Origin of the sequence: Ensifer sp. Root1252, from assembly GCF_001425885.1 — a bacterium.
Lineage (GTDB): Bacteria > Pseudomonadota > Alphaproteobacteria > Rhizobiales > Rhizobiaceae > Ensifer > Ensifer canadensis.
The window spans coordinates 1-113684 of record NZ_LMDT01000015.1 but is presented as its reverse complement, the minus strand read 5'-3'; the positions used below and the strand labels follow the sequence as shown (position 1 = coordinate 113684).

105 protein-coding genes and 5 pseudogenes (1 of these 110 running past the window's edge) are annotated in these 113684 nt (G+C 61.7%); 62 read left to right on the top strand and 48 right to left on the bottom strand.

Going from position 1 to position 113684, the window contains the following annotated elements; translation table 11 throughout:
* From ASD02_RS18145 to ASD02_RS18120, 6 genes are all read right to left on the bottom strand, one after another.
* Positions 1–319, bottom strand: partial view of a DUF6638 family protein gene (locus ASD02_RS18145; protein ID WP_025427981.1) — the 5' end (the start) only. 971 nt of this gene lie to the left of the window's left edge; 319 of the gene's 1290 nt are visible here — the first part of the coding sequence; it begins with the start codon at positions 317–319; its stop codon lies off the left edge, out of view.
* A 19-nt stretch (positions 320–338) separates the two neighbouring features.
* A complete protein-coding gene (locus ASD02_RS18140) occupies positions 339–2255 on the bottom strand; it encodes an AAA family ATPase (RefSeq protein WP_057221003.1) in 1917 nt (638 codons plus the stop codon).
* Between the two features lie 2 nt (positions 2256–2257).
* Positions 2258–3406 carry a hypothetical protein gene (locus ASD02_RS18135; RefSeq protein ID WP_025427983.1) on the bottom strand — a complete coding sequence of 383 codons (1149 nt, stop codon included), beginning with the start codon at positions 3404–3406 and terminating at the stop codon, positions 2258–2260.
* A gap of 72 nt (positions 3407–3478) precedes the next feature.
* Positions 3479–4567, bottom strand: coding sequence for a hypothetical protein (locus ASD02_RS18130; RefSeq protein WP_057205736.1), 1089 nt, complete (start codon positions 4565–4567; stop codon positions 3479–3481).
* 165 nt (positions 4568–4732) lie between these two features.
* Positions 4733–5119, bottom strand: coding sequence for a cytochrome c family protein (locus tag ASD02_RS18125; protein ID WP_025427985.1), 387 nt, complete (start codon positions 5117–5119; stop codon positions 4733–4735).
* Between the two features lie 170 nt (positions 5120–5289).
* Positions 5290–5883: a thymidine kinase gene (locus ASD02_RS18120; RefSeq protein WP_025427986.1), complete on the bottom strand. Its 594-nt coding sequence runs from the start codon at positions 5881–5883 to the stop codon at positions 5290–5292.
* A gap of 270 nt (positions 5884–6153) precedes the next feature.
* Between ASD02_RS18120 and ASD02_RS18115 the strand changes: the two genes are divergently transcribed.
* The 6 genes from ASD02_RS18115 (at position 6154) to ASD02_RS18090 (ending at position 11725) form a co-directional block, all read left to right on the top strand.
* Positions 6154–7110, top strand: coding sequence for a choline ABC transporter substrate-binding protein (locus ASD02_RS18115; RefSeq protein ID WP_025427987.1), 957 nt, complete (start codon positions 6154–6156; stop codon positions 7108–7110).
* An 81-nt stretch (positions 7111–7191) separates the two neighbouring features.
* Entirely contained in the window at positions 7192–8037 is an 846-nt protein-coding gene (gene choW / locus ASD02_RS18110) for a choline ABC transporter permease subunit (RefSeq protein ID WP_025427988.1), read from the top strand.
* Positions 8034–9083 carry a choline ABC transporter ATP-binding protein gene (choV, locus tag ASD02_RS18105; protein ID WP_025427989.1) on the top strand — a complete coding sequence of 350 codons (1050 nt, stop codon included), beginning with the start codon at positions 8034–8036 and terminating at the stop codon, positions 9081–9083. Before choW ends, choV begins: the two co-directional genes overlap by 4 nt.
* A gap of 90 nt (positions 9084–9173) precedes the next feature.
* Positions 9174–9917, top strand: a complete 744-nt coding sequence (locus ASD02_RS18100) for a HugZ family protein (RefSeq protein WP_025427990.1) — start codon at positions 9174–9176, stop codon at positions 9915–9917.
* A 119-nt stretch (positions 9918–10036) separates the two neighbouring features.
* Positions 10037–10381, top strand: a complete 345-nt coding sequence (locus tag ASD02_RS18095; RefSeq protein WP_025427991.1) for a metalloregulator ArsR/SmtB family transcription factor — start codon at positions 10037–10039, stop codon at positions 10379–10381.
* Positions 10382–10678: 297 nt separating this feature from the next.
* Positions 10679–11725 (top strand): Gfo/Idh/MocA family oxidoreductase, encoded by a 1047-nt coding sequence (locus ASD02_RS18090; protein ID WP_025427992.1) that lies wholly within the window; start codon positions 10679–10681, stop codon positions 11723–11725.
* Here ASD02_RS18090 and ASD02_RS18085 read toward each other — a convergent pair.
* Positions 11720–12856, bottom strand: coding sequence for a Gfo/Idh/MocA family oxidoreductase (locus tag ASD02_RS18085; protein ID WP_025427993.1), 1137 nt, complete (start codon positions 12854–12856; stop codon positions 11720–11722). The genes ASD02_RS18090 and ASD02_RS18085 overlap by 6 nt on opposite strands.
* A 12-nt stretch (positions 12857–12868) precedes the next feature.
* On the bottom strand, positions 12869–15127 hold the full coding sequence (locus ASD02_RS18080; protein ID WP_239637558.1) for a glycoside hydrolase family 9 protein: 2259 nt from the start codon (positions 15125–15127) through the stop codon (positions 12869–12871).
* 349 nt (positions 15128–15476) lie between these two features.
* On the opposite strand from ASD02_RS18080, the gene ASD02_RS18075 reads away from it, so the two are divergent.
* Positions 15477–16805, top strand: coding sequence for an aspartate aminotransferase family protein (locus ASD02_RS18075; RefSeq protein ID WP_025427995.1), 1329 nt, complete (start codon positions 15477–15479; stop codon positions 16803–16805).
* Between the two features lie 89 nt (positions 16806–16894).
* Positions 16895–18592: an adenine deaminase gene (gene ade, locus ASD02_RS18070; RefSeq protein WP_025427996.1), complete on the top strand. Its 1698-nt coding sequence runs from the start codon at positions 16895–16897 to the stop codon at positions 18590–18592.
* Positions 18593–18604: 12 nt separating this feature from the next.
* Here the strand turns inward: ade and aac(6') are convergent, their stop codons facing one another.
* The gene (aac(6'), locus tag ASD02_RS18065; RefSeq protein ID WP_025427997.1) at positions 18605–19066 is read right to left on the bottom strand and encodes an aminoglycoside 6'-N-acetyltransferase; all 462 of its coding nucleotides are present in this window, start codon (positions 19064–19066) and stop codon (positions 18605–18607) included.
* The gene (locus ASD02_RS18060; RefSeq protein ID WP_025427998.1) at positions 19066–20703 is read right to left on the bottom strand and encodes an alpha-glucosidase family protein; all 1638 of its coding nucleotides are present in this window, start codon (positions 20701–20703) and stop codon (positions 19066–19068) included. Before ASD02_RS18060 ends, aac(6') begins: the two co-directional genes overlap by 1 nt.
* Positions 20704–20882: 179 nt before the next feature.
* On the opposite strand from ASD02_RS18060, the gene ASD02_RS18055 reads away from it, so the two are divergent.
* Complete coding sequence (locus tag ASD02_RS18055; RefSeq protein WP_057212591.1) at positions 20883–21797, top strand: sugar kinase; 915 nt, start codon at positions 20883–20885, stop codon at positions 21795–21797.
* 109 nt (positions 21798–21906) lie between these two features.
* Here the strand turns inward: ASD02_RS18055 and der are convergent, their stop codons facing one another.
* The 3 genes from der to ASD02_RS18040 form a co-directional block, all read right to left on the bottom strand.
* Positions 21907–23337 carry a ribosome biogenesis GTPase Der gene (gene der, locus ASD02_RS18050; protein ID WP_057221002.1) on the bottom strand — a complete coding sequence of 477 codons (1431 nt, stop codon included), beginning with the start codon at positions 23335–23337 and terminating at the stop codon, positions 21907–21909.
* A gap of 117 nt (positions 23338–23454) precedes the next feature.
* A complete protein-coding gene (locus ASD02_RS18045) occupies positions 23455–24123 on the bottom strand; it encodes a tetratricopeptide repeat protein (protein ID WP_025428001.1) in 669 nt (222 codons plus the stop codon).
* A gap of 93 nt (positions 24124–24216) precedes the next feature.
* Positions 24217–24804 carry an NnrU family protein gene (locus ASD02_RS18040; RefSeq protein WP_057205760.1) on the bottom strand — a complete coding sequence of 196 codons (588 nt, stop codon included), beginning with the start codon at positions 24802–24804 and terminating at the stop codon, positions 24217–24219.
* Positions 24805–24936: 132 nt separating this feature from the next.
* Here ASD02_RS18040 and ASD02_RS18035 point away from each other — a divergent pair, with 132 nt between their 5' ends.
* On the top strand, positions 24937–25956 hold the full coding sequence (locus ASD02_RS18035) for a polysaccharide deacetylase (protein WP_025428003.1): 1020 nt from the start codon (positions 24937–24939) through the stop codon (positions 25954–25956).
* A 21-nt stretch (positions 25957–25977) separates the two neighbouring features.
* Here the strand turns inward: ASD02_RS18035 and sbmA are convergent, their stop codons facing one another.
* The 5 genes from sbmA to glpK form a co-directional block, all read right to left on the bottom strand.
* Positions 25978–27237 (bottom strand): peptide antibiotic transporter SbmA, encoded by a 1260-nt coding sequence (sbmA, locus tag ASD02_RS18030; protein ID WP_025428004.1) that lies wholly within the window; start codon positions 27235–27237, stop codon positions 25978–25980.
* Between the two features lie 152 nt (positions 27238–27389).
* The gene (locus ASD02_RS18025) at positions 27390–28589 is read right to left on the bottom strand and encodes an MFS transporter (protein ID WP_164474910.1); all 1200 of its coding nucleotides are present in this window, start codon (positions 28587–28589) and stop codon (positions 27390–27392) included.
* An 82-nt stretch (positions 28590–28671) separates the two neighbouring features.
* Positions 28672–29424 (bottom strand): type I methionyl aminopeptidase, encoded by a 753-nt coding sequence (gene map / locus ASD02_RS18020; RefSeq protein ID WP_025428006.1) that lies wholly within the window; start codon positions 29422–29424, stop codon positions 28672–28674.
* Between the two features lie 87 nt (positions 29425–29511).
* Positions 29512–30570 carry an LLM class flavin-dependent oxidoreductase gene (locus ASD02_RS18015; RefSeq protein WP_025428007.1) on the bottom strand — a complete coding sequence of 353 codons (1059 nt, stop codon included), beginning with the start codon at positions 30568–30570 and terminating at the stop codon, positions 29512–29514.
* Between the two features lie 231 nt (positions 30571–30801).
* Complete coding sequence (gene glpK / locus ASD02_RS18010) at positions 30802–32289, bottom strand: glycerol kinase GlpK (RefSeq protein ID WP_025428008.1); 1488 nt, start codon at positions 32287–32289, stop codon at positions 30802–30804.
* A gap of 264 nt (positions 32290–32553) precedes the next feature.
* Here glpK and ASD02_RS18005 point away from each other — a divergent pair, with 264 nt between their 5' ends.
* The 3 genes from ASD02_RS18005 to xdhB all read left to right on the top strand — a co-directional run bounded on the left by ASD02_RS18005 (position 32554) and on the right by xdhB (position 37281).
* On the top strand, positions 32554–33330 hold the full coding sequence (locus tag ASD02_RS18005) for a 3-hydroxybutyrate dehydrogenase (protein ID WP_025428009.1): 777 nt from the start codon (positions 32554–32556) through the stop codon (positions 33328–33330).
* A gap of 118 nt (positions 33331–33448) precedes the next feature.
* Positions 33449–34939, top strand: a complete 1491-nt coding sequence (gene xdhA, locus ASD02_RS18000; protein ID WP_057221007.1) for a xanthine dehydrogenase small subunit — start codon at positions 33449–33451, stop codon at positions 34937–34939.
* A 2-nt stretch (positions 34940–34941) separates the two neighbouring features.
* Positions 34942–37281 carry a xanthine dehydrogenase molybdopterin binding subunit gene (gene xdhB, locus ASD02_RS17995; protein WP_057221001.1) on the top strand — a complete coding sequence of 780 codons (2340 nt, stop codon included), beginning with the start codon at positions 34942–34944 and terminating at the stop codon, positions 37279–37281.
* 52 nt (positions 37282–37333) lie between these two features.
* Here the strand turns inward: xdhB and ASD02_RS17990 are convergent, their stop codons facing one another.
* Positions 37334–37582: a hypothetical protein gene (locus ASD02_RS17990; RefSeq protein ID WP_025428012.1), complete on the bottom strand. Its 249-nt coding sequence runs from the start codon at positions 37580–37582 to the stop codon at positions 37334–37336.
* A gap of 102 nt (positions 37583–37684) precedes the next feature.
* On the opposite strand from ASD02_RS17990, the gene ASD02_RS17985 reads away from it, so the two are divergent.
* The 4 genes from ASD02_RS17985 to ASD02_RS17970 all read left to right on the top strand — a co-directional run bounded on the left by ASD02_RS17985 (position 37685) and on the right by ASD02_RS17970 (position 42653).
* Positions 37685–38626 carry a LysR substrate-binding domain-containing protein gene (locus ASD02_RS17985; RefSeq protein ID WP_057212610.1) on the top strand — a complete coding sequence of 314 codons (942 nt, stop codon included), beginning with the start codon at positions 37685–37687 and terminating at the stop codon, positions 38624–38626.
* 158 nt (positions 38627–38784) lie between these two features.
* A complete protein-coding gene (gene puuD / locus ASD02_RS17980; protein WP_025428014.1) occupies positions 38785–40023 on the top strand; it encodes a urate hydroxylase PuuD in 1239 nt (412 codons plus the stop codon).
* The gene (gene guaD / locus ASD02_RS17975) at positions 40020–41336 is read left to right on the top strand and encodes a guanine deaminase (RefSeq protein WP_025428015.1); all 1317 of its coding nucleotides are present in this window, start codon (positions 40020–40022) and stop codon (positions 41334–41336) included. Before puuD ends, guaD begins: the two co-directional genes overlap by 4 nt.
* Positions 41337–41516: 180 nt before the next feature.
* Positions 41517–42653, top strand: coding sequence for an alpha-hydroxy acid oxidase (locus ASD02_RS17970; protein WP_025428016.1), 1137 nt, complete (start codon positions 41517–41519; stop codon positions 42651–42653).
* A gap of 289 nt (positions 42654–42942) precedes the next feature.
* Here ASD02_RS17970 and ASD02_RS17965 read toward each other — a convergent pair whose 3' ends face one another.
* The 6 genes from ASD02_RS17965 to ASD02_RS17940 all read right to left on the bottom strand — a co-directional run bounded on the left by ASD02_RS17965 (position 42943) and on the right by ASD02_RS17940 (position 46710).
* The gene (locus tag ASD02_RS17965) at positions 42943–43329 is read right to left on the bottom strand and encodes a VOC family protein (protein WP_025428017.1); all 387 of its coding nucleotides are present in this window, start codon (positions 43327–43329) and stop codon (positions 42943–42945) included.
* A 99-nt stretch (positions 43330–43428) separates the two neighbouring features.
* Positions 43429–43791: a hydroxyisourate hydrolase gene (gene uraH, locus ASD02_RS17960; RefSeq protein WP_025428018.1), complete on the bottom strand. Its 363-nt coding sequence runs from the start codon at positions 43789–43791 to the stop codon at positions 43429–43431.
* A gap of 13 nt (positions 43792–43804) precedes the next feature.
* Positions 43805–44302: an ureidoglycolate lyase gene (locus tag ASD02_RS17955; protein ID WP_025428019.1), complete on the bottom strand. Its 498-nt coding sequence runs from the start codon at positions 44300–44302 to the stop codon at positions 43805–43807.
* Between the two features lie 96 nt (positions 44303–44398).
* Positions 44399–44902 carry a 2-oxo-4-hydroxy-4-carboxy-5-ureidoimidazoline decarboxylase gene (uraD, locus tag ASD02_RS17950; RefSeq protein ID WP_025428020.1) on the bottom strand — a complete coding sequence of 168 codons (504 nt, stop codon included), beginning with the start codon at positions 44900–44902 and terminating at the stop codon, positions 44399–44401.
* Entirely contained in the window at positions 44902–45831 is a 930-nt protein-coding gene (gene puuE, locus ASD02_RS17945; RefSeq protein ID WP_057221000.1) for an allantoinase PuuE, read from the bottom strand. The genes uraD and puuE overlap by 1 nt, the downstream gene beginning before the upstream one ends.
* A gap of 78 nt (positions 45832–45909) precedes the next feature.
* On the bottom strand, positions 45910–46710 hold the full coding sequence (locus tag ASD02_RS17940) for a DUF1045 domain-containing protein (RefSeq protein WP_025428022.1): 801 nt from the start codon (positions 46708–46710) through the stop codon (positions 45910–45912).
* A 278-nt stretch (positions 46711–46988) separates the two neighbouring features.
* On the opposite strand from ASD02_RS17940, the gene ASD02_RS17935 reads away from it, so the two are divergent.
* The gene (locus tag ASD02_RS17935) at positions 46989–47378 is read left to right on the top strand and encodes a PRC-barrel domain-containing protein (RefSeq protein ID WP_025428023.1); all 390 of its coding nucleotides are present in this window, start codon (positions 46989–46991) and stop codon (positions 47376–47378) included.
* A 65-nt stretch (positions 47379–47443) separates the two neighbouring features.
* On the opposite strand, the gene ASD02_RS17930 is transcribed toward ASD02_RS17935, so the two are convergent.
* Positions 47444–48586, bottom strand: coding sequence for an FAD-binding oxidoreductase (locus tag ASD02_RS17930; RefSeq protein WP_025428024.1), 1143 nt, complete (start codon positions 48584–48586; stop codon positions 47444–47446).
* A 38-nt stretch (positions 48587–48624) separates the two neighbouring features.
* On the opposite strand from ASD02_RS17930, the gene mnmD reads away from it, so the two are divergent.
* The gene (gene mnmD / locus ASD02_RS17925) at positions 48625–49344 is read left to right on the top strand and encodes a tRNA (5-methylaminomethyl-2-thiouridine)(34)-methyltransferase MnmD (RefSeq protein WP_025428025.1); all 720 of its coding nucleotides are present in this window, start codon (positions 48625–48627) and stop codon (positions 49342–49344) included.
* Between the two features lie 135 nt (positions 49345–49479).
* Positions 49480–51066: a trimethylamine methyltransferase family protein gene (locus ASD02_RS17920; RefSeq protein WP_025428026.1), complete on the top strand. Its 1587-nt coding sequence runs from the start codon at positions 49480–49482 to the stop codon at positions 51064–51066.
* Between the two features lie 108 nt (positions 51067–51174).
* Here ASD02_RS17920 and ASD02_RS17915 read toward each other — a convergent pair whose 3' ends face one another.
* Together ASD02_RS17915 and ASD02_RS17910 are read right to left on the bottom strand one after the other, a co-directional pair.
* A complete protein-coding gene (locus ASD02_RS17915) occupies positions 51175–51624 on the bottom strand; it encodes a host attachment protein (protein ID WP_025428027.1) in 450 nt (149 codons plus the stop codon).
* A 121-nt stretch (positions 51625–51745) separates the two neighbouring features.
* Positions 51746–52420 (bottom strand): YafY family protein, encoded by a 675-nt coding sequence (locus ASD02_RS17910; RefSeq protein WP_025428028.1) that lies wholly within the window; start codon positions 52418–52420, stop codon positions 51746–51748.
* Between the two features lie 96 nt (positions 52421–52516).
* Here ASD02_RS17910 and ASD02_RS17905 point away from each other — a divergent pair, with 96 nt between their 5' ends.
* The 3 genes from ASD02_RS17905 (at position 52517) to ASD02_RS17895 (ending at position 55788) form a co-directional block, all read left to right on the top strand.
* The gene (locus ASD02_RS17905) at positions 52517–52816 is read left to right on the top strand and encodes a hypothetical protein (protein ID WP_057212598.1); all 300 of its coding nucleotides are present in this window, start codon (positions 52517–52519) and stop codon (positions 52814–52816) included.
* Between the two features lie 19 nt (positions 52817–52835).
* Complete coding sequence (locus ASD02_RS17900) at positions 52836–53939, top strand: DNA alkylation repair protein (protein WP_057220999.1); 1104 nt, start codon at positions 52836–52838, stop codon at positions 53937–53939.
* A 298-nt stretch (positions 53940–54237) separates the two neighbouring features.
* Complete coding sequence (locus tag ASD02_RS17895; protein ID WP_025428030.1) at positions 54238–55788, top strand: DEAD/DEAH box helicase; 1551 nt, start codon at positions 54238–54240, stop codon at positions 55786–55788.
* A gap of 113 nt (positions 55789–55901) precedes the next feature.
* Here the strand turns inward: ASD02_RS17895 and ASD02_RS17890 are convergent, their stop codons facing one another.
* The 3 genes from ASD02_RS17890 to ASD02_RS17880 form a co-directional block, all read right to left on the bottom strand.
* Entirely contained in the window at positions 55902–56783 is an 882-nt protein-coding gene (locus ASD02_RS17890; RefSeq protein WP_038576343.1) for a DMT family transporter, read from the bottom strand.
* Positions 56784–56936: 153 nt separating this feature from the next.
* Positions 56937–57425 (bottom strand): GyrI-like domain-containing protein, encoded by a 489-nt coding sequence (locus ASD02_RS17885; protein ID WP_025428031.1) that lies wholly within the window; start codon positions 57423–57425, stop codon positions 56937–56939.
* Between the two features lie 96 nt (positions 57426–57521).
* Positions 57522–58391, bottom strand: a complete 870-nt coding sequence (locus ASD02_RS17880; protein ID WP_025428032.1) for a LysR family transcriptional regulator — start codon at positions 58389–58391, stop codon at positions 57522–57524.
* Between the two features lie 80 nt (positions 58392–58471).
* Between ASD02_RS17880 and ASD02_RS17875 the strand changes: the two genes are divergently transcribed.
* From ASD02_RS17875 to ASD02_RS17860, 4 genes are all read left to right on the top strand, one after another.
* Complete coding sequence (locus tag ASD02_RS17875; protein WP_081788880.1) at positions 58472–59560, top strand: putative sulfate exporter family transporter; 1089 nt, start codon at positions 58472–58474, stop codon at positions 59558–59560.
* Positions 59561–59795: 235 nt separating this feature from the next.
* Positions 59796–61190, top strand: coding sequence for a circularly permuted type 2 ATP-grasp protein (locus ASD02_RS17870; protein ID WP_081788908.1), 1395 nt, complete (start codon positions 59796–59798; stop codon positions 61188–61190).
* A gap of 4 nt (positions 61191–61194) precedes the next feature.
* A complete protein-coding gene (locus tag ASD02_RS17865) occupies positions 61195–62133 on the top strand; it encodes an alpha-E domain-containing protein (RefSeq protein WP_025428035.1) in 939 nt (312 codons plus the stop codon).
* 16 nt (positions 62134–62149) lie between these two features.
* Entirely contained in the window at positions 62150–62977 is an 828-nt protein-coding gene (locus tag ASD02_RS17860) for a transglutaminase family protein (RefSeq protein ID WP_025428036.1), read from the top strand.
* 152 nt (positions 62978–63129) lie between these two features.
* Here ASD02_RS17860 and ASD02_RS17855 read toward each other — a convergent pair whose 3' ends face one another.
* A complete protein-coding gene (locus ASD02_RS17855; protein WP_025428037.1) occupies positions 63130–63504 on the bottom strand; it encodes a hypothetical protein in 375 nt (124 codons plus the stop codon).
* 370 nt (positions 63505–63874) lie between these two features.
* On the opposite strand from ASD02_RS17855, the gene ASD02_RS17850 reads away from it, so the two are divergent.
* Positions 63875–64216: a helix-turn-helix domain-containing protein gene (locus ASD02_RS17850; protein ID WP_025428038.1), complete on the top strand. Its 342-nt coding sequence runs from the start codon at positions 63875–63877 to the stop codon at positions 64214–64216.
* 172 nt (positions 64217–64388) lie between these two features.
* Here ASD02_RS17850 and ASD02_RS39000 read toward each other — a convergent pair whose 3' ends face one another.
* Entirely contained in the window at positions 64389–65201 is an 813-nt protein-coding gene (locus tag ASD02_RS39000) for a GMC family oxidoreductase (RefSeq protein ID WP_158071697.1), read from the bottom strand.
* Between the two features lie 24 nt (positions 65202–65225).
* Between ASD02_RS39000 and ASD02_RS38995 the strand changes: the two genes are divergently transcribed.
* Together ASD02_RS38995 and ASD02_RS38990 are read left to right on the top strand one after the other, a co-directional pair.
* The gene (locus ASD02_RS38995) at positions 65226–65594 is read left to right on the top strand and encodes a hypothetical protein (RefSeq protein ID WP_158071696.1); all 369 of its coding nucleotides are present in this window, start codon (positions 65226–65228) and stop codon (positions 65592–65594) included.
* A gap of 33 nt (positions 65595–65627) precedes the next feature.
* The gene (locus ASD02_RS38990; RefSeq protein WP_158071695.1) at positions 65628–65969 is read left to right on the top strand and encodes a hypothetical protein; all 342 of its coding nucleotides are present in this window, start codon (positions 65628–65630) and stop codon (positions 65967–65969) included.
* 316 nt (positions 65970–66285) lie between these two features.
* Here ASD02_RS38990 and araD read toward each other — a convergent pair whose 3' ends face one another.
* The 3 genes and pseudogenes from araD to ASD02_RS17835 form a co-directional block, all read right to left on the bottom strand.
* Positions 66286–68025 (bottom strand): L-arabinonate dehydratase, encoded by a 1740-nt coding sequence (araD, locus tag ASD02_RS17840; protein WP_025428040.1) that lies wholly within the window; start codon positions 68023–68025, stop codon positions 66286–66288.
* A gap of 53 nt (positions 68026–68078) precedes the next feature.
* A pseudogene (locus ASD02_RS39805) lies at positions 68079–68450 on the bottom strand (aldehyde dehydrogenase family protein); the annotation flags it as partial.
* Between the two features lies 1 nt (position 68451).
* The coding region (locus ASD02_RS17835; protein WP_277996360.1) for an aldehyde dehydrogenase family protein at positions 68452–69612 on the bottom strand (1161 nt) is incomplete at its 3' end.
* Between the two features lie 12 nt (positions 69613–69624).
* Between ASD02_RS17835 and ASD02_RS38305 the strand changes: the two genes are divergently transcribed.
* The 9 genes from ASD02_RS38305 (at position 69625) to ASD02_RS17795 (ending at position 78255) form a co-directional block, all read left to right on the top strand.
* Positions 69625–69768: a hypothetical protein gene (locus ASD02_RS38305; RefSeq protein WP_156408080.1), complete on the top strand. Its 144-nt coding sequence runs from the start codon at positions 69625–69627 to the stop codon at positions 69766–69768.
* A gap of 49 nt (positions 69769–69817) precedes the next feature.
* The gene (locus ASD02_RS17830; protein WP_057217596.1) at positions 69818–70852 is read left to right on the top strand and encodes an ABC transporter substrate-binding protein; all 1035 of its coding nucleotides are present in this window, start codon (positions 69818–69820) and stop codon (positions 70850–70852) included.
* 4 nt (positions 70853–70856) lie between these two features.
* A complete protein-coding gene (locus ASD02_RS17825) occupies positions 70857–71669 on the top strand; it encodes an ABC transporter ATP-binding protein (RefSeq protein ID WP_057217582.1) in 813 nt (270 codons plus the stop codon).
* A gap of 62 nt (positions 71670–71731) precedes the next feature.
* A complete protein-coding gene (locus tag ASD02_RS17820) occupies positions 71732–72505 on the top strand; it encodes an ABC transporter permease (protein WP_244494241.1) in 774 nt (257 codons plus the stop codon).
* 108 nt (positions 72506–72613) lie between these two features.
* Positions 72614–73969 (top strand): FAD-dependent oxidoreductase, encoded by a 1356-nt coding sequence (locus ASD02_RS17815; protein WP_057217577.1) that lies wholly within the window; start codon positions 72614–72616, stop codon positions 73967–73969.
* Positions 73966–75123 carry a CoA transferase gene (locus ASD02_RS17810; protein WP_057217575.1) on the top strand — a complete coding sequence of 386 codons (1158 nt, stop codon included), beginning with the start codon at positions 73966–73968 and terminating at the stop codon, positions 75121–75123. Before ASD02_RS17815 ends, ASD02_RS17810 begins: the two co-directional genes overlap by 4 nt.
* Positions 75120–75893 carry an enoyl-CoA hydratase-related protein gene (locus ASD02_RS17805; RefSeq protein WP_057217573.1) on the top strand — a complete coding sequence of 258 codons (774 nt, stop codon included), beginning with the start codon at positions 75120–75122 and terminating at the stop codon, positions 75891–75893. The genes ASD02_RS17810 and ASD02_RS17805 overlap by 4 nt, the downstream gene beginning before the upstream one ends.
* Before the next feature lie 44 nt (positions 75894–75937).
* Complete coding sequence (locus ASD02_RS17800) at positions 75938–76861, top strand: LysR family transcriptional regulator (protein ID WP_057217570.1); 924 nt, start codon at positions 75938–75940, stop codon at positions 76859–76861.
* A 71-nt stretch (positions 76862–76932) separates the two neighbouring features.
* On the top strand, positions 76933–78255 hold the full coding sequence (locus ASD02_RS17795; RefSeq protein ID WP_347376829.1) for an amidohydrolase family protein: 1323 nt from the start codon (positions 76933–76935) through the stop codon (positions 78253–78255).
* On the opposite strand, the gene ASD02_RS17790 is transcribed toward ASD02_RS17795, so the two are convergent.
* From ASD02_RS17790 to ASD02_RS17775, 5 genes and pseudogenes are all read right to left on the bottom strand, one after another.
* Positions 78240–79127 (bottom strand): dihydrodipicolinate synthase family protein, encoded by an 888-nt coding sequence (locus ASD02_RS17790; protein ID WP_057217568.1) that lies wholly within the window; start codon positions 79125–79127, stop codon positions 78240–78242. The genes ASD02_RS17795 and ASD02_RS17790 overlap by 16 nt on opposite strands.
* A gap of 26 nt (positions 79128–79153) precedes the next feature.
* The gene (gene fdxA / locus ASD02_RS17785) at positions 79154–79492 is read right to left on the bottom strand and encodes a ferredoxin (RefSeq protein ID WP_057217566.1); all 339 of its coding nucleotides are present in this window, start codon (positions 79490–79492) and stop codon (positions 79154–79156) included.
* Between the two features lie 390 nt (positions 79493–79882).
* Positions 79883–80108: pseudogene (locus ASD02_RS37140) on the bottom strand (DUF3088 family protein); the annotation flags it as partial.
* 232 nt (positions 80109–80340) lie between these two features.
* Positions 80341–83340: an AsmA family protein gene (locus ASD02_RS17780; RefSeq protein WP_113568948.1), complete on the bottom strand. Its 3000-nt coding sequence runs from the start codon at positions 83338–83340 to the stop codon at positions 80341–80343.
* A 99-nt stretch (positions 83341–83439) separates the two neighbouring features.
* Positions 83440–83868: pseudogene (locus ASD02_RS17775) on the bottom strand (transposase); the annotation flags it as partial.
* On the opposite strand from ASD02_RS17775, the gene ASD02_RS17770 reads away from it, so the two are divergent.
* The gene (locus ASD02_RS17770; RefSeq protein WP_082555563.1) at positions 83815–84633 is read left to right on the top strand and encodes an ornithine cyclodeaminase family protein; all 819 of its coding nucleotides are present in this window, start codon (positions 83815–83817) and stop codon (positions 84631–84633) included. The pseudogene ASD02_RS17775 and the gene ASD02_RS17770 sit on opposite strands and share 54 nt — an antisense overlap.
* 396 nt (positions 84634–85029) lie before the next feature.
* A complete protein-coding gene (locus tag ASD02_RS17765) occupies positions 85030–85236 on the top strand; it encodes a hypothetical protein (protein WP_057217563.1) in 207 nt (68 codons plus the stop codon).
* A 353-nt stretch (positions 85237–85589) separates the two neighbouring features.
* On the opposite strand, the gene ASD02_RS17760 is transcribed toward ASD02_RS17765, so the two are convergent.
* The gene (locus tag ASD02_RS17760) at positions 85590–86369 is read right to left on the bottom strand and encodes an SDR family oxidoreductase (RefSeq protein WP_057207837.1); all 780 of its coding nucleotides are present in this window, start codon (positions 86367–86369) and stop codon (positions 85590–85592) included.
* Positions 86369–86689: a nuclear transport factor 2 family protein gene (locus tag ASD02_RS17755; RefSeq protein WP_057220997.1), complete on the bottom strand. Its 321-nt coding sequence runs from the start codon at positions 86687–86689 to the stop codon at positions 86369–86371. Before ASD02_RS17755 ends, ASD02_RS17760 begins: the two co-directional genes overlap by 1 nt.
* 95 nt (positions 86690–86784) lie before the next feature.
* On the opposite strand from ASD02_RS17755, the gene ASD02_RS17750 reads away from it, so the two are divergent.
* On the top strand, positions 86785–87684 hold the full coding sequence (locus ASD02_RS17750; RefSeq protein WP_057217558.1) for a LysR family transcriptional regulator: 900 nt from the start codon (positions 86785–86787) through the stop codon (positions 87682–87684).
* Positions 87685–87899: 215 nt separating this feature from the next.
* Positions 87900–88177 (top strand): annotated as a pseudogene (locus tag ASD02_RS37130) (IS1595 family transposase); the annotation flags it as partial.
* A gap of 49 nt (positions 88178–88226) precedes the next feature.
* Here the strand turns inward: ASD02_RS37130 and ASD02_RS17745 are convergent.
* Both ASD02_RS17745 and ASD02_RS17740 read right to left on the bottom strand, forming a co-directional pair.
* A complete protein-coding gene (locus ASD02_RS17745) occupies positions 88227–88526 on the bottom strand; it encodes a HigA family addiction module antitoxin (protein ID WP_057217589.1) in 300 nt (99 codons plus the stop codon).
* 240 nt (positions 88527–88766) lie between these two features.
* A complete protein-coding gene (locus ASD02_RS17740; RefSeq protein WP_057217556.1) occupies positions 88767–90296 on the bottom strand; it encodes a phospholipase D family protein in 1530 nt (509 codons plus the stop codon).
* An 836-nt stretch (positions 90297–91132) separates the two neighbouring features.
* Here ASD02_RS17740 and ASD02_RS17730 point away from each other — a divergent pair.
* The 3 genes from ASD02_RS17730 (at position 91133) to ASD02_RS17720 (ending at position 93233) form a co-directional block, all read left to right on the top strand.
* The gene (locus ASD02_RS17730; protein ID WP_057217552.1) at positions 91133–91651 is read left to right on the top strand and encodes a VOC family protein; all 519 of its coding nucleotides are present in this window, start codon (positions 91133–91135) and stop codon (positions 91649–91651) included.
* A 119-nt stretch (positions 91652–91770) separates the two neighbouring features.
* A complete protein-coding gene (locus tag ASD02_RS17725; RefSeq protein WP_057217550.1) occupies positions 91771–92778 on the top strand; it encodes a zinc-binding dehydrogenase in 1008 nt (335 codons plus the stop codon).
* Positions 92778–93233 carry a heme-binding protein gene (locus ASD02_RS17720; RefSeq protein WP_057217548.1) on the top strand — a complete coding sequence of 152 codons (456 nt, stop codon included), beginning with the start codon at positions 92778–92780 and terminating at the stop codon, positions 93231–93233. The genes ASD02_RS17725 and ASD02_RS17720 overlap by 1 nt, the downstream gene beginning before the upstream one ends.
* Positions 93234–93238: 5 nt before the next feature.
* Here ASD02_RS17720 and ASD02_RS17715 read toward each other — a convergent pair whose 3' ends face one another.
* On the bottom strand, positions 93239–93892 hold the full coding sequence (locus tag ASD02_RS17715) for a TetR family transcriptional regulator (protein WP_057217586.1): 654 nt from the start codon (positions 93890–93892) through the stop codon (positions 93239–93241).
* Between the two features lie 276 nt (positions 93893–94168).
* Between ASD02_RS17715 and ASD02_RS17710 the strand changes: the two genes are divergently transcribed.
* From ASD02_RS17710 to ASD02_RS17680, 7 genes are all read left to right on the top strand, one after another.
* Complete coding sequence (locus ASD02_RS17710; RefSeq protein ID WP_057217546.1) at positions 94169–95278, top strand: sugar ABC transporter substrate-binding protein; 1110 nt, start codon at positions 94169–94171, stop codon at positions 95276–95278.
* A 76-nt stretch (positions 95279–95354) separates the two neighbouring features.
* Positions 95355–96320, top strand: coding sequence for an ABC transporter permease (locus tag ASD02_RS17705; protein ID WP_057217544.1), 966 nt, complete (start codon positions 95355–95357; stop codon positions 96318–96320).
* 9 nt (positions 96321–96329) lie between these two features.
* The gene (locus tag ASD02_RS17700) at positions 96330–97835 is read left to right on the top strand and encodes a sugar ABC transporter ATP-binding protein (protein ID WP_057217542.1); all 1506 of its coding nucleotides are present in this window, start codon (positions 96330–96332) and stop codon (positions 97833–97835) included.
* A 7-nt stretch (positions 97836–97842) separates the two neighbouring features.
* The gene (locus tag ASD02_RS17695) at positions 97843–98784 is read left to right on the top strand and encodes an ABC transporter permease (RefSeq protein ID WP_057217540.1); all 942 of its coding nucleotides are present in this window, start codon (positions 97843–97845) and stop codon (positions 98782–98784) included.
* 9 nt (positions 98785–98793) lie between these two features.
* Positions 98794–99825 carry an alcohol dehydrogenase catalytic domain-containing protein gene (locus tag ASD02_RS17690; RefSeq protein ID WP_057217537.1) on the top strand — a complete coding sequence of 344 codons (1032 nt, stop codon included), beginning with the start codon at positions 98794–98796 and terminating at the stop codon, positions 99823–99825.
* 87 nt (positions 99826–99912) lie between these two features.
* A complete protein-coding gene (locus tag ASD02_RS17685) occupies positions 99913–101409 on the top strand; it encodes an aldehyde dehydrogenase family protein (RefSeq protein WP_057217535.1) in 1497 nt (498 codons plus the stop codon).
* Positions 101409–103004 carry a GMC family oxidoreductase N-terminal domain-containing protein gene (locus tag ASD02_RS17680; RefSeq protein ID WP_057217584.1) on the top strand — a complete coding sequence of 532 codons (1596 nt, stop codon included), beginning with the start codon at positions 101409–101411 and terminating at the stop codon, positions 103002–103004. Before ASD02_RS17685 ends, ASD02_RS17680 begins: the two co-directional genes overlap by 1 nt.
* A gap of 48 nt (positions 103005–103052) precedes the next feature.
* Here the strand turns inward: ASD02_RS17680 and ASD02_RS17675 are convergent, their stop codons facing one another.
* Positions 103053–103871, bottom strand: coding sequence for an aldo/keto reductase (locus tag ASD02_RS17675; protein ID WP_057217533.1), 819 nt, complete (start codon positions 103869–103871; stop codon positions 103053–103055).
* Between the two features lie 133 nt (positions 103872–104004).
* Between ASD02_RS17675 and ASD02_RS17670 the strand changes: the two genes are divergently transcribed.
* The 3 genes from ASD02_RS17670 to ASD02_RS17660 all read left to right on the top strand — a co-directional run bounded on the left by ASD02_RS17670 (position 104005) and on the right by ASD02_RS17660 (position 107720).
* Positions 104005–105576: an acyl CoA:acetate/3-ketoacid CoA transferase gene (locus tag ASD02_RS17670; protein WP_057217530.1), complete on the top strand. Its 1572-nt coding sequence runs from the start codon at positions 104005–104007 to the stop codon at positions 105574–105576.
* Entirely contained in the window at positions 105573–106358 is a 786-nt protein-coding gene (locus ASD02_RS17665; RefSeq protein WP_057217528.1) for an enoyl-CoA hydratase/isomerase family protein, read from the top strand. Before ASD02_RS17670 ends, ASD02_RS17665 begins: the two co-directional genes overlap by 4 nt.
* Positions 106359–106460: 102 nt before the next feature.
* Positions 106461–107720: a glycerate kinase gene (locus ASD02_RS17660; protein WP_057217526.1), complete on the top strand. Its 1260-nt coding sequence runs from the start codon at positions 106461–106463 to the stop codon at positions 107718–107720.
* A 77-nt stretch (positions 107721–107797) separates the two neighbouring features.
* On the opposite strand, the gene ASD02_RS17655 is transcribed toward ASD02_RS17660, so the two are convergent.
* Positions 107798–108820 carry an aldo/keto reductase gene (locus ASD02_RS17655; protein WP_057220995.1) on the bottom strand — a complete coding sequence of 341 codons (1023 nt, stop codon included), beginning with the start codon at positions 108818–108820 and terminating at the stop codon, positions 107798–107800.
* 155 nt (positions 108821–108975) lie between these two features.
* On the opposite strand from ASD02_RS17655, the gene ASD02_RS17650 reads away from it, so the two are divergent.
* The 6 genes and pseudogenes from ASD02_RS17650 to ASD02_RS17625 all read left to right on the top strand — a co-directional run.
* Entirely contained in the window at positions 108976–110118 is a 1143-nt protein-coding gene (locus tag ASD02_RS17650) for an acyl-CoA dehydrogenase family protein (RefSeq protein ID WP_057217522.1), read from the top strand.
* Positions 110115–110894 carry a 3-ketoacyl-ACP reductase gene (locus ASD02_RS17645; RefSeq protein WP_199197104.1) on the top strand — a complete coding sequence of 260 codons (780 nt, stop codon included), beginning with the start codon at positions 110115–110117 and terminating at the stop codon, positions 110892–110894. Before ASD02_RS17650 ends, ASD02_RS17645 begins: the two co-directional genes overlap by 4 nt.
* An 8-nt stretch (positions 110895–110902) precedes the next feature.
* Positions 110903–112051, top strand: a complete 1149-nt coding sequence (locus tag ASD02_RS17640) for a dihydrodipicolinate synthase family protein (protein WP_057217517.1) — start codon at positions 110903–110905, stop codon at positions 112049–112051.
* A gap of 1 nt (position 112052) precedes the next feature.
* Positions 112053–112910 (top strand): sugar phosphate isomerase/epimerase family protein, encoded by an 858-nt coding sequence (locus tag ASD02_RS17635; protein WP_057217514.1) that lies wholly within the window; start codon positions 112053–112055, stop codon positions 112908–112910.
* 120 nt (positions 112911–113030) lie between these two features.
* Positions 113031–113368: pseudogene (locus tag ASD02_RS17630) on the top strand (electron transfer flavoprotein subunit beta/FixA family protein); the annotation flags it as partial.
* Between the two features lies 1 nt (position 113369).
* On the top strand, positions 113370–113684 hold a 315-nt coding region (locus tag ASD02_RS17625; protein ID WP_162255913.1), incomplete at both ends, for an electron transfer flavoprotein subunit beta/FixA family protein.

Below are 113684 nucleotides of genomic sequence, written 5' to 3'. Positions count from 1 at the left end.
CCCGACTGTTGGCGTTGAAGAACTCGTGCATCAACGCCGCCGTGTTGGAAAAGCTTGTGTGCACCACCGGCAGTTCCGCCTGATCCGGCGTCATGATGATGAAACGGCGGTTCACCCGGTTGGGGTCGAGATAGTCGCGATCGCCAAGCTCGTCGGCAATCTCCGGCGAGAACCCCGTCATGTCGATGCTGAAGCGTTCCAGCGCCGTCGGACGCAGGCCAAAGCCCTCCAGCGCCTTGTTGTAGCGCGCGATCAGATGCGGCTCGGCGATATCGAGCAGGCGTCCATAGATAAGCTCGGCTTCGAGCAGACGTTTCATAGCTCAGCGCTCCCCGCCATCAGCCCTGCCACCGGCCGTCGCGTTTCATCGCCTCGATCTCGCGGATCGCCTTTTCGCGCTGGCGCTCGCGGCGGATGATGTCGGTGACGGCGGCATCGTCCGACTTGTCGGTGTAGCGGAATTCGCTGTCGGCGTAGCGGTTGATTTCCTGCAGCACCATCTCGATGGTGATCGGGCCGCGAAGCGCCTCGATCATCGCTTTCTTCTCGTCATAGCCCTTGTGCATGAACGAGCCGGCATCCTTGAACCAGTCGTCGGGCAATTCGACGTCCATCGCCCTGAGCTTGACCGCGTCGGTGATGTTCTTGATCGCCCGGCCGGTAAAGCGCGGCTCTGCCTCCTTGATCATGTGCAGATAGGCGCCGACATCGGCAAGCGTGGCAAGCGCGCCCTTCTCCTTCTGGTACCGCTCCCAGACGGAAACCAGCCCCTCCTCCTGCGGTCGCGAATGCGCCCCGTAGGATTGCGACACGGCGCGCTTGATCTCCTGTCCCTCGAACAGCGCGTGCTCGCCGAGTGGGATCTTGTGGTTCTTGCCGACGAGCAGCGCGAAGATGTCGATATAGTCGTCTTCCGTCTGCGGCCCGTCGACCAGCCAGCGGGCGCCGGCGCGCTGGCGCAGCGCATCGTCGACATTCTCGGGATAGTTGGAGAACATGCCGAAGGTGCAGTTGCCGCGCACCACCGTCGATGCGCCGGCAAAGCTTTCCATCAGCACCGCCGTCACCTCGTGCTGGCCGGCCGATGCCCGGTCGTCGGAGCGCTTGGCCGCAACCTGGTCGACATCGTCGATGGTGCCGAAGCCGATGGCGCGCGGGTTGATGACGTTGTTGACGAACTCCTTGCAGTTCTGGCCCGATTTGCCCTGATAGGAGGAGATCTGGTCGACGCCGAAGTTTTCGTAGTGGAAGGCGTAGCCGGCGATCTCGCAATATTCGTTGAGCATGCCGGCGAGCATCTGGATCAGGATCGTCTTGCCGGTGCCCGGCATGCCGTCGCCGATAAAGGTGAACAGGAAGCCGCCAAGTTCGACGAACGGGTTCATCTGTCGGTCGAAGTCATAGGCCATCAGCATCTTGGCAAGCTTCAGCGCCTGATACTTGGCGATATGGTTGCCGATGATCTCTTCCGGTTTCTTGAAGGTCATCACCAGCGGCTTGCGCTTCTGGCCGGGCGCGACGTCGAAGCCGTTCAGGGTGAAGTCGTCCTGGTCGAGCCGGATATGCACGTTCTCGAAGCTCTGCAGGCCGGTAAAGCGGCCCTTGCGCGCAATAAGCCCTTCGATGGCAACGCGCGAAAACGCACGGGCACGCGCCGTCAGCGCCAAATCGTCGGCCGCACCGGAAATGCTGCGGTCGAGCGCCGCGATCAGCCCCTTCAGGGCATCCTGCGGCGTATCGAACAGGAAGTCCGGCTCGACGGCATCGTCCACCGGCTCGCCCTCGCCCGACAGCGTCGAGCCGAGATAGGCGGCCAGCGTGAAGGCGGAGATATAGGCGGAAGCGTTGAGCAGCGCCTTGAACTGGTTGGCGTCCTCGCCGGCAAGCGGCGCGGTCGTGTTGCGCGCCTGCAGCTGTTCGAGGTTCGTCTGGCGCGCGAAGACGTCGGCGACAGCCAGCGCCACCTGGATGCCGCGACGGGTCCTGTAGAGAACCGCATGCTGCGCCGGCGACAGCATCTGGTCGCCCTGCCGCACCGCCTGAACCGTGCGCGCAAGCTCGACCTCGCGGGTGCGGCGCTGGCCGCCGGTCGAAACCGTCGAAACAAACCGTCGCCCGGTGCCGGCGAGCGGTGTGCCGGCTGATCCCTCGTCCCGCTCGAGGATCACCAGCTTGGTCACCAGCCCCTGCGCGACCGCCTGGTGCTTGGCGATCTCGTCCTCGTGCAGCGTCGTCAGACCGGTATTGAGCGTCATGCTTAAACCTCGCTCACGACCTGGTTTCCGGAGATGACATGCACCTTGTAGTCACCGAACACCTGGGCCGCCTCGCCCGATGCATAGAGCGCCTGATAGGCGTCGTGCGGCACCAGCGCATGTTTCTCGTAGGACGAAACGCCCATGCGCGTGGCCTCCAGATTGTCGGTGTCGATGTGGAATTCCTCCTGCGCCGGCGTCGTCGACCAGAAGCCGCGCTGTGCGGCGCGTTCGGCCTTCGAAAACACCTCCTGCACGGTCCAGGTCAAGAGCCAGGCATTTTCGGGCTTGCGCACCTTGGACAGGATCTCGTTGATCTTCGCATTGTTCTCGGTGATCCCGGCCGAATAGAACGGGCCAAGCACGATGCGCCGCAACTGCTTGGGGTGCAGCTCGGGGAAATCCTTGTCCATATTGGTCGCGATCGTCACCGGCGTCAGCGAGTAGGTGCTGTTCTTAGAGGCGAAATCATCGAAGCGGCTGGCAAGCTCCGGATTGAGCAGGCCGCCGACCGGCAGCGGAATCTCGACCTGTGGGTTGAGCTTGCCATCCGCGGTGACGAGCATCTCGACGATCTTCTCGGAGGAATCCTCGATCGTCGCCATATAGACCATCGGCAGGGTCTGGGTGCCGTCGAAGGCGCCCCAGCTCACGATGTAATAGGGCCGCATCGTCTTCGGGTTGACGGCAACGCGGATCGTTTCCGGCAGGATGAACGGCGAAAAAATCTCGCCCTTGCCGATCTGCTCGAGATAGAGCCGCTCGGCCATGCGCGACTGCAGCGCCTCAGGAAAAGCCTTCTGCCTAAGGATGAAGTCGGCCATCTCCTCGCGCAGGGCATCGGCCGAGGGAATATCCGCAAGCCGCTTCGGCGCCGCCTGGCGGTCGTTTTCCAGTTCGAGCACGTTCTGGAAAACCGGGAAGCCGCTCTCGGCCCGGGAGATCCTGAACTGATCGACGAAGCCGATGCGGTTCTCCCAGCAGGCGATCGAAGCTTTCAGCCGGGCGAGATAGGGAACGATCACCTCACCGACCACCGTATTGCGATAGAGCGGCGAATTGCGGTCACCGAGAAACAGCTCGAGCCCGGCAAGAGCCGAATGGATCGAGGCGAAATACTGCGTCACGGCGGGGGATGCAGCCACTTTCATGCCGTTCCCCCTGGCGCGTGCCGCAAGGCAAACTCGGACCCTATCATGTGCATGCCCGTGCCCTGCCGCCGATCACTGCTTCACGTAGTTGGCGGTGTTGTGCTTGTCCATGACCGTCTGGAAGCGTCGGGCAAACGCATCGTCGGCCAGCTTCTTGCGGCGCTGGATATCCTGCGTCGACAGCATGTTCTTCTCGTGCATTTCGAGCAAGTCGCCGATATGGCGCTGGGCAGCGGCGCCGATGCCCGCCATCGTCTCTTCCGCTGCCGTATCGACCTGGCTTCCGAGCGTATTGATCTTGTGGGCGACATCCTGCTGGGCGGCGGTCTTCAACGAATCCTCGAGCGCCTTGTAGAGCACGATGCGCTGCTCGGTATCGATCGTCAGCTTGTTGATCAGAGTGTTTTGTGCGGCGATCTGGTTGTTGAGCGAATCGACGAAGGTCTGGAACATCGAGGTGTAGCGCTCGAGCGTCTGGCTCTCGGCCAGCAGCTCCTGCTCCTTCGCCTGCTTCTCGTTGTATTCCGTCGCCAGCGCCGAGCGCTCGCCTTCAAGCTCGGTGCGCACCTTCTGCTCGGTCGACGCAGCAATGCGGTTCTCGATGTCGAGCAGCAGCGGGTTGAGCTCCTCGATACGCTTCTGCACCGCTTCGAGATTGGACATCGTGCCCTTGCGGCGCTCGATCACCTGGATCAGGCTCTGCTCGGAGGTCTTGTAGCGCTGGTCGAGGATCGACTTCTGGTCCTTGAGGATGCCGACGATGGTATCGGATTTCGACAGCAGCTCCTGCAGGTTGCCGGCGAGCGACATGTTGCGCACCCGGTCGGTGCGCATGCGCTGCATCTTCTGCTTGGAGAACATGCCGATGAATTTCTCGTAGCCGGTATAGTTCTTCATGCTCTCGAATTCGGAGCCGAAGACGTTGGTCGCATCTTCGAGCCCGATGATCAGGTCGGCGATGTTGGCCTCCATCACCTTCTGCTGGCTGATGACGTCCTGGATGCGGGCGTTCTCGATATCGAAATTGACGTCGCCGAGCTTGGTCTCGGCCTTGGCGAATTGCTCCAGCACGACGCCGGATTGCTCAAGCTTGCCGCGCATCTGCTCGACAACGCTTTTCGTCTTCTCGATTTCCGCGTCAAAATTCTGAAGAGTCGCCATATCATCCCCCTGGATCGGTTGAGGCAACAGATGCCATCCGGGCCAAATTGTTCAGCCTTCGATTGCAGGTATATAAAGGGTGTTTATCGAAAGAGAACAAGCCTCGCCGGCCGGCTTTTTTGGTCAGCCGTCCCGTCGAAGTGATTGAGATATCGAAGGCATTGCCTATTTGGCCGCGGATGGGTCCTTGAGATAGGCGATGACGTCGGCAATGTCCTGCGGCTTCTTCAGCCCGGCAAAGCTCATCTTGGTGCCGCCGACCATCGCCTTGGGGCTGAGGAGATATTCGCTCATCGTCGCTTCGTCCCAGACATGCCCCTCGGATCCGAAGGCCTTCATCGCTTCCGAATAGCTGTAGCTGGAGACCGAGGCGGCCGGACGGCCGATCACGCCCATCAGGCTCGGCCCCACCCTATTGTTGGGCTCGGTCGCCGTGTGGCAGGCGCCGCATTTACGGAAGACTGATGCCCCCGCCTTGGCGTCACCGCCAGCATGGCCGGGCGTCGCTCCGAGACAGAGACAGAGCAGAAGATAGGGAAGCAGACGCGGCATCGCGAACCTCATCGGGGAAAACCGGGATCAGCATGGCATCCAGAATGCGTGGCTTTCAAGACGCCATGCAGTCGCACCGCGATGCCGCGCGTCCGATAGAACGAGCGAAGGATGCTGTAGCACTGCAAACTCGCGGCATAACGCCCTGAATCGAATCCGGTTTATCGGCTTCAGGCGGGGTCGCAGCGCATCTTGTCTTCCCAATGGCGCCGGCAATAGGAGACATATTTCTCGTTGCCGCCGACCTCGACCTGGGCGCCTTCGCGAACGACGTTGCCCTGCCCGTCGAGACGGACGACCATGGTCGCCTTGCGGCCGCAGTCGCAGATCGTGCGCACTTCGCGCAGCTCGTCGGCAATGGCCAGCAGCGCCATCGAGCCCGGAAAAAGCTTGCCTTGGAAATCGGTGCGCAACCCGTAGGCCATGACGGGAACGCCGATGCGGTCGGCGACCCGCGCCAGCTGCCAGACCTGCTCCTCGTCGAGAAACTGCGCTTCGTCGACGAAGACGCAGGCAATCTGGCCCGCACCATCGGTGTTGAGCTTTTCGATCAACGCGTAGAGATCGTCGCCACCGTGGAACGGAATGGCATCCGCATCGAGGCCGATGCGTGACGAAATGCGCCCGGTGCCGGCACGGTCGTCGAACGCTGCGATCAGCATGACGACGCGCATGCCGCGTTCCTGGTAGTTGTAGGATGCCTGCAGCAGCAATGTGCTCTTGCCCGCATTCATCGTCGCATAGCTGAAATAGAGTTTGGCCATATCCTGCCGTTCCCGGAAATCGTCTTGCCGGTTCATGACGAGGCTTGGGCCCGAAGGCCAGAGCCCGTTTGCGCGACCCACAGTTTTTCGCCCAACTTGACCATTTCGTGGGCATTGCGACATTCTGCGTCGCAGCGTGCATCCCGTCCGCGTATTGACGCAATACACTTCCTTCGACATCAAAGCGCTTGAATTCGCTATCCAATGGTGTTTGGCTAAAGCTCCAATGTGTTTGGCTAAAACAATAATAGAGGCAGGGGAACGACAACGATGAACAAAGCACTCTCTCTCAAATTCATGCTCGCGGGCGCCGTTTCGGTGGCTGCCCTTGTTGCCGGAAACGCCGCGGCAGCCGAGCCTGAAAACTGTGGCACCGTCCGGTTCTCCGACGTCGGATGGACCGATATCACCGCCACCACCGCTACGGTTTCCGCTGTCCTCAAGGGCCTGGGCTACGAGACGGATATCAAGGTTCTCTCCGTTCCGGTCACCTACACCTCGCTCAAAAACAAGGACATCGACATCTTCCTCGGCAACTGGATGCCGACCCAGGAAAACGACGTGCGCCCCTATCTCGACGACAAGTCGGTCGAATCCTTCGGACCGAACCTCGAAGGCGCGAAATACACGCTGGCGACCAACGCCAAGGGTGCCGAACTCGGCATCAAGGACTTCAAGGACATCGCCACCAAGAAGGACGCGCTCGAGGGCAAGATCTACGGCATCGAGCCGGGCAATGACGGCAACCGCCTGATCATCGACATGGTCGACAAGGACACCTTCGGGCTCAAGGGTTTCGAAGTTGTCGAATCCTCCGAACAGGGCATGCTGGCTCAGGTCGCCCGCTCCGAGAAGGATGGCGCGCCGATCGTGTTCCTCGGCTGGGAACCGCATCCGATGAACGCCAATTTCAAGCTCACCTATCTCTCCGGCGGCGACGACATCTTCGGCGCCAATTTCGGCGGCGCCAGCGTCTTTACCAATGTGCGCGCCGGCTACACCACCGAATGCCCTAATGTCGGCAAGCTGCTCACGAACCTCAAGTTCTCGCTGCAGATGGAAAACGAGATCATGGGCAAGATCCTGAATGACGGCAAGGAGCCGGACGCTGCCGCAACGGAATGGCTGAAGGCCAACCCGACGGCGATCGACCCATGGCTTGCCGGCGTCACGACCAAGGATGGCGGCGAAGGTCTCGCCGCTGTCAAGACCGCGCTCGGGCTCTGACCGGCAGCAAGGCGGGGGAAGTCCCCGCCTTTTTTCACCGCATCGCGCGATAGTGTTGATCTGACGAGACGGATTCACCCTGTGGAATTTCTGACAGAATACCGCATTCCCATTGGCGGCTGGGCCAAGGCGTTCGTCGACTGGCTGACGACGAACTTCGAGTTGTTCTTCGACCAGCTCGCTCGCTTCCTGTCCGGCGTCGTCGGCGTTCTGCTTTATATCTTGCAGACGCCGCACCCGCTGATCGTCGTTGCGGTTATCACCGCACTCGCCTGGTGGTTCCGCCGTTCGCTCGGCGTGACACTGTTCACCGGCCTCGGATTGCTGCTGATCATCAATCAGGGCTACTGGAAGGAAACGACGGAAACGCTGGCGCTGGTGCTGGCGGCCAGCGTCGTCAGCATGGCCGTCGGCGTTCCGCTCGGCATTGCCGCCGCGCGCCGGGCCTGGGTCTACTCCGTCATGCGGCCGATCCTCGACCTGATGCAGACGATCCCGACCTTCGTCTATCTGATCCCCGCGCTCATTCTCTTCGGTCTCGGCATGGTGCCGGGCCTGATCGCAACGGTGATCTTCGCCATTCCCGCACCGATCCGCCTCACCCGTCTCGGCATCATCTCGACGCCGCCCTCGCTGGTGGAGGCGGCACAGGCCTTCGGCGCGACACCCGGCCAGGTGCTGCGCAAGGTCGAGCTTCCCTTCGCCATGCCGCAGATCATGGCGGGCCTTACCCAGACGATCATGCTCTCCCTGTCGATGGTGGTCATCGCCGCACTCGTCGGCGCCAACGGCCTTGGCGTTCCCGTGCTTCGCGCACTGAACTCGGTGAACGTCGCCAAGGGTTTCGAGGCTGGTCTCTGCATCGTCATCCTCGCCATCATCCTCGACCGCCTGTTCCGCTCGTCCGACGAAGGAGAGGGTGCATGACCGACGCCGTCGTTTTCAAGAATGTCGACATCATCTTCGGCAACAATCCGCAGACCGCGCTCCAGATGGTTGACCAGGGCAAGACCCGTGACGAAATCGGCGCCGCAACCGGCCTGGTGCTGGGTGTCGCCGGTGCGTCGCTCGCGATCAACGAGGGTGAAATCCTCGTGTTGATGGGGCTGTCAGGCTCTGGCAAGTCGACGCTGCTCCGCGCCGTCAACGGCCTTGCGCCCGTCGTTCGCGGCGAGGTCGAGGTCAAGACCGCAAACGGGCCGCTCAACCCCTATCGCACCACACCAAAGTCGCTGCGCGACTTCCGCATGCACACTGTGTCGATGGTGTTCCAGCAGTTCGCGCTCTTGCCCTGGCGCACCGTCGCCGACAATGTCGGCTTCGGCCTAGAGCTTGCCGGCATGCCCGACGCGGAACGCAAGGCCCGCGTCGGCGAGCAGCTAGAGCTCGTCAACCTGACGAAGTGGGCCGACCGCAAGGTCAACGAGCTTTCAGGCGGCATGCAACAGCGTGTCGGTCTTGCCCGCGCCTTTGCAACCGGCGCGCCGATCCTCCTGATGGATGAACCGTTCTCGGCCCTCGACCCGCTGATCCGCACCCGGCTTCAGGACGAACTGCTCGAATTCCAGCGCCGCCTGAAGAAGACAATCGTCTTCGTCAGCCATGACCTCGACGAGGCGTTCCGCATCGGCAACCGCATCGCCATCATGGAAGGTGGCCGCATCATCCAGTGCGGAACCCCGCAGGACATCGTCAGAAACCCGGCGAACCAGTATGTCGCCGATTTCGTCCAGCACATGAACCCGATCAGCATGCTGACGGCAAAGGACGTGATGCAGACCGGCATCCAACGCGGAGCGGCCGTGGCCGGCGTGACGGCGACCGCCAAGCCGACGACGCCGCTCGTCGATATCCTCGACGCCATGTCCCGACAGCCGGGCAGCGTCGGCGTCGTCGACAACGGCTCCGTCGTCGGCACGATCAACGCGCAAAACATCGTTGAAGGCCTGACGCGACACCGCAACAAAAGTTGACGAAAACGCACAAGAAGCCAATAAAAGCCCGGCACCAGTTCCGGGCTTTTTCGTCTGGAACCGCGCTTGAATTTCTGGAAGGACCGACGAATGACCGACAAACCGAACGTATTGCGCGAAACCGATGACGAGGCGCGCAAGCTTGCGCACACGCTTCTGCGCGGCGCACGCAGCGGCTCGCTTGCGGCGATCGAACCGGAGAGCGGTGGGTTTCCTTTCGTCAGTCGCGTTCTCGTCGGCATGGATGTCGACGGCGTGCCATTGATCCTGATTTCCAAGCTGTCGACCCATACCAAGGCACTGCTTGCCGACACGCGCGCCTCGCTGCTGACGGGCGACCCCGGCAAGGGCGATCCCCTCGCCCATCCACGGCTGACGGTTCAGTGCGAGGCCGAAGCGATCTCGCGTGATTCGGATGCCCATGCCCGCATCCGCGAACGATTCGTTCGCCGCCATCCGAAATCGAAGCTCTATGTCGATTTTCCGGATTTCGGTTTCTTCCGCCTGAACCCGTTACGCGCCAGCCTTAACGGTGGTTTCGGCCGCGCCTATGTGCTGACCGCGCAGGATCTGGTGATCGAATCACCCGCCACCGCATCGCTCGCCGCCATGGAAGCAGGCGCTATCGAGCATATGAACGCCGATCATGCCGAAGCGGTCAGATTTTACGCTGAAAAACTTTGCAACGGCCCGGAGGGTGACTGGAAAGTGGTCGGTATCGACGCTGCCGGCCTGGATCTGGCCCTTGGCGACCAACTGAAGCGGCTCGAGTTCCCCGCGCCAATGCGGGACAGCTCGGAGTTACGGCCACTTTTGCGCGAACTTTACGGTTAATCGCTCGCCAGATACCCCCATTTCTTGCAGTAGGTGGTTGCCCTTTTATGCATCACGACTAATTATCGTCCTTCGTCAACCATAACTACGTGTGATGTAATTTTCGCATGGAGCACGCAATGCAGCCACTTTCGCCTGAAAAACACGATGAAGCTGAGATAGCAGCTGGCTTCCTCTCGGCCATGGCAAATCCTAAGCGCCTTCTCATCCTCGATTCCCTTGTCAAGGAAGAGATGGCTGTCGGCGCATTGGCCAATAAGGTGGGCTTGAGCCAGTCCGCCCTGTCCCAGCACCTGTCCAAACTGAGAGCCCAGAATCTGGTCAGCACTCGCCGTGACGCTCAGACGATCTACTATTCCAGCTCGTCCGACGCGGTCATGAGAATTCTGGGTACGCTCTCCGATATCTACGGCGTCGAAGCAAATGCCGTGACAGAAAAGACTTTGGTCCGCCGCTCGGCCTGACCTACTCAGTCCGTAACAGGGATCATGCCCTGAAGTAGCCCCACACGAGAAATCGCGCGGGGCTTACTCTTTTCTGGAAGATCGGCAGACGGGGCAAGCCATTGCCCGGCCGAAGTGCCTCGTTGCCCAGGTAACATCGACCGTCAATGTTGCCAGGGGCTTGCCTGCGATGTTTACGCGGCCTTGAGGTTTCGGGGTCAGGATGCGCCCGGACATTACAGCGCCGCGCCTCAAATATGACGCGCAAAGGACGCTGTAGCATTTTGAACCTACTGCCGGGACATCGGGTTTCACGCAATGCAAGACAAGGTCCGTTGGGGCATCGCTGGTACCGGCGCGATCGCGAACAGCTTCGCGTCCGATATCCAGTTTACCGGCAATGCTGAGCTGGCCGCTGTCTATTCCCGGAGCAAGGAGAAGGCCAACGCCTTCGCCGCCCGTTTCGGCGGCATCGCCAGCCATTCCAGCATCGATGCCTTTGCCGCCGATCCAGGTATCGATGCCGTCTATGTCGCCTCGCCAAACGCCGTGCACCTGGAGCACGCGATCGTCTTCCTGTCGGCGAACAAAACTGTGCTGGTCGAAAAGCCGCTGGCAACGTCGTTCGACGATGCGCGCTCACTCGCAGCCTTGGCTGCAGCCAAAAACCTTTTCGCCATGGAAGGCATGTGGACCTGCTTCCTGCCAGCGATCGCCAAAGTCCGGACCCTGCTCGGCGCAGAGGCTCTCGGCCGCATCCGGCATGTCATAGCCGAGCTTGCCTATGAAAAACCATTCGATCCCACCAGCCGCTTCTTCGACGCAAGGCTCGGCGGCGGATCGCTGCTCGACCTCGGCATTTATCCACTGTCCCTGTGCCTCAACCTGTTCGGACAACCACGGGCGGTCGACGGACGCTGGCAAAGCGCGCCCACCGGCGTCGATCTTTCGGCCGAAATGCGGCTTTCCTACACCGGCTTCCAGGCCCATCTTTCCTGCGGCTTCGACCGCGACGGCGACAATCGGTTCATCATCGACGGCGATCGCGGCACCCTCGTCATCGACGCGCCGTTTCTGAAGGCGAGCCGACTGTTTCTTGGCGACAACGGTCTTGTCCGCAAAGTCATCGCACCTCGGGGCCAGGGCCCGTGGGCAAAGATGCTGACGCGCATTGCCAGGCGCGTCTCCTTGCCCGGCCTTCAACGCTTCGATCTGCCGTTCCCGGGCAACGGACTGCAATTCGAGATCGAGGCGGCAAGTGCGGCGATCCTGGAGGGCTGGCACGAGCACATCCTGATGCCGACATCGCGCAGCATCCAGGCGATCGAAATCATCGAGACGATCCGTGCTTTACCGCCGTCATAGATCGAGCGGGCGATAGCCCTGACGACCGCTGTTGAGCGCAAGCACGATCTCGGTCAGATGGCGCGCGGTCGCGCCGGAGAAGTACGGCGTTTCCCCACGAGCGATCGCCTCGGCCTGGGCGGCAATCCCGCCAACGAAATCGATCTTCGAGGGATAGGCGGGCAATTGCGACGCCACGACCCGGGCAGGATAGCGTACCTTCCGGCCGGCATAGAGCCGGAGCGGCAGCTTGCGGCCGACCTTCCACTCGACCCAGTCGAGGATACGGTGTTGCAGCGGGCGCTTCGCCCCGAAGGCTTCCAGATGTATGGGCGAGCGGTTGTCCCAGAGATCGCGCACGACGATGGTGCCCTTGTCGCCGATGATGGTCAGCGAGCGGTCGCGCGGAGCCGCAAGCCCGCAGGTCACACGAGCCGTCACGCCGGAGCGGAAGGAAAGGCAACCGACCGAAAAATCCGGGCCAAGGCTTAAGTTTTCCGTGCCCGGCCCCTTGTCCGGGAAGGTCAGGGCGGAAATGGCGCTGACTTCGGCAACCGGTCCGAACAGCGAAACGAGCCAGCTTGCGGCATAACCTGCATGTTCGAGTGTGCAGCCGACTTCGAACTCATGCACGCCGGGCCAGCGGGCGCCGGAACGGCTGCGCCACTCGCGCCAGTTGGCTTGGAACACCGGACCATCTTCCATTTCCGCATAGACGAGGCGTGGCGTGCCGATGGCGCCGCTCGCAAGAAGCGAGGTGCAGAGCGCGTGCGCTTCGCTGAGCGCATTGGCCGGCGCACCGGCAAGCACCATCCCCCGCACTCGCGCCAGATCCACCAGCTCGCTGGCCTGCTCGACATCCATGGCCAGCGGCTTTTCGCAATAGACATGCTTGCCGGCCAGAAGTGCTGCGCGATTTACCATGTAGTGGCTTTCCGGCGTCGTCAGATTGACGACGATCGTGACCGCGGGATCCGCCAGCGCCGCGTCCAGTGAAGCGTAGCGGTTGACCTTCCAGTAGCCGGCAAACGCCGCCAGGCGGGCTTCATCGCGATCCCAGACGCCGGCGAGGCGCAGTTGCGGATGGTTGGCAAGCGTCGTCATGTAGTAGTCGGCAACGAAGCCGGTTCCGACAAAGGCTATCCCGGTCATTGCTGCAGCCCCCTAGCGTGCGTCGGCAAGGAACGACGCGACATAGACGAGCGGCGCATTCCAGTTGATGGTGATCTCATTGGAGCCATAAGCCTCGATATCGTCGGCATAGCAGGTCTGCGGCGCACAGCCCTGCAGCCGCTGCTTGGCGATCGCATCCACCGGCGTCGAATTCGGCCCGCCGGCAAGCGAGCCAACCGGCGGATTGGGCAGGGTCGGGTCCACCTGGTGCGCGTACCAGCGGCTGTGCTGGTTCTCGGGCGAGCGCGCGCCATAACCTGTAATGTAGGACATCGCCATGGCATTGCGGCCGAGAATGTAATCCATGCTTTCGCGCGCGGCATTGAGGAAGGCCTTGTCGCCCGAAAGGTCGAAGGCCGTCGACAGGACGATGATGTTTTGCAGGATCAATTGGTTCGATCCCCAGTCGTACTGGTGGTTCGCCGGGCGGTAGATCTGCCCGAACGGTTCCGCTGCCTGCAGCGACAGGAATGTCCGCGCGGCCGTCAGAACCGAACTTCGCACCATGTCGAGTTCGGCCTTGGGCAGGGCTACGCCGTAGAGCGCCAGCTGCAGCCGGGCGAAACCGGCAACATTGCGCCAGTGGAACGCGCCGGTCGACGGCAGCACATCGCCGGACCAGTGCGGAGAAGCGCGCAGCGCATCGAGGTACGTCGCCTCTCCGGTTGTCAGGAACAGTTCTGCCGCGGCCCAATAGAGTTCGTCCGACGCGTCGTCGTCATCGTAATCGCCGCCGCCCGAATTGCCGTCGGATTTCGGCGCGAGCAGGACCGGATTGGCATTGGCCGCCACCCATGCCTTGCGCGCTGCCGAAAGCAGCGTTGCGGCAAAGGTCGGGTTGTCCTTCGCGAACAGCCGCGAGGCCTGCGCGGCAACGGCCGCCACATCGAAGGTCGCCGCCGTCGAGGGCCGGTGCAGCGCCCGCGGTTTCGGATCCTCGCTTGGCAGCATCGGCGGCGACGACCACTCTGTGTCATGGATCTTGTGGTGCACCATCCCGGCAAGCGGCTCACCGTCCGGCACCATCATTGCAAGCAGGAACTGCAGCTCCCATCGCGCCTCGTCGAGCAGATCGGGAATGCCGTTGCCGCTTTCGGGAATGTGCGAAAGCCGATCGCCGAGGACGGGCGAGGCAGCACCGCCAAAGACACGGCCGCGCTCGAATGTCGCCAGCAGCTGCGCGACCGAGACCGCACCGTTGACCGCGTATTTGCCGTGATCGCCGGCATCGTACCAGCCGCCGGAAACGTCGAGACGATAGGAGCAGGACCAGTCGCCATAGAGCGCCTTGGCCTCGTCGCCAGTCAAGCAGCCGACTGATTGGTCGCCCTCGTTCGGCGCGACGCCGATATGCCCAGCCGGCCTGGCATAGGCCTTGCCGGCGATATCGCCGCGGATCTGGATACCGCTGCGCTGCGGGTAGAACCAGGAGAGCGCGTCTACGCGCAGGCGGCCATAGAGATCGTCAGAGATCGAAAAGCGATCGCTAGTCCAGTCACCGGAGACCAGTCGGTACCCGTTGCCGGGAACGGCATAGGCGGAAAAGTCCGCCACGTGCGTCCTGACGCCGGCGGACGGATCAAACCCGCTCGGTCGCGTTGTCCCCTCGCCGACGACGGCATCGCCTGCATCGATCAGTTGGAAGGAAATGGCGCGGCGCGCATCGGAGATCACCGTTGCCCGCTTTGGACCATCGGTGAAATAGCCGAGCTGGTTCACCCGAATGGCCGGCCCCTGGTTCGCTCGGCTGGCCGCACCAGCAGAGGCCTCGATCTCCACCAAGGACAAGTCATCGATGCAGAAGCGCCAGGATTTTTCAGCGCCGCCGAGCGGGAAAATCAGTTGGGCCTCATCCTCTTCGGAGGCCATGAAATCTGCCGAAAACGGCGCACGCTCCGGCGCGCCTGCGATGCTGAACTCGCTCTGCACCGTCCAGGGCTCGGCGCCACGCTGGATGCGGGCGGACACGGCACGGGCAGGATCAGCCGCGGTCGACAGCGAGAGCCTGTAGTGAAGGCCGGGCTCGAGTTTCAACCCGTTGACACCAATGAGCCTGTCCCAGGTGTCACCGCCCGCCGAAACGTCGGCACAAAGCTGCCTTCCGCTCCGGGTCAGAGCCACGCCTTCCCCGGCCCAAAAAGTGTCCCGGCCTTGCTCGAAGCGTCCGTCGACGATCAGGTCGGCGGCCGCGGCCATGCCTGGCAGAAAGAGGACGGCAATGGCCGCCGGCGCTATCCCCAACCTCGACACTGTCTCGCCACTCCGCATCTTTCGCCACCGGACCGCACCGTCGGGGGACGGCGGGAAACACTGCCATGGATCCGGCGATACACGGCGCGGTAGCGTTGACGCAAACAGGTTAAACTTGAGAAAACGTCTGAGCCGATAACGGAAATTCCCACTCTTGGGACGCCTCGGATAGGCGGGCATTTGCCACCAGCGGAATATACCGCACTCGAATTCCGGGGCGCGCCCTGAGCGATAACGCGCCGGCGCTCCAGACTTGACCCGAACCGGCGCCCTGATAGTTTGACCAAAGGGTAAAAGAATCCAAGCGGGCGCGATCGCCCGACACGGGACCATGCCGAGGAGAACTGGAATGTCGAACCGCCTCAACACCACGCCGAACGACCTGCGCGCCTTCTGGATGCCGTTCACTGCCAACCGGCAGTTCAAGAAGGAACCGCGCCTCTTCGTCGGCGCGAAGGACATGCACTATACGACGCATGACGGTCGCACGGTCCTCGACGGCACGGCGGGTCTCTGGTGCGTCAATGCCGGCCATTGTCGCCCGAAGATCACCGAGGCGATCCGCGAACAGGCAGGCGAACTCGACTATGCGCCGGCCTTCCAGCTCGGACATCCAAAAGCCTTCGAACTGGCGAACCGCCTGGTCGATATCGCGCCTGAGGGCATGAACCACGTTCTCTACACCAATTCCGGCTCTGAATCGGTCGAGACCGCGCTGAAAGTGGCGCTCGCCTATCACCGTGCCAAGGGCGACGGCTCGCGCTTCCGCCTGATCGGCCGCGAGCGCGGCTATCACGGCGTCAATTTCGGCGGCATCTCGGTCGGCGGCATCGTCTCCAACCGCAAGATGTTCGGCACGCTCCTGACCGGCGTCGACCACATGCCGCACACGCACCTGCCGGCCCAGAACGCCTTTACCCGTGGCGAGCCCGAGCATGGCGGAGATCTGGCGACCGAGCTTGAGCGCATCGTCACCCTGCACGATGCCTCGACGATCGCTGCCGTCATCGTCGAGCCGGTTGCAGGTTCGACCGGCGTGCTGATCCCGCCGAAGGGCTATCTCAAGAAGCTGCGCGATATCTGCACCAAGCACGGCATCCTGCTGATCTTTGATGAGGTCATCACCGGCTTCGGCCGCCTCGGCACGCCGTTCGCCGCGCAGTATTTCGACGTGACGCCGGATATCATCACCACCGCGAAGGGGCTGACCAACGGCGTGATCCCGATGGGCGCGGTGTTCGTGACCTCGGAAATCCATGACGCCTTCATGAACGGCCCGGAACACCTGATCGAGTTTTTCCACGGCTACACTTATTCCGGCAACCCGATCGCCTCGGCTGCAGCGCTTGGCACCCTCGACACCTACAAGGAAGAGGGCCTGTTGACACGCGCCGCCGAGCTTGCCTCCTATTGGGAAGACGGCCTACATTCCCTCAAGGATTGCCCTAATGTCATCGACATCCGCAATGTCGGCCTGATCGGCGCGATCGAACTGCAGCCGATCGCCGGCGAACCGACCAAGCGCGCCTTCAATGCCTTCCTGAAGGCCTACGAAAAGGGCCTTTTGATCCGCACCACCGGCGACATCATCGCGCTGTCGCCGCCGCTGATCATCTCCAAGGCAGAGATCGACGAGCTGTTCGACAAGCTTCGCGACGTTCTCGTCAACAATATCTGATTGCGTCGTCCATCTGCGAATAGGGCCCTTTCCCCGGCAACGGGGAGAGGGTTAATCTTATCTACGGGTCTGAAGTGAGGGGTGCAGAGATGTCTAGGGCTTTGGAACGAATGATCGACCAGGGCGTCGGCCGCGAGCCGGCCGACATCGTGCTCAAGGGCGGGCGCTTCTTCGATCTGGTGACGGGTGAACTGATCGCCTCCGATATCGCCATATCGGCCGGCCGCATCGTTGGCACCTATGGCGATTATGAGGGACGCGAGGAGATCGATATCTCCGGCCGCATCGTCGTTCCCGGCTTCATCGATACGCATCTGCACATCGAATCCTCGCTCGTCACCCCGCATGAGTTCGATCGCTGCGTGCTGCCGCTCGGCATCACCACAGTTATCTGCGACCCACACGAGATCGCCAACGTGCTCGGCACCGAGGGCATCCAGTTCTTTCTCGATTCCGCTCTCGAAACCATCATGGATATCCGCGTGCAACTGTCGTCCTGCGTGCCGGCGACGCATCTGGAGACCGCGGGCGCCGACCTGCCGATCGAAAGATTGCTGCCCTTCCGGGATCATCCGAAGGTGATCGGCCTTGCCGAGTTCATGAATTTCCCCGGCGTCATCCACAAGGATCCGGTATGCCTCGCCAAGCTCGAGGCGTTCCAGGGTGGGCACATCGACGGGCACGCGCCGCTGCTGCGCGGCAAGGACCTCAACGGCTATCTCTCGGCCGGCATCCGCACGGAACATGAGTGCACCACCGCGGACGAGGCGATGGAGAAGATCCGCAAGGGCATGCATATCCTGGTGCGCGAAGGTTCCGTCTCCAAGGACCTGCACGCGCTGATGCCAATCATTACCGAGCGGCTTTCGCCCTATCTGGCGCTCTGCACCGACGATCGCAATCCGCTCGATATCGCCGAGCAGGGCCACCTCGACCACATGATCCGCACCGCGATCGCCGCCGGCGTCGAGCCGCTGGCGATCTATCGCGCCGCCTCGATCTCGGCCGCGCGCGCCTTCGGCCTTCGCGACCGCGGCCTTGTGGCCCCCGGCTGGCGCGCCGACCTCGTCGTCGTCGACAGTCTCGAAAGCTGCCGGGCGCAGATGGTCTTTTCCGGCGGCCGCCGCGTCACCGACGCACTGTTTGCCACCCGCAAGCCGGTCGCCCCCGTCGGCCTCGACAGCGTCAAGGCCGGCCATGTCAATGCCAGCGACTTCGGCGTGCCCTACTCCGACAGCGAGACATCCGTCATCGGCGTCCTGCCGGGCAAGATCATCACCGAGCACCGCCGCTACCGGCTGCCCGCGGATGGCAACGAGACCGGCGTCGACCTCGGTCGCGACATCATCAAGGTGGCGGTGATCGAGCGCCACGGCGTCAACGGCAACCACGCCAACGGCTTCGTACAGGGGTTTGGCCTGAAGAAGGGCGCGATCGCCTCGACGGTCGGCCATGACAGCCACAACATCTGCGTCGTCGGCGTCAACGTCGAGGACATGGCGACCGCCGCCAATCGCCTTGGCGAGATCAAGGGCGGCTTCGTCGTCGTCGAGGATGGCAAGCTCACCGGCGAGATCGCGCTTCCGGTCGCGGGCCTGATGAGCCTGGAACCGCACGAATCCGTGCGCGACACCCTGCACCATCTGCGCCAGGCGGCATTTGCGCTGGGCGCCACGCTGGAAGAGCCATTCCTGCAACTTGCCTTCCTGCCGCTACCGGTAATCCCGCACCTGAAGATATCAGACCGCGGCCTCGTCGACGTCGACAAGTTCATGCTGATCGGCTGAAGCGCGGCTCGCTCAGTTATCCGCGGCGACCGACAGCTCTTTGCGGAAATAGACGACGCGTTCGGTTTCCTCGAAGCCGAGCGCCATATGCAGGCCATGGCTTTCCAGATTGTCGATATCGGTGTCGGATGCAAGCTCGCGGCAGCCGCGACTGATCGCCCAGCGTTCCGCCGCGGTAATCAGCGCCCGCGCAACGACATGGCGGCGATAGCCCGGAAGCACATAGATGCCTTCGAGGAAGGCAACAGGCGATGTCTCGCAGCCGTTGACGTAGTCGGTGCGTAGCGACACTTCGGCGAAGCCTACCGCGACACCGGCATCGTCCTCGCAAAGAAACGCGGCCTGTCGCTCGGCTGCAGCCAGACTGCTATCGATCTCGTCGCGGTGCACGGCGGCCGGCGTGTCGGACCAGAGCGCAAGCCGCATCTCCAGCCAGCGGCCGACCATCTCCCCGTCCATTAGCAACACACGCATCAGAGCTTCCCGCAATAGGCACTCAGAGCATCGAGTTTCAGCACGCCGCCGGCGACCCGCACCGATTGACCCGGCAACGGCACGCCTTCCATCGCCGCGTCGGAAACGAGAAATTCCTGCGGCACGCGCGTCAGGTTGAAGACGAAGAGCAGCCGCTCGCCATCCTTCTCGCGGATGAATGCCAGCAGGTCGCGGTTGCTCTCGATGAACGACATGTCACCATCGTGCAGGGCCGCATGCGACCGGCGAAAAGCCAGCATGGCGCGATAATGGTTGAGCACCGTGCCAGCGCCAGCCTCCTGCGTATCGACCGCCAGGCGGGCCTGCTCTGTCGGCACCGGCAGCCACGGTTTTCCGACGGAGAACCCGGCATGCCTGGCGGCCGCCTCCCACACCATCGGCGTGCGGCAGCCATCCCTCCCCTTGAACGACGGCCAGAAGCGGATGCCATAGGGATCGCGTAAATCCTCGAAGGCAAGATCCGCTTCCGTCAAACCCAACTCTTCGCCCTGGTAGAGGCAGATCGAGCCACGCAAGGTCGCCAGAAGCGTGATTGCCAGCTTTGCGACCACTTCCCGTTCCGCATCGCTTCGCGCAAAGCGGCTGACATGGCGCATGACGTCGTGGTTGGAAAAAGCCCAGCACACCCAGCCGTCGGTGACAGCCTTCTGGAAATTGTCGACGCAGCGGCGGATATGACCTGCAGTGAAATCCGGGCCGAGCAGATCGAAGGTATAACACATGTGCAGCTTGTCGCCGCCGCTGGTATAGGCGGCCACGGTCTTCAACGATCGCGCGCCGTCCCCCACTTCGCCGACCGTCGTTCGGCCGCCATAACCATCGAGCAAGGCCCGGAACCGCTGGAGAAAGGCGACGTTTTCCGGTTGGCTCTTGTCGTAGAGGTGATCCTGCATGCCGTAGGGATTGACGTCGGGCGCATCATTGCTCGTCGCATCCGGATCCGGCACCAGCGGCGGATTGTCCCTGAGATGGCGGTCGTGGAAATAGAAGTTCACGGTATCGAGCCGGAAACCGTCGACGCCACGGTCGAGCCAGAAGCGCGCTGCATCCAGCACTGCATCCTGAACATCAGAATTGTGGAAATTGAGGTCCGGCTGCGAGGCAAGGAAGTTGTGCATGTAATATTGCTTGCGCACCCCGTCCCACTCCCAGGCCGGTCCGCCGAAGATCGAAAGCCAGTTGTTGGGCGCGGTGCCATCAGGCTTCGGATCGGCCCAGACATACCAGTCTGCCTTCGGATTCTCGCGGCTGGTCCGGCTTTCGACGAACCAGGGATGGCGGTCGGATGAATGCGAAATCACCTGATCGATGATCACCCTGAGGCCGAGGCGGTGCGCCTCCGCCAGCATCGCGTCGAAATCGGCAAGCGTGCCGAACATCGGGTCGACGTCGCAATAATCCGAGACGTCGTAGCCCATGTCGGCTTGCGGCGAGGTGAAGAAGGGCGACAGCCAGATGGCGTCGACGCCGAGCGAGGCGATGTGGCCGAGCCGCCGCGTGACGCCCTTCAAGTCGCCGATGCCATCATCATCGGTATCCTGAAACGAGCGCGGATAGACCTGATAGATCACAGCGCCGCGCCACCAATCGTCACCCGAAACCTGCTGAGACGCCATGCCCTGCCCCCGTGAAACCGATCTGTGCGCCAAGATGTAACCGCGCCCGGCGCGGGAGTAAACGCCGGAGGGCAGCCAAGTCATCGCTCAAATCTCAAGCGCCCTAAAAACAACTCTTGCCGAGACCGGTCTTGAACCTTATCCCGTCAGCACGGCAAAAACCAAAGGGAGAGAAGACGTTGGCGGGAACGATGCTTTCGATCGGGGAGTGCATGGTCGAACTGATGCAGGCCGAGGGCGGCCTGTTGCGCAAAAGCTATGCCGGCGACACCTTCAACGCCGCCTATTATGCACACCTGTTCCTGCCGATCGACTGGTCCGTCGCCTATTGCTCTGCCGTCGGCACCGACACGGTTTCCGACGAAATGCTCGCCTTCATGGCCGAGAAGGGCATCGACACGGCGGCCGTCCGCAAAATCGAGGGTCGCACGCCGGGCCTCTACATGATCCATCTGAAGGACGGCGAGCGTAGCTTCTCCTATTGGCGCTCGGCTTCAGCAGCGAGACTTCTCGCCGATGACCCAGAGCATCTGCGCCGCGCCATCGAGGGCGCCGATCTCATCCTGTTTTCCGGCATTACCCTTGCGATCCTGGCGCCCGAGGCGGTGGAAACGCTGCTTGCCGAACTGCGCCGCGCCAAGGCCGCGGGTAAACGCGTCGTCTTCGACCCCAATATCCGTCCTCGCCTTTGGGACGACGCCGAGCGCATGCGCCAGACACTGACGGATGGCGCCCGTGCCGCCAGCCTGGTGATGCCGAGCTTCGACGACGAGGTCACGCATTTCGGTGACGGCTCGATCAAGGCGACGATCGAGCGCTACAAGGCGCTGGGTGTCGCCGACGTGGTCGTCAAGGACGGGGAAAAGGGTGTGACGCTGGCGTTCGAGGGATCAGAAGCAAGCCACGTCCCGGCAACGCCGGTCGAGCGCGTGGTCGACACCACCAGCGCCGGCGACAGCTTCAACGGTGCCTTCCTCTCGCGTCTCGTCACGGGCGACACGCCGAGTGAATCTGCAGCCTTTGCCGCCCGCATCGCTGCCGGCGTCATCGGCCATCACGGCGCGCTGGTCGACAAGAACAAGCTCGTCGACTGAGGCATCGCCGCAGCCGACCGCCGCTTGCGGATTTTGGGCATGATAGCATCCCTTGCGCGTCAAAATCGACGCGAGGGGCTGCAAAGACACAGACGCTGCCGCCGATGGCTCAGCGCTTCTTGCGCTTATTCTCGAAGGGATTTTCCGACGCGCGATAGTGGATGCGGATCGGCACGCCCGGCAGGTCGAAATCGTTGCGCAAGCCATTGATCAAGTAGCGGGTATAGGATTCCGGCAGCGCGTCGGGCCGCGTGCACGAGATCATGAAGCCCGGCGGGCGGGCCTTCACCTGCGTCATGTATTTCAGCTTCAGGCGGCGGCCGGAGACAGCCGGTGGCGGATGCTGCACCTGCTGGGAATCGAGCCAGCGGTTGAGACGCGCCGTCGAGATACGGCGGTTCCAGGTCTTGTCGGTGTCGATGATCGCCTGCATCAGGCGGTCGAGGCCGTAGCCGGTATGGCCGGAGATCGGTATGGCGCGAATGCCGCGCGCCTGCGGCAACAGCCGCTCGGTCTTTTCGCGAAGATCGGCAAGCACGGCCTGCCAGTCCTCGACCAGATCCCATTTGTTGAAGGCAAGCACGGCGGCCCGGCCTTCGCGAATGATGAGATCGACGATCTGCAGGTCCTGCTTTTCGAACGGAATGGTCGCGTCGAAGACGATGACCACCGTTTCGGCAAAGCGGATGGCGCGCAGCGCATCGGCGACCGAGAGCTTCTCCAGCTTCTCCTGCACCTTGGCCTTGCGACGCATGCCCGCGGTGTCGAACATCTTGATGGTGCGGCCGCGCCAGTCCCATTCGACCGAAATCGAATCACGGGTGATGCCGGCTTCCGGCCCGGTCAAAAGCCGGTCTTCACCGAGGAAGCGGTTGATCAGTGTCGACTTGCCGGCATTCGGCCGGCCGACGATCGCCACGCGCAGCGGCTTGGTCTCGTCATAGGCAGGCTCGGCCTCGTCGTCCTCTTCCGCCGCTTCGCCGGTGGTCGGGCGCAGGTCGATATCGGTCTCGGCAACGTCGTCTTCCTGAGGATAGGCACGGTCTTCGCCGATCGCAGCGACGATCGCGTCGCGCAGATCGAGCATGCCCTGGCCATGTTCGGCCGAGATCGGGCAAGGATCGCCAAGACCGAGCGTGAAGGCGTCATAGAAGCCGCCGTCGGAACCGCGGGCCTCGGACTTGTTGGCGACGAGCACGACCGGCTTGCCGCGCCGACGCAGCATCTCGGCAAGTGTGTTGTCGGCCGGCGTCAGGCCCCCTTTGGCGTCGACCACGAACAGCGACAGGTCGGCCTCGTCGATCGCGGCTTCGGTCTGCGCCCACATGCGGCCCTGAAGGCTGTCGGGTGCGGACTGTTCCAGGCCGGCGGTATCGATGATGCGGAAGCGCAAGTCGATGAGCTTGGCATCGCCCGGACGGCGGTCACGGGTGACACCCGGCGTATCGTCGACGAGCGCCAGCTTCTTGCCAACCAGACGATTGAACAAGGTGGACTTGCCGACATTGGGGCGCCCGATGATGGCGACGGTGAAACTCATGAACGTATCCGTTTCCGTCCTGAAGCGCTGCACGTCGTCAAGACATACAGCGCTCCAACACTTTGAAAATCAACATATCCTTTCCAAAGGCCGGTGCCGGCCTTCAGGGATATGCGCTTAGGCTTTGCCGCTCGCGGCAATCACGTCGAGCAGCATCTGCGCCCGGCCTGCAACATTGCGCGGGCTCTGGGGATCATCGACGATCTGTTGGAACCAGCTCTTCGCCTTGGCGGTATCGCCGGCCTTGTAGGCAGCAAGGCCAAGCGCCTCACGGGCCGAGTGGCGCATATTGTTCTGCGGCACGGCCAGTTGTTCAACTTCGGCCGAAACCTGGTCATAGGTGCCGGTATCGACCAGCAGATAGGCGGCGCGCAGGCGGGCGGCGTCGCGAAGCGCCTCAGGCAGGCCGGTGTCTTTGCCGATCTCCGAGAACGCCTTGATGGCGGCATCGGTCTCGCCCTTCTCGGCCTGCAGCGTCGCCGCACGAAGGCGAGCCAGCACCGGATAGGCGCCATAGCCGTCCTTCTGCAAGTTGTTGAGGGCGGCCAGCGCCTCGTCGGCCTTGTTTTCCTTGGCGAGGTTCAGCGCCTGGAGGAACTCGTCGCCGGACTTCGACGACGCGTTGTCACGCCAGTAGTCGTAGCCGACCTTGCCGATGGTTCCGAGAACGATGAGCACGGCAATCGCCACGATGACGCTGCCGAAACGGGCCCAGATGTTCTTCATCTGGTCCGAACGCAGTTCTTCATTCACCTCGCGGATAAAGCTGTCGTCTTGGTTCGCCATCGATTGCCCCGGCCTCTCGGCCTTCCCTGCACGCTATTAGGATTTTGCGCCTTCTACCCGATTTTGCGGCTGTTGTAAGGGGGCGCGCGTTATTTAGCCGACAACCATAGGCGAAACACCGATCACCAGTTCGTGCAACTTCCACACAATCACGCCATAAAGGGCCGCACCAAGCACGATGGCGATGAGGTCGTAGCGATAGGAAACGAACGCCGGATAGGTGATTTCGCCGGCGCGCCAGCGCTTTTTCATCGAAATGCGCAGGATCACCGCCCAGACGAGGAAGGTGCCGAAGAGCAGCACCGACGACGTCTCGCCATTGGCAAGCAGGTGGGCAAGTGCCCAGATCTTGATTGCGAGGATCGCCGGATGTTTTGTGGCCGCGCGGATCTTGCCCGGGGGCAGATAGGCGGCCACAAGACAGATGCTGGCGATCAGCATCAGGGTCAGCGCGATGTGTGCAAGAAAGACCGGGGGCGTATAGAGCATGCCGGTGGTGGCGCGCGCCTGATCGAAGCCATAGGCAATCAGACCGAGGCCAACAAGCGCACAGATACCGTGGATCGCATGCCAGGCGCCGGTGCCGCTGCTCGATATCACCGATGCGCGCAGGCCGGGTGCAAAGCTGCGAACGAGATGGATGCCCAAGAAGATCACGATACCCAATATCAGTAGCGCCATGTCGTCACCCGTCCTTCATTATTGTTCTGTCGGCTATCGACATAGCCGGAGTGCACAGAAATTTCCAGACAGATCAAAGGATTGCCGCATTCCTGGATAAAGGGACGGCATACGCAAATCGTCGCAGATATCATGATCCGAACATTTATTGCCCTTTCCCTCGCCCTTTGCCCTGCCCTCGTCGCGGCTGCCGAACCCACGCCCGATATGGCCGCACCGACCGTTCCTGCCAAGGACAAGCAGCTCGTCATCGTGTCTTTCGATGGGGCGCATGACAACGCGCTGTGGGAGAAAAGCCTGGCGATGGCCAAGCGCACCAATGCGCATTTCACCTATTTCCTCTCCTGCACGTTCCTGATGACGCGCGCCGACGGCAAGCAGAGCTACAGACCGCCGGGGCTGAAACCGGGTCGTTCCAATGTCGGCTTTGCCCAGAGCCGAGAGGAAATCGCGGCCCGCGCCGGTCACATCTGGCAGGCCCATCTCGACGGTCACGACATTGCCAGCCACGCCTGCGGCCATTTCGACGGCAAGGGCTGGACGAAGGCCGATTGGCAAAGCGAATTCTCGACATTCGACATCGCCCTGCGCGATGCCTGGAAGAAGGCCGACAGGCCGGATGCCGAGCCGCAAGGCTGGGCGGAATTTGCCCGCACCGGCATCAAGGGTTTCCGTGCGCCCTACCTGTCGCTGAGCGACGGCCTGCTGCCAGCCCTGAAGGCATCGGTCTTTACCTATGACGCGAGCCTGGTGACCAAGGGGCCGGGCTGGCCGATGGAGAAGGACGGTCTGCCGCGCTTCGGCCTGCCGCTGATCCCGGAAGGGCCGTCCAAGCGGCCGGTGATCGGCATGGACTACAATCTGTTCGTGCGCCATTCCATGGGTATCGAAAACAAGAAGGACAGCGCCACCTTCGAAGCGCGCACCTACGAGGCCTACAGACAAGCCTTCGACAAGGAATATGCCGGCAACCGCATCCCGCTGCAGCTCGGCTTCCATTTCGTCGAGATGAATGGCGGCGCCTACTGGCGCGCGCTCGACCGGCTGCTGACCGAGGTCTGCAGCAAGCCTGATGTCGCCTGCGTCAGCTACGCCCAGGCGCTGCCGATGATCGAGCAGGCAAAAAAGAAGGCGGATCGCTCCGCCTTCTGATTGGTCCTCTCCTGGCCCAGCTTAGGCCAGTTCTTCCTCGCCACCAACCGCGATGAACTTCTGCTCGATTTCCGGCAGGGGCTCATCGTCGATTGCCGCTTCGAAGGCGCGCAGACGCTTGTAGATCGAAAGCAGTTCGACAATCGTCGGCCAGGATGAAACCAGGTACTGAAACGACGACGTCACCTGCCCGAAGGCACCCGAGATCTGGTTCAACGCGCCGAGTGTGATCTTGCCGGCGATGATCGACGGCGCCAGGATCAGCAACGAGAAGATGCCGTTGATCTGCAAATAGAAAATGCGGGCGATGTTGAAGTAGAGATAGTGGAAATAGAGCCGGAAATAGTTCCGGCGAACGTTTTCGAAGAGATCGGCGACCGTCGGCGGCTGAGCGCGATCGGCGTGGTCCTCACCATAGACCAGTTCCTTGCGGTAGGCCGCTTCCACACGCTGGTTGCGGAACTCGAGGCCCGGCAGCTTAATGCCGACGAGCGCCAGGAACACCGTGCCGAACAGCGACCAAAGCACAGCGGCCGTAACCAGCGGATAGGGAATGTCACCGACGATCGGCAGTTCGGTGACATTGGCCGAAAGCCGGATCAATACCGGCGTAAACGCAATCAGCGTCATCACGCTGTCGATCAGGCTGACGCCGAGGCCCTCCACCGTCGTGGAGAAGCGCATTGTGTCTTCCTGGACACGCTGCGAAGCACCTTCGATACGACGCAGCTTGCCCCAGTGGGCCATGTAGTACTCGTTCATCGCCGTGCGCCAGCGGAAGATATAGTGGCTGACGAAGAAGCGGGTCATGACCGCGACAGCGACAGCGACCAAGGCGATACCGAGGAAGACGGCGATTTCTCCGTAGAACTCTGCCGCGGTCACCACCTTCGTCTTCGAGACGATCGCCTGAATCAGATCCCAGAACGGCCCGTACCAATTGTTGATCGCGACGCTCACCTGCACCTGGAAATAGGTGACGAAAAGAATGAGGGCTGAGCCGAGGATCGACCAGTTCTGCCAGGGATGTGGCGAATAGACATACCAGAATGCTGCGAACAGCCCGACGACCAGCCCGAAGTAGAGATAGAACCAGAGGAAGGCGGGCGACCAGAAGGCAGAAATCCCGGTGATCGGCGGCGCATCCGAGGGCAAGGGCGGCATTCCGAAGACTGCACCCAACTGCTCGCCTTCACCATACCAAAAGGCGATGGCGACAAGCGACCAGACGACAAAGGAAATGAAAAAGAGCTTCGGCTTCGGGAAGAAAGATAGGAACAAAGTACGGCACTCTCGTTTCGGGGGAGGAGAACAACTCGCCTCTCGAAGCGCCGAAACTAGGGCAAAGCACCTTTTTCAACAATCAGGTAATATGAACGTTACCGTTATTTCATCATGTGTTACGGCAAGCGGCGCAACCTTCCCGCCGCCGCTCAGCGCGGCAGCGCCGCTGCGATCCGCCTGAGTTCGGCAACGATCACCCCGCCGCAGACGAACAGCACCGCGGCCGCGATCAAGGTCGGCGCTGCAAAGCTGCCGGTGCGCTGGGCCAACCAGCCGGCAACCACCGGACCGATGATCTGGCCGATACCGAAGGCCGCCGTCATCAGCGCCAGTGCCTTGCGCGGACTTTCCGGCGCCAGATGCCGGCCGATCTGCAGGCCGTAGGCGGTGATCATCATGAAGGTGGCGCCCAGCATCAGGCCACCGGCAAGCGGCGCATAGGGCAGCGGCAGGCTGACGGTGAGCACAAGGCCGACAGCCTCGGCCAGAAGACCGATCGCGTAAACACCGGCAAGCCCGAAGCGCGGCACGGCGAAGCGCCAGAGATAGACCGACAGCGCTGCACTTAGGCCCGTCAACAGCCAGGCAAGGAACTCGATGCTGTGGCCGCCGCTCGCGTCGCGGGCCATGGCCACCAGGAACGTGGCCGTGATCACGTAACCGAAGCCGAACAACCCATAGGTCAGCGTCACCACCGTCAGGGGGCGGGTCCAGGTCAGCGGCTTTTCACGTGCGGCGCCGTTGCCGGAGACGGGACCGGCCGGCAGCATCAGAGCGACGACGACCGTGCCGACAAGCGCGACAAGAGCGCCGGTGAACCAGTCGGCTTGCGACGCTGAAAGCCCGGCGGCGCCAGCGAGAGGTGCCAACCAGACGCAGAGCGAGGAGAAGGCGATGCCGAGCCCGACGCCGCCGAAATGCATGGCCGGCACATGTTCAGACCGCGCCAACAGCCCGTGACCAAGGACGATGCCGGAGATGAAGATCATCGAAAACGCGCTGGCAAGGCCGGCGAGAAAGCGGATGAGACTGAGCACCAAGACCGAGGACGTCAGGCCCATCGCCGCCAGCAGCAGTGTGGTTGCCGCGAGCGAAGCAAGCCCGATCCTTCGCTCCTGCCCATGCGCCCAGCCGTAAGCGCCAAGCACGGCGCCGGCGAGATAGCCGACGAAATTGGCCGAGGCGATGAGGCCGGCATCCGCCGGCGATAGGCCGAGGTCCGTCATCATCGCCGGCAGGATCGGCGTGTAGGAGAAGCGGCCGAAGCCCATGGCGACCGCCATGGCAATGGCGCCGGCGGTAGCGGTGGAGGCGAGGCTTGCGTGATGTGGTCTGTCGATCGTGGTCATAAGCAGTTTTATTGCACTGCAAAACGAACACCACAAATCACTATAATTGAATGTCCTATTGAAGGAATCGAACGATGGCCCGTCAGCCGGGCAGCGTCACCACCAACGGACCGCCGCGCGTGACGACGACCGTGTGCTCATATTGCACGGTCGGTGCCCGCGGTTCGCTGTAGAGCGTCCAGTCGTCCTTGTCGCCGCTCTCGGCCCAGTCCGCGCCCATCGAGAGGAACGGCTCGACGGTAAAGACCATACCGTCGGTCATGCGCCGCCGCTCGCTCGGATCCGGCCAGGTCGCGATCTCCTTCGGCTCCTCGTGCAGCGAGCGGCCGATGCCGTGGCTGGCAAGGTTGGTGACCAGCGAATAGCGGTTCTTGCGGGCGAAATCGCCGATCGCATTGCCGATCGCTGCAAGCGACTGGTCCGGACGCACTTGCTTGAGGCCGACCCACATCGCCCGCTTGCCGTCACGGCAGAGGCGGTCGATGGCTGCCGAGACCGGCGGCACCGGAAAGGAAGCGCCGGTGTCGGCGAAGATGCCGTCTTTCTCAGCCGAAACGTCGATATTGACGAGATCGCCGGCGCGGATGATGCGGCTGCCGGGGATGCCGTGGGCGATTTCCTCGTTGACGCTGATGCAGGTGGCGCCCGGAAACTGGTAGCAGAGTTCCGGCGCAGAGCGCGCACCTGCCTCTTCCAGCACCTTGCGGCCGATGGCATCCAGTTCCGCCGTGGTGATGCCCGGCTCGAGCGCTTCGCCCATAGCCTGCAGCGCATTGGCGCAGATGCGGCCGATTTCCTTCAGCCGCAGCAGATCTTCTTCGTTGTTGAGGGTCATCCGTGTCTCGCTTTCGTGCCCACATGTAGCCGGTCGGTGCCGGATTTTCCAGCGCCGACAAGCGAGACATGAACGGCCTGTGGCGGCTCAGGCCGAAACGGTCTGTCCGGCCCCCTGCTCGGCAAGCGCCTTGCGCACCAGCGGCGCGACCTTGGTGCCGTAGAGTTCGATGCCGCGCATGATCTGGGCATGCGGCATCGGGCCGATCGCCATCTGCAGCAGGAAGCGGTCGTTGCGGAAGAGCTTCCAGTTCTCGACGATCTTCTCCGCCACGGTTTCGGGGTCGCCGAGGAAGAGATTGCCGGCAGGGCTGCGCGCCTGGTCGAAATGCGCCCGGTTCGTCGGCCCCCAGCCGCGCTCCCGGCCGATGCGGTTCATCACCTCGGCCTGCGGGCGATAAAACTGGTCAGCGGCAAGATCGGTCGTATCGGCGATGAAGCCATGGACATTGATGCTGGTCTTCAGCTTTGCCGGATCCTGGCCGGCACGACGGGCGGCCTCGCGATAAAGATCGAACAGCGGAGCGAACCGGCGCGGCTCTCCGCCGATGATCGCAAGTGCCACCGGCAGCCCGAGGGCACCGGCACGGGCAACCGACTGCGGCGTGCCGCCGACGGCGATCCACAGCGGCAGCACCTCCTGCAGCGGACGCGGATAGACGCCGCGATCGCTGATCGCAGGGCGCATCTCGCCCGCCCAGGAGACCTTTTCCGCTTCGCGCAGCGCCATCAACAGGTCGAGCTTTTCGGCAAAGAGCTGGTCGTAATCGTCGAGCGACTGACCGAAGAGCGGGAAGGACTCGATGAACGAGCCGCGCCCGGCCATGATTTCGGCCCGGCCGTTGGAGAGAAGGTCGAGCGTGGAAAACTGCTGGAACACGCGCACCGGGTCGTCCGAGCTCAGCACCGTCACGGCACTCGTCAGCCTTATGGTCTTCGTCCTCGCGGCGGCTGCCGCAAGGATGACGGCTGGTGCCGAGGCTGCATAATCAGGGCGGTGATGTTCGCCAAGGCCAAAGACATCGAGGCCGACCTGATCTGCCAGTTCGATCTCTTCCAGCAAATTGGCAAGCCGACGCTGGCCTTCCCGGCCCTTGTCGGCAGCGTTCGGATCGACATCCGCAAATGTGTAAAGCCCGAGTTCCATGATGCCCATCCTATCGTTGTTCTACCGACAGATAGTTGGCCCCGGCGAAAGCAGCAAATGCGCGTCCGGGAAACACTGTGTTTCCCGGATGATGCCAAACGGCGCTTGGATCAAGCCAAGGGTCCGGGGCGAGAGCGTTTCCGGTTTAAGCGGAGTCGCAGAAACGCTCTATCTCCTTGTTTTTACGCATTTCCTGACGGAAAACCGCTTCGCACTTTTCCTGGAAATGCTCTAGGTCAGCGTGCGCTTGACCGCATTGCGCCAGCCCTTGAGCTTCGTCTTGCGCGTCGCTTCGTCCATCGCCGGCTCGAAACGGCGATCGCGCGCCCAGGACTTGGCGAACTCCTCCTGCTTCGGCCAGACGCCGGCGCGGCTGCCGGCGAGCCAGGCAACGCCGAGCGCCGTCGTCTCGAGGATGGTCGGCCGGTCGACCGGCGCATCGAGGAGGTCGGAAAGCCGCTGCATCGTCCAGTCCGAGACGACCATGCCGCCGTCGACGCGCAACACGGTTTCCTTGCCGTTGCTGCGCCAGTCCTTGTGCATGGCTTCGAGCAGATCGCGCGTCTGGTAGCAGACCGCTTCGAGCGCGGCACGCGCAAACTCGGCGGGCCCGGTGTTGCGGGTCATGCCGAAGATCGCGCCGCGAGCGTCGGGATCCCAATGCGGCGCACCGAGACCGGTGAAGGCCGGGACGAGGTAAACCTCCTGCGACGGGTCGGCGCCTTCGGCAAGCGTGCCGGTGTCCGGAGCCGCCTTGATGACCTTCAGGCCGTCGCGCAGCCACTGCACCGCCGCGCCGGCAACGAAGATCGAGCCTTCGAGCGCATAGGTGGTTTCGCCATCCAGCCGGTAGGCAATGGTGGTGAGCAGCCGGTTCTTCGAGCGCACCATGTCCTTGCCGGTGTTGAGCAATGCGAAGCAGCCCGTGCCGTAGGTCGATTTCAGCATGCCCGGCTTGAAGCAGGCCTGGCCGATGGTGGCGGCCTGCTGGTCGCCGGCAACACCGAGGATCGGGATCGCCGTGCCGAAGCGCTCCTTGTCGGTGACGCCGAAATCGGCGGCGCAGTCCTTCACCTCCGGCAACATGGCGCGGGGAACGCGCAGGATGTCGAGCAACTCGTCGTCCCAGGCATTGTCGGCGATGTTGTAGAGCAGCGTGCGCGAGGCGTTGGTCGCATCGGTGACGAAGGACTTTCCGCCTGTCAGCCGCCAGATCAGGAAAGTATCGATCGTGCCGAAGCAAAGCTCGCCCTTGGCAGCTCTGGCCTGGGCGCCCTTCACATTCGACAGCAGCCAGTTGAGTTTGGTGCCGGAGAAATAGGGATCGAGCAGCAAACCGGTCTTCTTGGTGAAGGTCTTTTCGAGACCCTGTTTCTTCAGCTTGTCGCAATAGGCTGATGTGCGGCGGTCCTGCCAGACGATGGCGTTGTGGATCGGCTTGCCGGTTTCGCGATCCCAGACCACCACCGTTTCGCGCTGGTTGGTGATGCCGATGCCGGCGATATCGCTTGGGGAGATCCCCGCCTTCCTGATCGCCTCGTTGACGGTGACGACGACGCTATCCCAGATTTCCTCCGGATCGTGCTCGACCCAGCCGGATTTCGGAAAGTGCTGCCTGAATTCCTTCTGGTCGAGGCCTGCTACCTGCTGCTTGCCGTCGAAGACGATCGCCCGGCTCGATGTCGTGCCCTGATCGATCGCGAGAATATATCCGCCCATATGCCCCTCCCCGGCCTCACATCACGTGTCTCGACGCCCTTCCTCTTGGGCGTGGCGTCCATTTCGAAAAACTTCAATACGATGGCAAAACGAATGTCAAACGAAAACAAAACGCAAGAAATCGTGACAAGGCCTCCCGCCGCAACTCTGCGTCGGCGGCCTGAAAAACACAATTGTCACCTCAGCGGTTTTACGCGTAGGTTGACGCTGTTGCGCCGCAAAAAACGGGCAAGATCAGCGGCGCTGCAAAGGGAGAGATCAGGAATGACGAGAACTGCGGTCATCACCGGTTCGACGAGCGGCATCGGCCTTGCCATTGCCAAGGCTTTTGCCAAGGGCGGCGCCAACATCGTCTTGAACGGCTTCGGCACGCCGGACGAAATCAAGGCTGCGACGGACGAAGTCGGGGCGCTCACCACGGGAACGGTCATCTATCACCCGGCCGACATGACGAAGCCGGACGAGATCGCCGACCTGATGGCAACGGCGGCAAAACGCTTCGGCAGCGTCGACATTCTGGTCAACAATGCCGGCGTTCAATATGTCGAGAAGGTCGAGGATTTCCCGGTCGAGCAATGGGACCGGATCATCGCCATCAACCTCTCCTCCTCTTTCCATACCATTCGCGCCGCCCTGCCCGGCATGAAGGCAAAGGGCTGGGGCCGCATCGTCAACATCGCCTCTGCCCACGGGCTCGTCGCCTCGCCGTTCAAATCGGCCTATGTCGCCGCCAAGCACGGCATCATGGGGCTGACAAAGACCGTCGCGCTCGAAGTTGCGGAAAATGGCATCACCGCCAATTCGATCTGCCCGGGTTATGTGCTGACCCCGCTGGTCGAAAAGCAGATCCCGGATCAGGCCCGCACCCGCGGCATCACCGAAGAGCAGGTCATCAACGACGTAATGCTCAAGGGCCAGCCGACCAAGAAATTCATCACCGTCGAGCAGGTAGCGTCGCTCGCCGTCTATCTCGCAAGCGATGATGCGGCGCAGATCACCGGCACGCATGTTTCCATGGACGGCGGCTGGACGGCGCAATAGAGAGCCGCCCGTCCATTGAGACGAGGCGGACGACGCCCTAACTCTATGAAAATGCGCATGGTCCGTCGCCGGGAACGCTTCCGGCTTTTGCGGCCATGCATCAGCAGGAATGAATGGCATGCCTAAGGTTAGGGAACGCAAGGACGACGACAGCATTCGCTTCATCCTCAATGATAGCGAGGTGGCGCTTTCCGACGTCGCGCCGACCGCGACCCTGCTCGACTATCTCAGGCTTGAGCGCCGGCTGACAGGAACCAAGGAAGGCTGCGCGGAGGGCGATTGCGGTGCCTGCACCGTGCTCGTCGGCCGGCTCGCCGGCGAAACGCTGGTCTATGAAAGCGTCAATGCCTGCATCCGCTTCGTCGGATCGTTGCATGCGACCCATGTGGTCACCGTTGAGCATCTCGCCGCCAGGGATGGAACGCTTCATCCCGTGCAGCAGGCGATGGTCGATTTCCATGGCTCACAATGCGGCTTCTGCACGCCCGGCTTCGTCATGTCGCTTTATGGCCTCTGGCTTTCGAACGACAATCCCAGCCGGGCCGACATCGAAAAGGCGCTGCAAGGCAACCTTTGTCGCTGCACCGGCTACGAGCCGATCGTCAAGGCGGCCGAGGCCGCCGCAAGCGCGCGGCCTTCTGCTATCTTCGATCCGATCACGGCTGCGCGCGAGGCCACCATCGCCCGCCTCAAGGCGCTTCAACCCGAGAAAACGATCACCGTCCGCCACGGTGAAAGCTGTCTGATCGTGCCGGCGGATGCCACCGGCCTCGCGACCGCTCTTGCCGAGCACAAAGGCGCGACGGTGGTTGCCGGCGCCACCGATGTCGGCCTCTGGGTCACCAAGCAGATGCGTCCGATCGATCCCGTCGTCTTCATCAACGGCATCGCCGAACTGCAGCGCATCGAGGAAAGCGACGGCGGCCTGACCATTGGTGCCGGCGTCAGCTATTCAGCCGCCTTTGCAGCGCTCAGCAAAGCCTATCCAGCCTTCGGCCGGTTGATCGACCGTATCGGCGGCGAACAGGTGCGCAACATGGGCACGATCGGCGGGAACATCGCCAACGGTTCGCCGATCGGCGACAGTCCACCGCCCCTGATCGTGCTGGGGGCAACTGTCACGCTGCGCTCGACGGAAGGGACGCGCACGCTGCCGCTTGAAGATTTCTTCATCGCCTACGGCAAGCAGGACCGCAAAGCCGGCGAATTCGTCGAGAGCGTCTTCGTGCCCGCGCTGCCGGCGGGTGAGCTGTTTGCGGCCTACAAGCTCTCCAAGCGCCGCGACGAGGACATTTCCGCATTACTCGGCGCCTTCCGCATTTCGCTTGACGGCAACCGGGTAGAGACCGCCCGCATCGCCTTTGGCGGCATGGCCGGCACGCCGAAACGCGCTGCAACCGTCGAGGCCGCGCTCATCGGCAAGCCCTGGACCGAGGAAACGGTGCGCGCCGCTCAGGCAGCCTTCGAGGCCGACTATCAGCCCTTGAGCGATTGGCGCGCCACCAGCACCTATCGCATGCTGGCGGCGAAGAACCTGCTGATGCGCTTTTTCCTGGAAAGTGGCGGCCAGCCGGCGGAGCTCGTGCGCTACGCGGCGGGAGAGAGGTAATCATGGACAAGTCGACCTTCGAAGAACGCAAGGCGATCAAGGGGCAGATGCATTCGCACCAGCGCCATGACAGCGCCCACAAGCACGTGACCGGCACCGCCGATTACATCGACGACATGCCGGAACCGGCGGGCACGCTGCACGGTGCGCTGGGGATGACCGACCGCGCCCACGCCGAAATCACCGCCATGGACCTCTCGGCCGTCGCCGCGGCGGCCGGCGTCGTCTGCGTGCTGACGGCGAGCGACATGCCGCATTCCAACGATATCAGCCCCAGCCACCTGCATGACGAGCCGGTGCTTGCCGACGGCATCGTGCAGTTCCACGGCCAGCCGGCCTTTGCCGTCATCGCCGAGACGCGCGACATCGCCCGTCGTGCTGCCCGGCTGGCGAAGATCAGCTATCGCGACCTGGCGCATTTCACCGATATCACCGATGCGGTAGCCCATGGCGGCGAGCTCGTCACCCAGCCCCTGACCTTGCAGCGGGACGATGCCGACGCTGAACTGGAAAAGGCGCCGCGCCGGCTGAAGGGCCGGATGCGCATCGGCGGCCAGGAGCACTTCTACCTCGAAGGCCATATCGCCCTTGCCATTCCCGGCGAGGACGACGAGGTCACCGTCTGGTCGTCGACCCAGCACCCAAGCGAAATCCAGCACATGGTCTCGCACGTGCTCGGCGTTCCCTCCAATGCGGTCACGGTCAATGTGCGCCGCATGGGCGGCGGCTTCGGCGGCAAGGAAACGCAGGGCAACCAGTTCGCAGCCCTTGCAGCCGTGGCGGCGAAAAAGCTCGGCCGTGCGGTCAAGTTTCGCCCCGACCGCGACGAGGACATGACCGCCACCGGCAAGCGTCACGACTTCCTCGTCGACTACGATGTCGGCTTCGACGAGGAAGGCCGCATCCACGCCGTTCACGCCAATTACGCTGCGCGCTGCGGCTACTCCTCCGATCTCTCCGGACCGGTGACCGACCGCGCGCTGTTCCACGCAGACAGCTCCTACTTCTACCCGCATGTAAAACTGACGTCGCAGCCGCTGAAGACGAACACCGTCTCCAACACCGCCTATCGCGGCTTCGGTGGCCCGCAAGGCATGGTCGGCGGCGAGCGCATGATCGAAGAGATCGCCTACGCTCTCGGCAAGGATCCGCTCGAGATCCGCAAGCTCAATTTCTACGGCGAGAAGGGTTCCGGCCGGGATATCACCCCTTACCACCAGCAGGTCGAAGACAACATCATCGCCCGGATCGTCGCCGAGCTTGAAGTCGACGCCGATTACCAGGCGCGCCGCATGGCCATTATCGAGTTCAACCGTGCGAGCCGTGTCATTCGCAAGGGCATCGCGCTGACGCCGGTGAAGTTCGGCATCTCCTTCACCATGACCGCATTTAACCAGGCCGGCGCCCTCGTGCACATCTATCAGGATGGCTCGATCCACCTGAACCACGGCGGCACGGAAATGGGCCAGGGCCTTTATGTGAAGGTCGCGCAGGTCATCGCCGACAGCTTCCAGGTCGATCTCGACCGCGTGCGCGTCACCGCGACCACGACCGGCAAGGTCCCCAACACCTCGGCGACCGCTGCATCGTCCGGCTCCGACCTCAATGGCATGGCCGCCTTCGATGCGGCGCGCCAGATCAAGGAACGGCTCGTCGCCTTTGCAGCCGAGCGCTGGCAGACGACGGCGGAAAACGTCACTTTCGTTCCCGATCACGTGAAGATCGGCGAAGAACTGGTACCCTTCCCGGAATTCATCAAGCTTGCCTATACGGCGCGCGTGCAGCTTTCGGCCGCCGGCTTCTACAAGACGCCGAAAATCCATTGGGACCGCGCGACCGGACGGGGAACGCCCTTCTACTACTTCGCCTATGGCGCCTCGGTGTCGGAAGTATCTGTTGATACGCTGACCGGCGAATACATGGTCGATCGCGTCGACGTGCTGCACGATGTCGGCCGCTCGCTCAATCCGGCGATCGACCTTGGCCAGATCGAAGGCGGTTTCGTCCAGGGCATGGGATGGCTGACAACGGAGGAGCTGTGGTGGGACGACAAGGGCCGACTGCGCACGCACGCACCCTCGACCTACAAGATCCCGCTCGCCTCGGACCGGCCGAAGATCTTCAACGTCAAACTGGCCGAGTGGTCGGAAAATGCGGAAAAGACCATCGGGCGGTCAAAGGCCGTGGGCGAACCGCCCTTCATGCTGCCGATCTCCGTGCTCGAGGCGCTGTCGATGGCGGTGGCGAGCGTTGCCGATTATCGCGAATGCCCGCGCCTTGATGCGCCGGCGACGCCGGAGCGCGTGCTGATGGCCGTCGAACGCCTTCGACAATCGTCTTGATTGATGACATCGCCGCGCATCCCGTTCGACGCGCGGCGTGTGAGAGCTCCGGTCAGATCCGGGGCAGCTCGTCGATGTTGACGAGGCGGTGCGCGTCGGCCTGCGCCTCGACATCGTCCCCATAGGGGCCACGGCCATCCATGAAACCCATGTCTCTTTTGATATGGTCGGACAGCGCATTGACGTCGAGCACCGGCTTGGCGACAACGGCACGGCCAAACAGGGTGGACGTGAGCCGCACGACCGCATCCAGCGAAAGAAGCGGTTTTCTTTCAGTATGTTCGATAACGTCGCAAGTCATTTTGAGCACCTGTTCGTCTTGGGAAGTTGACTTGCAGGATGCCGTGGAAGAGGATTGAGTTCCAATCGAACATCCGTCTGCATGCATCAAGAGAACTTATCCATGAAGATGTCCAAGCAGTTTCCGCTGAATGCGTTGAGGGTCTTCGAAGCCGTCGCCCGGCTCGGCAGTTTTACCAAGGCCGGCGAGGAGCTGGGCATGACCCAGACCGCCGTCAGCTACCAGGTCAAGCTGATCGAGGAGAGCGTCGGCGAGCCCTTGTTCCTGCGCCGCCCACGCCAGATCGCGTTGACCGATGTCGGCCAGCGGCTGGCGCCACGGGTCACCGAAGCCTTCGAGATGCTGCAGGAGGCCGTCTCCTCAGCGCGCGGCGATATCGACAGCACACTGTTGATCAGCTCGACCCCGACCTTCGCCTCGCAATGGCTCGCCCGCAACATCGGCTCGTTTCAGCTCGCCCACCCCACCATCGCCGTGCGCCTGGACACCAACGACAACCTCGTCGATTTTGCCAAGGAACCCACGGATCTCGCCATCCGCTCCGGCGCCGGCGTCTGGCCGGGCCTCGACACACATCCGCTGATGCGCGTCGAGTTCAGCCCGATGCTGAGCCCGGCACTCGCCGAAACCGTTGGCGGCATCCGCGAGCCGCGTGATCTCCTGAAGCTCAGGATCATCGATGCCGGCGACCCCTGGTGGCGGATCTGGTTTTCGGCCGCCGGCGTCGACGATCCGGATCTCGAGGGCCGCCCGACAAGCCGGCTCGGCGCGCAATCCTTCGAGGCGCGCGCCGCCGTTGCCGGCCAGGGCGTGGCGATCCTGACACCGGAATTCTACGGTGACGACGTAGCGCTTGGCCGGCTCTACCAGCCTTTCGACCTGCGCTGCAGCGACGGCTGCGACTACTGGCTGGCCTACCCGCATGCGCGCCGCAACACCCCGAAGATCCGCATCTTCCGCGACTGGATCCTCAGCGAACTCTGCCCGTCGGTTCAGTTCGGGGCCGATTGGGTAGAAGAGCGCAAGGCGGCTTCCGCGAGCTAGGGTAACCCATTAGAATCCATCAGGTTTATCATTCCGGGTGAATTCACCCCGAAATCGTCCCGATCGCGGCAATTTACGCTTGGAGGCGCATTCGCCCCCTTCCCCAACTCCCGGTTTTTGCGCAAGGTGCGCTGACGGAGAGAATAAAGGGGACCTGAATGTACGAGTTCGCCATCGCCTGGGAATGGCTGGCCTTTGCTGTGCGCTGGCTGCATGTCATTACCGCCATCGCCTGGATCGGCTCATCCTTCTATTTCATCGCGCTCGACCTCGGTCTCGTGAAGCGCGACCACCTGCCTGTTGGAGCCTACGGCGAGGAATGGCAGGTGCATGGCGGTGGCTTCTACCACATCCAGAAATATCTGGTCGCCCCCGCCTCGATGCCCGAGCACCTGACCTGGTTCAAATGGGAATCTTACGTGACGTGGCTTTCGGGCTTCGCCATGCTCTGTCTGGTCTATTACGGCGGTGCCGATCTTTTCCTGATCGATCGCCACGTGCTCGATATCTCGGCAACGTCCGCGATCCTGATCTCGCTCGCCTCGCTCGGCATCGGATGGGTCTTCTATGACCTGCTCTGCAAGTCGCCGCTCGGCAACAACACCTGGGGCCTGATGGCGCTTCTTTATGTGGCGCTGGTGATCATGGCCTGGGGCTATACCCAGGTGTTTACAGGCCGCGCCGCCTTCCTGCATCTGGGCGCTTTCACCGCCACCATCATGTCGGCCAACGTCTTCTTCCTCATCATTCCCAACCAGAAGATCGTCGTTGCCGACCTGATCGCCGGGCGCACGCCCGACCCGAAGCTCGGCGCCCAGGCCAAGCAGCGCTCGCTGCACAACAACTACCTGACCCTGCCGGTCATCTTCTTCATGCTGTCGAACCACTATCCGCTGGCTTTTGCCACCGCCTTCAACTGGATCATCGCGGCGCTGGTGTTCCTGATGGGTGTCACCATCCGGCACTGGTTCAATACGACCCATGCCCGCAAGGGTAGGCCTACCTGGACGTGGCTCGTCACCGTCCTCCTCTTCATCCTGATCATGTGGCTGTCGACCGTGCCGAAGGTGCTGACCGGCGAAGAAAAAGCCGAGGTCGCGCCGGTCTTTGCCCGGTTTGCGGAGAATGCGCATTTCCCCGCCGTCAAGGACGCGATCTCGACCCGCTGTTCCATGTGCCACGCAGCCGAACCGGTCTATGAGGGCATCGCCCGGCCGCCGAAGGGCGTCGTGTTAGAGAGCGATCAGGAGATTGCCGCCCACGCCCGCGAAATCTATATCCAGGCGGGGCGCAGCCATGCCATGCCGCCCGGCAACATAACCGACATGACGACGGACGAGCGCCAGTTGCTGGCAGCCTGGTTCGAAAGCGCCGTCGAGGAAGGCAAGACACAATGACAACGACGCTCATCCGCGGCCGCCTCTTGAGCTTTCACCGCGCGCCAATGGCAATCGAGGACAGCGCCGCCTACACCTATGAAAGCGATGGCGCGCTGCTGGTCGCAGACGGCCGGATCAAAACGTCTGGCACCTACGCGACTGTGAAGGCCGAGGCAGCGGATGATATCGTCGAGATCGATCACCGCCCGCACCTGATCGTGCCGGGCTTCATCGACACGCATCTGCATTTCCCGCAGATGCAGGTGATGGCCTCCTACGCCGCCAACCTGCTGGAATGGCTCAACACCTATACCTTCCCGGAAGAGTGCCGCTTCGTCGAGACCGCCCATGCCGAGCGCATCGCCAGCCGTTTCTTCGACGAAATGGTCCGCCACGGCACGACGACGGCGGCCGCCTATTGCACCGTGCATAAGGCATCCGCCGACGCCTTCTTCGCCGAGGCGCTACGCCGCGACATGCGCATGATCGCCGGCAAGGTGATGATGGACCGCAATGCCCCGCAGGGGTTGCTCGATACGCCGCAGATGGGCTACGACGAGACCCGCGCGGTAATCCGCGACTGGCACGGCAAGGGCCGCAACCATGTCGCCATCACTCCGCGCTTTGCCATCACCTCGACGCCGGAGCAGATGGACGTCGCAAAATCGCTGGTGCATGAGTTTCCCGACCTGCATGTCCAGACACATCTGTCGGAAAACCGCGACGAGATCGCCTTTACCTGCGAACTCTATCCGGAAGCCACCGATTATACCGACGTCTACGCCCGTTATGGGCTGCTTGGGCCGAAGAGCCTGTTCGGCCACTGCATCCACCTCTCAGACCGCGAGGCGGACGTGATGTGCGAGACGGGATCGGTCGCGGTCTTCTGCCCGACATCCAACCTCTTCCTCGGCTCGGGCCTTTTCCCGTTGCGGGCGCTCAACCGGCGCGAAAAGCCGGTACGCACCTCGGTCGCCTCGGATATCGGCGGCGGCACCAGCTATTCGATGCTGAAGACGCTCGACGAGGCCTACAAGATCCTGCAACTGCAGGGCGAGCGGCTGAACCCGTTCGACAGCTTCTTCATGATGACCCGCGGCAACGCCGAGGCGCTGTCGCTGGTCGATCGCATCGGCACGCTCGAGGCCGGCACCGACGCCGACTTCATCGTGCTCAACATGGCGGCAACACCGGCGATGGCGCTGCGCGCCGAAGTGGTCAACTCACTCGCCGATGAACTTTTCCTGCTCCAGACCATGGGCGACGACCGCGCGATCGTCGAGACCTATGTGGCGGGAAAACCGGCCAAGGCGGCACTCGCTGCTGCCTGACTTCACCGTCATTGGCAAAGAGGTCAAAAAAATTGACCTCTTTGCGTCCGCGCTATTAACAAGCCTCCGGCAAACATGGTAAGGCCTCGGTAGTCATCCCAAGAGTTGGGTGCGGAAAAGTGTCCGCGGCTTTCCGCCCGCATCCCGCTCTAACCTGTGTTTCAGATGAAGGCCGTTTCCATGACGCAAATCCTCGAAATCAGCGACCTCAAGGCCCTTGCCAAGCGCCGCGTACCGAAGCTCTTCTTCGATTACGCCGACAGCGGCGCCTGGACCGAGGGCACCTATCGCGCCAACGAGGAAGACTTCGCCAAGGTGAAGCTGCGCCAGCGGGTGCTGGTCGACATGACCAACCGCTCGCTGGAAACGACCATGATCGGCCAGAAAGTGTCGATGCCGGTGGCGCTGGCGCCGACGGGGCTGACCGGCATGCAGCACGCCGATGGCGAGATGCTGGCAGCCCAGGCGGCCGAAGCCTTTGGCGTTCCCTTCACGTTGTCGACCATGAGCATCTGCTCAATCGAGGATGTCGCGTCGGTCACAACCAAGCCCTTCTGGTTCCAGCTCTACGTCATGCGCGAGCGCGAGTTCGTGCTGAACCTCATCGACCGGGCCAAGGCCGCCAAGTGCTCGGCACTGGTGCTGACGCTCGACCTGCAGATCCTCGGCCAGCGCCACAAGGACCTGCGCAACAGCCTGTCGGCCCCGCCGAAGCTGACCCCCAAGCATCTCTGGCAGATGGCGACACGTCCCGGCTGGTGCATGAAGATGCTCGGCACCAACCGCCGCACCTTCCGCAATATCGTCGGCCACGCCAAGAGCGTCACCGACCTGTCCTCGCTCGGCGCCTGGACGGCAGAACAGTTCGACCCGCAACTCTCGTGGAAGGACGTCGAATGGATCAAGGAGCGCTGGGGCGGTCCGCTGATCCTGAAGGGCATTCTCGATCCGGAAGACGCCAAGATGGCGGCGGCGACCGGCGCCGACGCGATCATCGTCTCCAACCACGGCGGCCGCCAGCTCGATGGCGCCCATTCCTCGATCAGCATGCTGCCGCGCATCGTCGATGCGGTCGGCCACCAGATCGAGGTGCATCTCGATGGCGGCATCCGCTCCGGCCAGGACGTGCTGAAGGCCGTCGCCATGGGCGCCAAGGGCACCTATATCGGCCGCCCCTTCCTCTACGGCCTCGGCGCCATGGGGAAGGAAGGCGTGACCAAGGCGCTGGAAATCATCCGCAAGGAGATGGACATCACCATGGCGCTCTGCGGCAAGCGCGATATCAACGACGTCAACCGCGACATTCTCGCGGATTGATCGAGCGCGCCAACCGGCGAAGCCGGATTGCCTGAAAAGGGCGGCTTCGCGGCCGGCCTCCAACACGTGTGTGGAATGCCTGCAGTTCCAAATTGGTCGCATAAACTAAACGTATGCGATCGTTTCTTGCGGCGAACCGTCCTTTGAGACGGGCGGTTCAGTCGTAAGCTTCAGGATTGATGCAGGTCGCCTTTACAGCGCCGCGCGTCAAATATGACGCGCAAAGGACGCTGTATCGCTTCAAACTTGTTGCATAATTCTATCCTCAAATCGGATCAGATTTGAGGAATTATGCAGTAGATCCAAGAGTTTGCGGCTCTCCGATCTCTATTGCGTGCCCGTCGGGATCATAAAAACGGAACACCCGCTGTCCCCAGGCTTGCCGCTCAATCGGGTGGATCAGCTCCACCTGCGGCGCAATGCTTTCGAAGGCCGCTTCGATATTCTCATGCTCGAAGTAGAGCAGCAGGTTCCCTCGCCCATAGGGTTCTTCCGCGGGACCGACTTCCCGCCAGACTGTTTGTTCCAGCGAACGACCCTCGTGGATCGCAAAACCGGTCTCGAAGAGAACGAAGTTTCCGAAGTCCTTCAACACCGTCAGACCGAGTGTCTCCCGGTAAAAGTCCCTGGATCGATCGATGTCGCGGACGAAAGGGATCGGATTGATGAAACGCATCGAATTCCCCTCGTGAGTCTCAAAATCGTCTCACACAATCCCGATCAAGGCGACGGTTTTCGACTGAATTTTACGCCGCGAACACTCATCCACCCACGCTCAGCTGCCGCGATAGGTCGAGTAGCCGTAGGGCGAAAGAAGCAGCGGCACGTGATAATGGCTGGCCGGATCGGCAATGCCGAAGCGCAGCGGGATCAGGTCGAGGAAGGCAGGCTCCGGCAGGTCCGCACCGACACGACGAAGATAGTCGCCGGCGTGGAAGACCAACTCGTAGCTGCCCGCCATGAAGCCGATGCCTTCGACCATGGGCCCATCGACGCGTCCGTCGCTGTTGGTATGAACGGTGCGGATCAGTTGCCGCTCGTCGCCTTCGAGCCAAAAGAGGTCGATGCGCAAGCCTTCGGCCGGCGTGCCGAGCGCAGTGTCGAGGACATGGGTGGTCAGGCGGCCGGTGCTGCTCATCGCTGCTCTTCCTTCATATTGCGCTCTCGATGACGAAGGGCTCGTCGTAGACATATTCTTCGAGATTGTTTCCCGGCCCATCCCGATCGACGACGATGAAGTCGCTGACCGCGCCCACCGACATCAGCGGATGGTGCCAGACATTGCGCCCGTAGTTGACGCCCTGCCGCCCGTTCGCCCGGAACACCCGCGGCATTCCCGGTCGGCCCCCCTCGTCTTCGGCAACGACGACGAGCCAGGGCCGGTCCTCGAGCGGCGAAAAGCTCTGGCTGCCGAAGGGGTGTCGCTCCATCATCGCCACCGCGTAAGGAAAGGCGCGCGGCTGGCCGCGAAAGATATTGATGATGACATCGGCACCCTCGCCGACAACATCGGCACGCGCCAGGCCATGGAAGCGTTCGGTGGTCCCGCCATTGATGTACCGCATCGAAGCCGGATCAGCCTCGATGACCGTGCCGAACGGCGCGAAAGCATCCTGCGTCAGGGGTTCGATCGAAAGAATACGCGACATCAGGCCATCGCCCCGCGGTGCTCATTGCCGGCGGCGTCGGCATGGTCCGGTTCGACTGCCCTCGGTAAAGATGAGCGCAGATAGCGAACGGGTATGTCAGGCATTTTCGTCTCCTGGAAGCATGGATTGCAGCCGCAGGCGGGCGATCTTCTCCACCTGCGCACAGGCGGTTTCAAATTCCTCTTCGGTCGAATTGTCAATGCGCCTTTCGAACGAGGCGAGAATGTCGTTCTTCGTCAGGCCCTTGACCGCGATGATGAAGGGAAAGCCGAATTTCTGCGTATAGGCCTCGTTCAGCGCCGTGAACCGGGCATGCTCGTCGGCCGAAAGGCGGTCGAGGCCGGCCGACGCCTGCTCCGCCGTCGAGTCCGCCGTCAGCTTGCCGGCGATCGCCAGCTTGCCGGCAAGATCCGGGTGGGCGCGCAGCACCGCCAGCCTTTCGCGCGGCAGACCGGCGCGAAAGGCCTGGCAAAGTGCCGAGTGCACGTTGCCGGCCGAAAGTCCCGTTGCGGCCGCCCGGTCGTAGGCCCGTTCGGCAACCCATGGAGAATGCTCGAACACGCCGCCGAAGCGGCTGACGAAGGCGTCGCGATCGGACATCAGAGAGCCCCTTCCGGCTTGTGGTGTTCATACCAGTGACGGGCGATGTCGATGCGCCGCGGCACCCAGACCTTGTCGTGCGACATGACATAGTCGATGAACCGCGCCAGCGCCGCGGCGCGGCCTGGACGCCCAACGAGGCGGCAGTGCAGGCCGATGTTCATCATCTTGGCGTTGCCTTCCTTGCCCTCCTCATAGAGCACGTCGAACGTGTCTTTGAGATAGGTGAAGAACTGGTCGCCGGAGTTGAAACCCTGGTTCGTCGCAAAGCGCATGTCGTTGGCGTCGAGTGTGTAGGGGATGATCAGATGCGGCTTGTCGGCCGTCAGCCCCGCCACCCAATAGGGCAACTCATCCGCATAGGAATCGGAGGAATAGAGGAACCCGCCCTCTTCGAGAACGAGCTTCAGCGTGTTGCTTGAAGGCTTGCCCTGGTAAAGGCCAAGCGGGCGCTCGCCGGTCAGTTCGGTATGCAGCCGAACGACTTCGCGGATATGCTCGCGCTCCACCTCTTCGGGGAAATCCTTGTATTCGAGCCAGCGCAGGCCGTGGCTGGCGATCTCCCAGCCCGCTTCCTTCATGGCGGCGACCGCTTCGGGATTGCGAGCCATCGCCAACGTCACGCCGTAGACCGTCAACGGCACGTCGCGGCTGGTGAACATGCGCCAGAGCCGCCAGAAACCGGAGCGCGAACCGTACTCATAAATCGATTCCATGTTGAGGTTGCGCTGGCCCTGCCAAGGCTGTGCACCAACGATCTCCGAGAGCAGGCTCTCGGAGGCCAGGTCGCCATCGAGGATGCAGCTTTCGCCGCCCTCTTCATAGTTGAGCACGAACTGCACGGCGATACGCGCATCGCCCGGCCAGTTTGCCTTGGGCGGGTTGCGGCCATAGCCGACGAGGTCACGCGGATGGGAAGTCTCAGACATCAAATCACCCTTCGAATTTTCCGGAACGGTATCACCGCCGACCGGATTGTCGAGACAAAATGACGTCGGTGCAGACGGTTAGCGGCCGGCCATCAGCGAGGCGACCATCCGCGACAGTGGCGGGATAGGGCCTGGCGCAAGCGTCGCCTCGGCTGCCGGCCGCTTGATCCGTTCGGCCCGCTTGGCCGCCGAAATCTTGCCGAGCGGGTGTTGCGAGTGGACGCGCATCGGCGCGCCCGATTCCTGCTCCACGAACAGCGCCAGGCTGCCGATCGTCAGCGGCGGCGCCAGGCATGGTTCGAACAGGTCGCGAAGCGGTGCCTCGATGCTGCGCATCGCGTCCAGATTGAGCGGCCCGGTCAGCATCATGTGAAAGCGATATTCATCCATCACATGAGGATCGCCCCAGCGATGCAGGTTGGAAAATTGCGGCGCCGTCAGCCTGTCGGGGTCGGAGCGCTCGATGTCGTCTTCGCTGAGCGGCGCGCGGAACGCGTCGAATTCCTGGATGATGCTGGCGGCCAGCAGATGCATCGCCGTGCTCGGGATCTGCGGCATCAGTCCCCAGCAGTGGCCGAGCCGGGCCACTTCCAGGCGCTCGATCTCGAACGGCGTCTGGGCGCCGGCAAAATGCATCAGCGCCTTGAGTAGCTGCGCCTCGTCCATATCGGGGTGAAGCCGGAAGGGCGACATCACCACCGCCTGAAAGCCGAAGCGACGCGGGACAGCCGTATGGAAGGCGATCTCGGATGCGGTCAATCCGGAGATCGATGGTAACTCGGTGGGCTCGCCGGAATAGACATTGCGGCCGAGCCAACTGGCGGCAACCGTTGAAAGCGGGTCGGCCATCGGCGGCGTGAAACAAATGGCGTAACGCATGCGCATGCTCCGGAAATCCGTTCTGGCACAGACCCGCGACAATCGATCTCGATCGTCGCCAGGGTGCGCAGGTTCAAAATCTTAGAGCTTCAACAATACCCTCCCCGGGAAGACGCGACGCTCTATTGCCCGCGTCTTAGGTGATTTGCGTGACAGCTTGACGAAGTGGAAGGGGCAATACCACGCGATTACCGTCCGGATCGCGCCCGCAGCTTTTTCGGAACCATCCCACCGACCAGCCGTTCCCCTGAGGTAGCAAACAACGATGGAGAAGAAGCGTGACCTATCACAATGCGAACCTTCAGGACGCCGGGATCAAGGAAACCCATGACCTGATCGCCAGCGACAAGGTTGAAGGCACGAAGGTTTATGGCGCCGACAACAAGCACATCGGCTCGATCGAGCGCGTTATCCTGGAAAAGCGCAGCGGTCGCGTGGCCTATGCCGTGCTCGGGTTCGGCGGTTTTCTCGGCATCGGGGAAGATCACTATCCACTGCCTTGGGCCAAGCTGACCTATGATGAGAACCTCGGCGGCTATCGGACTGATGTGACTCGCGAACAGGTCGAGCGGGCGCCGAAATATCACGGCAACGAGGAATACGACTGGAACAGCGAGAACGGACGCCGGGTCTATGACTATTACGGCGTGCCGCCTTACTGGATGTAAGGATCGGGTTTACGATCGTCCCGACATGGCTCCGCCGATGGCGGGGCCGTTCTTATGCCGCCAGCTTAAAGATGTTTCTCGCGAAGTGCCGCTATGTGATTCTGGCACAAGAAGGATCCCGGAATGTCGATCAACGGCTGGCCGGTGATCTCGTCGACGACGAAGCGCGCGAGGCGGTGGGCGATGCCGAAGCTCACCTTGAAGCCGCCTGTCAGGACCGACAGGTTTTCGTGATCCGGATGGCGCCCGGCGATCGGCTCCCGGCCGGTCGATTTCGGCCGGATGCCGGCCCAGCGCTCGACCACCTCCGCCCCGCGCAAGGACGGGACCAGCGCCTCGGCGCGCACCAGCAGCTCATTCAGCAGTTCATCCGTCGACTGCGGATCGGCATATTTGTTCTCGCTGGTGCTGCCGACCGCGATATGCCCGTCGTCATGGGCGACGATATAGACGCCGTCGGTGAAGATGACGGGCAATTGCGGATCGACATCGGCCAGAAGCAGCGCCGCCTGGCCCTTGACCCCCGTGCCGCTCGGTCCACGGAGAGGTCCCGACAGCGCATCGACGAGCGGAAAGCTGTCGACGCCGGCAGCAACTATGCAATGGCCGAAGGCGATTTCCGTGGCGTCATCGAGTTCGGCGCGGCCCTGGCCCGGATGGATTGCTCGAACGCCCGTCCCCTCGACGATCCGCACGTTCGGCGATTGCGCCAGTGCCGCACGCAGAACCGCCAGCATCTGGCGTGGAGAAAGCCGACCGCCAAGCGTATCGAACACCAATCCGCAAGCCGCCGCCTCGGCACTGAGCCATCCGGACGGCAGCTCGTCGCGCACGTGCCAGAAGAACTGGCGGTCGCCTGCCCGCCAGTTGCGCGTCGCATCCTGCTCGTGGCGAAGAGCGATCTCGCGCAGATGCGGCTTCGCAAGCGGCATGATCCGCCCGCTGCGGCGGTAACCTGCCGAAAGTCCGGTTTCGGCCTCGAGCGTTTCGATCTCGCTTTCGAGCGACACCAGGGCGTCGAACTGGAATTGTTTCTTGGCGTTCCATTTGTCCGGCATGTGCGGCATCAGCGCGCCGAGTATGCCGCCACTGGCGCCGGCCCCGATGCGATGCTCGTCGACCAGTTGCACGTCCATGCCGGTCCGTGCTGCCGTAAGGGCTGCCCAGAGCCCCATGATGCCGCCGCCGACGATCAAAAGTTCGCTCATCGATTGACCTTCTCCGGTGGCGGGATTATCGCCATCGCATGACAGGATCCGCCGCAGAACCGAACCAGCCCCCGGCCCATCAAAGCCTCGATTGGCACGAGGGCGATATGCCCTATTCCAGGGAGTTTGGCGATCATTTTTATTGCCGCACCGACGGTCGGCTCGAATGCGGACATGTGTTCCTCGCCGGCAACGGCCTGCCCGAACGCTGGGCCTCCGGCGGGGCATTCACCATCGGCGAACTGGGCTTCGGCACCGGCCTCAATTTCTGTGAAACCTGGCGGCAATGGAAAGCTACGGCGACCACGGACGGCACGCTGCATTTCGTCAGTTTCGAGCGCTTTCCCATGCAGGCGGAGGAAATCTCCCGCGCCTTGTCCCATTGGCCGGAGATCGACGCCGAACGGCTGGCCCTCACCGATCGCTGGCCGGCAACCAACGACGGCAGGATCGAGATCGATCTTGGCGATGGCGTTCGCCTGACCGTCGTTTGCGGCACAGCACTGGAGGGGCTCGCCCAAGCGAAGGAGCGCTTCGATGCCTGGTTCCTCGATGGTTTTGCACCGTCCCGCAATCCCGACATGTGGTCGGAGGAGCTGATGCGGCTGGTGTTCGACAAGACCGCGGCCGGCGGCAGCTTCTCCACCTATGCCGCCGCCGGCTTCGTTCGCCGCAATCTGCAGGCGGCCGGCTTTGCCGTCGAGAAGCGCAAGGGCTTCGCCGGGAAGCGCGAGATGCTGCGCGGAGACAAGCGCTGAGCGAGGCGAGCAGTCGGCGTCCGCGGGCATTTTGACGGCCTTTACTCCACCAGAGAACTGAACTGTCGCAAATGGCAGGGGCATGACCGCGAAAAATCTGCGACAGAAATCCATCGGCAACGCGGTGGGTTTTTCATGAACGACGATCAGTTTCCGGATGCTGCCACAGGTGAAACTTCCTCAGCCCCGCTCGAGCGGCGACGCCGGCCCGGCGGCCGCAGTGGCGAGCGCACACGAAAATCCTCAGGCGGTAAATATCTCAATCTCGTCAACACCCAGAGCAAATCCTCGGTACTGTCAGAAGACGCGCTCGAGGCGATCCATCAGGCGTCGCTGACGATCCTGGAAGAGATCGGCATGGATGTCATCCTGCCCGAGGCGCGCCAGCGCATGAAGGCAGCGGGCGCCGATATCACCCCCGGCACCGACCGCGTGCGCTTCGATCGCGGGCTGATCATGGAGATGATCGCTTCGGTTCCCTCCTCCTTCACCATGCATGCGCGCAATCCGGCCCGCAACGTCGCGATCGGCGGCAACAATCTGGTCTTCGCCCAGATCGCCAGCGCCCCCTTCGTGGCCGACCGCGAAGGCGGCAGGCGCACCGGCAATCAGGAGGATTTCCGCAAGCTGGTGAAGCTCGCCCAGTCCTACGACATCATCCACACCACCGGCGGCTATCCCGTCGAGCCGGTCGACCTGCACGCATCCGTGCGTCATCTCGACTGCCTCTCCGACATGGTGAAGCTCACCGACAAGGTCTTCCACGTCTATTCGCTCGGCCGCGAGCGGAACACCGACGGCATCGAGATCGCCCGCATCGGTCGCGGCATATCCATGGAGCAGATGGAGCGCGAACCGTCGCTGTTCACCATCATCAACACCTCCTCGCCGCTGCGCCTCGACGGGCCGATGCTGCAGGGCATCATCGAAATGTCGTCGCGCAATCAGGTGGTGGTGGTCACGCCATTTACGCTCGCAGGCGCCATGGCGCCGGTCACGATCGCCGGTGCCCTGGTGCAGCAGAATGCCGAGGCGCTGTGCGGCATCGCCTTCACCCAGATGGTCCGGCGCGGCGCGCCGGTCATGTATGGCGGCTTTACCTCGAATGTCGACATGAAGACGGGCGCACCCGCCTTCGGCACGCCGGAATACATGAAGGCGGTCATTGCCGGCGGCCAGCTCGCCCGCCGCTACAACATTCCCTACCGCACGTCCAACACCAACGCCGCCAATACGCTCGATGCGCAGGCAGCCTACGAGTCCGCGCTATCGCTCTGGGCACTGACGCAAGGCGGCGGCAACTTCGTCATGCATGCGGCCGGCTGGACCGAGGGCGGACTGACCGCCTCGTTCGAAAAATTCATCCTCGACGTCGACATGCTGCAGATGGTGGCGGAATTCCTGACGCCGCTCGATGTCAGCGAGGATGCACTCGGGCTCGACGCGGTGCGCGACGTCGGCCCCGGCGGGCACTACTTCGGCACGCTGCACACGTTGCAACGCTATGAGACAGCGTTCTATTCGCCGATCCTTTCCGACTGGCGCAACTTCGAAACCTGGACGGAGGCGGGCCGGCCGACGACCTATGACCACGCCAACCGTGTCTTCAAGCAGAAGCTCAACGAATACGAACGGCCGCCGCTGGACCCGGTGATCGAAGACGAACTCGACGCCTTCGTTGCAAAACGCAAGGAGGAAGGCGGCGTCCCGACGGATTTCTGACGGGACGCCTTGTTACATCAAGATGCGGCATGCGTATGAGAGCATTTCCGCCCTCTGCCTTACGCATGCCCAGACGGGAAACCGCTAAGCACTTTCCCTGCAAAAGCTTCAGGGATAAACGGCCGAGCGGGCGGTGGCGATCAGTTGCTCGATCGGCACAGTGACGCAGTTGCGGTCGATTTCGGCCACCGTCTTCTGCCTTACATTGGCAGAAAGCAGCTTGCGCAAATCTCCGAGCGTCCTTGGCGCCGCGCAGATCACCAGGCTGTCGAAGGCGTTGTCGTTCAGATAGCCTTCGAGCCTGCTGGCCACATCGACGGCAAAGCGATGCTTTTCCTCGCGTACCGGATCACTGCTGTATTCCATCGCCGACCGGCCATGACCGACGGACGAATGGCTGCGTCCCGGCTTGTCGGCCATGATATCCTGGGCGCGTTTCGGGTCGGTGTGAATAACCTCTTCTTCCGGGTGCTGACGTTCGTCCTTCCGCAGGTTGACGCCCTTGACGAAGCGCGCCGTATTGCCATCCGCGGCCAGTATCCAAGTCCGGTTCTGCACGATTGTCTCCCATGCAATGATGTTGCTCGTGGGCAGGCCAGAATAAGCCCTTAATAGAAACGGATGAAGCCCGATCCGGTTCCATCTTTTCCTCGATCGCGCGCACTTTTACGGTGTCATCCTACATGCGCGAGAGATAGGCGTCGAAGCTGCGCTCTGGTGACGACTGGAAATGATCGCGCTCGAGTTTCATCTCCCGGATGCGATCCACCCGGAAGTCGCGAAAGTCCTGGCGCAGCTCGCACCAGGTGGTCAGCAGCCAGTGATGGCCGAAGACGCTGAGGCCGAGCGGCCAGACGGTGCGCTCCGAGCTCTGATCGGCGAGGCTTTCATAGGCCATGCGCACCTTGCGCTCCTCGGCGATCGCCCGGCGCAGGTCACCCAGCATCGGCGGCGGCTTCGGCTGCAGCGCCGAACGGAAGGCGCGGATCGGGGCGCTGCGCAGCCGCGCCACGTGCTCGGGCGGAAGTCCGTGTTCGATCTTTTCCATGGCCTCGCGCGCGGCCTGCGCCAGCCGGTGGTCGCCAAGCATCTGCACGGCCCGCGCGCCGAAGGCCAGCGCTTCGAGCTGCTCGAAGGTGAAAGCGAGCGGCGGCGCGTCAAAGCTCTCGCGCAGGAGGTATCCGACACCGCGCTCGCCGTCGATCGGCGCACCCGAAGCCATCAGGTGTTCCATGTCGCGGTAGATGGTCCGCCGCGCCACCTCCATCTTGTCGGCGATTTCCTGCGCCGTCATCGCCCGGCCGGTCGCCCGCATGAGCTGGATGATTCGAAACAGCCGGTCGGCAGGTCTCATTCGCGTATTCCCATCGCATGTCGATGTAAGGCTATGGCCATAAGGCTGTCAGTTGCACTGTGCTTTAGTCAAGCGGCAATCAACATGGAGCATGACATGACCACCAAGAGCATCCTCGAACTCGCCGTCTGCATCGTTGTGGACAAGCCCGCGGCCGCAGCCGCGCGCCATCGGGCGATGCAGGCCGTTTCAAACTATCCGGGCTTCATTTCCTGGCGCGCCGTCGGCTCGTGCGAAAAGCCCGACATGCTCGCGGATCTGGTCGAGTGGGAAACGCTCGATGATGCCAGATCGGCAGGCGAACGCGTGCGTCGCGACCCGGATTTCGCCCCTTACATGGCGGCAATCAGCGCGGTAATGCTGATGCAGCATTTTGCTGTCGAACAGCAGATCTGAGCCGGGAGAGTACCGAGAGATGGCGGAGCCACTGAAAAACCTGTTGCATCCGGGCGTCGTCACCGCCATCGCAGACCGCCTGAGCGCGGTCTGCCCGACATTCGACCGCAAAAGGTTCGAGGCGCTTGCCAGCGACAATCTCGAGGCACTGGAACTGATGCAACGATCGCTGCAGATCCGCGATGCGCTCATCGAAACCCTACCGCAGTCCTTCCCGCAAGCCGCGGCAAAGCTTGGCGATTGTCTGCACACCGACGAGAGGCCCGGCCTCAGCGGCTGGACCCTGTTGCCCGTCAGCCAATATGTCGCCGCACGCGGGCTTGGCGATTTCGAGCTATCGCTGTGGCTGCTGCGCGCTTTGACGCCGCACTTCACCTCCGAGTTCGGTATCCGCGTGTTCATCGACACGGACCAGGAGCGGGCGCTCACGATCATCGGCTCATTGGTAACGGACGCCAATCACCATGTCAGGCGTCTGGCGAGCGAAGGCACCCGCCCGCGCCTGCCCTGGGCAATGCGGCTGCCGAAGCTCATCCGCGATCCCCAGCCGATCCTGCCGATCCTGACGGCCCTCCTCGACGACCCCGAGGACTATGTGCGCCGCTCGGTTGCCAACAGCCTCAACGACATTGCCAAGGATCACCCGGATCTGGTGGCCGGTTTCGTGGCCGAACACATGGTGGGTGCCTCGCCGGAGCGGCAGCAATTGCTGCGCCATGCCTCGCGAACGCTTCTGAAACAGGGACATGAGGCAGCTCTTTCGAACTTCGGCTTTGCCGCACCCGCCGGCATAGACGCAGCCTTCTCGCTCGACCGGTCGGACATCGCGCTCGGCGAAAGCCTCGTCTTCAAGCTTTCGGTCAGGCACACCGCGAAGACCACCCAGAAGATCATGATCGACTACGCCGTACACCACCGCAAAGCGAATGGCACGACCTCGCCCAAGGTGTTCAAGTGGACATCGGCGACGCTGGAGCCGGGCGCGACGATCAGGATCGAAAAGCGTCACGCGATTCGGCCAATCACAACCCGTCGTTACTATTCCGGCACCCATCGCGTGGTGATCCTCGTCAACGGCCAGGAGGCTGCCGACGCCGATTTCGAGCTGTCGGTCGCCGAATAGCCCCCACCTCATTTCGCACCTGCGAAAAGATGGACCTTGACTTTTGGGGCCAAAACGACGACATGGACGCAGCGTCACCTTCAGGCCGCCGCGTGAGCGCGCCCTCGGCAACACAGAAAGCCGTGAAGAAGGAAAAGCGCAACCATACGCCGTAACCGGCGACAGCACAGGCGCTTGACGACTTTTTTCTTAACCCACAAGTTCCCAATTCACGCGGGGTTCTTGACGCCAAACGACACCGGAACAGCAGATAGCGGTTCCGGCGAATGCGTTTGGCGCCCCCAAAAGGTATATACATTTGTCCACCTTCAAAGATCTTGGTCTTTCCGAACACATTCTGGAGACCCTGTCCGCCAACGGCTTCGAAAAGCCGACGCCGATCCAGGCGCAGGCCATTCCGCTGGTGTTGAAGGGCCACGACCTCATCGGTCTCGCCCAGACCGGAACCGGCAAGACGGCCGCCTTCGGCCTGCCGATGATCGAAAAGCTCGTTGCCGACGGCAAGCGCCCCGACCCGCGCAACATCCGCGCCCTGGTGCTGGCGCCGACCCGCGAACTGGTCAACCAGATCGCAGCCAACCTCAAGCTGTTCGTCAAGAAGTCCCCGCTGAAGATCGGCGTTGTCGTCGGCGGCGTCTCGATCAACAAGCAGACCGAACAGCTCGCCCGCGGCGTCGACATCCTGGTCGCAACGCCGGGCCGCCTGCTCGACCTCATCAACCGCAAGGCCGTGACGCTGACCCAGGGTCGCTACCTCGTGCTCGACGAAGCCGACCAGATGCTCGATCTCGGCTTCATCCATGACCTGCGCAAGATTTCGAAGCTCGTGCCGAAGAACCGCCAGACGCTGCTGTTCTCGGCGACGATGCCGAAGCTGATCGCTGAACTCGCCGGCGAATATCTGACCGACCCGGTCAAGGTTCAGGTGACGCCTCCGGGCAAGGCCGCCGACAAGGTCGAACAGTATGTTCATTTCGTCCCCGGCAAGGACCTGAAGACGACCATCCTCAAGAAGACCCTGACCGACAATCCGGATGGCCTGTCGCTGATCTTCAGCCGTACCAAGCATGGCGCCGAGAAGCTGATGAAGCATCTCGACCACGTCGGCTTCAAGGCCGCCTCGATCCATGGCAACAAGAGCCAGGGCCAGCGTGAGCGTGCGCTCAAGTCCTTCCGTGACGGTGAGATCCGCGTGCTCGTGGCAACCGACGTCGCTGCCCGCGGCATCGACATCCCCGGCGTCACCCACGTCTACAACTACGACCTGCCGGAAGTTCCCGATGCCTACGTTCACCGCATCGGCCGTACTGCCCGCGCCGGCCGCGACGGCATCGCGATCGCTTTCTGCGCACCGGACGAAATCCGCCTGCTTCGCGACATCGAGAAGCTGATGGGCATCAACATCGCGGTTGCCAGCGGCGAAGCGCCTGCCGACCAGGCCCGTCCGTCCAAGGGACGCGGCGGTCGCGGCAACGGCAATGGCAACGGCCAGCACCGCGGCAATGGCGGCGGCGGCCAGCGTCAGGACGCCCGCCCGCGCCGCGAACGCCCGGCTCGCCAGTCGGCACTGGCTCCAAGCAGCTTTGCCGGTGACGATCTTCTGCGCGACGACCGCCCGAAGCAGGACCGCCGCGATCAGCGTCCGGCTGGCCAGCCCCACGCCGACGGCCGTTCGGAAGGCAACCGCAACCACGAACCCAAGAAGCACCACGGTCGTCCCGGCCAGAAGCCGGGCGAATGGCGCAACAAGGGCCCGCGCCCTGAAGGCCAGGCCGGCGACCGCCGCGAAGGCGGCCAGGGCGGCATGCGTCGTGGCGCCGGTGGCGGCAACCGCGGCCAGCAGGGCTGATCGGCAAGACATTGCCTAGCGCATTTTCAGAAAGCCTGCGAAGCAGGTTTTCCATCAGGAAATGCGTAAAAACAAAGTGATAAGAACGGCGGGTCGCTTCGGCCCGCCGTTTTTTATGCCTGCTGTTTGCGGTTGGTGAGATAGACGCCGGCAACGGCAATGACCGTGCCGATGATCATCGGCAGCGTCAGCGCCTCGCCGAAGAACAGCCATGCCTGCACGGCCGCAAGCGGCGGCACGAGATAGATGAGCGAGGCTGCGCGCGATACCTGGCCGCGGCGGATCAGATAAAGCAGCAGCGCGATCGCGCCCATGGAAAGCCCCAGCACCGACCAGGCGAGTGCCGCAAAGATCTGCAGGTTCCAGGTGACGTGCAGATCCTCCAGCACCAGGGCCAGCGGGACCGTGACGATCAGGGCGCCGAGATATTGAAGCGCTGCGATCGTACGGATGTCGCCGCTCTGGAGGTGCCGCTTCTGGTAGAGCGTGCCGTAGGTCACGGCGGCCATGCCGAGCACGTTGATGATGACAGGGAAAAGGTGGATCGGCGTTGCGCCGGTGTCGATCGAAAACACCTTGGGCAGCACGGCAAGCGCGATGCCGAAGAAGCCGAGCACCAGTCCGAGTTTCTGCTGAACGCTGAGCTTCTCGTCGATGACGACGGAGGCGGCGACGGCCGTCATCAACGGCTGCAACCCGGCGATGATGCCCGAGATCGCAGCCGGCACGCCCTGCCCGATCGCCCACCAGACGGCGCCGAGATAAAGCCCGTGCAGAAACATGCCGGAGACGACCGCATGGGCCGCGGCCGACCACGACTTCGGCCATTTCGCCCCGGTCACCAGGCAGAAGCCGATGAACAGCAGGATCGCCAGGGTGTAGCGCAGCACCAGAAACGTCAGCGGATCGGCATAGACGGCCGCATATTTGGCGACGACCCAACCGGTCGACCAGAGCAGTACGAAGATGGCCGGAGCCAGGCGGGCGAGTGTCATTGACCTATCCGAATGGGCAAAGGGAGGTCAGCCGCGATAGACGCGGGGGCGTTGATGGTCAAAGCAATTTTTCTGATACTGACGATCAGCTACTGCATAGTTCCTTAAATCGGAATCGATTTAATGGCAAACTTATGCAGCAAGTTCAAAGTGTTACAGCGTCCTTTGCGCGTCATGTTTGACGCGCGGCGCTGTAATCGGAACCATCAACCTGAGCGACGACAGCGAGAGAGAGACGAAGCCCGGCTCGTACTCTTCGCGATAGTGCAGCCTGCCGGTATCGACCACGAGCCCTTCAGACCCGATCCAGTCAAACATGTGCTGATAATGCGCGAAGACGTCGCCATCATCAGGGTGGTGCATGGCGCTGACGAAACGCATGGCCGGTAGGTCCACATGGCCAGGGTGACGCGTCGTTTCCGCCGTCTGGGAAACAAAGCCGACGAGATAGCGGAAGCCATCAGGACGGTCGTTCCACGACAGACCGACGAGCGTCGGATGGTCCTTCGGATGGACACGCAGGTGATGCTCCTGCATCTCAGCGATCAGCCGGCGAACGGCCCCGTCGGCCGCCTCGACGAAGGTCCCCTCCCAGAAGGAGCCGGCAATCCGCTGCGCCGGCCTTTCGACGATTTCGAACACGGTGCACCTCCTGGCAAGACCAGAACCGGCCCGCCCGGGACCGGCGCGACTATTGTTAGGGCAGCCGAACCGGATGGCAATCGCCTTCGCGTTCGCCTAGAGCAGATCGACGAAAGCGCGGGCCGCGCGGCTGAACTGGCGGTCGCGATGCGTCAACAATTCGAAGCTGCGCTCGGCAAGTTCGAACGGCAATTCCACCAACCGGCCGCTATCGGCGAAAGGCTGGGCGGCGAGCCTGGAAACGGCGGTGATGAAGGGACCGCTCTCGACGGCCGTCAGTACCGCCTCGTTCGACGGCAATTCGAGTTCGACCTTCAGCTGATCGATATCCGCACCATGTGCCCGCATCGATTGCAGGAACATTGCCCGCGTCCCCGATCCTTCCTCGCGCAACACCCACCGTGCGGCAAGCAGCGCTTCGAGATCGACCGGCCTTCCGGCAAGCGGGTGGCGGGGTGGCGCATAGATCGCGATGCGGTCGACCGCCACGCTGCGATGGTCCAGCTTTTCCGCATCGACCCTGCCCTCGACGAAGCCGAGCTGCGCCGTTCCCTCCTCGACCGCCTCGGCGACCACCGCCGTGTTGCGCACGGTCAGCTTCACGTCGATATGCGGATAATCATGGGTGAAGCGGGCGAGACGTGCCGGCAGCCAGTAGCTTGCCACCGTCTGGCTTGCGGCGATCGCGAGCGTGCCGCGGCGCAGATGCGAGAGGTCGTTGAGGCAAGCGGTCGCAGCCGTCGCGCGCGCAAGCACGGCTTTCGCCTCCGGCAGAAACGCCTTCCCCGCCTCCGTCAGCGCCAGCCCGCGGCCGATGCGATCGAACACCCTGACGTTGTGTTGCGTTTCAAGCGCCGCGATCGCCGCGCTGGCGGCAGACTGCGTGACGTTCATTGCCTCGGCCGCGCGTGTCATATGCAGACGCTCGGCGACAGCCACGAAAATGCGAAGTTGATCAAGGGTCATGGAAAATCAATCGCAAAAAGCGATCGAATTGACAAGAACAATCCGTTAGACTGATTCATCAATCGGACTAGGTTGCGGCCATGTCCAGATCGCATTCCCCATCGGCCGCCCCCGCACCCACGCTCTCTTCCCGCATAGCGCGCATCGCGCCGGGTTTGATCCTCTGTTGTCTCGTAGCACTCGCCGCCTTCGGCCTTGAGCGCCTCGAGGCAAGCTGGACCGGCCGGCCATGGCTGGAAGCGCTTGTTATCGCCATCCTTCTCGGTGCCCTGCTGCGCACCTTCTGGACACCGGGCGATCGCTGGATGGCCGGCATCCGCTTTTCCTCCAGGCTGCTGCTGGAGGCGGCGATCGTCCTCATCGGCGCGACCCTCAGCTTCAAGGCGATCCTGGCAAGCGGCCCGGTGCTGCTCGCAACCATCGTCGGCATCGTCTTTCTGTCGATCGTCTCCGGTTATCTGATAGCGCGGCTGCTCGGCTTGCCAAAGCGGATGGCGACCCTGATCGCCTGCGGCAATGCCATCTGCGGCAATTCGGCGATCGCCGCCGTCGCGCCGGCCATCGGTGCTGAGGGCGATGACGTCGCCGCCGCCATCTCGTTCACCGCAATTCTCGGCATTGCCGTCGTTCTATCCCTGCCGCTGATCGGCGGCTGGTTCGACATGTCGCCCTATGGCTTCGGCGTTCTGGCCGGCATGACCGTCTACGCCGTACCGCAGGTACTGGCCGCTGCCGCTCCGTTCAGCGCCCTGTCCGTCCAGGTCGGCACGCTGGTCAAGCTCGTGCGCGTGCTGATGCTCGGCCCGGTCGTCTTGTGCTTCTCGATCATCAACCGCGAGAGCGAGGCGCATCCCCTGGCGCCTAACCTGCCTGCCGGCAATCGCCGCGTGCGCCTTGCCACGTTTGCGTATTTCGTGCCCTGGTTCATTCTCGGCTTCCTCGCCGTGGCGGTCGCCCGCAACAGCGGGATGATCCCCGACGCGGCCGCCGCCGGTGCTGCTCACCTCGCCACATGGCTCACCGTCATCGCCATGGCGGCACTCGGGCTGGAGGTCGACATCCGCAAGCTCGCCGATGCCGGGCCGCGCGCCAGCGCCGCCGCCATGCTGTCGCTGCTGGTTCTGGCCGGTCTGGCAGCCGCCGCAATCACCGTGTTCGGCCTGGGCTAGCTTCCCAGACACGCCCAAATTTCAAGCATTTGCTTATTTTCTAAGACGCCAAAGTCGGGGCCGATCGGGTGACTGGCCGTCCCCGCCCCATTGTTGAGCATCGCCTTGCCCGGAAGCGGCGGGATAACGCGCCAAAACTTTCTTGTCCCGCGACTGTGCACGCTTCTTGCATTGCATCCAGCGTTGTACTCAAATGGTCAAAAATAAGGGGATCACGCCTTTGGCATTTGACGAAATGATGAATGCGGACAGCAGTCCGCGCCAGCCATATTCGACCTATCATGAATGGTATGCCAGCCAGGACAGAAATCGGCTCATAGCGAAATCAAAGGACGCCGAGAACATCTTCCGGAAAACCGGCATCACCTTCGCGGTCTACGGACACGCAGACAGCTCCGAAAAGCTCATCCCCTTCGACCTCATCCCCCGCATCATTTCAGGTCGAGAATGGCGCAAGCTCGCCCAGGGCATCGAACAGCGGGTCATCGCCCTCAACGCCTTCCTCGACGACATCTACCACAAGCAGGAGATCATCCGCGCCGGACGGGTGCCGCGCGAGTTGATCGAGAAGAACGTGGCGTTCCTGCCGCAGATGATCGGCTTCCGGCCGCCGGGCGGCGTCTACACCCATATCGTCGGCACCGACATCGTGCGCACCGGCGAGGATCAGTTCTACGTGCTGGAGGACAATGCCCGCACGCCGTCCGGTGTCAGCTACATGCTGGAAAACCGCGAAACGATGATGCAGATGTTCCCCGAACTCTTCCATCAGAACCGCGTGCGCCCGGTCGAGAACTATCCCAACCTGCTGCGCCAGAGCCTGGCGTCGCTGGCGCCCCCCGGCTGCAGCGGCAAGCCGCGCGTCGCCGTTCTCACCCCCGGCATCTACAATTCCGCCTATTACGAACATGCCTTCCTAGCGGACATGATGGGCGTCGAGCTGGTCGAGGGATCGGACCTGCGCGTGATCGACGGCAAGGTGAAGATGCGCACGACCCGCGGTTACGAGGCGATCGACGTCCTCTATCGCCGCGTCGACGACGACTTCCTCGATCCTCTTACATTTCGCCCGGAGTCCGCGCTCGGCGTTCCCGGCATCATGGATGTCTACCGCGCCGGCAACATCACCATTGCCAACGCGCCCGGCACCGGCATCTCCGACGACAAGGCGATCTATTCCTACATGCCCGAGATCGTCGAGTTCTATACCGGCCGCAAGCCGCTCTTAGAAAACGTGCCGACCTGGCGCTGTTCCGAGCCGCAAAGCCTGAAATACGTGCTCGAACACCTGGAAGAACTTGTCGTCAAGGAGGTGCACGGCTCCGGCGGCTACGGCATGCTGGTCGGCCCGACAGCCAGCAAGAAGGAGCGCGCGCTCTTCGCCGAAAAGCTGAAGGCACGCCCGACCAACTACATCGCCCAGCCGACACTGTCGCTGTCGACCGTTCCGATCCTCGTCAACAAGGGCATCGCGCCCCGGCATGTGGATCTTCGTCCCTATGTCCTTGTCTCCGACAAGGTGCAGATCATTCCCGGCGGCCTGACGCGCGTCGCCCTCAAGGCTGGTTCGCTTGTCGTGAATTCCAGCCAGGGCGGCGGGACCAAGGACACCTGGGTGCTGGAGGACTGAGACCATGTTGGGAAGAACTGCAAACGGTCTCTACTGGATGTTCCGCTACATCGAACGCGCCGAAAACAGCGCCCGGCTAATCGATGCCGGCCTGCGCATGGCGCTGACGCGCAGCGGCGCAACGGAAGGCGATTGGGACGGCGTGCTGCAAAGCGCTGGTGTGCGCGAACTCTACGACGAAGTGCACGAGGCGCTGACGAGCATCGATGCCATCGACTTCCTGCTGCGCGACCGCAGCAATCCATCGAGCGTGATGTCCTGCATCGAGGCGGGCCGCCACAACGCCCGCATGGTGCGCACGGCGCTGACGCGCGAGACGTGGGAAGCGACCAACGAATGCTACCTCGAGATGAAGGCGATGCTCTCCAGGAAAGCGCGTCCGACCGACATGCCGGAGATCATCGACACGATCAAGCGTCGCGCCGGCCTCATCCGCGGCGCCTTCCACGGCACGATGCTCAGGAACGAGATCTTCAATTTCTCACGCATCGGCACTTTCATCGAGCGGGCCGACAACACCGCGCGCATCCTCGACGTCAAATACTACGTACTGCTGCCGGCGGTCGCCGCCGTCGGCTCGTCGATGGACAATGTGCAGTGGGAATCGATCCTGCGCTCGGTCTCGGCCCACCGCGCCTACGGCTGGGTCTATGATGCCGAACTGAAGCCGGCGAATATCGCCCATTTCCTGATCTCCAACGGTCGCATGCCGCGTTCGCTTGCCTATTGCTATGAAAAGATCGCCAGCAACCTCGGCTATCTCGAGCGCGAATATGGCGAGCGCCACGAGGCGCACGAAACGGCGGAACGTACGCTGGCCGCGCTGCGCAGCCGCTCGATCACCGACATCATGGACCAGGGCCTGCACGAATATCTCGAGGATTTCATCAGCCAGAACAATCTTCTGGGACAGGAAATCTCCGACGGCTATCGTTTCAACTGAATTTCGGGAGGACAGCATGCACCTGAAAATCAGCCATACGACCGAATACCACTACGACGAGCCGGTGCAGTATGCGCTGCAGCGGCTGCGCCTGACGCCGATCACCGGGGTCGGCCAGACCGTGCTCGGCTGGCAGACGCTCGTCGACGGTGCTGTGATGGAGGTGAGCTACGACGATCACTTCGGCAATCGCGTCCATCTCGTCAGCGTCGATGGCGACCGCGAGGCGATCCGCATTACCGCCAGCGGCGAAGTCCACACCGAGGACCGCCACGGCGTCTTGGGCCCGCATCAGTCCTACGTCCCGCTTTGGCTTTATGCCCGCGAAACGCCTTTGACCAAGGGGGGCAAGCTGATCCGCGACCTGGCGAAATCGGCCGAGGGCGACACCGATCTTGCCCGCATGCATGCATTGATGGCGATGATCCATGAGGCGGTGGAGTACAAGGCCGGCGAAACCCACGCCGAGACGGCGGCCGAGGATGCGCTCGAGGCCGGCCACGGCGTCTGCCAGGACCATGCCCATATCCTGATCTCGGCGGCACGTTCGCTCGACATGCCGGCGCGCTACATCTCAGGCTACCTGATGATGGAAGGGCAAACGGAGCAGACAGCAAGCCACGCCTGGGCCGAGATCCATCTGCCGGGCCTCGGCTGGGTCGGCTTCGATGCCGCCAACAAGATCTGCCCGGATGACCGCTATGTGCGCATCGCCTCCGGCCTCTGCTACCGCGATGCGGCCCCGATATCGGGTCTGATCCATGGTGAGGCCAACGAGACGCTGAAGGTATCAGTGACCGTCGAGCAGCAGGCGCAAAGCCAGAGCCAGACGCAAAGCCAATAAGGTTGGCGATGGGGCGCACCGCAGTGCGCCCCATCGAACTCCGTCCGGCATCAATTCTCGATCTCGTTCGACGATATCGAATGCCGAAAACGCCGGTGCATCGGGCCGACACCCTCTTTGCAGATCGGCTTCCACAGCACGCCATTGGGGGCCTATGCCCCTGAAGACCTTACCAACGGCCCGAAAAAGCCCACGACCCGTGTTATCCGCTCCTGCCCAGGGTGGAGGAAGATGATGTCCAGCCCCTCAGGGAAGGATGATCCGTCCGGCATCACAAACCTCCACGCGAAGCGTGCGATCCCATGATGAACATCCACGTCGCTTGTCCGTGCAATGCGTGCACCAGGATGCTTGGCCTGTATTCCTGCGATGTGCGCGAGCAGTTCTTCTGCGCCAGCAGCATGAACTGTTGGATCCGTATACGTTGCGCCGTCGGCCCAGATCGGCAGCAGCAACGCCCGCCGCTGCTCGCCGTCCTCGTTCGACCATGCAGCGCAGTACGAATCGATGAGATGCGCTAAAGGCATTTTATTCTACTCCTATGGATCATTGGTCTGACTACAGCGCCGCGCGTCTTATTTGACGCCCAAAGGTCGCTGTAGCACTTTGAATTGCTGCGCAGGCAACAAGACCCGAGCGCGTCCTCCTTCTTTTGCCGGAACCAGCTGGCCGTCATGGGGTCGGCTGGCTGGCCGCAAGATGCTGTTCGGTCCCTCGATCCCATGCGTCCGGTCCCCAAAACACTGATTGCAGGCCTCATTCCGACACCCCATATTGGTCGGCACAACGCTCGGTACGCTTGCCGTTGAGAGAGCTACGATGTGAAGAGTACTGTGCCAATACGCACAGAAGCGTAAGTGGTTACCCGCAGGTAAGGCGAATGGGACGGACTGGCCTATGGACAATGGTTTTTCGACAGCGATGAAGATGGTCGCCGGCAAGTGGAAGATAACTATCCTTTGCGAGCTCGGCACAGCGCCCCGTCGATTTGGCCGGCTGCGGCAGTCTATCCCTGCGGTCAGTGAAAAGATGCTGACGCAGCAATTGCGTGAACTGGAGGCCGACGGGCTTGTGAACCGAAAAGTCTATCCGGGTTCCCCGACCAAGGTCGTCTATTCACTGACGGAAAGCGGGACAGCGCTCAACGCTGGAGCGGTGGGGTTATGCCATTGGGCTGAGCAATTCCATCTCGTGCCTGTGCCTAAAGGTCCCCCAGAACCATCTCCTGAAACGCCGTAAATTCAGCTTAGGGTCGTCCGCATGACGCGGCTTTCCGGATTTGGCCGGCGCCAGCGCGCCGACGGAAAAATGAAGCCGTACGATCGCGGCGCAGCTGTTTTTCCTGGGGTCGGATGAAACTTTGAGAAGGATTGCGCTGGCTGGTGCGTCGACCGCCCCAGTCACCGACAAGCTATCCGCCAACCACCTGCAGCAGATGGTCGGCGAGGCGGTGGGCGAGCGCCACGACGGTAAGGGTTGGCGTATCATTTCCAGCCGTCGGAAAAACTGAACTGCCAGCGATGAAAAGGTTATCCGTTCCGTGGACCTTGCATTGCGTATCCACGACCCCTTGACCGGGGTCCACGTGCATCCGTGTCGTGCCCATGTGGTGCCAGGTCCACATCGGCTTTTCGAGCCCGGTCAATTCCTCTGGTTTCACGATCAGCTTGCCCAGGCCGGTCTTCGTCAACTCGCTGCCTAAAATTGTGATCGTACGCATGACGGAATCGACCGTTTTGGCCGAAAGCTGCCAGCGCAGATTGACCATCGGCAATCCGAAACGGTCCTTCTTGTTCGACAGCATGACGCGGCTTTCCGGTTCCGGTTCCGGCTCCACGATGTGAAGCAGGCGAAAGGAACGCAGAAGGCTTGAGGGCCGCACGAGATGCATGAGCCAGGTCCAACTGACCAGACCCTCCTTGCCCGCCGCGCGGACCGCCGACTTCGCCTCCACGCCATGCAGCCGCTGCTCCCTGTAAGCGAGCAGTTTCTCTTTCATCGCCTGCAGCTTGGCTGTGTCCTGGCCGATGAAGCATGGCTCGAGCCATGCTCGATAATTGAGAAGCTCCTCGCGCTGCTGCAATTCCGCCGGCAGCGTCAGCCCGTTGACGAGATACGGGCGCTGTCGCGTGTAACTCAACGCATCGCGGATCCGCTGGCCGCGCGCGATCCGGATTCGATCAAGAGCGTTGAGAGTTCTCAGAACACTGCCATTGGCCGGCACCAGCGTGCCGATGGAAAATCGCGGATGATCCATGAAAAACCGCCCAGTGGTTCTGTCGTCGCTCCCCGGTCCGCCGCTCAGCAACAAGAGACGCGCGTTCTCGATGCCACCGGCGGCAAGCACGAACGTCCGCGCTCGGATGTGAATGGTTTCGTCAGCCCCGTTTTTGACGACAGCCGATCCGACCGTGCGCTTTTCTTCATCAAACGAAAGATAGAGCAGCGTGGAATGCAGAAGGATGCTGATATTGTCAGCGTTTTCGAGGGCATGACGCAGGCGTTTGCCGGGCCGATTGTGCCGACAGAGCTCGAGATGATCGACGGAGATGATGTCGGACCTCCCCGGAAACAGCGGCTGCCGCTGGCCAAGCGCCTCGACATCCGCAATCCCTAGCGTTTTCTGCGCGCGTCGGTAATAGGGAAGGAGATGCTCGCGGCCGAAGGGCCAGCCGCTGTGCCGGACCCAGGGGCGTACCGCGAAATCCTGCTCGTCGAGCGGCTTGCAGAGACCACCCCAGCCCAGGGCCTGGGTGCTGCCGCCCAAGCCGCGCAGCCTGCATGTATCGAGTTCGGCATAGGTGAGCCCGGTGCTTTCGCCCGCCGAGAGATCACTGGCCGTCGGGATCGCATCGGCCCCTCCGCTTTCGAGCACGCAGACGGAAACGCGTCCACCGGCGAAATCCGACGCGATCGTCAATCCACTCGCACCGGCCCCGACGATGCAAATGTCGAACGTTTTGTCGGCAGGAATATCGATCCGTTCACGTAGGATCATGCATCACCCGCTTTGCTGCAAGTGAACGACCGGCACCACGGCAGAGCAACACACACCTCCCGCGAATACAGACGAAGCTTAAATCAATAGTCTGAGATGCAATGCTGCGACGCTCGTCTGCCTCCTGCGGACAGGAAGAGAGCAAAGCGTCACGGTCCCCAAAATTCTACTCCGCTTGCATCATTACACCGGATACCGGCGGCGTGAAACTCGCGAACTCGACAATCTTAAGAATGCGCTAAAATAAAGCCACCACGGCCCGCCGAAGCCGGGATAAATCGGCATCGGCGGGCCGTGGCGGCTCAAACTGCTAGTGGCTGTCGCGTTCGACGACAGAACCGCGCGTGCCGACAAGGAAGTCGAGGTCGGCGCCGGTGTCGGCCTGCATCACCGTGTTGACGTAAAGGCCGCCATAACCGCCCTTTTGCGGCTTCACCGGAGAAACCCACGCCGCCCGACGCCGAGCCAGTTCGTCATCGGAAACATCGAGCCGGATGGTGCGGGCGGGAACATCCACCGCAATCATGTCGCCGTTCTCGACCAGCGCCAGCGGGCCGCCGTCCGCCGCTTCCGGTGCGGTGTGTAGGATGACGGTGCCATAGGCGGTGCCCGACATGCGCGCATCGGAAATGCGGATCATGTCGGTAATGCCCTTCTTCAGCACCTTCGGCGGCAGCCCCATATTGCCGACCTCGGCCATCCCGGGATAGCCCTTCGGGCCGCAGTATTTCAGCACCATGACGCAGGTCTCGTCGATGTCGAGATCGTCGCGGTTGATGCGGGCGTGGTAGTCCTCGATGCTTTCGAAGACGACGGCGCGGCCCGTGTGCTGCATCAGGTGCGGCGACGCAGCCGAAGGTTTCAGTACGCAGCCCTTGGGCGCCAGATTGCCGCGCAACACGGCGATGCCGCCCGACTGCGTCAACGCCTTTTCGCGCGGCACGATGACATCGTCATTGTAGTTGGTGACATCCTTGACGCCGTTCCAGATCGTATCGCCGGTAACCGTCAAGGCGTCCTTGTGGAGGAGGCCCATCTCGCCGACCGCCTTGATGACCACCGGCAGACCGCCTGCATAGTAGAACTCTTCCATCAGGTGCTTGCCCGACGGCTGCAGGTTGACGATCGTCGGCACGTCGCGGCCAAGCCGGTCCCAGTCGTCCAGCGTCAGGTCAACGCCGATACGACCGGCGAGCGCCAGAAGATGCAGCACGGCATTGGTCGAGCCCCCGACGGCACCGTTGACGCGGATGGCGTTTTCGAAGGCTTGCCTGGTCAGGACATCGGACGGCTTCAGATCTTCCTTGACCATGTCGACGATGCGGCGGCCGGAAAGCTGGGAGATCACCCGCCGGCGGGCGTCGACAGCGGGAATTGCCGCATTGCCGGGCAGCGTCATGCCGAGCGCTTCGGCCATCGACGCCATGGTCGAGGCCGTGCCCATGGTCATGCAACTGCCGGCCGAACGGGCCATGCCCTGCTCCGCATCCATGAATTCGGCCAGAGACATCTCGCCGGACTTCACCATTTCGGAAAACTGCCAGATGGCGGTACCGGACCCGACGTCCTTGCCGCGCCACTTGCCGTTCAGCATCGGGCCGCCGGAGACCAGAATGACCGGGATGTCGACGCTCGCCGCCCCCATGAGCAGGCTCGGCGTGGTCTTGTCACAGCCGCCGAGCAGCACGACGCCATCGACCGGATTGCCGCGGATCGCCTCTTCGACATCCATGGCCGCGAGGTTACGGAACATCATCGCCGTCGGCCGTAGCGTGCTCTCGCCCACGGAAAACACCGGGAATTCGACCGGGAAACCACCCGCCTCGTAGACCCCGCGCTTCACTCGCTCGGCGAGATCGCGCAGATGCGCGTTGCACGGCGTCAGTTCCGACCAGGTGTTGCAGATGCCAATGATCGGCCGGCCGTCGAACGTATCGGCGGGCAGACCCTGGTTCTTCATCCAGGAGCGATGCATGATGGCATTCTTCCCCGTGCCACCGAACCATTCCTGCGAACGCAGCTTGCGCGGCCACTCAGCTTTCTTCTTCATCTTATCCTTCCTTGAGCGGCCCGCGCCGTAACGCGGGCCTGCGACGGCGCCCATTAAGCCAGGGTGTATGCGGTCTTGACGGTTGTGTAGAATTCGGCGGCGTAGCGACCCTGCTCGCGCGAGCCATGGGAGGAGCCCTTGCGGCCACCGAAGGGCACGTGGAAATCGACGCCGGCGGTCGGCAGGTTGACCATCACCATGCCGGCCTCGGCATTGCGCTTGAAATGCGTCGCMTGTTTCAGGCTGGTGGTGGCAATGCCCGACGACAGCCCGAACGGCGTGTCGTTGGCGACGGCAAGCGCCTCGTCATAATCCTTCACCCGGATCACCGAAGCGACCGGTCCGAAGATTTCTTCACGCGAGATGCGCATCTGGTTGGTTGCCTCGGTAAACAGCGCCGGCTGCAGGTAGAAGCCGGGCGTGTCNCACCGAAGCGACCGGTCCGAAGATTTCTTCACGCGAGATGCGCATCTGGTTGGTTGCCTCGGTAAACAGCGCCGGCTGCAGGTAGAAGCCGGGCGTGTCRCGCTTCAGAAGCTCGCCGCCGAAGGCGAGTTTSGCGCCKTCCTGTTTGCCGATGGCGATGTAGTCGGTGTCCTGGTTGAGCTGGCTCTGGTCGACCACCGGGCCGATATGGGTGCCGGCCTTCAGCGCRTCGTCGATGGTGAGCCCCTTCATGCGCTCGCCCATYGCCGCCACGAACCGGTCGTGAATGCCTTCGGTCACGATCACCCGCGACGASGCGGTGCAACGCTGGCCGGTGGAGAAGAAGGCGGAGTTGACGGCGGCTTCGACGGCAACGCYAAGATCGGCGTCGTCGAGCACCACGAACGGGTTCTTGCCGCCCATCTCCAGCTGGTACTTGCGATTGTGCTCGACCGAGGCCAGTGCCACGCGTTTGCCGGTGCCGGTCGAGCCGGTAAAGGTGATCGCCTGGATGTCGGGGCTGTCGAGCATCGTCTGGCCGACGACCGAGCCCTTGCCCATCACCAGGTTCAGCACGCCCTTCGGCAGSCCGGCGCGATGRAGAATRTCGACGATCGCCCAGGAGCAACCKGGCACCAGTTCGGCCGGCTTGAAGACGAYGGTGTTGCCATAGCAGAGCGCCGGCGCGATCTTCCAGGCGGGAATGGCGATCGGGAAATTCCAYGGCGTGATGATGCCGACGACGCCGACCGGCTCGCGGGTGATCTCGACGCCGATATCAGGGCGCACCGAGGGGATGATTTCGCCGGCCAACCGCAGCGCCTCACCGGCGAAGAAGTCGAAGATCTGGCCGGCACGCACGGTCTCGCCGATGCCTTCTGCCAGCGTCTTGCCCTCCTCGCGCGACAACAGCCGTCCGAGCTCGTCCTTGCGCGCCAGGATCTCGTCGGCGGTCTTTCGAAGGATTGCATGGCGCTCGAGGATGCCGGAGCGTGACCAGGCCGGAAAGGCGGCCTTGGCCGCGGCAATCGCCGCCTTCGCATCCTCGGCCGAGGCGCGGGCATATTCCCCGATCACGTCGTTGGTGTCGGACGGGTTGATATTGCGGACCGCATCGCTGCCGTGGATCCATTCACCATCGATCAGGTTTCTGTATGTCATGTCTATCCTCTGATGAACCTTGGAGATGCGTTTGCTTATCCAATGGCGGCGGGCTCCAACAAAGAGCAATCTTTCGACCCCGCCATTGCCGAAACGGCAAACCTGGTGGGTGTTGCCGTATTGGCAATGCTTAGCGCTAAAAATTATGCTTTATGAGATGGCAAATTCGATCATCATCGCTCCCATAACAAGCAAGGGGAACGATATGTCTCATTTCATGATGAACCGCCGAGGGTTCCTTTCGAATGCGGCCGCTGTGGGCGCGATTGCCGCCGCGCACAGTCTGATCAATGTCTCGGCAGGCCACGCGGCAGATACTGCCACAATCCGCATGCAGCTCGGTTGGCTACCCTCCAACGGACTTCTCGGAGAGCTCGTCGCTCGCAAGAAGGGCTACTATTCCGAAAAGGGAATCGAGCTCGAAATCGTACCCGGCGGACCGAATGTCGATGGTGTCGCCGGCGTCGCCGTTGGTCAGTCGACGATCGGGCAGGTCTCCTCCAGTCCGTCGGTCATGCTGGCCCGGTCGGCTGGCGCGCCGATCAAGGCATTCGCGGCCGGCTACCAGAAGCATCCCTTCGCGTATTTCTCTCGAAAGGCAAATCCCATTGCCAAGCCCGAGGACATGATCGGCAAGACGATCGCTGCCATCCCCACGTCGGTCATCCTTCTGCGCGCGCTTCTCGCCAAGAACGGGATCTCGGAAGATCAGGTCAAGATCGTCAACATGGGGTCGGACATGAACCAGCTGGTGACCGGTCAGGCCGATGCGGTCTGCGGCTGGCTTACCAACGTCAACGCCCTGAAGGTTCTGGGGGACGACCGCGTCGACCTGACCCTCTGGGACGGCGGCATCCGGCTCTATGCCAATGTCTACTACACGACCGACGATCAGCTGGAAAATCACGCCGACCATCTTTCGGCATTCGTCGCAGGCTCGGCGCGCGGGTGGGGTTATGCGCGCGACAACAAGGAAGAGGCCGTCGATATCCTGCTCGAATCCTATCCGAACCTTGACAAGGCAAGCGAGCTTGAGGCCATCGGGCCGTTGATGAAGTTCGTGTTCAACGACGCCACCGCCGCGGTGGGTTGGGGTGGCATGGACCGCACGAACTGGGAGGAGCAGATCAAGACCTATGCGGACCTCGGCCAGTTCCAAGGGGCCGTGCCGAAGGCGGAGGACGTCTACACGATGGCAATCCTCGATGCCACGGCCGACATCCGCAAGAGCGTAGGATAAGGCGATGTTGGAAACGCTCAACAGACCCAAGCAGGCACCGATCGACAACACCGGTGCCTCGGCGGTATCGGTGAAGAACCTTCACATTCGCTTCGGTGCGGATGATTCCAGCTTCACGGCCCTGTCCGACGTTTCGGTCGAGATACCGGCCGGCTCGCTCGTGACCATGCTCGGCCCTTCGGGCTGCGGCAAGTCGACGTTGCTGCGGACGGTCGCAGACCTGGTGCACATCAGCGATGGCTCGGTGTCCGTACACGACAAGACGCCGCGCAAGGCGCGTGAGGGCCGCGATTTCGCCTTCGTCTTCCAGGAGGCGACGTTGCTGCCGTGGCGCAATGTCATCGACAACGTGCGCCTCCCGCTGCAGGTGGGAAAACGAGAGGCGGGAGTGACCTACGCCGACCCGGAGGCCTTGCTGGCTCTCGTCGGATTGAAGGGGCGCGAAAAGGCGCTGCCGCACGAATTGTCCGGTGGCCAGCGCCAACGCGTGGCAATTGCCCGCGCACTCGTAACCCGCCCGCGTATCCTGTTGATGGATGAGCCCTTCGGCGCGCTCGACGAGATCACGCGCGACAAACTGAACGAGGAATTGCTGCGCCTCTGGCAGGAAACAGGGACCACCATTCTGTTCGTCACGCATTCGATCCCGGAGGCCGTCTTTCTCGGTCAATACGTGCTGATGCTCGCGGCCCATCCCGGCCGCGTCAAGGAGTTCAGGAAGGTCGACCTGCCATATCCGCGATCCCTCGCGATGCGTGACACGGTCGAGTTCATCCAGGTTACCGCCCACCTGCGCACACTTTTGGGAGAATGTTGATGGCAAATGCCCTTCCTTCGCAAGCGGAAGGCCGCGCTTTGACGGACGGCAACAGGTTCAGGATGCTAGATGCCGCCGCCGCCGCTACCCTGAGACACCTGCCGGCAACACTCGCGATCCTCGGCTGCATCCTCCTTTGGCAACTCGTCGTCTGGGGCTTCTCGGTGCCAACGTTCATGGCGCCCGGTCCGGTCGACGTGATCAAGGCCTTCGGCGAAAATGGCGGCATCCTGTGGACGAACTTCTGGCCGACGCTCATGGAAGCGTTTCTCGGTTTCGTGTTCGGCAACGTCATTGCCGTCCTCTTGGCGGTCTGGTTCGTCTACAGCCCGCTTGCCGAGCGGGCGTTCTATCCGATCGCCGTGATCATCAAGTCGATCCCGATCATCGCGCTTGCGCCGATCCTGGTGCTGCTCGTGGGCAACGGCATCGCGCCGAAGATCATCATCGCCGGCCTGATCTGTTTCTTCCCGACGCTCGTCAACATGGTCCAAGGACTGAAGTCGGCGAGCCCCGCAATGATCGATCTCATGCGCGTCCTGTCCGCCAGCAACTCCGAGATTTTCTGGAAGGTCCGCCTTCCCAGCTCGCTGCCTTTCCTTTTCGCCGCACTGAAGATCGCGGCAACCAGCAGCGTCATGGGCGCTATCGTCGCGGAATGGATCGGATCCAGCTACGGCCTTGGCGCCCTGATCATCGAGGCGACCTATAATTTCCGATCGCCGCTGCTCTATGCGACCGTCGTGATCGCCGCCTCGCTCGCCGTGGTTCTCTTCTTCGCCGTTTCGTTCGCGGAATCGAAGATCGTCCGCTGGAAGCCGACGACGGACCACTAACCCCAAGACACCCGCAGCCGGACCTATCCAGGTCCGGCCACCCAACGAAGTCACTGGCTGTGAACTCTTTCACATCTCGCCGGACACTTTCCCTATGGAGGAACGACAATGGAAACAATCAGGGAGCCTTTGCGTAACGCCAAGATCGTCGATCGCTCGGACGTGGTCGTCGTCGGCGGCGGCCCGGCAGGCATCTCCGCGGCCGTGTCGGCGGCGCGCACCGGAGCCAGCGTCACTCTGCTCGAGCGCTATCCCTATGTGGGCGGCCTTGCCTCGGGCGGTATGGTCCTGGTGCTCGACGACATGGTCAACAACGTCGAAATCACCGTGCGCGGCATCTGCATGGAGATGATCGAACGGATGAAGACGCTGGGCCTCTGCGTCACGCCGACGGATGGCGACCGCCAGCTCGATCTCCGCGATACGCCGGAAGCGTGGCGTCGGTGGGCGCGCTGGGGGTTGTTCGATTTCCACACGCCGTCTGCGCCGCATCCGATCTGCTACGCGGCCGCATTCGATCCGGACGCCTTCAAGCGCGTCGCCTACGACATCCTGCGCGAATCCGGCGTGAAGCTCAGGACACACAGCTGGTTTTCGTCGGCGATCGTCGAGAACAACACGATCAAGGGCGTAGTCTGCCAAACCAAGGCAGGGCGCGAGGCCATCATGGGCGATGTGGTCATCGATGCGTCGGGCGACCTCGATGTTGCCGCCGACGCCGGCGCCCAGCATACCGACGGCAACTTCATCCTGACGACGGTTTCCCGCTGGGGCGGTATCGACACCGAGGCAGCCGAGCGTTTCGAGTCCGAGGAACCGGAACGGTTCAAGCTGCTCGATCACGAAGCCAAGCGCCTGATCGGCGGTTGCTGGTCGTTCTGGTGGCTGAAGACGCCGCTGCCCGGCGTCATCTGGCTGAACTGCCCACATATGCCGAAGCTTTCCGGTCTGCGCGTCGAAGACCTGACCTATGCCGAACTTGAGGGCCGCAGCCGCATCGCCCGCCTGCTCGATTTCGCCCGGGCGAACCTGCCGGGCTTCGAAAATGCCTATGTCCTCGATTTTGCGCCGCAGACGGGCGTGCGCCAGTCGCGCCTGCTTCAGGGTGAGTATGTCGTCACCAAGGACGATGTGATGACCCGCCGCCACTTCTCTGACACGGTCTGCCGCGGTCGTGACTACTACACGCCTTACCGGGCGATGCTGCCCAAGGAAGTCGACCAGCTGATCGTCGCAGGCAGGCACTATTCCGCGACGATCCAGGCGCAGAAGTCGAGCCGCGAGATCCCGCCGTGCATGGCGATGGGCGAGGCGGCAGGTGTTGCTGCAACCGTCGCTCTCAACGCGGGCGTGAAGGTGCGAGACGCCGATGTCAGGGCGATCCAGAAGCAGCTCCGAGCCCAGGGCGCCGATCCAGGCGACGTTCCATCCGAAAATGCAACCTATCTGGAGGCCGCAGAATGACATCGCTTCCCCTCGACGGTATCCGCGTCGTCGATTTCACCCAGGTCATGCTTGGTCCTTGCTGCACGCAAATGCTGGCCGACTATGGCGCAGAGGTCATCAAGGTCGAAAAGGCCAAGATCGGCGATCTCTCTCGCTGGTCGCTGGGGTCGGATCCGGACGGCCTCAACAATCCGGTCTTCTCGTCGCTCAACCGCAATAAGAAGAGCCTGGCCCTCGACCTCAAGCAGGACGAGGCGCGTGCCGCCGTGCGCGCACTGATCGAAACGGCCGACGTGGTCGTCAACAATTTTCGGCCGGATGTCATGGAACGCATGGGCTTTGGCTATGAGGAGCTCAAGAAGACCAATCCGCGGCTCATCTATGCCGTCGGCACCGGCTTCGGCCTGGAGGGACCCTATCGGCACAAGGGCGGGCAGGATATTCTCGCGCAGGCGCTTTCGGGCGTCATGCGGCGCAAGTCGGATGCGAGCCACCCGCTGTCGATCTATGCGACACCGCTTGCCGATTATTCCGCCGGCATGCACCTCGTGCAAGCCATCCTGCTGGCGCTGCTGCACCGTGACAAGACCGGTGAGGGCCAGCAGGTCTCGGTCAGCCTCTACAGCTCCATGCTCGCCATGCAGATGCAGGAAGGCACCACGCATATGATGCGGGAGAAGGACCTGAACTGGGGCGCTTTCCCGCTGACCGGCGTTTTCGAAACCACGGACGGCGCCATCGTCATGGTTGGTGCGTTCAAGCCAAATCCGTTGCGGGATATCTGCACCGCTCTGGAGATCGAGGACCTGTCCCTGCAGCCGCAATTTGCGGACTTCGATGAGCAGATGAAGCGCCGCCCGCAATTGCAGCAGGTGTTTCGCGAGACGTTTGCGAGGAACAGCAGCGCGCATTGGCTTGCCCGCCTGGAGCAGGTGGACATCCTCTGCGCGCCGGTGCGCTCGCTTCCCGAAGCCCTTAACGACGAGCAGACGACGATCAATGGCATGATCCTGGATGCCGGCGAAACCAAAGCCGGTCCGGTCCGGCTGATCGGTTCGCCGATCGACATGTCGGCGGCGACTGTGACGGTGCGCATCGCCCCGCCGAAGCTCGGTGAGCACAACGACGAGATCCTCTCGGCGATTGCTGTGCGTCAGGGAGATGCGGCATGAGCGTCGAGTTTGTCGTAGAGGGCCGCGTTGCCACCGTCACGCTCTGCCGTCCGGAGCGAATGAATGCGGTGGACGCGGCGACCGAACGCGAACTGGAGGCGATCTGGCAAGAGGTCGAATCTCGCGACGACATAAGCTGTGTCGTGCTGACGGGTGCCGGCGAACGGGCATTCTGCGCCGGGGCCGACCTGAAGGGGGCCGAAACGACGGGCCTCGAATACTGGACCGAAAGCCGACCGAACGGTTTTGGAGGGCTGGCTTTTCGCCGCTCGCTGGATGTTCCCGTCATCGCCAGGGTCAACGGCTATGCGCTCGGCGGCGGGTTTGAAATGGTTCTCGGCTGCGATATCGTCATCGCCTCGACGACGTCGGCCTTCGGTCTGCCGGAGGCTCGTGTCGGGCGCCTGCCGCTCGATGGCGGCATGGTCCTGCTGCAGCGCCGGATCCCGCACAATCTCGCAATGGGCGTGCTTTTGACCGGTCGTCAGTTCTCTGCCGTAGAGATGCAAGGTTTCGGCATCGTCAACGAGGTGGCCGAACCGCAGGAGCTCGATGCGGCTGTTGCGCGCTGGACCGATGAAATCGTCGCCTGTGCGCCGCTTTCGCTCCGCGCGATCAAACAGACCGTCAATCGGACCGGTCATCTTTCGCCGGCCGAGGCCCAGGGCTTGCGGACGCCCGCGCTCGTAAAGGCGCTCAAGAGTGAGGACGCCCTGGAAGGTGTCACCGCCTTCCAGGAGAAGCGCGCGCCCGTTTGGAGGGGACGGTGAGCGTGCTATAAGGCGGGCCCCAGGGGAGGGAAGGTTCCAATTGAATGCACGCCAGCATCCTGAAATACTTCGTCTCGGTCGCGCGGTCCGGATCCATTCGCAAGGCTTCCGAGGAGCTTCATGTGGCTTCCTCGGCGGTCAGTCGGCAAATCAAGAAGCTGGAGGACGAGCTTGGGATTGCGCTGTTCGAGCGGCTCTCGAATGGGCTGAGGCTGACTGTCGCCGGGGAGAACGTGCTGCGCCACGCCCGCGCTACGCTGGAGAATTTCGACCTTCTGCGCAGTGACCTCGGCGCCTTGCAGGGAAAAAAGACCGGCCGCGTCCAGATGTCCTGTCTCGACAGTCTGGCCATCCAGTTCCTGCCGGATATGGTCAACGCGTTCCACAGCGTTCACCCCGGGGTCAGCTTCCATATCCACACAGCCGGTCACGGCAACATCAGCAGCCTGGTCGCCGAAGGCGACGTCGACATGGGCCTGACCTTCGATCTGGCCCGGCCCGACGACACCGAGATGCTCTTTCGTGTGCCGATGCCGCTGATGGCTTTCGTCGGGCGTGGGCATCCGCTGGCCAAGCAGCGGCAGGTTTCGCTCGCCGAGTGCGCCCAGTACGACCTTCTCCTGCAACTCGACACGCAACCGATCCGTTCGCTCATCGAAATCGAGCTCTCCGTCTTTGAGCGGACCGGACGGCCCTTTGTGCTCTCGAACAGCCAGATGATGCTCAAGCCGTTCATCATCTCCGGTCAGGGCGTGGCCTTCTTCACGCCGATCGGTTTCCTGGCGGAGATCAATTCGGGCGATGTCGTCGCCATACCGCTTTCCGGCTCGCGCCTTCAGAACCTGCACGTTGGAATTCTCGTGCAGCGGCGCCGGCAGCGCACACACGCGGCCGAGGCCGTCATCGAGTTCGTCGGCGCGGAACTGTTGAGGTTCAGCGACCAGATCATGGAGGCTATCCGCACGTGAGCGCAGGACCAATCCCGGGACGACTTCTCTTGCGCCCTGGTCATGAAGTCGCACGACGCGAGCCGGACCTCCTGCGTCACTTGCCTGACGGCATTTCCCCGGCAACGATCCCGGCCAATGCTCTCCTCATGCCACCGCCCGTCAACGCGCATGACCACGGCTATGGCATTCGCACGCTCGATTTCGGCAACATCGACGATGCCCTGGAGACGTGGATCCCGGGCCTCCGGCTCAGGCCGCGGACTGCCCCCTACCTCGAAGCGCTCGTAGCATTTTCTCGGCTGGCGCAAACGGGCGTCGGTGCGACGATGCATTGCCACAACTCTCTGAACATCGACCGGCTGGTGGACGAGGCTGGCGCCGTGATGCGAGCCGCGGATGAGCTAGGCATCAGGCTCGCGCTCTCCTGCCCACTGCTTGATTTCGACCCGTGGGCCTATGATGGCGGGCCGGGGCGATTGCGCCCGTTCCTCGATCCGGCAGACTGGAAGGAAATCAGCGCCTCGATCCCGAAATACGCACCGCCCATGGTCCAGATTTCGGCAGTCGACGCTGTCGCTGCCGGCAACACCAGCCCGTTGATCGATGTTCAGTACGGCCCGATCGGGCCGCAGTGGTGCTCCAATGCGCTGCTCGAAGGCATCGCCGAGGCATCTGCAGCAACGGGCCGGCGCATTCACATGCATCTCCTCGAAAGTCCGCGGCAGCGGTGCTGGCTGGACCGGCGCTTCCCTCAGGGTGTCGTGCGATATCTGGACGATATCGGTTTCCTCTCGCCGCGCCTCGCGGTTGCCCATGGCGTTCAGTTGCGCCAGGACGAACTCGAGCTGCTGGCCGCGCGTGGGGTGCAGCTCGTTTCCAACCCGTCGGCCAATTTACGCCTGCGTTCAGGCGTGGCACCCGTCGCCGCCATGCCGGCGAATGGACCCGCTTTCGCTTTCGGCCTGGATGGGACAGGGTTCGATGATGATCAGGATCTGTGGCGGGAACTGCGCCTGGCCCATCTGTTGCATGGCGGCCGCGACATGACGCGGACCTTCACGGCCGGGCGGGTCTTCGATGCAGCGATCCATGTCGGCGCCAAAGTCCTGAATGCGCCGGTGAACGAAGACCTCGTGCTCGTGGATTACGCCGCATTAATTGCCGACAGCCTGACGGGCGATCTGGATGAGGCTGAGATTCTGCTCGTCCGGATGACGGCGGCCCATGCAAAGGGCCTTTACGTCGGCGGACGGGAGATCATGCGCGATGGAAGACTGACCCGTGTCGACTACGAAGGCGTTCGGGCCGAACTCCTGAAGCAGGCGCGCGCTGATCTACCTCGGTTGGCCGGCGAGCGCGCGCGGGTGATCAAGCTCGCCGCGGCGACGCGCGCCTATTATTCCGGCTGGTAAGCACGCGCGGCGATCAGGTCAAGCGTCTCCCGATGCGCGTCGCTAAGGGTAGGCTGCGGCGGGGCGGCATTGTACCAGACTGGATTTCCTGACCTCTTGGCGACCAGGTATTTGACGGCCGGGATAAGCGGGTTGGCGGCAATCAACTGCCGTAACCGAAGCACGCGATCCTGCAAGGGGGTATCGTCCTGGCTCTTCCAGAGCTTGGCCGACAGGGCCGGGGCGATATTGATCGTCGCAGAAATCGTGCCGGCGTAGTTGTCGGCGCCCGCATCGGCGAGTGTGGCCTCATTGCTCGGGAAGACGGCGAAGTTCGGGATCCTCGACAACTGGCGCGCATAGTCGAGATCGCCCGAACTGTCCTTGGCCCCCTTGATGCGATCCGGAAATGCTTCGGCGAGCCTTGCGGCGAAGGCCGGACTGTAGGTGATGCCGGTCATCTGCGGAAAGTTGTACAGATACATCGGAATCGGGTTTTTGGCGGTGCCGCGAATGAGCCGGGCAAACCAGGCGAAGAGCCCGTCGTCGGGGGCGGGCTTGTAGTAGTAAGGCGGCAAGACCAGCACTGCCGCATAGCCGAGGCGGCCGGCAAGGCTCGTCAGGGCGATCGTCGTCTCGAGATCAGGCGTTCCGGTTCCGACCATCAGCCTTTTGGTATCCAGCGCCTCGGCTACAGCGACCATGACAGCGCTGCGCTGTTCGAAAGACAGCGAATTCGCTTCGCCTGTCGTGCCGAGCACATTCAGGCCATCACAGCCATTGTTCAGGCACCAGCTGGCATGTTCGACAAAGGCTTCGGTATCGATCCGGCCTTCATCGTCGAACGGCGTCGGCACGGCGGCAACGACGCCACGGAATTCTGTCACAGACATGTCTCGTTCCTGTTGCTGAAGTGTTGTCATGGTGACGTTGCTACCCTCTCGAAGCCGGCAACGAACGGGTGGTCCAGCGCCGTCGAGCACTCCTTGCTCCACCCGCCCGGCGATCCCAATCCGGTCACGTCGGAGTCGAAGAACTCCTTGTTGACTGCGATGAAGTGGCGCTGGCTCTCCGGGATCTCGTGATCCCAGACAATGGCGTCGACAGGACAGATCGACAGACAGAGCCCACAATTTATGCATTCTTCGGGGTGAATGTAGAAGGTACGGCCACCTTCGTAGATGCAGTCCACGGGGCAGGCCGCGGTACAGTCGCCGTCCTTCACGTCGATGCAGGGCTCTGTAATGACATAGGCCATCTTGCTTGCCTCTAAGGAGTTGCTTGCAACACCAATGTTTCAGAGTTTCTTCCGGCGAAGAAGCATAGATATTCGCCGTGACGGTTGCCAAAAAGGCAACATCTGGACGCTGCAAGCTTTTGGCCGCAATCAGCTCAAGATTTGGTATGGGGGTGATTTTTTGGACGCATTTGCTTGCGCCACTGTTGTGCCGCGTTGCGACGACCGACGATGATATCGCGAATGGCGCGTTAGGAGACGAGATCGTCGAAGTCCCTGGCTCCGCGCATCAGGTTGCGGAAATCGGCCGCCGGCGTTCCTGGTCCGCATCGGCCGCAAGTATCCCGATCGAGCTCGACGCGGCAGGGGAACATCGCGGTTCACCCTTGGACATCAACCCTGGAGTCCAGCTTATGGATGTGGATCTGGGAAGCCGTGCCTTTCGGACAGGGCGGCAAGGATTTTGTCTTTTTCGGAAATGAACGCTCTTCCTTGAAAAACATCAGTTTGATGCTTCGATGTTTCGCCGTCCGCCAGCACAAGCAGCGGCAGGGACTGACTCATGTCTCCTACTAGAGCAATGACGGGCGATCGCGGACGAGCACGCAATCCGTTCAACATCAATCTTTCGCGCAAGAATTGAGTGCGACCTCCGCGAAGGCATAGTCCGAAGTTACGATGTTTGCAGGCACGGAAACGTCGTGCTGCACCGATCCCTATCGACATCCACAAGTCGATCACATCCCAGTGCTGACATGCGCCGAAGGGCGCTTTAAAATTACCAGGCGCACGGGAACGGCTTGACCAGGCACGGGGCTGCGGAGGATGGTTACGTCTCCACGCCCGGGAACTGCAACAATCCCCTGTCTCTATTGGAGAAGCCGGTTGAACAGATTTCCAAACGTCCCCGCGTCCTGATCGGGCTGCTCCGCTCCGGGGACCGGTTGCCTGGCCGCGGGTTCGAGAGTAGCGGGGTCTTCGTCAGCTTGGACGTCCGGCGGCGCCTCGCCGCTCTGCGCCACATTGCCGTCAATGATCTCCTCGATGGAAGGTTGGTTTTGCTTGCCTTTGAGGGAATTGTCGATGGCGCCGCCGACGATGTCGCGCAAGGATCCTCCAGTCGCTTTGTCGGAGAGCAGGTCATCGATCCGCAGCGTGTCGGTCGGCAATCCGAACTTCTTCAGTGTCGCCAAGGCAGCGGTGGGGTTCTTCAAAAGTCCCGACAGATCGGGATATATGCGAGGACGGGCAAAGGGCCCCTCGATCAGGACCGGAACTCCGATTCCGTCAGTTGAGATCTCGGCGCCCTGTCCATCCAGCGATGCGACCACCCGCGGATCGAGCCGAAACTTCATCTGTCCGTCCGCAAGATTTGCCTCCCCGGTCCCGTTCATGCGCACGAGCGGGCCGATTAGCTTGATGTCCTCGGTTCGCGCAACGCCGCTATCAACGGCAAACGAGGCACTGAGTTCAGTGAACCCTGTCGCTTGGCTTTCATTCTGCTTGAAGCCCGACGACATCAGGCCAACGAGGTTGTTATAGGCGTCGGCGATATCGATGCCGCGGATGGCGCCATCGGAAAACCGGACATCCGCGCTGCCTTGAAGCGATTGTTTGAGTGTGCCAGTCGTGCTGCCAGCTCCCGTTAAGTCGAGCTTGGCCTGCAGCGCGCCTTCAAGATGTTTGAAGCCTGCCATGTCGGTCAGAAGCGGCGCCGCCGAAGCGCCCGTGATTGAGGCGTTTAAAGCAATCGACGGTTCTGACCCGGAGCCGTCGGCCCTCAGGCTTGCGGTAATATGGCCGCCATAGAACGGGCTTTCAGGAAGGCTGAGACTTGCGACTCCATCGGCAACGGTAAGAGTGGTTGCCACCGGCCCTGCAAATACGTTGCCGTATCCAAGTTTATCGGCGTTGACATTAATGGATGCATCGATCAATCGAAGCGAGGAGAAATCCAACGGAGCATCGGGCGCAGGGTCAGCTCCCTGCGCCTTCGATTGAGGTGCACTCGAGCGCGCGCCGGCGAGACGCGCAAAATCTAGCTGTGCGAACTTGAGGGCACTGGATATCTTCAATGGTGTCGTGAATTGGACAGATCCACTCCCGGTCCCCTCGACACCATTGACCGACAAAGTGGCACTTTCGAACTGAACGCTCGCCGGGCTCGCGCTGACATCACCGTTGAACGCAAATAGGTCGATGTTGTGCGGGCCGCTCTGTCCAAGCCAGCCAAGGAACCCGCGAACGTCCGCTGTCGAAAAAATCAGCTTGCCGGCATAGCCGTTCGGAATGGCCGCTTTGCCATCAAGCGAAAGAGCCGCTCCCGGCATACGCATGTCAAGCTTCAGGGGTATACCCCCCGAGTTGAGGTCCCCGGCCAAGAGACTGCCTAACGGTAGCTGCAAGTCGACTTCGGCAGGTTTCCCGCGCCAGGCCAGGCTGCCCGACAGACGCCCCGGTTTTGCAAAGTCATCGATCCTGAGCGCCAGCTTCTTAATCTTGACTTCGCTCAACGAGGGATCGGCGACGCCCGGCGCGATGAAGGTGGCGCTGTGCAGGCCTAGGCTGCCGGTCATGTTGATTGTTTTTCTCAGGGCATCCCCCGAGAGGCCGCGAAACGCGAACCGGGTATCGATCGTGACAGACCCGGTCAAAGGAACGGATTGCCCGATCAGATTTGCCACTTTGGCGACATCGAGCCCGCTGCTGGATATGCGGCCCTTGAAGGTCGGCTCAACCTCGCGAATATCGACAGAGATATTTGCCGCAACGCTGCCGGCATCGATGCCGAGATGTTCTATCCTTGCCGTAACCAGCCCGTCCTTAAGCGTTGCCGCCAAGGCAACGTCTGATGCCGAGATGTCACCAAGGACAAGATCCCTGATGTTCACGCCGATATCGGCATCGAACCCGGTCAGAAGCTGCAAACCCGTCGAAGCGCCCGACTTCTCCGATTTCGCGTTGGGTTGCGACGAAGCCGAGGTAGTAGCCTCAAGAAATGCGCTCAGGTCCAACCGGTCAGCGTCGATGTCAGCGAGAAACCGCGGGCGATTGCCGGGTATGAAGAGTGCGTCGAGGCCAAGAGCCTCGTCTCCAACAAGCAATTTGCCGCCGCGGATCTGGTAGCTGCCATTGGTGTTGAGGGCGACTTGTCCGGTGGCCTCGAATGCGGAGAGCCCGGGGGCGGGGGCGGGATCCGCCTCGAAGGAAAGGCTCAGGTCAGCTGGCTGTCGTTCAAGCAACGGGCGCACGGAGGAGATCGCGAGCGTCATCTGGTAGCGCCGTTCCTCGATACGGGCGCTCGCCGAAAGGGAAAGTTGATCGTCGACGTCGGGTACTGCGAGTGAAAGGTCGATATCGGTTATGACCTGCTTCGCACCGGCAGTGCTTTGCTGTCTCAAAGTGCCACTGACAACCGAGACCGAGTCGATTGCACTTCGCTCCAGGAAAGTGACAAGCGCGGCAAGCGGATCGCCTGGTTTGGCTCGGCCCAGCTTGCCGCCTTCTGTGGGCGATGCTTTGCCTGTCTTCTCGTGCAATGTGAGGATCGGCTGAACCAGCCTGATCTCCTTGATGTGCAAGCGATCCGACCAGAGGGAGGAGAGTGTCACTGAGCCCGCAACCGCTCCGATTTCGGCTGTGACGCCCGCTTCTTCGCTCGAGAGCACGACAGTTTCGGCAACCACCGCCATATGTGGGAATACGGACAGCCTGACGGGGCCGTTCAAGGCAATTGAGCTGCCTGTTGCAGTCGAGAGCTTTCGGCTGAGTTCGGCGCGCATCCATTCGCTCGAAACGAAGCTGGGCAAGACGAGGATGGAGGCGGCAATGAGCGCACCGAACGCGAGAAAGCCAAGGAAGAATCGCATTATATGTCCCCGTCGCAAATACAACTGATTCGCTATCGTTTTCCGGGGTGAAAAGATTTGCAACTGCCGGTGGACTTGTCCGGCATTCCTAAGAAACACTCAGGCGGGCGTTGACGCGGGCTGTAGTGTGTAGCCAAGCGACCTTGCCCTTCGTTCGAGATTGTTGAGGGCGCGTCGACGGTAACTCTCCTCGTAATAGGAGGCTCCCGGATCACTGTATTCCATCCCGTGCCGCAGCGTGTTGTAGAACAAGACGGCGATTTTGCGGGCGGTTGCGGTGACCGCCTTGGCCTTGCCAACACGTGCGGACCAACGCCGATAGAATGCGCCCAGCGCGGTCTCAGTGCGCCCGACCGCAACCGCGGCAAGCCGCAGTAGCGCCGCGGCCCGGCTGCCAGATCGTCGGGTTCGTGAGGACAACACCTTGCCGCCGGAGATTTTGTTGCTTGGCGAGAGGCATAGCCAGGAGGTGAAGTGCTTGGCATTCGGCCAGGCCGAGAGATCGGTCCCGCACTCTGCGACCAATTTGTCGAAGATCACTTTCTTGGCGTGAAGCTGGTGACCATCATGCCGGGTAACATGAAGCGTAGGCTGCCTGCTGTCGTATCGACATACATGCTCTACGACGCCGTTACGGGCGAGCAATTGGCCCTCATGGACGGAAACACGCTGACGAGCCGGCGCACTGTGGCAACATCGGCGCTTGCGGCCAAATATCTCTCGCGAGAGGACGCCTCATCGCTTGTCATTCTAGGCGCTGGGCGCGTGGGAAGCCTAATCGCGGACGCCTATGTAGCTGTACGACCGGTTCGGCGCATCGTCATCTGGGACATCCATCACGAACAAGCCGATCGTCTCGACTCCTCCCTGCGAGACCGTGGCCTTCCCACTGAATCGACGGCGGACATTAAAACCGCGATCGAAGCCGCTGACATCGTCAGCGCCGCAACGCTTGCAACTGCGCCCGTCATTCGAGGCGAGTGGCTAAAACCTGGCACTCACGTCGATCTCGTCGGGGCCTTTACCCCAGATATGCGAGAGGCAGATGATGAAGTGATGCGTCGCTCGTCTATCTACATCGATACCACGGTCGCGGTTGAGGAAGCAGGAGAACTTATCAAGCCCCTTGCCGCCGGCGTGATTGGACATAACGCCCTCCTGGGGACATTGACAGATCTTTGTCGCAACAACGAGTTCGCACGCACGAACCCGGACCAGATCACCTGTTTCAAGAGTGTGGGCTCCGGGCTTGCCGATCTTGCTGCAGCCCAGCTGGTTTACCAGCTTGCCTAGGCGGCTTCGCTATAGGGCATGCACTTAGTCGCGCGGGCCTGCCCCGATGGAGGGGCATGCCCAAGGAAGCATACGGACATCCGTTAAAACCCGGCAAGCTGTCGACTACCATGCTGCCTCTCCTCAATTCGCGACGAGGTCGCGAACACTTAAAAGTGGCATGCCGGTTTCAGGGCTCGGCGCAAGGTCTCATCGATCACCTCTTTAGCGGCGGTGCTTCTCCAACGACAGCTTGGCCGATTGTCCATCGCTCGAAACTCGCGGCTATCCTAGCTGCTGAGCTATTGCGCATATATTTGTGATCGCTCTAACTCGCGCTGAATACTTTTAAATGCTCAATTCGGATATCTTTGCTCATTTTTATATGCTATTTTCTTCGAAAATGGACATAAATAGATGAACAAAAAACAAGCGGCCCTCGCTCGAAAACAGTTGGAACGACGTCTGGCGCCGGTGCGAGACCTAGAGCTCATTTCGCCGCCACGTGGTTGGATGAAGGCCATCCGCGAGGCCCTCGGCATGACTACGCGCCAGCTCGCCATGCGCATGGGTGCCGCTCCGTCCCGCATACCGGCGATCGAGAAGGCTGAAGTTTCGGGCTAGGCTTGCATCGACGATGCGGTTCGCATGCATCTTTCGGNATCCGCGAGGCCCTCGGCATGACTACGCGCCAGCTCGCCATGCGCATGGGTGCCGCTCCGTCCCGCATACCGGCGATCGAGAAGGCTGAAGTTTCGGGCTAGGCTTGCAGGATCCCGGCCGTTGGCCGTCGATGCTGATCCTCCGAGACGAGGTTCTTAACCGGTCAAGCCTCAGCGACACATTGCTCGCAACCTCTACACAGGCGCCCAGGAGTTGGCATCCTTGAATCGCGATGTCCGGCATCTCCGCGACGCCATCTATTCACAGATCGGCGGATGGGACGCGCCCGCTTGATCTGTGAAGGCGTCTCGATCCTAAGCTGTTGGCACAGTTCCTCCATCGATGGTGTATTCGGTACCTGTGATCGATTCAGCGCGATCCGATGCCAGGAAAGCAATCAGGTTTGCCACTTCCGTCGGCTTGGCAGGGCGCCCGAGAGGTATGCCGCCCAAACTATCCATGATGATCTTCTTGCCACCCTCAAGATCCGTACCCGCCTTGTCCGCCAAGCGCTGGGCCAAGTGAACGGACGCTTCCGTTTCGATCCAACCCGGAGACACTCGCACGACGCGGACGCCCTTGGGCGATACCTCCTTGGACATGGCCTTGCTATAAGTCGAGAGTGCCGCCTTGGCTGCGGCATAAGCCGTGGTCGCTTCCGGGAGAGGCAGCACTCTTTGGATGGACGTGACATGCACAACCACACCGGTTCCCCGTGCGACCATGTCCGGAACCAGTTCGCGATCGAGTCGAACAGCGGGAAAAAGATTGAGAGACATTTCTTTGTGCCACTCGGCATCAGTTAGCGCCCCAAAGCCACCGCCGGCTGCTGACGAGCCACCCAGCATATGAACGATGATATCGATGTTGCCGAGACGTTGACGCGCAACGTCCGCGACGGCCGCGCACCCCTCTTCAGTCGTGAGATCGGCCTCGACAAACAATTCTTCCGGCAGGTTCTCAGGACGCGCCCGCGCGGTCGTCAACACCTGCGCGCCGAGTTCCCGAAACAGGCTGACGGTCGCAGCCCCGGCCCCCTTGGTTCCAGCAGTAATGAGGGCTCGTTTGCCTCTCAGGTTGAGAAAGTCTGTCATCACGGGATCTCCAGCCTAGCGATCTTGCCGTCCTTGGTGGTGAAGGCATATGAGAGCGTCACCGGACTGCCGGGAAACTGGCCGCTAACTTTGGCTCCGACGAGCACTTTGTTGCCGTCAAGGGTGGATTCCAAAGGTTCAGAAACGTACTGCGTCGCCTTCTTCGCAGCCACCCACCATTCACGGATTGCGACGACGCCTTGATGGCGCGATCCCTCATCTTCCACAACGGCTTCGATCGCAAACGTGTCCGACAGCGCATCCGCATTGCTGCCGCTGTCAGCGTCAAAGTACATGTTCACGATATCAGGCATATCCATTGTGTTTCTCCTCATTGGCTGATCCGATAGTAGCGCTCGACCATTGCGTAGATAAGTGGGATAAGCCGGCATGCGGCAATGAACAGATCGGGACAATGGAACAAGCCAACCTGAAGGAACTTGAAGCGGTCATTGCTATTGCCCGGCGCGGCACATTCCGCGCAGCGGCCATCGATCTCGGCATGTCTACGACAGCGTTGAGCCACACAATAGGCAGGCTTGAGGCGGAGCTTGGGGTGCGATTGTTCAACCGCACCACACGCAGCGTGTCGCTGACGGATGCCGGCAGGCTCTTTGTGCAGCAGGTGGCGCCGTCGCTCCAGGATCTCTATGCCGCTTTGGATTCAGTGCGTGCGCAACGTGAGACACCTTCCGGAACAATACGGATCAACGCGGCGCCGTTCGCGGCGCGCGCAATCATCTCACCGCTCGTGCTTGAGTTCCTGCGCCGCTATCCCGACATGAATGTCGATATTGTAACTGAAGGAAAGATGGTCGATATCGTCAAGGACGGGTTTGATCTGGGAGTCAGGGTTGCGGGCCTCGTTCCCAGCGACATGATTGCCGTTTCGCTCGGCCGGCCCCAGCGACATGCTGTGGTTGGGTCTCCTGAATACTTCGAGAGGCATGGGAAGCCGGTGGTCCCTCCTGATCTTCTCAGCCATCGATGCATTCGCGTTCGCCTGCCCGATGGCTCCCTGTTTCGGTGGCGTTTCGAGAAGGACGGGGAGCAGGTGCAAATCGATGCACGCGGCCCGATATCGCTGGACGAGGCTAGCCTCACAAGAACCGCTGTCCTGGAAAGCGCCGGTATAGGTTACATCTTCGAGCAAGACATTTTCCCGGACATTGAGGCGGGGCGCGTCGTCCGTGTACTGGAAGACTGGACGCCACCATATCCGGGGCTTTGCCTTTACTACCCTGGGCGCCGAAATCTGTCAGCCGGGGTCAGGGCGTTCTTGGAACTTGCGCGTGAGCTCGCGACAGTGAGCTAATTGAACCGCCAGTGGAGAAGCTTGTTTGTCTCTACAACGCTCCAAGCGGACACAGATTTGCAATCCGTGAATGACTGGTTTGCGGCCAGTAGGCGACTGGTGATCTGCGATTCCGGAAGGAACGAGCGGAAAAGCAGACCGTCGGCCTTTAGGATCTCGTTTCAATAGCCTGGACAACCGACGTGGGGCGCAATGCTGCCGTTTGCAGACCTAAGCGTGTCCGTCGCACAATTACCGGCGTCATTCATCATATCAGCTGGCAGCATGCCGACCTGTATTTCCACGAGATCGGCTTCCGCTGGTCACAGCGCATTGTTACGGGCCAGGCAGTGCGGAAAAGCCGAAGTGGCAGGGAACGCATGAAAACCCTGTGTCGCGGGTACCGCGGGCGCTGCAATTGCTGCAAGTCTTTCGCGCCGCTATCGGCCGGCAAATGCGCAGAAGTCCAGATGGTGGGATCATCATCAAATCAGCAGTCGCTGTCTTTGGTTGATAAAGGCCATGTATCGACTGGAATGTGCCGTGCCAGGGGCAGGGTCCGGCTATGCTGCTCTATCGATTTCCGGGATCAACTCCAGTTCGCCGTGAAGCGCAGTTTCCACCGTCTTGAGGTTGAAGCTGGTCTGCATGTTCATCCAAAATTCCGGCGTTGTGCGGAAATACTTGGCGAGGCGCAGAGCGGTATCCGTCGTTATCGGTGTTTGCTCCGCCGCTATACGCTCGATGCGAGTGCGAGGGACATTGAGCTTTTTCGCCAGTGAACCGGCGCTCATGTTCAGCGGAAGTAGGTACTCCTCGCGGAGGATTTCGCCCGGATGGACCGGAGGAAGGATATGGGTCATCTCAAGCTCCTGTGTGCCACGATTGGCCATCAATGGTCGTCAACTATTTCGACGTCTTCGATACCGGCATCTGTCCATACAAAACATATGCGCTACTGATCATTGATTCCTCTCAAGAGCAGAGACTCGATGGTCGGCGGCTCTCCGGCCAAAGCGGAATAGGAGCCCCAGATTTTCTTAGGGCGGTTTTCCCCCTGCCAACGCTAGGCCTAATACCGGCGCGCCCGCGTCGCGAAAACCTCAGAGCTGCGAGCCGATAGGGAGAATCGCATAAAATCCCGCCACGAATTGATCCCAGGGCGAACCCGTAGGCTCATGATAATAGATCCGCTGCGTCCCGTCCGGCTCGGTCTGCGTCCACGAGATCCGCTTGTCCTTGTTCAGCCTTACGGCAAAGGTTTCTTCTCTTAAAACGCCTCTTAGGGCATTCGACGTCATCCTGGTAAATTCAGGCGAGTCGATCAGAATGCCCATCTCCGTATTGATATTCACCGACCGCGGGTCCCAGTTGAACGAGCCGACGAACAGGTAACGATCGTCGATGGTAAACGCCTTGGCATGCAGACCCGATCGCGATTCACCCCAATTGACGCCGCGCCGCGCTTCTTGATCTGCGTCAGGCCGAAGTTCGTAGAGGTGGACTCCTCCTTCCAGAAGAGCCCGCCGGTCCTTTGCATAATGCGCATAGACTGGTTTCACGTCGTTTGATGCCAGCGAATTGGTTACAACCAACACCTCGACGCCCCGCGCCTCAAGTTCCCGCAACCACTCTGTGCCGCGTTTGCCGGGCACGAAATACGCAGAGATGATCTCAATCTTTGATGTCGCATCGGCGAAATACTTTGACAGTTGAGAGGCAAGAATCTCTTCTTCGTTGTCTTCACCGGCCGTTTTTGAAGGGGGGTCCGAGTACATTTTGGCGGGAACCCACGCGAGCTTCAGCGTCGATGGCGTTAGATGCTGCTTCGCAGCCGCACGCACCACGCTGGCATATTCCGTCTCTCGAGCATCCCCGACGATCTCGTCAAGGCGATCGCGCGCTTCGTCGAGACTGAACCCCTCTGGTTCGCCAACGACGGCGCGCGCCGGCACTGCAAACTTGCTGTTCCAGTACTCATCAAAGTTTGTCGAGACTTCATCGACAACGGGTCCAGCCACCAGCACATCGAGATCCGAATAGTTCAATTCCCTCTTGGCCAGGAAATACTCATCGCCGATATTGCGGCCACCGACGATCGACATGGCATTATCGGCGGTCATCGACTTGTTGTGCATCCGGCGGTTGATCCGCTTGAAGTCGGTGAGGACGGCCGCGACAAGGCTCTGATCCCGCCAGAACGGGTTAAAGAGCCGGATTTCGATGTTTTTATGCGAGTCCAGAGCCGCTGTCACGGCGTCATAGCCCTTAGTGTCCATGTCATCGAGCAATAGCCGCACCCGCACACCCCGATCCGCGGCTTGCAGCAAGCTCCACGCAAAGATTTTTCCGGTAGGATCATTGTGCAGAAGGTAATACTGCGCATCGATCGTCTGTTCGGCGGCCGCTGCAAGCGCCAAGCGCGCCGCCAGCGCTTCTTCTCCGTTGCCGATCAGCCTAACCCCGGAGCGACCGTCCCTAGGATCACCAAGCCTTTGGACAGCTTGTGTCAGCCGCGTGCTTGTCGGCTGCGCGGGCGAATATGACGGTGCTTGCTTGAATGTTTGCACGGTGTGAGAACAGGCGGCGAGGAGGAACAAGGAAAGCCCTGCGGCCAGGATAAATGATTTCATACTACGCCCCAGCCAGAATGCTCCACGCCACCGCCCCTTCGCGGCTCGCAAAGCTAGACTTTGGCTGCGCCGCGCACTTTGTCGCTACTACAGATATGCTCTCACGTTTTGAGATTGAGCACCATTCCCGGAGTGATATCGTCCACCAAACCTCATTGTCGCTCCGGGCCGGAAGGTGCCAAGGAGCCGCTTTCGCTTCGCGCGACATCATCGATATCGCCCGGTCGCTCGTCAGGCAGGGCAGGTGATGGCGAGGTCCCGAAAACCTCGTTGTCTGCGGTCCCTCAATCAAAACGGAGCGGCTTGTCGGGCCTAGGCTTCCCGGATCCCGGCCGTTCGCCGTCGCGCTGCGGATCCTCCGAGACGAGGCTTTTAACCGGTTAAGCCGCGCGCGAACGGGCTCTGGCAGCGCTCCTGCCGGCGCCTGGTACGCTCATTATTTTCTCGAGTTGCCGGCGGTTCGAACCCACTCAAGGCGAGTGATGGAAGCCAACTGGTCCACCTCAATCAGCCGTGGCCCACCAGTTATTTGCGGCCCCTCACTTTCGGAAGATTGCTCAAGAGGGACTCGCACGCCTTTGTGATGTGGGTAACGAGCAGTTCTGTCGCCTTTGATCGCCATGCATGACAGGCCCGCCCGGCAATGTCTGGTGGGAATGCCGGTACCGCTCGGCCACTGCGGCGGTCCGGGTTCAGGTTTAGCTGTTTTCCATTTTGCGTAAAGCGCGGGTCCCGACGGGAGGGAAACTGGTTGCAATTAAATAACTAAATAGTTACATACTAAATTCGGTCGGCTTTTAGCCGGCGTGTGAATGGACCGCTCGGAGGGGGAATCGATGAAGGTTTTTGGGATGCAGCATATCGGCTTTACTGTGCCTGATCTTGAGGAGGCTGCGGGCTTTTTTGAAGCCGTATTCGGTGCCGCTAGATGCCTACAAACAGGGCCTATCGATGTGGACGACACCTTCATGCAAAGGCGCCTCGGTGTTCCTGCGGGCAGGCGGATCGAAAACATCATGGTGCTACGGGTCGGCAACGGGACCAACCTTGAACTGTTTCAGTATTCCGGAGAGGTTGACGGCGATGCGCCCCTTAAACGCAACAGTCAGCCGGGCGGTTTTCACATGGCGTTCGAGGTTGATGATTGCGAGGTTGCGGCAATGCGCTTGCGTGAGGCAGGTGTCGAGGTGCTCGAAGGGCCGACATATGTCGACAGCGGCGCCATGGAAGGGCTGACCTGGCTCTATCTGAAGGCCCCGTGGGGTCAGTTCCTCGAGGTTGTCAGCATGCCGGGTCCGCTTGGCTATGAACAGGCGGGAGGTCCGGTGCAATGGTCGCCGGTAACCGGTCGCTGACGCATGGTCCCTCCGCTCCGTTCGGTTTGGCGAGCGGATCACCTTCTAAGCACTAATTCACACAGGCAATTTTCCGTTGTCTTGGATGCGGTCATCTTCCTCGGCCGGAAAGGACCTTCATGCCCGATGAAATCATGATTGTCGCAAAGCAGGCCTTTGAGCTGGCGTCCTACGAGGACTTGCCGTTGAAGGCGGGCGAAGTTCGCGGGCGCACGCTCTACACCCTCGTCAGCCAAGGCACTGAACTGGGCTGGGCCAGTGGCGATGCTTTTCCCATTCGTCCCGGTTATGCCGCAGTCTTCAGGGTTGATGAGGTCGCCGGGGATGTCGTCGGCCTTCGGCCCGGCGAACTGAGGTTTGCGATGGGTGCTCATCGCGCCACGCAAACGCATCTCGCCAGACACACCCTGCCGCTGCCGGCTGATCTAGACCCCGGAACTGCAACGCTTGCACGTCTGATGGGCGTGTCGATGACCACGTTGATGACAACCATGGCTCGCCCCGGCGACCGCGTCGTCATCACAGGAGCCGGCCCGGTCGGCCTTCTCGCCGCACACCTTTTCAATATCAGCGGCTACCGTGTGACCGTCGTCGACCCTGACGAGCGGAGGCGAGCGCAGTTGGCACGAAGCGGTCTTTCCGATTGCAGAGAGCGGATGCCTCTTGGGGACGATGCCTTCGCCGGTCGGGTCGCGCTTGTCGTGGATTGCTCGGGGCATGAAAATGCGATCCTTGATGGATGCCGCCTTGTGCGCAGGCTTGGGGAGGTGGTCATGGTTGGCGTTCCCTGGCGCAAATGGACGGATGCATCTGCCCACGATCTCATGAACGCCGTCTTCTTCAATCTTGCCAGCCTGCGCTCTGGTTGGGAGTGGGAAATCCCAATGCACGCGCAAGGATTTCAATGGGAGGAGCTTCTCGCAGGGTACAACAATGCACCCCATTCAGTTTTCAGCGGTTTCTCGCTTGCGCTCGACTGGCTCGCTGAGGGCCGCATTCCACTCGACGGCCTGATACGGCAGGTCGTGCCAAACAATCCTTCATCGCTCTATTCGGATATCGCGGCCAAGCGCATTGAAGAGCCCTTCATCGTTCTCGATTGGACCCGTCTTGAGGGGGGAGAATAATGGAGCGCTCTCACCAGGAAAGTGGGCTGATCGTCACCGCCACGGCGCTTGCTGCAAATGCTGGGCTGCGCCTTGTCGGTCATGTGGTTGCGTACGCATCCAGGAACGCCTGGCGGGTGGCAGTTTGCGTGGTCGATCCGCAAGGCGCGACACTTGCGGCGGCGCGAATGGATGAGGTGGCGCCGCCAATCTTAGACTTCGCGATGGACAAAGCCTTCACCGCGGCGACGATGAGACGTACGACGGAAGCGTTCTTTGAGAGAATGGACAATAGTCCTTCGCTGCGGCTGGGCCTAGCCAATCGGTCTCGGCTTTTGGTCTGGGGCGGAGGTCTGCCAATCATCCACGGCGACCGGGTTGTCGGCGGGATTGGTGTGTCTGGTGCGCGAGACGTCGAAGATATCGAATGCGCCCGCCATGCACTCGACCTCGAGGGGCTGTCTTTCGAGCTCTAGCGAGCTTAGGCGCAAACCAGCCGCATGATGGTCTCGATATTGAAGCGGAGGCGTTCGTCGACCGCCTCCCTCGCCATCAAGTCACGTTCGAACACGATCGAGCCGGTGAAGCGGTTGGTGAGGTAATAGTAGCCGATTGCCGCAATGGTAATGTTCAGTTGCACTGGATCGATGCCGTGGCGAAAGACACCTTCAGAGGCGCCTCGTTCCAGCAACACTTCCACCATGTTGACGAACTTGCGGCTGGCCGTCTTGATCACTACGGATTTTTTCAGGTGCTTGGCGCGATGCAGGTTCTCGCTGTTGACCAGAGTGATGAATTCGGGGTTTTTCAGATAGTATTCCCAGGTGAAACGAACGAGCTTTTCGAGAGCTGCCTTTGGCTGCAAGTCATCGAGGTTAAGCTTCTGTTCCGCCGTGCGTATGTCGATATAGGCATCTTCCAGGACAGTCTGAAACAGGCCCTCCTTGCTTTCGAAATAGTGGTAGATCATCCGCTTGTTGGCCTTGGCCTTCTCGGCGATTACATCGACTCTCGCGCCGCCTAAGCCATTCTTTGCGAATTCTTTTTTGGCGGCATCCAGAATGCGTGCCTTGGTCGCCTCCGCATCGCGGATGCGCGGTTTGCGGCCCGGCTTTTCGGTCGGTTCGTTGATCATGCTCAAGGCCATTCCTCCAGCGCGCTCGCGGCTCATGTTGGCCAGTCATACACGCCAGCGTGCGTATCCGTCAAAGCGGTCAGTCGAAAATCATCAAGGCCGCAATCGCGAAAGGCTCTTGACTCCGGCTCCATCAAAGAAGTAACTAGTTAGTGCGTTAAGTGGGCGTGGGAGAGCTGAGGAGGCTCGGCCCCGAAGGTGTGGATCGCCTTTGTTGCCCTCTGAAAAACCCGCCGAATGCGGGGAACGTTCAAACGTGGATTTGGGAGGAACGCCATGTCGACCTTTATCAAGGACTTTATCGAGCGCGAGACGCTCAGCCGTCGCCACTTCATCCTGGCCGCCGCCGCCGGCGTTGGGGCCATGACGGTTCCGGCCATTCTCGGGCGCAGTGGCGCACATGCGGCGCTGGTCGATCCGGCCATCGCATGGAGCTATCGCGATCGCGCCTCCGCCTACTGGAATTCGGTGATCTCGGGCGCTGAGGCTTTTGTCGAAACGATCGGCAAGCCGAAAGGTGCGCTTGTCAGCCTGATCAATGAAGGCTCGTCGGAAAAGTCACTCGCCGACATCAAGGCCTTCCTCGCCAAGAACAACGGCAACTGCGCGATTGCCTGCGATGCCAATGACAGCCCGAATGCAAGGCCAGTGGTGGAGGCGGTGTCTGCCGCCGGAGGTTACATCTCGACAATCTGGAACAAGACAGACGATCTGCATCCCTGGGACTTCGGTGATAACTACGTCTCCCACATGACCTGGTCGGACGAGAAACCGGCGGAAGAAACCGCGCGGATCCTGTTTGAGGCCATGGGTGGCGAGGGCGGAGTTGTTCATCTCGGTGGCATTGCTGCCAACAACCCTGCGGTTGAGCGCCTCAATGGCCTCAAGAACGCACTCAAGGATTATCCGAAGATCGAACTGCTCGACGCGCAGCCGGCCGACTGGGACACGCAGAAGGGCGCGGAACTCATGGCGTCGTTCCTGACCCGTCACGGTGACAAGATCAAGGGCGTACATTGCGCCAATGACAACATCGCCTATGGAGTGATCGAGGCCCTCCGGGCCGAAGGCATCGAAGGCATGCCGATCGTCGCTTACGACGGCAATCTCGAGGCCGTGCAGATGGTGCTGGAGGGTCAACTCCTGGCGACCGTCTTTACCAATCCGCATTGGGGCGGCGGCGTCACCGCGGCGCTCGCCTATCACGCAGCAATCGGCAGCTTCAAACCGTCCGAAGAGTCGAAAGAGCATCGTGAATTCTACGGTCCGACGATCCTCGTTACCGCCAAGGATGCAGAGGAATTCAAGGCAAAGTATCTCGATTCCGTGCCGGCTTACGACTGGAAGGATTTCTGGGGCCCGTCCAACGGCCAGATCCAGTACTGAGCTATCCGTCTGATGGAGGCGTCGTCGCATTCGCCTCCATTTCATTCATCACAGTCCGGGCGAAGGGGTGCCTAACGTGACACGTCGCATATCGCGCGAAACCTTGATCAAATGGGCGCCGTTGCTGGTGCTGATCGCGCTGGTGATCTTTTTCACCGCCCTCAATCCGACCTTCTTCTCGGTCCGCAATTTTGCCCGCATCGCCATCGCGGCGGCGCCGGCGCTGATGGTCGCCGTCGGCGTGACATTCATCATCATCATGGGATCGATCGACCTTTCCATGGAAGGAGCGATCTCGCTCACGGCGGTCGTATTCGCGTTCGCCTTTGCGAAGTTCGGCGGCACGCTGATGAGCGCCGGTTGGCTGGCCATTCCGCTTATCCTTATGGTCGGCGGGCTGATCGGGCTCGTCAATGGGCTGGTTCACGTCAAGCTGCGAATACCCTCCTTCATGGCCAGCCTTGCGATGGGCTTCGTTGGGACCGGGGCTGCAATCCTCCTGACGGGCGGCGATATCGTCAAGGTGAGCGACGCAACGTTTCGGGGACTTTTGACCGTGCGCTGGTTCGGTTTCCCGATCATGGTCTACATCGCCGGCTTCTTCCTGCTCGTTGCCTGGTTCATACAAGCGCACACCACGCTCGGCCGCAACTTTTATGCCGTCGGTGGTGGCGAGGAACTGGCACATGCATCCGGTCTCAACGTCAACCGCGTGCGTGTCACCGGTTTCGCGCTTGCCGGCGTCTTTTACGCACTGGCAGCGATCCTGGTCGTGGCGCGCATCGGTCAGGCCGAGTCCGTGACCGGCTCGAACTTCATGTTCATCTCGATCACCTCGGTCGTAGTGGGTGGCGTTGCGCTCTGGGGCGGGATCGGGGGTGTGTGGAACGCGCTCGTCGGCGTCCTTATCGTCGGTGTCATCAATAATGGAATGGTCGTCGTCGGTCTGCCCGATTTTCTCCAGGACGGGGTTCTCGGATTGCTCGTCATTCTTGCTGTCGTGCTGTCGACCGACCGCAAGATGGTTTCCTTCGTGAAGTGAGGCAGGGCCATGTACGAACTGAAAGCCGTCGATAAGAAATTCCCCGGTGTTCACGCACTCAAGGCTATCGATTTTCACATCAAGCGCGGCGAGATCGTCGGGCTGGTCGGCGAGAACGGCGCGGGCAAATCCACATTGATGAAGGTGATCTACGGGGCCTACCAACCCGATGGCGGGCACATTCTGATCAATGGCCAGACCGTGCGCTTTGCCAATCCTCGCCAGGCCATGGAGAAGGGTATTGGCATGGTCTTTCAGGAGCAGTCGCTGATTGCCAACCTGACGGTGATGGAGAACATTTTCCTTGGTTACGAACAGCAGTTTGTAAGGTTCGGCGTCATCAACTGGAACGCAATGGCAACGGCAGCCAAGGCGCAACTCGCCAAGGTCAAGCTCGATATCGATCCCGCGACCATTACCTCGAAGCTTTCCTTCGCGCAGCGACAGCTTGTGGAACTTGCCAAGGTTCTCACCCTCGAAGAACGCGTTGACGGTGATCTGGTCATTCTTCTCGATGAACCGACTTCGGTTCTGTCCAAGGAAGAAGTGCAACTGCTCTTCAAGCTGGTACGCGAACTGGTCACGCGCGCGTCCTTCATATTTGTCTCCCATCGCATGGACGAGGTGATGGAGCTTTCAGACCGTATCTACGTGATGAAGGACGGTCATGTCGTCGATGTCGTGGAGCGCGGTACCGCCCAGACCGAAGCGATCCAGCACAAGATGGTCGGCCGCAACGTCGACAAGGAATACTATCGCGAACAGCTGCAGAAACCCTTCGATCGATCCAAGGTTCTGGTCGAGATGGATGGGGTCGGACTGCCCGGACGCACGAAGGACATCTCCCTAAAACTGCATGCCGGGGAAGTCTTGTGCCTGGTGGGAACGGAAGGGTCGGGGCGCGAGGCGATCTTGCGGATGATCTACGGAATGCTCACCCCAACCCAGGGAAATCTCCAGATCAAGGGCGGCAAGGTGAAGATTTTCTCGCCTCGCCACGCAGTGAACCAAGGTGTCGGCTACGTCCCTCGCGAACGCAAGGTCGAGGGCATCGTCGCCGGCATGAACGTCTACGAGAACATGACACTCTCGCAAATGAACAAGCATTCTCGCGCCGGCGTCCTGCGGATATCCGAAGAGCGCGCACTTGCGCGCGACTGGATCAAGAAGCTTTCGATCAAGGCACATTCCGAATTCGCGGATTGCGGAAACCTGTCCGGCGGCAATCAGCAGAAGGTCGTTCTAGCCAAGTGGCGATCGGCGGGATCGGACATCATGCTGCTCGATCACCCGACCCGCGGCTTGGATATCGGAGCCAAGGAAGATGTCTACGACATGATCCGCGAAATGAGCGGTGCCGGTGTCGGCATCGTCCTGGTCGCCGATACCCTGGAGGAGGCCATCGGGCTGTCTCACACCATCGTCGTCGTGAAGGATGGCCGCATTCAGAAGAACTTCGATTGCGTGCCGGGGGCAAAGCCCTCGCTATACGATCTCCTGCATTACATGATCTGAGGGAAACATGGACATTCAGCGTCTCAAACCGCATCTTCCCTGGATAACGCTGCTGGTGCTCGTCGCCCTCGTCGGCGTTACCCACCCGGGCTTCCTGAAGCCAGCCAATCTCATGAGCCTGGCGGGTGATATCGTGCCGCTGTTCATCATGGCACTCGGACTGACCTTTGCCATTTATATCGGCGGGATAGATCTGTCCGCCCAGTCGATGGCGAACATGGTGACCGTCATTGCATCGGTCTACCTTGCCTCCATGGGCGCCTGGGTCGCTGTCGCCTGCGTTGCCGCAGGCTTCCTGCTGGGCACATTGTCGGGGTATGTGACGACGCGGCTCTATGTTCCGTCGTTCATCTCCACTCTTGCAGTCGGCGGCGTGGCGTTCTCGGTCGCGCAATGGCTTTCCGGGCAGCGCGCGCTCAACATGGACGCGACCCAGCGAAACGAGACCTTCGGCTGGATGATCGGTCGTACATGGGGCGTGCCGAACGAACTCTTGATCTCGGCCGTGCTGCTTTGCATCTGCCTATTTATCGAACGCCGCACGACGCTCGGCCGGGCGCTGAAAGCAGTCGGCGCCGGCGAACTGGCGGCTGCGGCCTCCGGGCTCAACGTGGCACGCTACAAGATCCTTGCCTTTGCAATATCAGGGGCACTGGCGGCGATTGCCGGACTGCTCTTTGCCGTCAAGCTTTCAGGCGGCGCGCCGACGATTGCGAACGGGTTCCTGCTGCCGGCAATCGTTGCGGTTTTGGTCGGTGGTACGCCCCTGACCGGGGGTGTCGGAGGCGTTCTCAACACGGTCATCGGAACGCTGATTGTCGCCGTCATCCGCGCCTCCATGCTCTATTTCGAGATAGACGCAACACAGCAGCAGATGGTTTTCGGCATCGTTCTCATTGTCGCGATCGCACTCACGATCGATCGCGCCAAGTTGCGCACGGTGAAATAGGAGGCGGCGATGGGCAAGATGCAAGCCGCGGTTCTGGTCGAACCGCGCCGTTTCGAGATAATTGCGGTCGAAGTTCCGTCGATCGGCCCCGATGATGCCCTTATCCGTGTGACGCGGACAGGCATATGTGGGACCGACGTCCATATCTTCAACGGCCATTATGCCGCCGACCGGCTACCACTTGTTCCAGGCCACGAGTTCTGCGGCACGGTCGCCGACTTCGGCGGGAGCGTTCGCCATCTGCAGCGTGACATGCGCGTGGTCGTGGACATCAATATCGGTTGCGGCACCTGCTATTGGTGCCGCCGCAACGAGGTCCTCAACTGCGCCGAGGTTGTCCAGGTCGGCATTGGTCGCGATGGCGCCTTTGCCGAGTATGTGGCCATCCCGGCGCGCCTCGTCATACCGGTTCCCGACACCGTGCCTGATGCCGTACTCGCCTTGACCGAGCCGGTCGCATGCGTTGTGCGTGCGGCGCGCAAGGCGAATGTGACATTTGGGCAATCGGTCGTCGTTTTCGGAGCAGGCCCGATCGGCAATCTGCACGTTCAGATGATGCGCCTGGTGGGTGCCGCTCCAATCATTGTTACAGATCTGTCGACTGACCGCTGCCGAATGGCACTGGAGGCGGGAGCGGACGCGGCCGTGTCGGACCCCACCACTCTCAAGGCGACGGTGATGGCCATGACCGACGGACGAGGCGCCGATATCGTCATTGAAAGCGTTGGTAGCAAGGCGCTCTATGGCCAGGCGTTTGAACTGTCTCGTCGTGGTGGCCATGTCGCCTTTTTCGGGATCACAGCGCCTGGCGAGACGGTGCCGGTCGATATCCTGAAGACCGTGCTTGAAGAGGGCGGTTTGAAGGGATCGGTCGCTGGCATGGGCGAGGACATGCATGACGCGTTGACGCTCCTTGCACACGGTCGGTTCGAGACGAAGGACTTCACCGGCGCCGACTATCCGTTGGATCGAATCCAGGAGGCGTTCGATACGCTCGCCAATCGGTCCCATCACCTCAAGACCCAAATTGTGATGGCGTGATCGCGCAGGCGTTGCTAGATCGCGCATAACTGTTCAGTTACTAATCCATCGCCTGATGGATACGGAATCTCAGAGTGGAGGCATCCCATGGACCAAGTCAAAAACTACCTTCTCCCGCCAAAGGCCCCGCGTGAATTTGGCTTCTTCGTGGATGGACGGTGGCATGAGAGCCGTGACCAGTTCGAGCGCCTGTCGCCTGGCCATGGCGTTCCAGCCACGCGCACCGCGAAATGCACTCCGGAAGATTTGAACGCAGCTGTTGCCTCCGCTCGCCGGGCTTTCGAGGATCGCCGTTGGTCCGGCCTTTCGGGGGCCGCCCGTGGGGCAGTCCTTTTGCGTGTTGCCGAGATTCTGCGGCAACGCCGGGATGAGATCGCCTACTTTGAAACATTGGAGAATGGCAAACCGATCGCCCAGGCGCGCGGAGAGATTGATCATTGCATCGCCTGCTTTGAAGTCGGCGCCGGTGCCGCTCGGCTCTTGCACGGCGACAGCTACAATTCGCTGGGCGACGGACTATTCGGCATGGTTCTTCGCGAACCGATCGGTGTCGTGGGTCTCATTACCCCGTGGAACTTTCCATTCCTCATTCTTTGCGAACGCGTGCCCTTCATCCTTGCCTCAGGCTGCACGATGGTGGTCAAGCCTTCGGAGGTGACGTCCGCGACCACGCTCATCCTTGCCGAGGTGCTCGCCGAGGCGGGACTGCCTGATGGCGTCTACAACGTCATCACCGGTTCGGGCCGCACCATCGGCCAGGCTCTGACGGAACACCCTGATGTGGACATGCTGTCCTTCACCGGCTCCACCGCAGTCGGGCGCTCGTGCGTTCACGCGGCCGCCGACAGCAACTTCAAGAAGCTCGGACTGGAACTGGGAGGCAAGAACCCGATCATCGTTTTTGCGGATTCGGATCTCGAAGATGCGGCGGACGGGGCGGCATTCGGCATCAGCTTCAACACTGGGCAGTGCTGCGTCTCGTCTTCGCGGCTCATCGTCGAACGCTCAGTGGCCGCGGAATTCGAAAAGCTTCTCGCCGAAAAGATGGCGCGGATACGCGTCGGCGATCCTCTCGATGAGGCTACCCAGGTCGGAGCGATTACCACCGACCAGCAGAACACGACCATTCTGGATTATATCGCCAAGGGCAAGGCGGAAGGCGCACAGCTCGTTACAGGCGGCCAGGCCATTGATCTCGGCAAGGGCCAATATATCGCACCGACGCTGTTCACCGGGGTTTCCCCTGACATGGCGATCGCCCGGGACGAGATCTTCGGGCCCGTCCTCTGCTCGATGTCGTTCGACACGATCGAACAGGCGATCGAGTTGGCCAACGACACTGTCTATGGCCTCGCTGCCAGCGTGTGGACCAAGAACATAGACAAGGCATTGACGGTCACCCGCCGCGTTCGCGCCGGTCGTTTCTGGGTCAACACGATCATGGCAGGTGGGCCGGAGATGCCGCTGGGCGGCTTCAAGCAGTCCGGATGGGGACGCGAGGCGGGCACCTATGGCGTGGAGGAGTACACCCAGGTCAAATCCGTTCACGTCGAGATCGGCAAACGCTCACACTGGATCGCATGATGGTGCAAGGATTTGACTATGTGATCGTCGGAGGCGGCTCGTCGGGCTGCGTGCTTGCAGCGCGCCTTTCGGAAAACCCAGCGACAAGGGTCTGCCTCATTGAGGCCGGTGGGCGCGACAGCCATCCGCTGATCCACATGCCGGTCGGTTTTGCAAAGATGACTGCAGGCCCGATGACCTGGGGTCTGACCACGGCGCCGCAGATACATGCTAACAACCGTGAGATCCCCTACGCCCAGGCGAAGGTACTCGGCGGCGGATCCTCCATCAACGCCGAGGTATTCACCCGCGGTCACCCGAGCGATTACGACCGCTGGGTGGAAGAGGGGGCGGAGGGCTGGGGCTTCAAGGACATCCAGAAGTATTTCTTGCGGTCCGAGGGCAACACGATCCTCTCGGGACAATGGCATGGAACCGACGGGCCGCTCGGCGTCTCGAACATAGCCAATCCGCAAGTTCTGACGCGTGCCTTCGTTCAAAGCTGCCAGGAGTTCGGAATTCCGTACAATCCGGATTTCAACGGCCCCGTTCAGGAGGGCACGGGCGTTTACCAGACTACGACCCGCAACAGTCGGCGCTGCTCGGCGGCTGTGGGATATCTGCGCCCGGCACTCAAGCGCCGGAACCTGACGCTGGTCACAGGCGCGTTGGTGCTTCGGGTGGTTTTTGAAGGGCGACGCGCCGTGGGTGTCGAATACGCGACGGGTGGCGCCTCCAGGATCGTTCGCGCCGACAGTGAGGTCATCGTGACCTCCGGCGCCATCGGCACACCCAAATTGATGATGCTTTCCGGCGTCGGCCCGGCAGCGGCCTTGCGCGGCCATGGTATCGACGTGGTCCAGGATATGCCTGGTGTCGGCGAGAACCTGCACGATCACTTTGGCGTCGATATCGTTGCCGAACTCAAGGGACATGACAGTCTGGACAAGTACAACAGGCCGCATTGGATGCTTTGGGCCGGCCTGGAATATGCATTGTTCAAGTCCGGCCCGGTTGCTTCGAATGTCGTTGAGGGCGGTGCGTTCTGGTATGCCGACAAGGCCAGTCCCTGTCCCGATCTTCAGTTCCATTTTCTGGCTGGGGCGGGGGCGGAGGCCGGCGTGCCGAGTGTTCGAAAGGGCGCCTCCGGCATCACGTTGAACTCTTACACGGTGCGTCCGAAATCGCGTGGTTCAGTCGCCTTGCGTTCGGCCGACCCGCGCGCGCTTCCGATCGTAGACCCCAATTTCCTGGGTGATGCCGATGACCTGCGGATCTCCGTCGAAGGCATCCGGATCAGTCGGGAAATCTTCGCACAGCCCTCGCTGCAGAAATATATCAGGACCGTGCGTTTTCCAGACCAGAACGTGCGCACCACCGCTGATTTCGAGGCCTATGCACGTCAGTACGGGCGCACATCCTACCATCCGACCTGTACCTGCAAGATGGGACGAGACGAGATGTCAGTGGTGGATGCCAAGCTGCGTGTTCACGGCCTCGATGGTCTGCGCATTTGCGACAGTTCGGTCATGCCGAGCTTGGTCGGTTCCAACACCAACGCGGCATCGATCATGATCGGCGAAAAGGCCTCCGACCTGATCCGTGGTAACGCTTGAGGCAACTTCATGCGAACGGAACGGGCGGCCTTGCGGCCGCCCTTTCCGTTAGTCCCATTCAGGAACCCAGGGCAACATGCCCGGGGTGATGATGCGATACCCGGTATGCGTCATGGAATCGATCCGATCCATATCGATCGAGGACAAGGTAAAGTCCATGATCTCGAAGTTCGCCCGGATATTCTCCGGCTTGGTGGACATCGTGTTGAGCGGTACGCCCTTCTGCAGGATCCAGCGTAGCGCGATCTGCGCGGCGGATTTTCCATAGGTCGCGCCAATCTCCCCAAAGATCGCATGCTTGAACACCTCGCCACGGGCAACCGAAGCGTAGGACGAAAGCGGGATCCCTGTCTCGGTCGCTGCAGCCAGAAGCGCCCTCTGATCAAGCAGCGGGTGAAACTCCACCTGGTTGGTCACGAGCGGGACCTCCGAAATCGCTTTGGCTTCACGCATCATCCGGGCGGTATAGTTGGAGACGCCAATATTGCGCGCCATCCCGGCGACATGAGCCTTTTGCAGGAGGCGCAACGACGGAGCGACGTCGCCGCCGATTGGTGGCCAGTGCAAGAGGAGAACATCCAACTGGTCTATCTTGAGCGCCTTCAGGCTCGCTTCGACCGAGGGGAGGAACTGCGCCTCGGTGTAGTTGTCGGGATGGACCTTGGAAGTGATGCACAGCTCGTCGCGCGCAACGCCTCCCTCGAGGAGCGCCTGCCCCGTATCGGCCTCGTTGCCGTACATTTGCGCGGTGTCGAAAGCCCTGTAGCCGACATCAAGCGCGGTCTCGATTGCGGCTTTCAATTCGCCTGCCTTCAGCGGATAGGTGCCAAAGCCCCGTTGATGGCATTTTTCGAAATAGATGTTCATTGCTCCTCCTTCGCGTTTTGCGGCTTTGCGCCGTTGTGGCCACGGCGCAAATTGCCCTTGCCTGCCCTTCATTGTCGTGTTTAATGTATAACTGGTTAGTTACTTAGTGCAACGACAAAAGGAGTGCGCAGCAATGTCGAAGGTGAAAACTGCAGCGGAAGCCGCCGGGTTGGTTAGGGACGGTGCCGTGCTTGCGGTTAGTTCCTCTTCGGGGCTTTGCTGCCCCGATGCGGTCCTCAAGGCGCTGGGAGAGCGCTTTGAGCAGGAAGGCCATCCTCGCGGATTGACCTCTGTGCATCCGATCGCAGCCGGCGACTTCTTTGGCACAAAAGGTGTCGATCACATCGCAAAACCGGGCATGCTCTCCAGGATCATCGGAGGATCCTACCCGTCCGGACCGAGCAACGCCGAGCCACCCCTGATCTGGCAGATGATCCTGAAGGAGGAAGTTGCAGCCTGGAACGTGCCGTCGGGCATTGTGTTCGACATGCTGCGCGAGGGCGCTGCCAAGCGGCCGGGCGTGTTGACCAAGGTCGGAATGGATACGTTTGTCGATCCGGACCAGGAAGGCTGCGCGATGAACGCGACGGCCCGTGGCGCTCCGATGGTTAGCCGGGTGGAATTTGCTGGCGAGGACTGGCTGCATTTTCCGGCTATCCATCCCGATGTCGCCATCATCCGCGCGACGACGGCCGATGAGAATGGAAATCTGACATTCGAGCAGGAGGGCGCGACGCTCGGTGCGATGGAGATGGCGCTGGCGGCTCGAAATTCCGGCGGACTGGTGATTGCTCAGGTCCGCAGGGTTGCCGCGACAGGGACATTGCGTCCACACGACGTTCGCGTTCCCGGCATCCTCGTCGACGTCATCGTCGAAGCGCCCGACCAATTGCAAACGACTGCGACCCCTTACGACCCGGCCATTTCAGGTGAACTGTTTCGGCCCCTGCACACATTCCGTATCCCGGCTCTGGACGTGGGCAAGGTGATCGCACGGCGCGTCGCGCAGGAACTACAAGCGGGTTGGGCCGTCAATATCGGGTTCGGTATCTCGGCCAACGTGCCGCGTGTTCTCATCGAGGAAGGACATCACGGCAAGATCACATGGGTCATCGAACAAGGCGCCGTCGGCGGCATTCCTCTGCTCGATTTCAAGTTTGGCTGTGCCGCCAATGCCGAGGCGTTCGTCGCATCACCGCATCAGTTCTGCTATTTCCAGGCCGGAGGTTTTGACTGCTCGCTGCTTTCCTTCCTCGAAATCGACGCCGAGGGTTCCGTGAATGTCAGCCGCCTGGCTGCGACACCGCACCGGACTGCCGGCGCAGGCGGCTTTGTCGACATCACGGCACGAGCGAAAAAGATCGTCTTCTCCGGCAATTTCAACGCCGGCGCCAAGATGCGGCTTGAAGACGGGCGCCTGGTCATCGACAAGGAAGGACGGGTCGCCAAGATTGTTCCCAAGGTCGATCAGGTCAGCTTTTCGGGCAGGCGTGCCCGTGCCCAGGGCCAGGACATCACTTATGTCACCGAACGCTGTGTCATGCGGCTGGAGGCGGATGGGCTGGTTATCACCGAGATCGCGCCCGGTATCGACCTGCAGCGCGATGTCCTCGCCCAGGCGACAACGCCACTGCGTGTTTCCGACACGCTGAAGATCATGGACGACGTACTGTTTCGCGCGTCAACGATGGGGATGGCGCTGTGACCGACCCGCGTCTCGACCTCGCAATTTCCGGGGATATCGCCTGGCTGACGATCCGGCGGCCTGACAAGCTGAACGCGCTCGACGCCGATATGGTCGATGCGCTGATGCCGATATGTCGCGCGATAGAGCGTTCCACCGCGCGGGTTGCGATCCTGACGGGGGAGGGATCCCGATCATTCTGCGCAGGCGGCGATATCGATGCGTGGAGCAGCGCCTCGCCGAAGGCTTTTGCGCGTCATTGGGTGCGCGACGGCCATGCTGCCTTCGACGCGCTCGCACGCCTTTCCGTGCCCTTGATCGCGGTCCTGAATGGACACACGCTGGGCGGCGGATTGGAGCTGGCGGCCTGTGCTGATCTGAGGATTGCCGAAGCCCATGTGCGCATCGGTCAACCGGAGCCGGGTCTGGGCATCATCCCGGGCTGGTCAGGCACGCAGCGTGTGGCGCGCCGCTTCGGCGCCCAAATCGTGCGACGGATGTCGCTCTTCGGCGAAGTCTATACAGCTGATCAGGCGCTTGACCTGGGCTTGGTCGATCAGGTGGTTGCGACCGGCGAGGGGCTGGCTGCGGGCGAGAGGGCCGCGGCACGGGTGATCGGTCGCTCGGGTCGGGCGGTTGAACTGACCAAGATGCTGATCAATGCCGCGGAAGGCGAGGAAAACGAACGGGTCGTTGAAAGCTTCGCCGGTGAGATCGCCGCAGGCTCTGAGGAATTGCAGGAGGGCCTGGCGGCGTTTCGAGAAAAGCGTTCGGCGTCCTTTGCGCAAAAGGCGCGCCCGTGACGGCAGCGCCAAAACGCTCCGACACAGTGTCGCCTTGATGCATGTCGGGGCGTTGTGTCGAAACAACGGACGTGGAAACTTAAACGAGATGGACGAGATTTTATGACGCCCGAAGACAGGATACTGCTTCGCGACCTATTCAGCGTCGCCGTTAGTGCCGCCGATCCGGAAACAGCCCTTCGCGCGCATCTTCCTTCACGACCGCGCGGACGCACGATCGTTATCGGGGCCGGCAAGGGAGTAGCTCAACTCGCCCGCGCATTCGAGCGCTTGTGGGATGCGCCCGTCGAAGGGGTGGTGGTCACGCGCTACGGCTATGGCGTGCCGTGCGAACGGATCCGCGTCGTCGAGGCTGCGCATCCGGTACCCGATCTTGCCGGGCTCGAGGCGTCGCGGCTGCTTTTTCAGGCGGTCGAGGGATTGACGCAAGACGATCTTGTCGTAGCTCTTGTGTGCGGTGGCGGGTCGGCGCTTCTTCCGTGCCCACCAGGTCGCTTGACGCTTGAGGACGAAGTGGCGCTGAACCGGGCCCTGCTTTCGAGCGGCGCACCGATTTCGGTGATGAATGCCATCCGCAAGCAGGTGTCGGGCATAAAGGGAGGCCGTCTTGCAGCCGCCTGCCATCCTGCGAAAGTCGTCAGCCTCGTGGTCTCCGACGTGCCGGGGGACGATCCGGCGCAGGTTGCATCGGGGCCGACGATACCGGATGCCACCGATCGCGCCCATGCGCGGGTAATGGTGGATGCCTGGCGCATCCGCATCCCACCGAAGGTGGCTGATTGGCTCGCAGACGATCAGGGGCTCGCGCCGTTTTGGCGCGACCATGTCTTCGCAGGACATGAAGTGCATGTGATCGCCTCGGCACGGCTCTCTCTCGAAGCCGCTGCAATCCATGCGCAGGCCGAAAGCATCCCAGCAGTCATCCTGTCGGACGCGATCGAAGGTGAGGCCCGGGACGTCGCCCGGGTCCACGCGGCAATCGCGCGCGAGGTTGCCCTGCGCGACAGGCCGTTTACCCGACCGGTGCTGATCCTGTCCGGCGGCGAAACCACGGTTACCCTTCGCGGCAATGGGAAGGGCGGACGCAACACCGAGTTCCTTCTAGCCTTGGCGATCGCAGCTGACGGCGTCCCCTTCACTGCCATCGCCGGCGACACCGATGGTATTGACGGTTCCGAAGACAATGCTGGTGCATTCGCCGATGGACAGAGTGCGGCTCGGCTGCGCGCGCTCGGCCTCGATCCTGTCGCCACGCTTTCCGCCAATGACGCCTGGACGGCATTTGACCGTCTGGGGGACCTGTTCGTACCCGGCCCGACCGGGACGAACGTCAACGATTTCCGTGCCATCCTGATCAGGTGAGCCTGGCGGCTCTACGGGGCCGACGCAAATTGCCGAAGAGGCTGGGCGGAGCCGGCCTCTTCGGCAGGCGTATCGCACTAGCCGGCTACAGGCGTCGGTGCATCCTCGCGCAAAAGCCCCTTGACCTTTAGATCGACCCAGAAGTCTGCGGGGATGGGGTGCGCAAACCAGGCCAGGTTCTGGTTCAACTGCTCAACCGTCCGCGTACCAGCCATAAACGACGGAATGGCCGGATGCGCGACCACGAACTGCAGCGCAGCTGCGGCCAGCGGTACGTTGTGGTCCCTACAGACCGCTTCGATCCTGCTGACCTTGTCGAGGATCGCTGTCGATGCGGGCGCATAGTTATACTTTGCTCCCTCTTTTGCCCCAGTCGCCAGAATGCCTGAATTGAACCCTCCGCCGACAATCACTGCGGCGCCTCGCTCCTCGCACAGGGGCAGGAAGGCATCGAGCGAATCCTGCTCGAGAAGGGTGTAGCGGCCGGCCAGAAGGAAGCAGTCGAAATCCCTCTGTTTCAAGGCTTCAAGGCAGACTTCCCATTCGTTGACGCCGACGCCGATCGCCTTGATCGTCCCCTCATCCCTCAACTTCTCGAGGGCACGCCATGCGCCGTCCATGGCTTGTTTGAAAACCTCCGGCTGATCGTTTCCTCGTGTGAAGACGTCGATGTCATGGATGAAGCAGACGTCCATCCTTTCGAGGCCCATGCGCTGGAGGCTGTCCTCGAACGCCCGCATCGTCCCGTCGTAACTGTAGTCGAAATCCATCTCAAAGGGAGCGGCGTCGACCCAGGGCGTGAAATCGATCGTCTCCCGCTTAGCTGGCTTCAGCCGGCGGCCGACCTTGGAGGAAAGGACGAAGTCGTCCCTGTTCTTCCAGCGCAAACTGTAACCCGTTCGCAGTTCGGCAAGCCCATGACCGTACATCGGCGCGGTATCGTAAAACCGGACGCCGGCGTTCCAGGCCGTGTCGAACATCGCCTCGGCGGTCGGCTCGTTGATGGGGCGAAAGATGTTGCCAAGTGGCGCCGTTCCGAAACCGAAGGTGGTCACGTTGATGTCGATCCGACCGAGTTTGCGCTTTTTTCCGGGGTGCATGCTGATCCTCCTTAAGTAACTGAATGGTGAATTGTAACCACGCCCGGAGGACCGGCGCAAGCCGGTTGAAGCAACGTCGAAAAATTTTCTGACTTGACGGAAAGGAGTTCGCGGCAGTATGTAACTAGATAGTTACTACTAGCGGGATGGAGAACATGTATCTGAGCGAAACGCAGGACCAAGTGCGCGAGATGGCCCGCGCCTTCGCCGACGAAGTGATCCGGCCGATGGCGGAGCAACTCGATCGCGAGGAGCGATTCCCGGCCGACCTCTATGATGAAATGGGCAAGCTCGGCCTGTTCGGAATTGGTGTTCCCGAAGCGCTCGGCGGGCCGGGATTCGACACCTTGACCTATGCCGTGGTGATGGAGGAACTCAGCCGCGGCTACGCCTCGGTCGCCGATCAATGCGGCCTGATTGAGCTCATTTCCACGCTATTGGTGCGCCACGGAACAGTGACCCAGCAAAAGATGCTGCCAGCCGTTTTGAGCATGCAGACCAAGGTTGCCTACTGCATCACCGAGCCGGAGGCCGGCACTGATGTTTCGGGTATTCGCACGACGGCGACGCGCGACGGCAACGGCTGGCGTCTGAACGGCGGCAAGATCTGGATACACAATGCTCCGGTCGCAGACGTCGGCTTCGTGCTCGCGAGAACCGACAAGGAAGCGGGCAATCGCGGCATGTCGATATTTGTCGTCGATCTGCACGCCGCGGGTGTCGAGAGAGGGCCGAAGGAGCACAAGATGGGTCAGCGGGCAAGCCAGGTCGGCGCGCTGACGTTTACGGATGTGAGCCTTTCGGCGGATGCGCTTCTGGGCGAGGCAGGTCGTGGTTTCCACATGATGATGTCCGTTCTCGACAAGGGGCGCGTCGGTATCGCAGCCTTAGCCGTCGGCATTGGGCAAGCCGGCCTTGAGGCTGCCGTCGACTACGCCGGTACCCGCAAACAGTTCGGCAAATCCATCGCCGACTTCCAGGGCGTACAGTGGCTTTTGGCAGACATGGCAAAGGACATCGAGGCGGCGCGGCTCTTGGTTCATTCGGCCGCATCCAAGATTGATGCCGGCGCGGACGCGACCAAGGCTTGCTCGATTGCCAAATGCTTTGCCGGCGACATGGCCGTTCAGCGCACGGCAGACGCCGTGCAGGTCTTTGGCGGTTCGGGCTATATTCGCGGCTTCGAAGTCGAACGCCTCTATCGCGATGCGAAGATCACCCAGATCTACGAGGGTACCAATCAGATCCAGCGCATGATCATTGCGCGCGAACTTCTGAAAAAGGGAGCACGCGCATGACTGGGACTGATATGCGCCCGGTGGCGCTGGTTACCGGCTCGTCGCGCGGTATCGGTCTGGCTGCTGCGGAGGCATTGGCGAAGGAAGGTTTCGCAGTGGCGGTCAACGGTCGCGGCGATGATCGCGAACTTGCCGCGGCGGTTGCTCGCGTTGCCGCGCATGGCAATCCAGTGATGGCCACTCCCCTCGACGTCACAAACTTTGCGGCCCACGAGAATGTCCTGGCAAATATCGAGGCGCAACTCGGCCCTTTGACGACCCTCGTCAACAATGCGGGCGTTGGGGTATTGCAGCGCGGCGACCTGCTTGATGTTTCACAGGAGAGCTGGGATCGCTGCATCGACGTCAATGCCAAGGCCATGTTCTTCCTCAGTCAGGCCTTTGCTCGCCGGCTGTTGTCTCGTCAACGGTCTCGGATGTTTCATTCGATCGTCAACGTGACATCGTCGAACGCGGTCGCGGTCGCCGTTCAACGCTCGGAGTACTGCGCCTCGAAATCAGCAGCAGCGATGATCTCCAAGACGCTCGCCGTGCGGCTAGGACCCGAAAACATCGCAGTTTACGACGTGCAGCCGGGACTGATTGCCACCGACATGACGGCACCAGTCATCGATACCTATCGCGAGCGGGCCGAGCAGGGCCTGACCCTGTTTCCGCGCCTCGGTAAACCCGAAGAGATGGGGGCGATCATTGCGTCACTGGCGACCGGCAAATTTCCCTACACAACCGGACAGGTGATCTCGGCGGACGCCGGGATGCTGGTTCCCCGCTTCTGAGGTTCATCATGAAGATAGCGCTTCCCGATACGAATGGCAGGCTGACCGATTACTCGCTGACAGGTCGTCCCATCGCTCAGGCCGTGCTCGGCAATAACCCTGCCCGGGTGGTCTATTCCGCCGCCCACGTGGTCGCTGATCCCTTCACCGCCAATGACCCGTCGGGACGCGCGACGATCGATTGGGAAAAGACCATGGCGTTTCGCCGATATCTCGCCGGGCTCGGCCTTGGGATCGCCGAAGCCATGGATACCGCCCAGCGAGGGATGGGGTTGGACTGGCCCGGCGCACTGGAACTGATCCGCCGCACGAAGGTCGAAATACCGGATGCCCTGGTCGCAAACGGTTGCGGCACAGACCATCTGGATCAGGCAGCGTCCTATACGCTTGATGATGTCAGGCGGGCCTATCTCGACCAACTCGAGGCCATCCAGAAGGTCGGTGGACGCGTCATCCTGATGGCATCGAGAGCATTGGTGAAGGCGGCCAAGACGCCCGAAGACTACGTCAAAGTCTATTCCGATGTGCTAGGCGCCTGCGACCAGCCCGTCATCCTTCATTGGCTGGGCGAAATGTTCGACCCGCAGCTTGCTGGCTACTGGGGATCGAAGGATTTCGCAAAGGCCATGCCGGTTGCGCTTGCCGTCATCAACGAGAACGCCTCAAAGGTCGATGGCATAAAGATCTCGCTTCTCGACAAGCAGAAGGAGATCGACATGCGCCGGCTCCTGCCGGCCGGTGTGAAGATGTATACGGGCGATGACTTCAATTACCCCGAATTGATCGAAGGTGACGCCGAGGGCTTTTCGCATGCACTGCTGGGCATATTCGATCCGCTCGCACCCGCTGCGGCATTTGCGGTGAAGAGCCTGGGCGACGGCGACACGTCCGCGTTTCGAGCCACCCTGGATCCGACAGTGCCACTGGCGAGGCTGATCTTCCGTGCGCCGACGCAGTACTACAAGACAGGCGTCGTGTTTCTCGCTTGGCTCAACGGATTCCAGGACCACTTCGTCATGCTGAACGGTGCGCAGGCGATGCGGCCCTTGCCTTACTTTACCGAAGTTTTCCGGCTGGCAGATGCATGCGGCCTGCTGCGCGAGCCCGAAATGGCCGTCAACCGGATGAAGCGGCTGCTCGCATTTTACGGAGCCTGAGATGAGGAACTTTGCCAATGATCACAGGGCGCTGGCTCTCAACACTGCAAGCCTCGGCCACAATCTCGAAGGCTACGGCGCGGGATGGTCTGCGGAACGGATCATTGACGCCTGCGCCGAGCGCGGTCTCGGCGCGGTCGTTTTCTGGCGCCGCGAAATAGGATCGCAAGCGTTCCAGATCGGAGAGCGGGTCCGTGCTGCCGGCATGACGGTCGCAGGTCTCTGCAGAACGCCCTTTCTCGTCGGCTCGCTGGCGAGTGATGCGCGCGCGGTCATGGATGACTTCGAGGCCTCGATTGACATGGCGGCAGCTCTGCGCGCCAAAGTCTTGACCATTGTCGTGGGCGGCGTTGAGCCAGGCACCAAGGGTGTCGAGGAAAGTCTCAAGATCGTCGCTGACCGTGTCGCGGAGGCCGCCCCCTACGCTGCAGCACACGGCATCAGGCTGGCGCTTGAGCCACTCAATCCGGTCTATGCCGGGAACCGCTCCTGCCTGACGACGCTTCGTGACGCCATCGATCTCTGCGACGCGATTGCCGCGCCGAACGTCGGCGTCGCGGTCGACGTCTATCATGTTTGGTGGGACACGGACGTTGCCGCACAATTGCAGCGGGCCGGCGCCGACCGCATCTTCGGCTTTCATCTCTGTGATTGGCTTGCCGACACCACCGACGTGCTTCTCGACCGCGGGATGATGGGCGACGGCGTCGCGGACCTCAAGGCTTTGCGCAAGGCGGTGGAAGGGGCTGGCTATTCGGGTCCTTGTGAGGTGGAGATTTTCTCGGCGAACAATTGGTGGAAGCGCGATCCCGGCGAGGTGCTCGACGTCATGGTCGAACGCTTCTGCACTGTCTGCTGATGCCTGGAGAGATTGCCATGAAAATACTTGTGACGGTTAAGCGGGTGGTTGACTACAACGTCAAGATCCGGGTGAAGGCTGACGGCTCGGGTGTCGAGCTTGCCAACGTGAAGTAAGCGGGTGGTTGACTACAACGTCAAGATCCGGGTGAAGGCTGACGGCTCGGGTGTCGAGCTTGCCAACGTGAAGATGTCGATGAACCCGTTCGACGAGATCTCGGTGGAAGAGGCGCTGCGGCTGAAGGAAGCCGGCAAGGCCGACGAGGTCGTGGTCGTCTCGGTCGGTCCGGCCAAGGCCGAGGAAACGCTGCGSACGGCGCTSGCCATGGGCGCCGAYCGGGCGATCCTGGTCGAGACCGACGACCAGGTCGAGCCGCTCACTGTTGCCAAGATCGTCAAGGGTGTGGCCGAGGCCGAACAGCCGGGGCTGATCATCGTCGGCAAGCAGGCGATCGATGANCGAGACCGACGACCAGGTCGAGCCGCTCACTGTTGCCAAGATCGTCAAGGGTGTGGCCGAGGCCGAACAGCCGGGGCTGATCATCGTCGGCAAGCAGGCGATCGATGAYGAYTCGAACCAGACCGGCCAGATGCTGTCGGCGCTTCTGGGCTGGGCCCAGGGCACCTTTGCCTCCAAGGTCGAGATCGGTGACGGCAAGGCAACGGTGACGCGTGAAGTCGACGGCGGCCTGCAGACGATCGACATCAAGCTGCCGGCGGTGGTGACCACCGACCTGCGCCTGAACGAGCCGCGTTATGCCTCGCTTCCCAACAT

Bases quoted from the DNA above. Each gene is read 5' to 3' on its own strand.
- ASD02_RS18140 (WP_057221003.1), bottom strand. From the start codon at position 2,255: ATGACGCTCAATACCGGTCTGACGACGCTGCACGAGGACGAGATCGCC.
- ASD02_RS18135 (WP_025427983.1), bottom strand. From the start codon at position 3,406: ATGAAAGTGGCTGCATCCCCCGCCGTGACGCAGTATTTCGCCTCGATC.
- ASD02_RS18130 (WP_057205736.1), bottom strand. From the start codon at position 4,567: ATGGCGACTCTTCAGAATTTTGACGCGGAAATCGAGAAGACGAAAAGC.
- ASD02_RS18125 (WP_025427985.1), bottom strand. From the start codon at position 5,119: ATGCCGCGTCTGCTTCCCTATCTTCTGCTCTGTCTCTGTCTCGGAGCG.
- ASD02_RS18120 (WP_025427986.1), bottom strand. From the start codon at position 5,883: ATGGCCAAACTCTATTTCAGCTATGCGACGATGAATGCGGGCAAGAGC.
- ASD02_RS18115 (WP_025427987.1), top strand. From the start codon at position 6,154: ATGAACAAAGCACTCTCTCTCAAATTCATGCTCGCGGGCGCCGTTTCG.
- choV (WP_025427989.1), top strand. From the start codon at position 8,034: ATGACCGACGCCGTCGTTTTCAAGAATGTCGACATCATCTTCGGCAAC.
- ASD02_RS18100 (WP_025427990.1), top strand. From the start codon at position 9,174: ATGACCGACAAACCGAACGTATTGCGCGAAACCGATGACGAGGCGCGC.
- ASD02_RS18095 (WP_025427991.1), top strand. From the start codon at position 10,037: ATGCAGCCACTTTCGCCTGAAAAACACGATGAAGCTGAGATAGCAGCT.
- ASD02_RS18090 (WP_025427992.1), top strand. From the start codon at position 10,679: ATGCAAGACAAGGTCCGTTGGGGCATCGCTGGTACCGGCGCGATCGCG.
- ASD02_RS18085 (WP_025427993.1), bottom strand. From the start codon at position 12,856: ATGACCGGGATAGCCTTTGTCGGAACCGGCTTCGTTGCCGACTACTAC.
- ASD02_RS18075 (WP_025427995.1), top strand. From the start codon at position 15,477: ATGTCGAACCGCCTCAACACCACGCCGAACGACCTGCGCGCCTTCTGG.
- ade (WP_025427996.1), top strand. From the start codon at position 16,895: ATGTCTAGGGCTTTGGAACGAATGATCGACCAGGGCGTCGGCCGCGAG.
- ASD02_RS18060 (WP_025427998.1), bottom strand. From the start codon at position 20,703: ATGGCGTCTCAGCAGGTTTCGGGTGACGATTGGTGGCGCGGCGCTGTG.
- der (WP_057221002.1), bottom strand. From the start codon at position 23,337: ATGAGTTTCACCGTCGCCATCATCGGGCGCCCCAATGTCGGCAAGTCC.
- ASD02_RS18045 (WP_025428001.1), bottom strand. From the start codon at position 24,123: ATGGCGAACCAAGACGACAGCTTTATCCGCGAGGTGAATGAAGAACTG.
- ASD02_RS18040 (WP_057205760.1), bottom strand. From the start codon at position 24,804: ATGGCGCTACTGATATTGGGTATCGTGATCTTCTTGGGCATCCATCTC.
- ASD02_RS18035 (WP_025428003.1), top strand. From the start codon at position 24,937: ATGATCCGAACATTTATTGCCCTTTCCCTCGCCCTTTGCCCTGCCCTC.
- ASD02_RS18025 (WP_164474910.1), bottom strand. From the start codon at position 28,589: ATGACCACGATCGACAGACCACATCACGCAAGCCTCGCCTCCACCGCT.
- map (WP_025428006.1), bottom strand. From the start codon at position 29,424: ATGACCCTCAACAACGAAGAAGATCTGCTGCGGCTGAAGGAAATCGGC.
- ASD02_RS18015 (WP_025428007.1), bottom strand. From the start codon at position 30,570: ATGGAACTCGGGCTTTACACATTTGCGGATGTCGATCCGAACGCTGCC.
- glpK (WP_025428008.1), bottom strand. From the start codon at position 32,289: ATGGGCGGATATATTCTCGCGATCGATCAGGGCACGACATCGAGCCGG.
- ASD02_RS18005 (WP_025428009.1), top strand. From the start codon at position 32,554: ATGACGAGAACTGCGGTCATCACCGGTTCGACGAGCGGCATCGGCCTT.
- xdhA (WP_057221007.1), top strand. From the start codon at position 33,449: ATGCCTAAGGTTAGGGAACGCAAGGACGACGACAGCATTCGCTTCATC.
- xdhB (WP_057221001.1), top strand. From the start codon at position 34,942: ATGGACAAGTCGACCTTCGAAGAACGCAAGGCGATCAAGGGGCAGATG.
- ASD02_RS17990 (WP_025428012.1), bottom strand. From the start codon at position 37,582: ATGACTTGCGACGTTATCGAACATACTGAAAGAAAACCGCTTCTTTCG.
- ASD02_RS17985 (WP_057212610.1), top strand. From the start codon at position 37,685: ATGAAGATGTCCAAGCAGTTTCCGCTGAATGCGTTGAGGGTCTTCGAA.
- puuD (WP_025428014.1), top strand. From the start codon at position 38,785: ATGTACGAGTTCGCCATCGCCTGGGAATGGCTGGCCTTTGCTGTGCGC.
- guaD (WP_025428015.1), top strand. From the start codon at position 40,020: ATGACAACGACGCTCATCCGCGGCCGCCTCTTGAGCTTTCACCGCGCG.
- ASD02_RS17970 (WP_025428016.1), top strand. From the start codon at position 41,517: ATGACGCAAATCCTCGAAATCAGCGACCTCAAGGCCCTTGCCAAGCGC.
- ASD02_RS17965 (WP_025428017.1), bottom strand. From the start codon at position 43,329: ATGCGTTTCATCAATCCGATCCCTTTCGTCCGCGACATCGATCGATCC.
- uraH (WP_025428018.1), bottom strand. From the start codon at position 43,791: ATGAGCAGCACCGGCCGCCTGACCACCCATGTCCTCGACACTGCGCTC.
- ASD02_RS17955 (WP_025428019.1), bottom strand. From the start codon at position 44,302: ATGTCGCGTATTCTTTCGATCGAACCCCTGACGCAGGATGCTTTCGCG.
- uraD (WP_025428020.1), bottom strand. From the start codon at position 44,902: ATGTCCGATCGCGACGCCTTCGTCAGCCGCTTCGGCGGCGTGTTCGAG.
- puuE (WP_057221000.1), bottom strand. From the start codon at position 45,831: ATGTCTGAGACTTCCCATCCGCGTGACCTCGTCGGCTATGGCCGCAAC.
- ASD02_RS17940 (WP_025428022.1), bottom strand. From the start codon at position 46,710: ATGCGTTACGCCATTTGTTTCACGCCGCCGATGGCCGACCCGCTTTCA.
- ASD02_RS17930 (WP_025428024.1), bottom strand. From the start codon at position 48,586: ATGAGCGAACTTTTGATCGTCGGCGGCGGCATCATGGGGCTCTGGGCA.
- mnmD (WP_025428025.1), top strand. From the start codon at position 48,625: ATGACAGGATCCGCCGCAGAACCGAACCAGCCCCCGGCCCATCAAAGC.
- ASD02_RS17920 (WP_025428026.1), top strand. From the start codon at position 49,480: ATGAACGACGATCAGTTTCCGGATGCTGCCACAGGTGAAACTTCCTCA.
- ASD02_RS17910 (WP_025428028.1), bottom strand. From the start codon at position 52,420: ATGAGACCTGCCGACCGGCTGTTTCGAATCATCCAGCTCATGCGGGCG.
- ASD02_RS17905 (WP_057212598.1), top strand. From the start codon at position 52,517: ATGACCACCAAGAGCATCCTCGAACTCGCCGTCTGCATCGTTGTGGAC.
- ASD02_RS17900 (WP_057220999.1), top strand. From the start codon at position 52,836: ATGGCGGAGCCACTGAAAAACCTGTTGCATCCGGGCGTCGTCACCGCC.
- ASD02_RS17890 (WP_038576343.1), bottom strand. From the start codon at position 56,783: ATGACACTCGCCCGCCTGGCTCCGGCCATCTTCGTACTGCTCTGGTCG.
- ASD02_RS17880 (WP_025428032.1), bottom strand. From the start codon at position 58,391: ATGACCCTTGATCAACTTCGCATTTTCGTGGCTGTCGCCGAGCGTCTG.
- ASD02_RS17875 (WP_081788880.1), top strand. From the start codon at position 58,472: ATGTCCAGATCGCATTCCCCATCGGCCGCCCCCGCACCCACGCTCTCT.
- ASD02_RS17870 (WP_081788908.1), top strand. From the start codon at position 59,796: ATGATGAATGCGGACAGCAGTCCGCGCCAGCCATATTCGACCTATCAT.
- ASD02_RS17865 (WP_025428035.1), top strand. From the start codon at position 61,195: ATGTTGGGAAGAACTGCAAACGGTCTCTACTGGATGTTCCGCTACATC.
- ASD02_RS17860 (WP_025428036.1), top strand. From the start codon at position 62,150: ATGCACCTGAAAATCAGCCATACGACCGAATACCACTACGACGAGCCG.
- ASD02_RS17855 (WP_025428037.1), bottom strand. From the start codon at position 63,504: ATGCCTTTAGCGCATCTCATCGATTCGTACTGCGCTGCATGGTCGAAC.
- ASD02_RS17850 (WP_025428038.1), top strand. From the start codon at position 63,875: ATGGACAATGGTTTTTCGACAGCGATGAAGATGGTCGCCGGCAAGTGG.
- ASD02_RS38995 (WP_158071696.1), top strand. From the start codon at position 65,226: ATGATCCATGAAAAACCGCCCAGTGGTTCTGTCGTCGCTCCCCGGTCC.
- ASD02_RS38990 (WP_158071695.1), top strand. From the start codon at position 65,628: ATGCTCGCGGCCGAAGGGCCAGCCGCTGTGCCGGACCCAGGGGCGTAC.
- araD (WP_025428040.1), bottom strand. From the start codon at position 68,025: ATGAAGAAGAAAGCTGAGTGGCCGCGCAAGCTGCGTTCGCAGGAATGG.
- ASD02_RS38305 (WP_156408080.1), top strand. From the start codon at position 69,625: ATGAACCTTGGAGATGCGTTTGCTTATCCAATGGCGGCGGGCTCCAAC.
- ASD02_RS17830 (WP_057217596.1), top strand. From the start codon at position 69,818: ATGTCTCATTTCATGATGAACCGCCGAGGGTTCCTTTCGAATGCGGCC.
- ASD02_RS17825 (WP_057217582.1), top strand. From the start codon at position 70,857: ATGTTGGAAACGCTCAACAGACCCAAGCAGGCACCGATCGACAACACC.
- ASD02_RS17820 (WP_244494241.1), top strand. From the start codon at position 71,732: ATGCTAGATGCCGCCGCCGCCGCTACCCTGAGACACCTGCCGGCAACA.
- ASD02_RS17815 (WP_057217577.1), top strand. From the start codon at position 72,614: ATGGAAACAATCAGGGAGCCTTTGCGTAACGCCAAGATCGTCGATCGC.
- ASD02_RS17810 (WP_057217575.1), top strand. From the start codon at position 73,966: ATGACATCGCTTCCCCTCGACGGTATCCGCGTCGTCGATTTCACCCAG.
- ASD02_RS17805 (WP_057217573.1), top strand. From the start codon at position 75,120: ATGAGCGTCGAGTTTGTCGTAGAGGGCCGCGTTGCCACCGTCACGCTC.
- ASD02_RS17800 (WP_057217570.1), top strand. From the start codon at position 75,938: ATGCACGCCAGCATCCTGAAATACTTCGTCTCGGTCGCGCGGTCCGGA.
- ASD02_RS17790 (WP_057217568.1), bottom strand. From the start codon at position 79,127: ATGTCTGTGACAGAATTCCGTGGCGTCGTTGCCGCCGTGCCGACGCCG.
- fdxA (WP_057217566.1), bottom strand. From the start codon at position 79,492: ATGGCCTATGTCATTACAGAGCCCTGCATCGACGTGAAGGACGGCGAC.
- ASD02_RS17780 (WP_113568948.1), bottom strand. From the start codon at position 83,340: ATGCGATTCTTCCTTGGCTTTCTCGCGTTCGGTGCGCTCATTGCCGCC.
- ASD02_RS17765 (WP_057217563.1), top strand. From the start codon at position 85,030: ATGAACAAAAAACAAGCGGCCCTCGCTCGAAAACAGTTGGAACGACGT.
- ASD02_RS17760 (WP_057207837.1), bottom strand. From the start codon at position 86,369: ATGACAGACTTTCTCAACCTGAGAGGCAAACGAGCCCTCATTACTGCT.
- ASD02_RS17755 (WP_057220997.1), bottom strand. From the start codon at position 86,689: ATGGATATGCCTGATATCGTGAACATGTACTTTGACGCTGACAGCGGC.
- ASD02_RS17750 (WP_057217558.1), top strand. From the start codon at position 86,785: ATGGAACAAGCCAACCTGAAGGAACTTGAAGCGGTCATTGCTATTGCC.
- ASD02_RS17745 (WP_057217589.1), bottom strand. From the start codon at position 88,526: ATGACCCATATCCTTCCTCCGGTCCATCCGGGCGAAATCCTCCGCGAG.
- ASD02_RS17740 (WP_057217556.1), bottom strand. From the start codon at position 90,296: ATGAAATCATTTATCCTGGCCGCAGGGCTTTCCTTGTTCCTCCTCGCC.
- ASD02_RS17730 (WP_057217552.1), top strand. From the start codon at position 91,133: ATGAAGGTTTTTGGGATGCAGCATATCGGCTTTACTGTGCCTGATCTT.
- ASD02_RS17725 (WP_057217550.1), top strand. From the start codon at position 91,771: ATGCCCGATGAAATCATGATTGTCGCAAAGCAGGCCTTTGAGCTGGCG.
- ASD02_RS17720 (WP_057217548.1), top strand. From the start codon at position 92,778: ATGGAGCGCTCTCACCAGGAAAGTGGGCTGATCGTCACCGCCACGGCG.
- ASD02_RS17715 (WP_057217586.1), bottom strand. From the start codon at position 93,892: ATGATCAACGAACCGACCGAAAAGCCGGGCCGCAAACCGCGCATCCGC.
- ASD02_RS17710 (WP_057217546.1), top strand. From the start codon at position 94,169: ATGTCGACCTTTATCAAGGACTTTATCGAGCGCGAGACGCTCAGCCGT.
- ASD02_RS17700 (WP_057217542.1), top strand. From the start codon at position 96,330: ATGTACGAACTGAAAGCCGTCGATAAGAAATTCCCCGGTGTTCACGCA.
- ASD02_RS17695 (WP_057217540.1), top strand. From the start codon at position 97,843: ATGGACATTCAGCGTCTCAAACCGCATCTTCCCTGGATAACGCTGCTG.
- ASD02_RS17690 (WP_057217537.1), top strand. From the start codon at position 98,794: ATGGGCAAGATGCAAGCCGCGGTTCTGGTCGAACCGCGCCGTTTCGAG.
- ASD02_RS17685 (WP_057217535.1), top strand. From the start codon at position 99,913: ATGGACCAAGTCAAAAACTACCTTCTCCCGCCAAAGGCCCCGCGTGAA.
- ASD02_RS17680 (WP_057217584.1), top strand. From the start codon at position 101,409: ATGGTGCAAGGATTTGACTATGTGATCGTCGGAGGCGGCTCGTCGGGC.
- ASD02_RS17675 (WP_057217533.1), bottom strand. From the start codon at position 103,871: ATGAACATCTATTTCGAAAAATGCCATCAACGGGGCTTTGGCACCTAT.
- ASD02_RS17670 (WP_057217530.1), top strand. From the start codon at position 104,005: ATGTCGAAGGTGAAAACTGCAGCGGAAGCCGCCGGGTTGGTTAGGGAC.
- ASD02_RS17660 (WP_057217526.1), top strand. From the start codon at position 106,461: ATGACGCCCGAAGACAGGATACTGCTTCGCGACCTATTCAGCGTCGCC.
- ASD02_RS17655 (WP_057220995.1), bottom strand. From the start codon at position 108,820: ATGCACCCCGGAAAAAAGCGCAAACTCGGTCGGATCGACATCAACGTG.
- ASD02_RS17650 (WP_057217522.1), top strand. From the start codon at position 108,976: ATGTATCTGAGCGAAACGCAGGACCAAGTGCGCGAGATGGCCCGCGCC.
- ASD02_RS17645 (WP_199197104.1), top strand. From the start codon at position 110,115: ATGACTGGGACTGATATGCGCCCGGTGGCGCTGGTTACCGGCTCGTCG.
- ASD02_RS17640 (WP_057217517.1), top strand. From the start codon at position 110,903: ATGAAGATAGCGCTTCCCGATACGAATGGCAGGCTGACCGATTACTCG.
- ASD02_RS17635 (WP_057217514.1), top strand. From the start codon at position 112,053: ATGAGGAACTTTGCCAATGATCACAGGGCGCTGGCTCTCAACACTGCA.